Annotated in this window: 102 protein-coding genes (2 of these 102 running past the window's edge); 43 read left to right on the top strand and 59 right to left on the bottom strand. The window is 71.7% G+C overall.

The window, feature by feature from the left end; genetic code table 11:
* Positions 1 to 11,441, top strand: partial view of an SDR family NAD(P)-dependent oxidoreductase gene (locus ACLJQE_RS33945; protein ID WP_410643623.1) — the 3' portion only. Its footprint begins 3,262 nt before the window's first position; 11,441 of the gene's 14,703 nt are visible here — the last part of the coding sequence; the start codon falls outside the window, past its left edge; the stop codon is at positions 11,439 to 11,441.
* Positions 11,442 to 11,718: 277 nt separating this feature from the next.
* Entirely contained in the window at positions 11,719 to 12,009 is a 291-nt protein-coding gene (locus ACLJQE_RS33950; RefSeq protein WP_410643624.1) for a hypothetical protein, read from the top strand.
* Between the two features lie 344 nt (positions 12,010 to 12,353).
* Here the strand turns inward: ACLJQE_RS33950 and ACLJQE_RS33955 are convergent, their stop codons facing one another.
* Together ACLJQE_RS33955 and ACLJQE_RS33960 are read right to left on the bottom strand one after the other, a co-directional pair.
* Positions 12,354 to 12,950, bottom strand: a complete 597-nt coding sequence (locus ACLJQE_RS33955; protein ID WP_410643625.1) for a hypothetical protein — start codon at positions 12,948 to 12,950, stop codon at positions 12,354 to 12,356.
* A gap of 738 nt (positions 12,951 to 13,688) precedes the next feature.
* Complete coding sequence (locus ACLJQE_RS33960) at positions 13,689 to 14,144, bottom strand: hypothetical protein (RefSeq protein ID WP_410643626.1); 456 nt, start codon at positions 14,142 to 14,144, stop codon at positions 13,689 to 13,691.
* Between the two features lie 1,348 nt (positions 14,145 to 15,492).
* On the opposite strand from ACLJQE_RS33960, the gene ACLJQE_RS33965 reads away from it, so the two are divergent.
* Complete coding sequence (locus ACLJQE_RS33965) at positions 15,493 to 16,542, top strand: UvrD-helicase domain-containing protein (RefSeq protein ID WP_410643627.1); 1,050 nt, start codon at positions 15,493 to 15,495, stop codon at positions 16,540 to 16,542.
* Positions 16,543 to 16,608: 66 nt separating this feature from the next.
* Positions 16,609 to 16,899, top strand: coding sequence for a 3'-5' exonuclease (locus ACLJQE_RS33970; protein ID WP_410643746.1), 291 nt, complete (start codon positions 16,609 to 16,611; stop codon positions 16,897 to 16,899).
* A gap of 373 nt (positions 16,900 to 17,272) precedes the next feature.
* On the opposite strand, the gene ACLJQE_RS33975 is transcribed toward ACLJQE_RS33970, so the two are convergent.
* Positions 17,273 to 17,506, bottom strand: a complete 234-nt coding sequence (locus ACLJQE_RS33975; protein ID WP_410643628.1) for a hypothetical protein — start codon at positions 17,504 to 17,506, stop codon at positions 17,273 to 17,275.
* A gap of 652 nt (positions 17,507 to 18,158) precedes the next feature.
* Here ACLJQE_RS33975 and ACLJQE_RS33980 point away from each other — a divergent pair.
* The 3 genes from ACLJQE_RS33980 to ACLJQE_RS33990 all read left to right on the top strand — a co-directional run bounded on the left by ACLJQE_RS33980 (position 18,159) and on the right by ACLJQE_RS33990 (position 21,150).
* Entirely contained in the window at positions 18,159 to 19,190 is a 1,032-nt protein-coding gene (locus tag ACLJQE_RS33980) for a hypothetical protein (RefSeq protein WP_410643629.1), read from the top strand.
* Between the two features lie 8 nt (positions 19,191 to 19,198).
* Positions 19,199 to 20,431 carry a hypothetical protein gene (locus ACLJQE_RS33985; RefSeq protein WP_410643630.1) on the top strand — a complete coding sequence of 411 codons (1,233 nt, stop codon included), beginning with the start codon at positions 19,199 to 19,201 and terminating at the stop codon, positions 20,429 to 20,431.
* Between the two features lie 293 nt (positions 20,432 to 20,724).
* Positions 20,725 to 21,150, top strand: a complete 426-nt coding sequence (locus ACLJQE_RS33990) for a hypothetical protein (protein WP_410643631.1) — start codon at positions 20,725 to 20,727, stop codon at positions 21,148 to 21,150.
* Positions 21,151 to 21,307: 157 nt separating this feature from the next.
* Here ACLJQE_RS33990 and ACLJQE_RS33995 read toward each other — a convergent pair whose 3' ends face one another.
* Positions 21,308 to 21,916: a hypothetical protein gene (locus tag ACLJQE_RS33995; protein ID WP_410643632.1), complete on the bottom strand. Its 609-nt coding sequence runs from the start codon at positions 21,914 to 21,916 to the stop codon at positions 21,308 to 21,310.
* A 183-nt stretch (positions 21,917 to 22,099) separates the two neighbouring features.
* On the opposite strand from ACLJQE_RS33995, the gene ACLJQE_RS34000 reads away from it, so the two are divergent.
* On the top strand, positions 22,100 to 22,615 hold the full coding sequence (locus ACLJQE_RS34000) for an NUDIX domain-containing protein (RefSeq protein WP_410643633.1): 516 nt from the start codon (positions 22,100 to 22,102) through the stop codon (positions 22,613 to 22,615).
* A gap of 38 nt (positions 22,616 to 22,653) precedes the next feature.
* On the opposite strand, the gene ACLJQE_RS34005 is transcribed toward ACLJQE_RS34000, so the two are convergent.
* Complete coding sequence (locus ACLJQE_RS34005; protein WP_410643634.1) at positions 22,654 to 22,812, bottom strand: hypothetical protein; 159 nt, start codon at positions 22,810 to 22,812, stop codon at positions 22,654 to 22,656.
* 356 nt (positions 22,813 to 23,168) lie between these two features.
* Entirely contained in the window at positions 23,169 to 24,569 is a 1,401-nt protein-coding gene (locus ACLJQE_RS34010; RefSeq protein WP_410643635.1) for a KamA family radical SAM protein, read from the bottom strand.
* A gap of 119 nt (positions 24,570 to 24,688) precedes the next feature.
* On the opposite strand from ACLJQE_RS34010, the gene ACLJQE_RS34015 reads away from it, so the two are divergent.
* Genes ACLJQE_RS34015 through ACLJQE_RS34030 form a run of 4 tightly spaced genes read left to right on the top strand, consistent with a single transcriptional unit; the run spans position 24,689 to position 29,476 of the window.
* Positions 24,689 to 26,284 carry an amidohydrolase gene (locus ACLJQE_RS34015; RefSeq protein ID WP_410643636.1) on the top strand — a complete coding sequence of 532 codons (1,596 nt, stop codon included), beginning with the start codon at positions 24,689 to 24,691 and terminating at the stop codon, positions 26,282 to 26,284.
* Between the two features lie 11 nt (positions 26,285 to 26,295).
* Positions 26,296 to 27,906 carry an apolipoprotein N-acyltransferase gene (gene lnt / locus ACLJQE_RS34020; protein ID WP_410643637.1) on the top strand — a complete coding sequence of 537 codons (1,611 nt, stop codon included), beginning with the start codon at positions 26,296 to 26,298 and terminating at the stop codon, positions 27,904 to 27,906.
* A 26-nt stretch (positions 27,907 to 27,932) separates the two neighbouring features.
* Entirely contained in the window at positions 27,933 to 28,700 is a 768-nt protein-coding gene (locus ACLJQE_RS34025) for a polyprenol monophosphomannose synthase (protein WP_410643638.1), read from the top strand.
* 26 nt (positions 28,701 to 28,726) lie between these two features.
* Positions 28,727 to 29,476 carry a PIG-L deacetylase family protein gene (locus tag ACLJQE_RS34030; RefSeq protein ID WP_410643639.1) on the top strand — a complete coding sequence of 250 codons (750 nt, stop codon included), beginning with the start codon at positions 28,727 to 28,729 and terminating at the stop codon, positions 29,474 to 29,476.
* Here ACLJQE_RS34030 and ACLJQE_RS34035 read toward each other — a convergent pair.
* Complete coding sequence (locus ACLJQE_RS34035) at positions 29,463 to 30,218, bottom strand: DeoR/GlpR family DNA-binding transcription regulator (protein ID WP_410643640.1); 756 nt, start codon at positions 30,216 to 30,218, stop codon at positions 29,463 to 29,465. The two genes, ACLJQE_RS34030 and ACLJQE_RS34035, sit on opposite strands and share 14 nt — an antisense overlap.
* A gap of 48 nt (positions 30,219 to 30,266) precedes the next feature.
* On the opposite strand from ACLJQE_RS34035, the gene ACLJQE_RS34040 reads away from it, so the two are divergent.
* A complete protein-coding gene (locus ACLJQE_RS34040) occupies positions 30,267 to 30,875 on the top strand; it encodes an NUDIX domain-containing protein (RefSeq protein WP_410643641.1) in 609 nt (202 codons plus the stop codon).
* Positions 30,876 to 31,083: 208 nt separating this feature from the next.
* Here the strand turns inward: ACLJQE_RS34040 and ACLJQE_RS34045 are convergent, their stop codons facing one another.
* The 3 genes from ACLJQE_RS34045 to ACLJQE_RS34055 form a co-directional block, all read right to left on the bottom strand.
* Positions 31,084 to 31,431, bottom strand: coding sequence for an RNA polymerase-binding protein RbpA (locus ACLJQE_RS34045; RefSeq protein ID WP_003081521.1), 348 nt, complete (start codon positions 31,429 to 31,431; stop codon positions 31,084 to 31,086).
* Positions 31,432 to 31,656: 225 nt separating this feature from the next.
* Positions 31,657 to 32,418, bottom strand: coding sequence for a thymidine kinase (locus ACLJQE_RS34050; RefSeq protein ID WP_410643642.1), 762 nt, complete (start codon positions 32,416 to 32,418; stop codon positions 31,657 to 31,659).
* A 21-nt stretch (positions 32,419 to 32,439) separates the two neighbouring features.
* Positions 32,440 to 33,840, bottom strand: coding sequence for an MFS transporter (locus tag ACLJQE_RS34055; RefSeq protein WP_410643643.1), 1,401 nt, complete (start codon positions 33,838 to 33,840; stop codon positions 32,440 to 32,442).
* 245 nt (positions 33,841 to 34,085) lie between these two features.
* Here ACLJQE_RS34055 and ACLJQE_RS34060 point away from each other — a divergent pair, with 245 nt between their 5' ends.
* A complete protein-coding gene (locus tag ACLJQE_RS34060) occupies positions 34,086 to 34,757 on the top strand; it encodes a transglycosylase family protein (protein WP_410643644.1) in 672 nt (223 codons plus the stop codon).
* Positions 34,758 to 34,760: 3 nt separating this feature from the next.
* Here ACLJQE_RS34060 and ACLJQE_RS34065 read toward each other — a convergent pair whose 3' ends face one another.
* Positions 34,761 to 35,552 (bottom strand): glycerophosphodiester phosphodiesterase, encoded by a 792-nt coding sequence (locus tag ACLJQE_RS34065; protein ID WP_410643645.1) that lies wholly within the window; start codon positions 35,550 to 35,552, stop codon positions 34,761 to 34,763.
* Positions 35,553 to 35,618: 66 nt separating this feature from the next.
* Between ACLJQE_RS34065 and ACLJQE_RS34070 the strand changes: the two genes are divergently transcribed.
* Positions 35,619 to 35,999, top strand: a complete 381-nt coding sequence (locus ACLJQE_RS34070) for a hypothetical protein (protein WP_410643646.1) — start codon at positions 35,619 to 35,621, stop codon at positions 35,997 to 35,999.
* Positions 36,000 to 36,011: 12 nt separating this feature from the next.
* On the opposite strand, the gene ACLJQE_RS34075 is transcribed toward ACLJQE_RS34070, so the two are convergent.
* From ACLJQE_RS34075 to ACLJQE_RS34095, 5 genes are all read right to left on the bottom strand, one after another.
* The gene (locus tag ACLJQE_RS34075; protein ID WP_410643647.1) at positions 36,012 to 36,992 is read right to left on the bottom strand and encodes a tyrosine-type recombinase/integrase; all 981 of its coding nucleotides are present in this window, start codon (positions 36,990 to 36,992) and stop codon (positions 36,012 to 36,014) included.
* Positions 36,993 to 37,529: 537 nt separating this feature from the next.
* A complete protein-coding gene (locus tag ACLJQE_RS34080; RefSeq protein WP_410643648.1) occupies positions 37,530 to 37,970 on the bottom strand; it encodes an SRPBCC family protein in 441 nt (146 codons plus the stop codon).
* Positions 37,971 to 37,973: 3 nt separating this feature from the next.
* Positions 37,974 to 38,318, bottom strand: coding sequence for an ArsR/SmtB family transcription factor (locus ACLJQE_RS34085; RefSeq protein ID WP_410643649.1), 345 nt, complete (start codon positions 38,316 to 38,318; stop codon positions 37,974 to 37,976).
* Positions 38,315 to 38,761 carry an SRPBCC domain-containing protein gene (locus ACLJQE_RS34090; RefSeq protein ID WP_410643650.1) on the bottom strand — a complete coding sequence of 149 codons (447 nt, stop codon included), beginning with the start codon at positions 38,759 to 38,761 and terminating at the stop codon, positions 38,315 to 38,317. Before ACLJQE_RS34090 ends, ACLJQE_RS34085 begins: the two co-directional genes overlap by 4 nt.
* Before the next feature lie 31 nt (positions 38,762 to 38,792).
* Positions 38,793 to 39,308, bottom strand: a complete 516-nt coding sequence (locus ACLJQE_RS34095) for a GNAT family N-acetyltransferase (RefSeq protein ID WP_410643747.1) — start codon at positions 39,306 to 39,308, stop codon at positions 38,793 to 38,795.
* Positions 39,309 to 39,354: 46 nt separating this feature from the next.
* On the opposite strand from ACLJQE_RS34095, the gene ACLJQE_RS34100 reads away from it, so the two are divergent.
* The gene (locus ACLJQE_RS34100; RefSeq protein WP_410643651.1) at positions 39,355 to 39,918 is read left to right on the top strand and encodes a helix-turn-helix domain-containing protein; all 564 of its coding nucleotides are present in this window, start codon (positions 39,355 to 39,357) and stop codon (positions 39,916 to 39,918) included.
* Here ACLJQE_RS34100 and ACLJQE_RS34105 read toward each other — a convergent pair whose 3' ends face one another.
* The gene (locus tag ACLJQE_RS34105; RefSeq protein ID WP_410643652.1) at positions 39,919 to 40,278 is read right to left on the bottom strand and encodes a TetR/AcrR family transcriptional regulator C-terminal domain-containing protein; all 360 of its coding nucleotides are present in this window, start codon (positions 40,276 to 40,278) and stop codon (positions 39,919 to 39,921) included.
* Between the two features lie 188 nt (positions 40,279 to 40,466).
* Here ACLJQE_RS34105 and ACLJQE_RS34110 point away from each other — a divergent pair, with 188 nt between their 5' ends.
* Positions 40,467 to 41,072 carry a TetR/AcrR family transcriptional regulator gene (locus ACLJQE_RS34110; protein ID WP_410643653.1) on the top strand — a complete coding sequence of 202 codons (606 nt, stop codon included), beginning with the start codon at positions 40,467 to 40,469 and terminating at the stop codon, positions 41,070 to 41,072.
* Entirely contained in the window at positions 41,056 to 42,678 is a 1,623-nt protein-coding gene (locus ACLJQE_RS34115; RefSeq protein WP_410643654.1) for an acyl-CoA dehydrogenase family protein, read from the top strand. The genes ACLJQE_RS34110 and ACLJQE_RS34115 overlap by 17 nt, the downstream gene beginning before the upstream one ends.
* 40 nt (positions 42,679 to 42,718) lie before the next feature.
* On the opposite strand, the gene ACLJQE_RS34120 is transcribed toward ACLJQE_RS34115, so the two are convergent.
* The 4 genes from ACLJQE_RS34120 to ACLJQE_RS34135 all read right to left on the bottom strand — a co-directional run bounded on the left by ACLJQE_RS34120 (position 42,719) and on the right by ACLJQE_RS34135 (position 45,463).
* Entirely contained in the window at positions 42,719 to 43,864 is a 1,146-nt protein-coding gene (locus ACLJQE_RS34120) for an RNA polymerase sigma factor (RefSeq protein ID WP_410643655.1), read from the bottom strand.
* Positions 43,865 to 43,870: 6 nt separating this feature from the next.
* Positions 43,871 to 44,278 carry a YciI family protein gene (locus ACLJQE_RS34125; RefSeq protein ID WP_410643656.1) on the bottom strand — a complete coding sequence of 136 codons (408 nt, stop codon included), beginning with the start codon at positions 44,276 to 44,278 and terminating at the stop codon, positions 43,871 to 43,873.
* Positions 44,279 to 44,313: 35 nt separating this feature from the next.
* Entirely contained in the window at positions 44,314 to 44,811 is a 498-nt protein-coding gene (locus ACLJQE_RS34130; RefSeq protein WP_410643657.1) for a pyridoxamine 5'-phosphate oxidase family protein, read from the bottom strand.
* 118 nt (positions 44,812 to 44,929) lie between these two features.
* Positions 44,930 to 45,463, bottom strand: coding sequence for a TetR/AcrR family transcriptional regulator (locus tag ACLJQE_RS34135; RefSeq protein WP_410643658.1), 534 nt, complete (start codon positions 45,461 to 45,463; stop codon positions 44,930 to 44,932).
* 77 nt (positions 45,464 to 45,540) lie between these two features.
* Here ACLJQE_RS34135 and ACLJQE_RS34140 point away from each other — a divergent pair, with 77 nt between their 5' ends.
* Positions 45,541 to 46,752 (top strand): FAD-dependent oxidoreductase, encoded by a 1,212-nt coding sequence (locus ACLJQE_RS34140; protein ID WP_410643659.1) that lies wholly within the window; start codon positions 45,541 to 45,543, stop codon positions 46,750 to 46,752.
* Positions 46,753 to 47,069: 317 nt separating this feature from the next.
* Here ACLJQE_RS34140 and ACLJQE_RS34145 read toward each other — a convergent pair whose 3' ends face one another.
* The 4 genes from ACLJQE_RS34145 to ACLJQE_RS34160 are packed head-to-tail and all read right to left on the bottom strand — an operon-like array spanning position 47,070 to position 52,445.
* Complete coding sequence (locus ACLJQE_RS34145) at positions 47,070 to 48,152, bottom strand: SWIM zinc finger family protein (protein WP_410643660.1); 1,083 nt, start codon at positions 48,150 to 48,152, stop codon at positions 47,070 to 47,072.
* The gene (locus ACLJQE_RS34150) at positions 48,149 to 50,665 is read right to left on the bottom strand and encodes a DEAD/DEAH box helicase (protein WP_410643661.1); all 2,517 of its coding nucleotides are present in this window, start codon (positions 50,663 to 50,665) and stop codon (positions 48,149 to 48,151) included. The genes ACLJQE_RS34145 and ACLJQE_RS34150 overlap by 4 nt, the downstream gene beginning before the upstream one ends.
* Positions 50,666 to 50,709: 44 nt before the next feature.
* Positions 50,710 to 51,492 (bottom strand): ABC transporter permease, encoded by a 783-nt coding sequence (locus ACLJQE_RS34155; protein WP_410643662.1) that lies wholly within the window; start codon positions 51,490 to 51,492, stop codon positions 50,710 to 50,712.
* Positions 51,489 to 52,445, bottom strand: a complete 957-nt coding sequence (locus ACLJQE_RS34160; protein WP_410643663.1) for an ATP-binding cassette domain-containing protein — start codon at positions 52,443 to 52,445, stop codon at positions 51,489 to 51,491. Before ACLJQE_RS34160 ends, ACLJQE_RS34155 begins: the two co-directional genes overlap by 4 nt.
* A gap of 81 nt (positions 52,446 to 52,526) precedes the next feature.
* On the opposite strand from ACLJQE_RS34160, the gene ACLJQE_RS34165 reads away from it, so the two are divergent.
* Positions 52,527 to 53,303: a TetR/AcrR family transcriptional regulator gene (locus ACLJQE_RS34165; RefSeq protein WP_410643664.1), complete on the top strand. Its 777-nt coding sequence runs from the start codon at positions 52,527 to 52,529 to the stop codon at positions 53,301 to 53,303.
* On the opposite strand, the gene ACLJQE_RS34170 is transcribed toward ACLJQE_RS34165, so the two are convergent.
* A complete protein-coding gene (locus tag ACLJQE_RS34170; RefSeq protein WP_410643665.1) occupies positions 53,286 to 54,461 on the bottom strand; it encodes a cytochrome P450 family protein in 1,176 nt (391 codons plus the stop codon). The genes ACLJQE_RS34165 and ACLJQE_RS34170 overlap by 18 nt on opposite strands.
* A gap of 86 nt (positions 54,462 to 54,547) precedes the next feature.
* Between ACLJQE_RS34170 and ACLJQE_RS34175 the strand changes: the two genes are divergently transcribed.
* The 3 genes from ACLJQE_RS34175 to ACLJQE_RS34185 are packed head-to-tail and all read left to right on the top strand — an operon-like array spanning position 54,548 to position 57,265.
* Complete coding sequence (locus ACLJQE_RS34175) at positions 54,548 to 55,618, top strand: TetR/AcrR family transcriptional regulator (RefSeq protein ID WP_410643666.1); 1,071 nt, start codon at positions 54,548 to 54,550, stop codon at positions 55,616 to 55,618.
* A 20-nt stretch (positions 55,619 to 55,638) separates the two neighbouring features.
* On the top strand, positions 55,639 to 56,928 hold the full coding sequence (locus ACLJQE_RS34180) for an RNA polymerase sigma factor (RefSeq protein WP_410643667.1): 1,290 nt from the start codon (positions 55,639 to 55,641) through the stop codon (positions 56,926 to 56,928).
* Position 56,929: 1 nt separating this feature from the next.
* Entirely contained in the window at positions 56,930 to 57,265 is a 336-nt protein-coding gene (locus ACLJQE_RS34185; RefSeq protein WP_410643668.1) for a YciI family protein, read from the top strand.
* 43 nt (positions 57,266 to 57,308) lie between these two features.
* Here the strand turns inward: ACLJQE_RS34185 and ACLJQE_RS34190 are convergent, their stop codons facing one another.
* Complete coding sequence (locus ACLJQE_RS34190) at positions 57,309 to 57,761, bottom strand: DUF1772 domain-containing protein (RefSeq protein WP_410643669.1); 453 nt, start codon at positions 57,759 to 57,761, stop codon at positions 57,309 to 57,311.
* A 23-nt stretch (positions 57,762 to 57,784) separates the two neighbouring features.
* A complete protein-coding gene (locus tag ACLJQE_RS34195) occupies positions 57,785 to 58,606 on the bottom strand; it encodes an NAD(P)H-binding protein (protein WP_410643670.1) in 822 nt (273 codons plus the stop codon).
* Between the two features lie 82 nt (positions 58,607 to 58,688).
* Between ACLJQE_RS34195 and ACLJQE_RS34200 the strand changes: the two genes are divergently transcribed.
* A complete protein-coding gene (locus ACLJQE_RS34200) occupies positions 58,689 to 59,627 on the top strand; it encodes an AraC family transcriptional regulator (protein WP_410643671.1) in 939 nt (312 codons plus the stop codon).
* A 7-nt stretch (positions 59,628 to 59,634) separates the two neighbouring features.
* On the opposite strand, the gene ACLJQE_RS34205 is transcribed toward ACLJQE_RS34200, so the two are convergent.
* The 3 genes from ACLJQE_RS34205 to ACLJQE_RS34215 are packed head-to-tail and all read right to left on the bottom strand — an operon-like array spanning position 59,635 to position 61,493.
* Entirely contained in the window at positions 59,635 to 60,066 is a 432-nt protein-coding gene (locus tag ACLJQE_RS34205) for an SRPBCC family protein (protein ID WP_410643672.1), read from the bottom strand.
* Positions 60,063 to 60,410, bottom strand: a complete 348-nt coding sequence (locus ACLJQE_RS34210; RefSeq protein WP_410643673.1) for an ArsR/SmtB family transcription factor — start codon at positions 60,408 to 60,410, stop codon at positions 60,063 to 60,065. Before ACLJQE_RS34210 ends, ACLJQE_RS34205 begins: the two co-directional genes overlap by 4 nt.
* Positions 60,411 to 60,419: 9 nt before the next feature.
* A complete protein-coding gene (locus ACLJQE_RS34215) occupies positions 60,420 to 61,493 on the bottom strand; it encodes a hypothetical protein (RefSeq protein ID WP_410643674.1) in 1,074 nt (357 codons plus the stop codon).
* Positions 61,494 to 61,743: 250 nt separating this feature from the next.
* Between ACLJQE_RS34215 and ACLJQE_RS34220 the strand changes: the two genes are divergently transcribed.
* Complete coding sequence (locus tag ACLJQE_RS34220) at positions 61,744 to 62,778, top strand: site-specific integrase (protein WP_410643675.1); 1,035 nt, start codon at positions 61,744 to 61,746, stop codon at positions 62,776 to 62,778.
* A gap of 69 nt (positions 62,779 to 62,847) precedes the next feature.
* On the opposite strand, the gene ACLJQE_RS34225 is transcribed toward ACLJQE_RS34220, so the two are convergent.
* Positions 62,848 to 63,414: a hypothetical protein gene (locus tag ACLJQE_RS34225; protein WP_410643676.1), complete on the bottom strand. Its 567-nt coding sequence runs from the start codon at positions 63,412 to 63,414 to the stop codon at positions 62,848 to 62,850.
* A gap of 201 nt (positions 63,415 to 63,615) precedes the next feature.
* The gene (locus ACLJQE_RS34230) at positions 63,616 to 63,780 is read right to left on the bottom strand and encodes a hypothetical protein (protein ID WP_410643677.1); all 165 of its coding nucleotides are present in this window, start codon (positions 63,778 to 63,780) and stop codon (positions 63,616 to 63,618) included.
* Between the two features lie 25 nt (positions 63,781 to 63,805).
* Here ACLJQE_RS34230 and ACLJQE_RS34235 point away from each other — a divergent pair, with 25 nt between their 5' ends.
* A complete protein-coding gene (locus ACLJQE_RS34235) occupies positions 63,806 to 64,315 on the top strand; it encodes a CGNR zinc finger domain-containing protein (protein ID WP_410643678.1) in 510 nt (169 codons plus the stop codon).
* Positions 64,316 to 64,451: 136 nt separating this feature from the next.
* The gene (locus ACLJQE_RS34240) at positions 64,452 to 65,228 is read left to right on the top strand and encodes an SGNH/GDSL hydrolase family protein (protein ID WP_410643679.1); all 777 of its coding nucleotides are present in this window, start codon (positions 64,452 to 64,454) and stop codon (positions 65,226 to 65,228) included.
* On the opposite strand, the gene ACLJQE_RS34245 is transcribed toward ACLJQE_RS34240, so the two are convergent.
* The 5 genes from ACLJQE_RS34245 to ACLJQE_RS34265 form a co-directional block, all read right to left on the bottom strand.
* Positions 65,208 to 65,810 (bottom strand): TetR/AcrR family transcriptional regulator, encoded by a 603-nt coding sequence (locus tag ACLJQE_RS34245; protein WP_410643680.1) that lies wholly within the window; start codon positions 65,808 to 65,810, stop codon positions 65,208 to 65,210. The genes ACLJQE_RS34240 and ACLJQE_RS34245 overlap by 21 nt on opposite strands.
* Before the next feature lie 71 nt (positions 65,811 to 65,881).
* The gene (locus tag ACLJQE_RS34250) at positions 65,882 to 66,103 is read right to left on the bottom strand and encodes a hypothetical protein (RefSeq protein ID WP_410643681.1); all 222 of its coding nucleotides are present in this window, start codon (positions 66,101 to 66,103) and stop codon (positions 65,882 to 65,884) included.
* Positions 66,100 to 66,303 carry an SRPBCC domain-containing protein gene (locus tag ACLJQE_RS34255; RefSeq protein ID WP_410643682.1) on the bottom strand — a complete coding sequence of 68 codons (204 nt, stop codon included), beginning with the start codon at positions 66,301 to 66,303 and terminating at the stop codon, positions 66,100 to 66,102. The genes ACLJQE_RS34250 and ACLJQE_RS34255 overlap by 4 nt, the downstream gene beginning before the upstream one ends.
* 20 nt (positions 66,304 to 66,323) lie before the next feature.
* Complete coding sequence (locus ACLJQE_RS34260; protein ID WP_410643683.1) at positions 66,324 to 67,847, bottom strand: FAD-dependent monooxygenase; 1,524 nt, start codon at positions 67,845 to 67,847, stop codon at positions 66,324 to 66,326.
* 66 nt (positions 67,848 to 67,913) lie between these two features.
* A complete protein-coding gene (locus ACLJQE_RS34265; protein WP_410643684.1) occupies positions 67,914 to 68,537 on the bottom strand; it encodes a TetR family transcriptional regulator in 624 nt (207 codons plus the stop codon).
* 172 nt (positions 68,538 to 68,709) lie between these two features.
* Between ACLJQE_RS34265 and ACLJQE_RS34270 the strand changes: the two genes are divergently transcribed.
* Entirely contained in the window at positions 68,710 to 70,056 is a 1,347-nt protein-coding gene (locus ACLJQE_RS34270; protein WP_410643685.1) for an MFS transporter, read from the top strand.
* A 103-nt stretch (positions 70,057 to 70,159) separates the two neighbouring features.
* On the opposite strand, the gene ACLJQE_RS34275 is transcribed toward ACLJQE_RS34270, so the two are convergent.
* The 7 genes from ACLJQE_RS34275 to ACLJQE_RS34305 form a co-directional block, all read right to left on the bottom strand.
* Entirely contained in the window at positions 70,160 to 71,524 is a 1,365-nt protein-coding gene (locus ACLJQE_RS34275; protein ID WP_410643748.1) for an SPFH domain-containing protein, read from the bottom strand.
* Between the two features lie 88 nt (positions 71,525 to 71,612).
* Positions 71,613 to 72,101 carry an SPFH domain-containing protein gene (locus ACLJQE_RS34280; RefSeq protein ID WP_410643686.1) on the bottom strand — a complete coding sequence of 163 codons (489 nt, stop codon included), beginning with the start codon at positions 72,099 to 72,101 and terminating at the stop codon, positions 71,613 to 71,615.
* Complete coding sequence (locus ACLJQE_RS34285) at positions 72,098 to 72,532, bottom strand: NfeD family protein (RefSeq protein ID WP_410643687.1); 435 nt, start codon at positions 72,530 to 72,532, stop codon at positions 72,098 to 72,100. Before ACLJQE_RS34285 ends, ACLJQE_RS34280 begins: the two co-directional genes overlap by 4 nt.
* 84 nt (positions 72,533 to 72,616) lie before the next feature.
* Positions 72,617 to 73,432, bottom strand: a complete 816-nt coding sequence (locus ACLJQE_RS34290; RefSeq protein ID WP_410643688.1) for a DUF3097 domain-containing protein — start codon at positions 73,430 to 73,432, stop codon at positions 72,617 to 72,619.
* Between the two features lie 51 nt (positions 73,433 to 73,483).
* Positions 73,484 to 74,371, bottom strand: a complete 888-nt coding sequence (locus tag ACLJQE_RS34295) for an aminoglycoside phosphotransferase family protein (RefSeq protein WP_410643689.1) — start codon at positions 74,369 to 74,371, stop codon at positions 73,484 to 73,486.
* Entirely contained in the window at positions 74,356 to 75,153 is a 798-nt protein-coding gene (locus tag ACLJQE_RS34300; RefSeq protein WP_410643690.1) for an SCO1664 family protein, read from the bottom strand. The genes ACLJQE_RS34295 and ACLJQE_RS34300 overlap by 16 nt, the downstream gene beginning before the upstream one ends.
* Positions 75,154 to 75,155: 2 nt before the next feature.
* Positions 75,156 to 75,731 (bottom strand): DUF3090 domain-containing protein, encoded by a 576-nt coding sequence (locus tag ACLJQE_RS34305; protein WP_410643691.1) that lies wholly within the window; start codon positions 75,729 to 75,731, stop codon positions 75,156 to 75,158.
* Positions 75,732 to 75,808: 77 nt separating this feature from the next.
* Between ACLJQE_RS34305 and ACLJQE_RS34310 the strand changes: the two genes are divergently transcribed.
* Genes ACLJQE_RS34310 through ACLJQE_RS34320 form a run of 3 tightly spaced genes read left to right on the top strand, consistent with a single transcriptional unit; the run spans position 75,809 to position 79,022 of the window.
* Positions 75,809 to 77,728, top strand: a complete 1,920-nt coding sequence (locus ACLJQE_RS34310; protein ID WP_410643692.1) for an alpha/beta hydrolase family protein — start codon at positions 75,809 to 75,811, stop codon at positions 77,726 to 77,728.
* Positions 77,725 to 78,624 carry an LD-carboxypeptidase gene (locus tag ACLJQE_RS34315; protein ID WP_410643693.1) on the top strand — a complete coding sequence of 300 codons (900 nt, stop codon included), beginning with the start codon at positions 77,725 to 77,727 and terminating at the stop codon, positions 78,622 to 78,624. The genes ACLJQE_RS34310 and ACLJQE_RS34315 overlap by 4 nt, the downstream gene beginning before the upstream one ends.
* The gene (locus ACLJQE_RS34320; RefSeq protein ID WP_410643694.1) at positions 78,621 to 79,022 is read left to right on the top strand and encodes a TIGR03668 family PPOX class F420-dependent oxidoreductase; all 402 of its coding nucleotides are present in this window, start codon (positions 78,621 to 78,623) and stop codon (positions 79,020 to 79,022) included. Before ACLJQE_RS34315 ends, ACLJQE_RS34320 begins: the two co-directional genes overlap by 4 nt.
* Positions 79,023 to 79,058: 36 nt before the next feature.
* On the opposite strand, the gene mptB is transcribed toward ACLJQE_RS34320, so the two are convergent.
* The 5 genes from mptB to ACLJQE_RS34345 are packed head-to-tail and all read right to left on the bottom strand — an operon-like array spanning position 79,059 to position 86,107.
* The gene (gene mptB, locus ACLJQE_RS34325; RefSeq protein ID WP_410643695.1) at positions 79,059 to 80,594 is read right to left on the bottom strand and encodes a polyprenol phosphomannose-dependent alpha 1,6 mannosyltransferase MptB; all 1,536 of its coding nucleotides are present in this window, start codon (positions 80,592 to 80,594) and stop codon (positions 79,059 to 79,061) included.
* A gap of 52 nt (positions 80,595 to 80,646) precedes the next feature.
* Complete coding sequence (gene nikE, locus ACLJQE_RS34330; protein ID WP_410643696.1) at positions 80,647 to 82,356, bottom strand: nickel ABC transporter ATP-binding protein NikE; 1,710 nt, start codon at positions 82,354 to 82,356, stop codon at positions 80,647 to 80,649.
* Entirely contained in the window at positions 82,353 to 83,249 is an 897-nt protein-coding gene (locus ACLJQE_RS34335; protein ID WP_410643697.1) for an ABC transporter permease, read from the bottom strand. The genes nikE and ACLJQE_RS34335 overlap by 4 nt, the downstream gene beginning before the upstream one ends.
* Complete coding sequence (locus ACLJQE_RS34340) at positions 83,246 to 84,271, bottom strand: ABC transporter permease (protein ID WP_410643698.1); 1,026 nt, start codon at positions 84,269 to 84,271, stop codon at positions 83,246 to 83,248. The genes ACLJQE_RS34335 and ACLJQE_RS34340 overlap by 4 nt, the downstream gene beginning before the upstream one ends.
* A gap of 3 nt (positions 84,272 to 84,274) precedes the next feature.
* Complete coding sequence (locus ACLJQE_RS34345; RefSeq protein WP_410643699.1) at positions 84,275 to 86,107, bottom strand: ABC transporter substrate-binding protein; 1,833 nt, start codon at positions 86,105 to 86,107, stop codon at positions 84,275 to 84,277.
* A 181-nt stretch (positions 86,108 to 86,288) separates the two neighbouring features.
* Here ACLJQE_RS34345 and ACLJQE_RS34350 point away from each other — a divergent pair, with 181 nt between their 5' ends.
* The 3 genes from ACLJQE_RS34350 (at position 86,289) to ACLJQE_RS34360 (ending at position 88,801) form a co-directional block, all read left to right on the top strand.
* A complete protein-coding gene (locus ACLJQE_RS34350; protein WP_410643700.1) occupies positions 86,289 to 87,116 on the top strand; it encodes a M55 family metallopeptidase in 828 nt (275 codons plus the stop codon).
* Positions 87,109 to 88,407 (top strand): M20/M25/M40 family metallo-hydrolase, encoded by a 1,299-nt coding sequence (locus tag ACLJQE_RS34355; protein ID WP_410643701.1) that lies wholly within the window; start codon positions 87,109 to 87,111, stop codon positions 88,405 to 88,407. The genes ACLJQE_RS34350 and ACLJQE_RS34355 overlap by 8 nt, the downstream gene beginning before the upstream one ends.
* Positions 88,408 to 88,651: 244 nt before the next feature.
* Positions 88,652 to 88,801, top strand: a complete 150-nt coding sequence (locus tag ACLJQE_RS34360; protein WP_410643702.1) for a hypothetical protein — start codon at positions 88,652 to 88,654, stop codon at positions 88,799 to 88,801.
* Here the strand turns inward: ACLJQE_RS34360 and ACLJQE_RS34365 are convergent.
* Positions 88,791 to 89,429: a class I SAM-dependent methyltransferase gene (locus ACLJQE_RS34365; RefSeq protein ID WP_410643703.1), complete on the bottom strand. Its 639-nt coding sequence runs from the start codon at positions 89,427 to 89,429 to the stop codon at positions 88,791 to 88,793. The two genes, ACLJQE_RS34360 and ACLJQE_RS34365, sit on opposite strands and share 11 nt — an antisense overlap.
* A gap of 43 nt (positions 89,430 to 89,472) precedes the next feature.
* On the bottom strand, positions 89,473 to 91,104 hold the full coding sequence (locus ACLJQE_RS34370) for a tannase/feruloyl esterase family alpha/beta hydrolase (protein WP_410643704.1): 1,632 nt from the start codon (positions 91,102 to 91,104) through the stop codon (positions 89,473 to 89,475).
* Between the two features lie 148 nt (positions 91,105 to 91,252).
* On the opposite strand from ACLJQE_RS34370, the gene ACLJQE_RS34375 reads away from it, so the two are divergent.
* Entirely contained in the window at positions 91,253 to 95,581 is a 4,329-nt protein-coding gene (locus ACLJQE_RS34375; protein WP_410643705.1) for a GH92 family glycosyl hydrolase, read from the top strand.
* 122 nt (positions 95,582 to 95,703) lie between these two features.
* Here ACLJQE_RS34375 and ACLJQE_RS34380 read toward each other — a convergent pair whose 3' ends face one another.
* Positions 95,704 to 96,654: a helix-turn-helix transcriptional regulator gene (locus ACLJQE_RS34380; RefSeq protein ID WP_410643706.1), complete on the bottom strand. Its 951-nt coding sequence runs from the start codon at positions 96,652 to 96,654 to the stop codon at positions 95,704 to 95,706.
* Between the two features lie 93 nt (positions 96,655 to 96,747).
* On the opposite strand from ACLJQE_RS34380, the gene ACLJQE_RS34385 reads away from it, so the two are divergent.
* The 3 genes from ACLJQE_RS34385 to ACLJQE_RS34395 all read left to right on the top strand — a co-directional run bounded on the left by ACLJQE_RS34385 (position 96,748) and on the right by ACLJQE_RS34395 (position 102,426).
* A complete protein-coding gene (locus tag ACLJQE_RS34385) occupies positions 96,748 to 97,143 on the top strand; it encodes a RidA family protein (RefSeq protein ID WP_410643749.1) in 396 nt (131 codons plus the stop codon).
* Positions 97,144 to 97,222: 79 nt separating this feature from the next.
* A complete protein-coding gene (locus ACLJQE_RS34390) occupies positions 97,223 to 100,345 on the top strand; it encodes a GH92 family glycosyl hydrolase (protein ID WP_410643707.1) in 3,123 nt (1,040 codons plus the stop codon).
* Positions 100,342 to 102,426 (top strand): FUSC family protein, encoded by a 2,085-nt coding sequence (locus ACLJQE_RS34395; RefSeq protein ID WP_410643750.1) that lies wholly within the window; start codon positions 100,342 to 100,344, stop codon positions 102,424 to 102,426. Before ACLJQE_RS34390 ends, ACLJQE_RS34395 begins: the two co-directional genes overlap by 4 nt.
* 64 nt (positions 102,427 to 102,490) lie before the next feature.
* Here the strand turns inward: ACLJQE_RS34395 and ACLJQE_RS34400 are convergent, their stop codons facing one another.
* Entirely contained in the window at positions 102,491 to 103,120 is a 630-nt protein-coding gene (locus tag ACLJQE_RS34400; RefSeq protein WP_410643708.1) for a DUF4360 domain-containing protein, read from the bottom strand.
* Between the two features lie 442 nt (positions 103,121 to 103,562).
* Between ACLJQE_RS34400 and ACLJQE_RS34405 the strand changes: the two genes are divergently transcribed.
* Positions 103,563 to 104,549 carry a malate dehydrogenase gene (locus ACLJQE_RS34405; RefSeq protein WP_410643709.1) on the top strand — a complete coding sequence of 329 codons (987 nt, stop codon included), beginning with the start codon at positions 103,563 to 103,565 and terminating at the stop codon, positions 104,547 to 104,549.
* 67 nt (positions 104,550 to 104,616) lie between these two features.
* On the opposite strand, the gene ACLJQE_RS34410 is transcribed toward ACLJQE_RS34405, so the two are convergent.
* Positions 104,617 to 104,943: a hypothetical protein gene (locus ACLJQE_RS34410; protein ID WP_410643710.1), complete on the bottom strand. Its 327-nt coding sequence runs from the start codon at positions 104,941 to 104,943 to the stop codon at positions 104,617 to 104,619.
* Positions 104,944 to 105,285: 342 nt separating this feature from the next.
* Between ACLJQE_RS34410 and ACLJQE_RS34415 the strand changes: the two genes are divergently transcribed.
* The 3 genes from ACLJQE_RS34415 to ACLJQE_RS34425 all read left to right on the top strand — a co-directional run bounded on the left by ACLJQE_RS34415 (position 105,286) and on the right by ACLJQE_RS34425 (position 107,226).
* Positions 105,286 to 105,414, top strand: coding sequence for a hypothetical protein (locus ACLJQE_RS34415; protein ID WP_348949769.1), 129 nt, complete (start codon positions 105,286 to 105,288; stop codon positions 105,412 to 105,414).
* 78 nt (positions 105,415 to 105,492) lie between these two features.
* Complete coding sequence (locus ACLJQE_RS34420) at positions 105,493 to 106,710, top strand: hypothetical protein (protein ID WP_410643711.1); 1,218 nt, start codon at positions 105,493 to 105,495, stop codon at positions 106,708 to 106,710.
* Positions 106,711 to 106,731: 21 nt separating this feature from the next.
* Complete coding sequence (locus ACLJQE_RS34425; RefSeq protein WP_410643712.1) at positions 106,732 to 107,226, top strand: hypothetical protein; 495 nt, start codon at positions 106,732 to 106,734, stop codon at positions 107,224 to 107,226.
* Here ACLJQE_RS34425 and ACLJQE_RS34430 read toward each other — a convergent pair.
* Together ACLJQE_RS34430 and ACLJQE_RS34435 are read right to left on the bottom strand one after the other, a co-directional pair.
* On the bottom strand, positions 107,193 to 108,584 hold the full coding sequence (locus tag ACLJQE_RS34430; RefSeq protein ID WP_410643713.1) for an MFS transporter: 1,392 nt from the start codon (positions 108,582 to 108,584) through the stop codon (positions 107,193 to 107,195). The two genes, ACLJQE_RS34425 and ACLJQE_RS34430, sit on opposite strands and share 34 nt — an antisense overlap.
* Complete coding sequence (locus ACLJQE_RS34435) at positions 108,581 to 110,158, bottom strand: flavin-containing monooxygenase (RefSeq protein ID WP_410643714.1); 1,578 nt, start codon at positions 110,156 to 110,158, stop codon at positions 108,581 to 108,583. Before ACLJQE_RS34435 ends, ACLJQE_RS34430 begins: the two co-directional genes overlap by 4 nt.
* Positions 110,159 to 110,435: 277 nt before the next feature.
* Here ACLJQE_RS34435 and ACLJQE_RS34440 point away from each other — a divergent pair, with 277 nt between their 5' ends.
* Positions 110,436 to 111,017 (top strand): ClpP family protease, encoded by a 582-nt coding sequence (locus ACLJQE_RS34440; RefSeq protein ID WP_410643715.1) that lies wholly within the window; start codon positions 110,436 to 110,438, stop codon positions 111,015 to 111,017.
* Between the two features lie 125 nt (positions 111,018 to 111,142).
* Here the strand turns inward: ACLJQE_RS34440 and ACLJQE_RS34445 are convergent, their stop codons facing one another.
* Entirely contained in the window at positions 111,143 to 113,197 is a 2,055-nt protein-coding gene (locus tag ACLJQE_RS34445) for a M3 family metallopeptidase (protein ID WP_410643716.1), read from the bottom strand.
* 92 nt (positions 113,198 to 113,289) lie between these two features.
* Positions 113,290 to 113,648 carry the 3' portion of a histidine phosphatase family protein gene (locus ACLJQE_RS34450; RefSeq protein ID WP_410643717.1) on the bottom strand. The gene runs 349 nt beyond the window's last position, so only the last 359 of its 708 coding nucleotides appear in the window; its start codon lies beyond the right edge, outside the window; its stop codon occupies positions 113,290 to 113,292.

Consider the following 113,648-nt stretch of genomic DNA (forward strand, 5'->3'; position numbering starts at 1 on the left):
ACCCGGCGCTGCTCGACGCCGCGCTCCACCCGCTGGTCGCCGTGCTCGACGACGCCGCGGACGGCCCGCCGGTCCTGCCCTTCGCGTGGACCGGGGTCACCGTCCGGCAGTCCGGGGTGTCCCGGGTCCGCGTGCGGCTGACCCGGGACGACGGCACCGTACGCGTGGCCGTCGCGGACGACGCGGGAAGGCCGGTTGCTTCGGTCGATTCCCTGGTCCTGCGGCCCCTCGCCCGCGTGTCACCGCAGGATCTGTACGACGTCGCGTGGACGCCCGTGCCCACGCCCGTGCCCACGCCCGCGGCCGGACACGCGGCGGAAACCTGCCACGTCGAGCCCGGATCGGGCGACGTGCACGCCGTGACGGCGCGGGTGCTGGCCTGGTTGCAGGACCGGCTCGCCGATCCCGGTGCCGGCCCGCTCGCCGTGGTCACCCGCACGGGAGACCTGGCCGGCGCGGCCGCCGCCGGTCTCGTCCGCTCCGCGCAGTCCGAGCACCCGGGCCGGATCGTGCTCGTCGAAAGCGACGGCCGTCCCGAGTCCGCGCGCGTTCTCGGCGCCGCACTGGCCAGTGCCGAGCCCCGGCTGGCCGTTCGTGCCGGGAACCTGCTCGCGCCCCGGCTCCGTCGCGCCGAACCCGCCGCGGGCGGAGCTTCGTTCGGCACCGGCACCGTGCTGGTCACGGGGGCCACCGGGGCGCTCGGCGGCCTGGTCGCCCGGCACCTGGTCACCGCGCACGGCGTGCGGGACCTGCTCCTGGTGTCGCGCCGGGGCCCCGCGGCCGCGGGCGCGGACCGCCTGGCCGCCGACCTGACCGGGCTCGGCGCCCGGGTCCGGATCGAGGCGTGCGACGTCGCGGACCGGGCGGCCCTGACCGCGTTGCTGGCGACGATCCCCCTCACCGGCGTGGTGCACGCGGCGGGGGTGCTCGACGACGGCCTGATCACCGCGCTGACCCCCGAACGGCTTTCCGCCGTGCTGCGCCCCAAGGCGGACGCCGCACTGGCGCTGGACGAAGCCACCCGCGGACACGACCTCGCCGCGTTCGTCCTGTTCTCCTCGATGGCGGGCGTGACCGGCGCGCCCGGGCAAGGCAACTACGCCGCCGCGAACGCGTTCCTCGACGCCCTCGCCGAGCGCCGCCGCGCCGAGGGGCTGCCCGCGCTCGCCCTGGCCTGGGGCTTCTGGGCGCGGGACGACTCGATGACCGGGAACCTGACCGACGCCGACGTGGCCCGTCTCGCCGCCGCGGGAATCGTTCCGATGCCGGCGGCGCAGGGGCTCGCCCTGCTGGACGCCGCGCTCGCCGGCGGGCCGGTCGTCGTGCCCGCCCGGCTGGACCTGGCTGCGATCCGGGCCTCGGGACAAGTACCCCCGCTGCTGCATGGCCTGGTCCGGCCGGCCGCGCGCCGGTCCGCGGACGCCGGTGACGCCGACCTGGCCGGGCGCACGGCCGGGCTGGCGCGCGCCGAACGGCTGCGGATCACCATCGAAGTGGTGCGCACCCACGTCGCGGCCGTGCTCGGCCACGGCGATCCGCGCGGGGTACCCGCCGACCGCGCGTTCACCGAGCTGGGCTTCGACTCGCTGACCGCGGTCGACCTCCGCAACCGGCTCACCGCCGCCACCGGGCAGCGGCTGCCGGCCACGCTGGTGTTCGACTACCCGAACACCGCCGCGCTCGCCGAGCACCTCGTCGACGGCCTCGCGGAGCCCGAAGCCGCGCCGGTGACCCCGGCGCGCACCGACGACCCGATCGCCATCGTGGGGATGGCCTGCCGGTACCCGGGCGGGGTCGGCTCGCCCGGAGACCTGTGGCGGCTGGTGGCCGGGGGCGGCGACGCCGTCGGCGGGTTCCCGGCCAACCGCGGTTGGGACCTCGAGGCGTTGTACCACCCGGATCCGGAGCATGCGGGCACTTCGTACACGCGGCAGGGCGGTTTTTTGTACGACGCGGCGGATTTCGACGCGGGGTTCTTCGGGATCAGCCCGCGGGAGGCTTTGGCGATGGACCCGCAGCAGCGGCTGCTGCTGGAGGTCTCGTGGGAGGCCGTGGAGGCCGCCGGGATCGACCCGGCGGCGCTGCGCGGCAGCCGGACCGGGGTGTTCGCCGGGCACATGTACCACGACTACGCCGCCCGGATGGCGGGCCTGCCCGATGGCCTCGAAGGGTTCGTGGGCAACGGGAACTCCGGCAGCGTCGTCTCCGGCCGGGTCGCGTATTCGTTCGGCTTCGAAGGGCCGGCGGTGACGGTGGACACCGCGTGCTCGTCGTCGCTGGTGGCCCTGCACTGGGCGATGCAGTCCCTGCGGGCGGGGGAGTGCACGCTCGCACTGGCCGGTGGGGTGGCCGTGATGGCCACGCCGACGGTGTTCGTCGAGTTCTCGCGGCAGCGCGGCCTGGCCGCCGATGGCCGGTGCAAGGCGTTCGCGGAGGGCGCGGACGGCACCGGGTGGGGCGAGGGTGTCGGAGTCCTGGTGGTGGAGCGGTTGTCGGACGCTCGCCGGAACGGTCACCGGGTGCTGGCGGTGGTGCGCGGTTCGGCGGTGAACTCCGATGGCGCGTCGAACGGGCTGACCGCGCCGAACGGTCCGTCGCAGCAGCGGGTGATCCGCCAGGCTCTTGCGACCGCGGGCCTTGGACCGTCCGATGTGGACGTGGTGGAAGCGCACGGTACGGGTACGAAGCTGGGTGATCCGATCGAGGCCCAGGCGTTGCTGGCGACGTATGGGCAGGACCGTGAGCAGCCGCTGTTGCTCGGCTCGGTGAAGTCGAACATCGGGCACACCCAGGCGGCCGCGGGTGTCGCGGGGGTGATCAAGATGGTGCAGGCGATGCGCCACGGCGTCGTCCCGGCGACGTTGCACGTGGACGCGCCGTCGTCGCAGGTGGACTGGTCCGCCGGCCGGGTGGAGCTGCTGACGGAGCCGGTGGAGTGGCCGGAAACGGGCCGTCCGCGGCGGGCGGCGGTGTCCTCCTTCGGGGTCAGCGGCACGAACGCCCACGTCCTGCTGGAACAAGGCGATCCCGCGGCCCCGTCCGGCGACGGGCCCGCCCCGTGGCTGCTGTCGGCCAAAAGCGACACCGCGTTGCGTGGCCAGGCCGCCCGGCTCGCGGAGCACCTGAACGCCCACCCCGAGCAGTCCGACGGCGCCATCGCCGCCGCGCTCGGCGCGCGGGCCCGCCTGAGCCACCGCGCGGTCGTGCTCGGCGGCAAACCCGCCGCGGTGGCGGCCGTGCGCGACGGACGGCCGCACCCCGACGTGGTCACCGGCACGGCGACGCCGTCCGCGGCGGTGTTCGTCTTCCCCGGGCAGGGTTCCCAGTGGGTGGGGATGGGCCTCGGGCTGCTGGAGACGTCCGCGGCGTTCGCCGGCGCCTTGGGACGGTGCCGGGACGCGCTCGCCGAGTTCGCGGACTGGGACCTGTTCGCCGTGCTGCGCGACGAGGAAGCGCTGCGCCGCGTCGACGTCGTCCAGCCCGCGCTGTTCGCGGTCATGGTGGCGCTGGCCGAGTGGTGGCGGGCGAACGGGGTGCAGCCCGCCGCCGTCATCGGTCACTCGCAGGGGGAGATCGCCGCCGCCGTGGTCGCCGGGATCCTGTCCCTGCGAGACGCCGCCCGGGTCGTGGTCCGGCGTGCCCAGGTGATCGCGCGGCGGCTGCCCGGGCGGGGCGGGATGGCGTCGGTGTCCCTGGCCGCCGACGTCGCCGAGGCCCGGCTGCGGCCGTGGGACGGCCGGCTGTCCGTGGCCGCCGTCAACGGGCCCGGGACGGTCGTCGTGTCGGGGGAGAACGCGGCGCTCGAGGAGTTCCTGGCCGGCTGTGCCGCCGACGACGTGCGCGCCCGGCGGGTCGCCGTCGACTACGCGTCGCACTCGGCCCAGGTCGATCCGGTGCTCGACGAGGTCCGCGCCCGGCTGGCCGGCATCGAGCCGCGCCCGGGTGACGTCCCGCTGTTCTCCACCCTCACCGGCGAGCGGAGCGAGGCTCCGCTCGACGCGGCCTACTGGGCGGACAACCTTCGCGGCACCGTCCGGTTCGAGGCGGCCGTGCGGTCCGCTGTCGACGCCGGGCACCGCACGTTCGTCGAGATCAGCGCCCATCCGATCCTCCTCGCGGCGATCCAGGAGATCGACGCGGAGACCACCGCGCTCGGCACCCTCCGCCGCGGCGAGGACGACCCCGGGCGTGCCACCCGCGCTCTCGCCGAGGCGCACGTCGCGGGCCTTCCGGTGGCGTGGGACCTGCCCGCGCCCGCCGTCGAACTGCCGCCGTACGCGTTCGACCACCGCCCGTTCTGGTACGAGCCGGAACCCGCCGCCGAAGCCACCGGAGCCGGCCAGGCCGCCACCGGTCACCCTCTTGCGGGCGCGGCCGTCGAAGTCGCCGCGGACGGCGGCGTGGTGCTCAGCGGCGGGGTGGCGCTGGACAGTCATCCCTGGCTGGCCGACCACGCCGTCGGGGACGCGGTGCTGCTCCCGGGCGCGGCGTTCGCCGAGCTGGCCGCCCGCGCGGGCACCGAGGCCGGGCTGGGCCGGGTCCGCGAGCTGACCCTGCACGCCCCGCTCGTCCTGGCCGAGGAGCGGGTGGCCCTGCAGGTCCGCGTCGGTCCCGCGGGGGAGACCGGCGACCGCCCGGTCGACGTGCACTCCCGTGCCGGGGACGCCGTCGAATGGATCCACCACGCGAGCGGCCTGCTCACCACGTCGACCGGCCCGGCTGCCGGCACCGAGGCCGCGTGGCCGCCGGTCGACGCGGAGCCGGTGCCCGTGGCGGACATGTACGACCGGTTCGCCGCGGCGGGCTACCACTACGGGACGGCGTTCCGCGGCGTCCGCGCGGTCTGGCGGCGCGGTGACGAGGTGTTCGCCGAGGTCGAGGCGCCGGCGGCCGCGGGGTTCGCCGTGCACCCGGCCGCGCTCGACGCCGCTCTGCACCCGGCCCTGCTCGCCGCGCTCGACGACGGCGGCAGCCCGGGTTCCGCCGTGCTGCCGTTCGCCTGGACCGGTGTCGAGGTCCGGCCGACCCGGGAGACCCGGCTGCGCGTGCGGCTCGGCAGCGGCTCCGGCGGGCTGGCCGTGACCGTGACCGACGAGGCGGGCCGTCCCGTGGTCACGGTGGACTCGCTGGTGACCCGCTCGGTGCCGGTGGCGCCCGACCGGGTGTTCCGGGTCGGGTGGACGCCGGTGTCACCCGCCGCGGCCCCGGGACCGCGTGAGGTCGTCCGGCTCGAGGGCGACGGCGACGTGCACGCCTTGACCGTCCGCGCGCTCGGCCTGCTGCAGAACCTCCCGGACTCGCCACTGGTGATCGTCACCCGCGGCGCCGTCTCCACCGGACCCGGCGATCCCGTGACCGACCTCGCGGCCGCCGCGGTGTGGGGTCTGGTGCGCTCGGCCCAGACCGAAGAGCCGGGCCGGATCTTCCTCGTCGACACCGACGGCGAGGTGCCGTCCGGTCTCGGGGACGAGCCGCAGCTGGCGGTGCGCGGCGGGCAGGTGCTCGCGCCCCGGCTGCGGCGGGCGGCCGAGCCGGAACCCGGCGCGCCGGTGTTCGGGCCGGGCACGGTCCTGGTGACCGGGGGCACGGGCGGGCTGGGCGCGACGGTCGCCCGGCACCTCGTCGCCGGGCACGGCGTGCGCCGTCTGGTGCTGGTGTCGCGTCGTGGCCCCGGGGCGCCCGGTGCCGCCGCACTCGAACGCGACCTGACCGGGGCCGGCGCCGAGGTCACCGTCGTCGCGGCCGATGTCGGCGACCGGATCGCGCTCGCCGCGGTGCTGGCGGAGATCCCCGACCTGACCGGTGTCGTGCACACCGCGGGCGTGCTGGACGACAGCGTCATCGCCGGCCTGACCCCGGAGCACCTGGCGCGGGTGCTGCGCCCCAAGGTCGACGCGGCGCTCGCGTTGCACGAGCTGACCCAGGACCGGGAGTTGACCGCTTTCGTGCTGTTCTCCTCCTTGGCCGGGCTCCTCGGCGCCCCGGGACAGGGCAACTACGCGGCGGCGAGCGCCGCCCTGGACGCCCTCGCCGCGCAACGGCGGGCCGCGGGCCTGCCGGCCGTGTCCCTGGCCTGGGGTTTCTGGGCGGAGCGCAGCGGCATGACCGAGCACCTGTCCGACGCCGAAGTCGGCCGGATGGCGGCCGCCGGCCTGGCACCGCTGTCCACTGCACAGGGCCTCGCCCTGTTCGACGCCGCGCAGCACGCCGCCGACGCACTGGTCGTCACGGCCCGCCTCAGCCCGGCCCGGATCACCGGGACCGTGCCGCCGCTGCTGCGCGGGCTGGTCCGCGGCGCCGCCCGGCCGGCCGCCGGAGGTTCCGTCCCGGTCGACGCGGATGCCCTGCCGGAGCTCGTCCGTGCGCACGTCGCGGCCGTTCTCGGCCACGCCGAGGCCGCCGACATCGCCGAGTCCCGCGCCTTCACGGAGCTGGGCTTCGATTCGCTGACCGCCGTCGAACTGCGCAACCGGCTCGCCGCGGCGACCGGGCTGCGGCTGCCGGCGACGCTGGTCTTCGACCACCCCACCCCGCGCGCGCTGGCCGCCTTCCTGGCCGGCGAGCTCGGCGCACCCGCACCCACCGCCGAAGCCGCCCCGGTCACCACCGCCGGTCCGGACGAGCCCATCGCCATCATCGGCATGGCCTGCCGGTACCCCGGGAACGCCGACTCACCCGCCGCGCTGTGGCGGCTGGTGTCGGACGGGGTCGACACGATCTCGGCGGCGCCCCTCGACCGGGGCTGGGAGGCCTACTACGACCAGGACTTCCCCCGGCTCGGGGGATTCGTCCACGACGCCGCCGACTTCGACCCGGCGTTCTTCGGGATCAGCCCGCGGGAGGCACTGGCGATGGACCCGCAGCAGCGGCTCCTGCTGGAGATCGCCTGGGAAGCCGTCGAGCGCGCCGGGATCGACCCGGAGTCCTTGCGCGGCAGCCGGACCGGGGTGTTCGCGGGCCTGATGTACCACGACTACGCGGCCCGGCTGGACACGGTTCCGGAAGACCTGCGGGGACTGATCGGCAACGGGAACGCGGGCAGCGTCGCGTCCGGCCGGATCGCCTACACCTTCGGCTTCGAAGGGCCCGCGGTCTCCGTGGACACGGCGTGCAGTTCCTCGCTGGTGGCCCTGCACTGGGCGATGCAGTCCCTGCGGTCAGGGGAGTGCGGCCTCGCGCTGGCCGGCGGCGCCACCGTGATGGCCACGCCCGGGGTCTTCATCGAGTTCTCCCGCCAGCAGGGCATGGCGGCCGACGGGCGGTGCAAGGCGTTCGCCGACGGCGCGGACGGCGCGGGCTGGGGTGAGGGCGCGGGCCTGCTGCTGCTGGAGCGGTTGTCGGACGCTCGTCGCCACGGCCACGAGGTGCTCGCCGTGGTGCGGGGTTCGGCGGTGAACTCCGATGGCGCGTCGAACGGGCTGACGGCGCCGAACGGACCGGCCCAGCAGCGGGTGATCCGCCAGGCCCTCGCGGCCGCGGGCCTGTCACCGTCCGAAGTGGACGTCGTCGAGGCGCACGGCACCGGCACCCGGCTGGGTGATCCGATCGAGGCGCAGGCGCTCCTCGCGACCTACGGGCAGGACCGCGCCGAGCCTCTGCTGCTGGGCACCGTGAAGTCCAACCTCGGGCACACCCAGGCCGCGGCCGGGGTCGCCGGGGTGATCAAGATGGTCGAGGCGATGCGGCACGGGGTGGTACCCGCGACGCTGCACGCGGACCGGCCGTCGTCCCAGGTGGACTGGTCGGCCGGGGCCGTCGAGCTGGCGGCGCAGGCCCGTCCGTGGCCGCGCACGGGCCGGGCCCGGCGCAGCGCGGTGTCCTCCTTCGGCATCAGCGGAACGAACGCGCACGTGATCCTGGAGCAGGCCCCCGGGACTCCGGAGCCGGCCGGTCCGGTCTCGGACGTGGTGGCCTGGCCGGTCTCCGCGAAGACCGCCGACGCGCTGGCCACCCAGGTCACCCGGCTCACCGAGGGACGCTGGCCCGCCGCCCCGGCGGCGAAGACGCTCACCGGGCGGACCCTGTTCGACCACCGTGCGGTGTTGCTGGCCTCGGCCGACGGCGTCACGGAGGTCGCCCGCGGCGTCGCCCGGAACCCGGGAAAGACGGCGATCCTCTTTCCCGGCCAGGGTGCCCAGCGCCTGGGTATGGGCCGCGAACTGCACGCCCGGTTCCCGGCGTTCGCCGACGCGTTCGACGAGGTGAGCGCCGAACTGCCGGTGCGGGCGGTGATGTGGGGAGACGATCCCGCAGTGCTCGACCGCACCGGCTCGGCCCAGCCGGCGCTGTTCGCCCTGGAAGTGGCGCTGTACCGGCTGCTGGAGTCGTTCGGCCTGCGACCGGACTGCCTGGCGGGCCACTCGCTCGGGGAGATCACCGCCGCCCACGTCGCCGGGGTGCTGTCGCTGCCGGACGCGTGCACCCTGGTCGCGGCCCGCGCCAAGCTCATGCAGAGCCTGCCGCCGGGCGGAGCCATGGTCGCGATCCCGGCCGCGGAGACGGCGGTGGCACCGCTGCTGTCCGGCGGCGCCTGCCTCGCCGCGGTGAACGGCCCGGCCGCGGTCGTCGTGTCCGGCCCCGAGGCGGCCGTGCTCGCCGTGGCGGCGCACTTCGACCGCACCACCCGCCTGCGCGTGTCGCACGCCTTCCACTCGGCGGCGATGGACCCGATCCTGGCCGACTTCGCGGTCGTCGCGGAATCGTTGTCCTACCGGGAACCCCGCATTCCGGTGGTGTCCACAGTGTCCACCCGGGCGAATGTCACCGAGCCGGGGCACTGGGTCCGCAACATCCGCGACACCGTCCGCTACGGGGACGCGGTCGCCGCCCTGCGCGCAGCGGGGGTGACCGCGATGCTCGAAGCGGGTCCGGGTGCCTCGCTCGCCGCGGTGAGCGAGGCGGTGCCGGTGCTGCGCAAGGACCAGCCGGAAGAGCGGTCCCTGCTCACCGCACTCGCGCGCCTGCACGTCGACGGCGCCGCCGTCACCTGGCCCGCACCCGCGGCCCGGCCCGCCGACCTGCCGACCCACCCGTTCGCGCGGCGCCGTTTCTGGCTCGACGCCACGGCGGGGGCTCGCCCGCCGGCCGGCACTTGGAGCTACCGCACCACTTGGGACGCGGTCACCCCGGAGCCGGCAGGCGGCCGCCACTGGGTGGTCGTCCACGAGAACGCCGGCGCCTGGAGCGCGGCGGTGATCGAGGCACTGGCCGCGCACGACACCGTGGTGACCACCACCGTCCTCGACGCCGAGGTCCTCGCCGGCGCGACCGGCGTCGTCTCCCTGCTGAGTTCCGTGCCCGCCACCGTCACCCTGCTGCAGGAGCTGGCCTCGCTGGAGACAGCCGCGCCTCTGTGGTGCGTGACCCGCGAAGCGGTCGGGGTGGATCCGGCGGACGTCGTCGACCCCGACGCCGCGATGCTCTGGGGATTCGGCCGCGTCGCGGCTCTCGAACACCCGGGTCTCTGGGGTGGCCTCGTCGACGTGTCCGCGGCGGGCGTCGCCCGGTTGCCCCACGTCCTGGGCGGCCCGGAGGACCAGGTGGCCGTGCGCGGGGAGACCGTGCACGGCCGCCGCCTGACCCGGGCCCCGGAACCCGGCGGCACCACCGGTTTCCGGGAGTGGCTGACCGGTGCCGTGGTCGTCACCGGCGGCACGGGTGCACTGGGCGGGCACGTGGCCCGTTGGGCCGCCGGCCACGGCGCTCCCGAGATCCTGGTGCTGAGCCGCAGCGGCCCGGCTGCTCCCTCGGCGGAAGCACTGGTCGCGGACCTCGGACCGCGGGTTCGCGTCCTCGCCTGCGACACCACGGACCAGGACGCGCTCGCCGACGCGCTGGCGAGCGCCGAGCACGCGGTGACGGCTGTCTTCCACGCGGCGAGTGCTGCCGGCACCGGCGCCATCGCCGATCTCACGGGGGAAGACCTCGCCCGCGCGTTCGCCGCGAAGGCCGGCTCCGCGCGGTTGCTGGACGAACTGGTGCCCGACGCTGCGTTGGTCCTGTTTTCCTCGGCCGCGGCGACCTGGGGTGGCGGCGGGCAGGCGGCCTACGCCGCGGCCAACGCCTACCTCGACGCACTCGCCACGCGGCGGCACGCGCAGGGGCGGCCCGGTGTCTCGATCGCTTGGGGCCCGTGGGCCGGGGCGGGCATGGCCGCGACCGTCGCCACCGACCTCCACCGCCGCGGCTTGCGCCCGATGAGCCCGTCGCACGCCCTTGCCGCGCTGGAGCGAACCCTCGCCACGCGTGACCGCCCCCATGTCACGATCGCCGACGTCGACTGGGATCGGTTCGCGGCGACGTTCACGGCGGTCCGGCCGAGTCCGTTGCTGGCGCACTTGACGACGCCGCCTGCTCCGGCGGCCGGGGAGGTGCCCGCGGGCTCGTTGGCGGAAGTCGTCCGGGCGCAGGTGGCCGCCGTGCTCGGGCACGCCTCGGCAGCCGAGGTCGATCCGGACGCGGAGTTCACCGCCCTGGGGTTCGATTCGCTGACCGCGGTCGACCTGCGTGACCGCCTGGTCGCCGCCACCGGGCTGGAGGTGTCGGCGACCGCGGTCTTCGACCACCGCACGCCGGCCGCACTGGCCGGGTTCCTGGCCGGCCGGCCGGCACCGGCACCCGCCACCGAGCCCGGCATCGGGACGCTGTTCCGGCAGGCTTGCGAGACTGGGAAGCTGGCGGAGGGGATGGCCCTGTTGTCCGCCGCGGCGGCGCTCCGGCCGGTGTTCACCACCGAGGACCGCCCGCCCGCGCCGGCGCTGCGGCAGCTGAGCGGGCCGGCCACGCCCGAGGTGGTGTGCTTCCCGTCGGTCCTGCCGGGATCGACGGTCCACCAATACCTGCACCTGGCCGAGAACTTGCCGGGCCTGCACGCCTTCCCGCTCGCCGGGTACGCGACCGGAGAACCCTTGCCCGCCACCGTCGAAGCCGCCGTCGGGCTCTACGCCGACGCGGTCGTCGCGGCATGTCCCACGCCGCCGGTGCTGGCGGGGTACTCCGCGGGCGGCTGGCTGGCCCACGCCGTCGCCACCCGCCTGGAATCGGCCGGCCACGCCGTGCGGGGCGTCGCGCTGCTGGATACGTACCTGCTGCCCGGCGAGGCGGACCCGGCGCTGCACTCCCACCTCGCGTCGATGCTCGGCAGCACCCTGCTCGCGGACTTCGACACGGCCAACCTGACGGCCGCGGGAGCCCACCTGAGCCTGTTCGAACGGTGGCAGCCCGCGCCACTGCGGGCCCCACTGCTGATCGTGCGCCCGGCCGAACTTCTCACCGACCCGCACTGGCCACACCCGCACACGGTGGCCGACGTGCCCGGCGACCACCTGACGATGATGGAAACCGGTGCGGCCGCCACGGCCGAGGCACTGAGCACGTGGCTCGCGCAGCGCAACCATTCGTCCGAGGGCCGGACCGGTAGCGGCGGCAAGGTCACCGAATAGCTCACCGAAGACGAGGTCCGCGAGCCGAGGGCTTCGCGACGAACGCGGCCTCGTCAATTCGAGATCCTCCTCGTCGCGGCGTGAGCACCGCCGGGATCTCAGCCGCAATCGCGCGGGGGTCACACCCCGGTAACCAGCCCGCGACCTCCGAGCACTTCGGCGCCTGACCGGATGGACGCAGGGCCGGACACACACGAAAGGCCGGATAGTTCGACGCCGACGTCCGCCGGGCGCGTCAGGCTATGTACGCAGCGTTCGTCCCTGCCCGGTCGGATACATGTCGGCGATGCTGACCGGCGAGGACTTACTTGGAGCGGTCAGGGACGCGGAGGGGCGGCGCTGCATGCGCTGGTGGTCTTCCTCGGTGATCTCGTCGCGCCAGGTCGGCAGCTCCAGCATCGGTGTCCACGCGCCGCTGACCTGCTGCCTGTCGCCGAGCTGGACGAATCCCCGGAACCCGCAGGGGGAGACGTTGGGTGATCTGGGACAGTTCCAGCATGCTCGCCTGGAGCCGGTCGTGGTCGATCAGCCGCACCTTGTGCTCGTCGTCGTGGTGGCGGGGGAGTGAGGCGAGCGCGGACTGCCCTGTCGTGGTGGGGGAGCGTACGTCGGTTGCCTGGCGGCGGTCACGGTTGCGGAACCGGATCGCTGCGGCCGGCGACGACTCCTCTTCAACTGTATAACGCCCTATACGGCGCGCAAGTATAAAATCCGTCGGCCCGCGGAATCGGGTTAGAGGTTGCCGGCGGTGATGTCGCCTTGGGTGGTGGCGTGGATGTGGGGTTCGGCGGCGGTGCCATCGTTCCTGACGGAGATGTTCGCCGTCGCTTACCTCAGAACGGCGGTCCGGCGCCGGCCATCGACGCCCGGCTAATCCCGGCCCGGTGATCCACCCGCGAACGGTTCCCGGGCTCAGAACTTCAGGTCGAAGTCCTGGACGTACCAGGCTCCTTCGTGCTTCTGCATCTTGAAGCTGAGACTGAACGAGCCCGTGTCCCCGGTCGCGCCGATCAGTTCGAGGCTGCGCAGCGTCTGACCGTCGACCTTGACGGCCGTGTCCGGCACCGTCACCTCATTCCCTTTCGCGGTCACCTCGCTCACCTCTACTTCTGCCTCCGGGGGCAGCTTGACGCCCGGCTTCGCCCAAGCCTCGTGCAGCGACTTGACGCTCGCGAGCGCCTTGGGGCTGGCGCACAGCGTTTCGGCGTCTTGGCCGGGGGGCAGCACGGGAGCACCGGAAAGGCACGCCTCTTTGTACTGCTTTTGCAGGACCTGGGTCACCCAGCTCTTGAGAGCGGCCTCGGGGGTCTCGGCACCGGATGCGGGCTGTGCCTGGGTCGTCTGCGGGGAAACGTTCGCGGGCGAAGCGGACGCGCTCGCCACCGGCGCCGCCGCCCCGCTGACCCCGGCCGAGCCACACGCGGTCAAGCCCATCACCACCGCAGGTAGCATCGGGGCAAACCAGCTCGCCTTGGTTCGCCGGGTGTGCACCGTCGGGGCGATCGTCACGGGGGTTCCTCCTGATTGAGCCGGAAGTCCGGCTGTGGGCGTTCGTGGGCCCGGAGCATGGTGTGAAGCGACCGAAAGGTCAACCGCTCTGGGCGAAGCTTGCCCTTTTCACCACCGTGCCCAACGCGTTCTGGTCTACGCCACCGCCACCTGAAAGCCGGCGCACCCGCTGGACCCGTGCCGCGGGCTCCGCCCGGCTCTTGGCCGTCTTCGGGGCGACCTGGCACAAGTCCGCGTGCACGTTCTGTTGCTACGCAAGCGGACGGCTGGTCGCCGGCTGGTCGCCGCGGTGACGCCGACACCCGGCACGGAGCCTCACTGCTGTGGCGGCTGCAAAGCGGACACCGCACGCCACAACTCGGTCCGGGTACGGCAGATTCGGGCCGATCAGGTTCAGCAGCATCCCGATGGCACGCTCACGGGAGCGGCCACGGCGAGCTTCGCCGAGGTCGAGTCGGCGGCAGCGGCTGCAGCGCTTTCCTCAACGAGGCGTGGCGGCTGTACGAGCTGCGTTGCGCAACGCTGAGCCAGCTCCCCTCGTTCGCCATGTTTTCTGAGCCGTCGCCATCTTTCAGCGAGCCGGGACACCGCTGTCCTGTCTCGCTGAACTGGTCGAGGTCGACCGGGCGGACCCAGTACGCCGGCGGCGGCGCGCGGGCGGCAGCAGGTCCGGGCGGGCCAGCCGCCGCAGCTCGCCCAGTTCGATCCCGGCGACCTCGCTCGCAGTCTCGGCGGCGGTCACTCCCACTGCGCCGGCGCCGCGGGGGTGACCGCGTCGTAGCGGGTCCGCCGCGACTTCTCGGCCGCGGCCAGGTCTGCGCGCAGCTGCCGGGCCCGCCGCGCGCGGGCGGCGCAGTGCCCCGGCCTGCTCCGGGGTCGCCCGTTCCGCCAGGACCGCGGTGCCCAGGTGCTCACCGGACGAGGCGTCGAACACCTCGATCTCGTGGTCGTGGTGCGGCATGAACCGCACCCGCACCGCCAGCCCGGCCCGACCATCCAGTCGGCGATGTAGTGCCGGCCGCGGCCGCGCTCCACGCCCTTGGCCGTGATCTTCCGGTTGGTCCGGTCGTCTTCGAGGGTGAACATCCACAACGCGCCGGCGTCGACGTCCTCGATCGGGCTCGGGTCGGCCAGCCACGACGCCGCCGGGGGGTCGCCCCGTCGAGGACGTCCATCTCGTGGCTGGTGTTCCACCAGCCGACCCAGGCCAGTGCCGTTCGAGCGCGAGCCGGCGTCACCTTCGCTGAGCCAAGGACAGCCGTGTCCTATCTCGTTGCATCTGAGGCCTGCGTCCTCTCTCGACCTGCGCGGACTCAGTTATGTTGAGACTGCTCGAGCGGGCTGGTCTCACTGAATGTGGTTCCTGTGGAAGCCGTCCGGCTCGACGATCGCTCGGGCCAGCGCAACGGCGGCTCGGTCCATCTCGGACACCCGGTCGAGGATCCTGGCCTCGTCCCAGCCGCGGCCTTCGTACACGCGAGGCTGGCGATCGCCGCGATCAGCTGACCGAGCTGTTCGTTTCGGTGTCCTCGGTGCCGGGACTGGACGCGGACTCGCGACGTCGCCTGATCCGGTTGGCGTTGATGGAGAGGGCGCACCGCTTCGGGTTCATGCAGGTTCGAGAAAACACGTTCTGACCAGCGACGCCAACGCGCGGGGGAATCAGGCTCAGCCCCACCTGGGGTACCGCGGCGACGCTCGGCGGCCAGCCGGGACGACGACATGGCCGGGCCTCCCTCGTGGAGAGAGGCCCGGCCATGGGCGACCCGCTCGCCATGCCGGCGCCTCGCCTCGGCCATGACAGCGGTAACTGCCTGGTAGGCAGCGTCGCGGTTCAGGTGTGGTCGAGTACCTCGCGCTGCCGGAACTGCGGCACGCCGTCGGGGTCCTGCGGAAACGCGGTGGCCCACCCGCCGCTCCCGGTCATCGGGTCGCCGCGGCGCCGGTCGTCGTGCCGGGCGGGGCGAACACCGCCTCGTCGTGGTCTCGGCACAGCCGTACCCGATGCCGCCGGCCGGGCAGACGCTCACCGGACACCGCAGGACGGCCGCACATCCAGCACACACCGCCAGCAGCAGGAACGCGCTGGACGCCGACTTCACGAGGCAGGGCAGTGCTCATGACCGTCATCGTCGCGCCAACGGCCCCCGGTGGCTGATTCGTGGACCGGTTCCACGCCCAAACGAGTGAACAGGCCGCGACCGAAGCCGCCCCGCGCCCGCGGCAAGAGCATCGGCGCGCCGCCGTCACCAACGAGGCCATGCTCTCCCACGCCTTGCACCTGCGCGATCAGCCGAACCTCAGCCTCCGCGACCTTGCAGCGCGCCTGGTCATCACCACCGGCAAGAAGGCCAGCACCCCTCACCGGCCACGGTGCTGCGCATGCTGCGCGACCACGATCAGCGCGCCGCGGCTGCCGAGCTGGCATCCGGATAGCTCGCATCCGGATAAGGGTCGGCAACGAAGCGCCGGAAATGTCGTACCCGTGTGTGATCGCTCATTGCTCATTGCTCATTGCTCATTGCTCAGGGGAGGGAGTTCGATGTCGTCACGACGTCCGACGCCGGAGCAGGACGCTGCGGTCGCGGCGTTCCGCCGCGGTGATCATCTGGTGCTGCAGGCCGGCGCCGGGACCGGGAAGACGACCACGTTGACGATGCTGGGCAAGGCCACCCGCTGGCAGGGCCGGTACCTGGCGTTCAAGGCCGTCGGGCACCGGTTCGCCGAGCGGCTGGGGCTGCCGCGGATGTCGACGGCGAAACTGGCGCAGCTGCTGGGCATCACAATCCAGGTCACCATCGGCGCCCGGAACCTGAAGCCGATGTCGCTGTGCTCGATCGCACGGGAGACGGTGCTGCAGTACTGCTACTCCGCCGACGACGTCCTCGGCCGCCAGCACGTGCGCTGGCAGAAAGGCATCACCACCGAGCACGAGCACGACCAGCTCACCGAGCTCGTGCTGCCGATCGCCGAGCGCATGTGGGCCGACCTTCAGACCCCCGACTGCGGCAAGGTCCCGTTCAAACCGGACCACTTCCTCAAGATGTGGGCGCTGACCCGGCCCCGCATCCACGGCGAGTTCCTGCTCCTGGACGAGGCCCAGGACACCAACCCCGCCGTCGAGCAGGTCTTCCTCGCCCAGGGCGCACACGCGCAGCTGGTCATGGTCGGCGACTCCGCCCAGGCGATCTATGGCTGGCGCGGCGCCCGGGATGTGATGACCGACTTCGCCGGCCACCAGCTGGCCCTGTCGCACTCGTTCCGGTTCGGCCCGGCGATCGCCGGCGAAGCCAACCGGTGGCTCACGATCGCCGACGCCCCGATCCGCCTCACCGGCTCCCCGCACGTGACCAGCAGCCTGCAGCCACTGACCGGCATCCCCGACGCGATCCTGTGCCGGACCAACGGCGGCGCCATCGCCGAGATCCTCACCTTGCTGGCCGAGGGGCGCCGCGTCGCGCTCGCCGGACGCGCCGAGCAGCTCAAGAACCTGGCCGAGGCCGCACAGAAACTGCAGGCCGGGCAGCGCACCGACCACCGCGACCTGGTGCTGTTCTCCACCTGGGGCGAGGTCCAGGAATACGTCGAGTAGGACCCCGACGGCCGCGACCTGGTTGCCTTCGTCGACGTCATCGACGAACACGGCACCGACGTCGTCCTGGCGACCCTCAACCAGCTCAGCGCCGAGGCCGACGCCGAGGTCACCGTGTCCACCGCCCATGCCGCCAAAGGCCGCGAATGGGCCCGGGTGCGCATCGCCGCCGACTTCTCCGAACCGGCCGACCCCGAAGCCGTCGACCTGGCCGGCAACGCCCTGCCCGGCAAGATTGAGCCCGAGGAGGCCCGCCTGGCCTACGTCGCGGTCACCCGCGCTCAGAACCAGCTCGACCTGGGCGGGCTGTCCTGGATCAACCAGCATCCCGACGGCAACCCGCCCCGGGGCCGGTGATGGCGTTCTCCGCCATCCACCCCGATGCTGGCCGCGTCGACGCGACGCTGCCCGACCTCGGCTGCGCACTGGCCTGGGACCTGGTGCACAAGGTGCGGCCCCGGGTCGCGCTGCGCTGCCGGGAGTGCGGCCACGGCATGCACGCCAAGGTCTCGCCTCGGGGGCTGCGCTACTCGATGTCGGCCTCGCGCTTCAGTATGCAAATCTCAAGTCGCCGTCCTGGGTAGACTTCCCAAAGAAGGTAACGAGGGCTCGTTTTGAACTCATTTATGCGTACGCGTACATCACATTGGGAAACGGAAGAACGATCCACTCGAATCACCTGACACGCAAGGTAATTAGTAAAGTTTTGACACGGTAGATCCCCTGAAAATCACTCATTGATCTTCAGGCTCGATCGCCGCCACGCCAGGCGGTAGTAGCCCAGGACACGCCGAACGTCCTCGGTCGTCGCGTACGGCACCTGCGCGGGCGGGTTGTCCGTGCGGGCGTTGTCGACGAGCACGCCGCCGACATGGGTTCGGACGCTGCCGAGCACGAGCTGGCGGCACTGCTCGGCGAGTTGCCACGCCTGAGCGCGGTCCTTGCCGTAGCAGGCGATCTCCATACGCGGGTAGTCGGTGATTCCGTCGTCCGAGCCGCCGAGCCGCCGAGCCGCCGAGCCGCCGCACCCGGATCAGCGGCGGAACCAGGTCGGCCGGGGTCGTGGTCGCGGTGGGCGCGAGCACGTCGGCGCGCAGTCCTGCGTCGACCGGTCATCCGGGCGGTCACCTGGTCCGCGCGGTCGGTCGTCTCACTCGATCCGTCAAGGCTAGGTCGGCGGAGATGGGCAAGCGCGACGGGCTGGCGCGCATCGGGCAGGGCCGATGGCCAGATGGCAGGCCCGGACGCAGGCCACGCCGCGGGTGCGGGACTGCTCATGGAGCGGGGTGCGTTTGTTGCGCTGGTCAACGACGGGTTCGACCGGGTCGGCCAGTCCGGTGAACAGTCAAAGCGGCCCGTCGGATCGAGCAGATATTCACCTTCCCATGAGGGTCATCGTTACGTGGCCGCTCGCACGGGCATCCGTCGGGTTCACGACGTCCGCAGAGGGCCATTCGGGTGAACCGGGTCGAACCGTCTCAACCTCATGATTGCGCCGGGCGTGCTGGGCGAGGAGCCGGGGACGAGCCGGGCTCCGTCTTGCTGGAGGGAACTCGTATGTCTCCTGCCGTATTCGCGGCGCGCGGTTGTCCGGCTGCTCCACGTCGGAGCCGACCATGATCGCGCGTTCGCGGTGGTCGAGAACGCTCGCGCTCACCGCGGCGGTCCTCGCCGCCGCGGTGCTGCCCGCGACGGCGACCGCCGACACCGCCGCGCCGTCCGAACCCAGGATCTCCGACTTCGGCCCGGCCGCGGCCGGGGACCGGGTCCAACGCTCAGGCACGCTTTCCCATGACCTGACCGGGGACGGGATCCCCGATCTGCTGGCGCGCCAACCGGATCTCAACACCGGGTCGATGTGGGTCTACCCGTCCAGGGGGAAGCTGCAAGGCCTCTCGACCCTCGGCGCCAGGACATTGGTGGCGACCGGCTGGAACATCTACAACTGGGTCGGCACCGCCGAGATCACCGGCGATAACGAGGAATACGAGACTGTCCCGGAATCCCCGGCCGACGTGCTCGTGCGACGCACGTCCGACGGCGCGCTGCTGGTCTACCCGCACAGCGGGAAACTCAACGGCACCAGCACCCTCGCCGCGACACCGGTCGTGGTGGGCCGCTCAGGCTGGAACGCCATGGCCTCGATCAGGCTCGCGGACGTCACCACCGACGGGTTCGACGACATCGTTGCCATCGACGACCAGGACAAGATGTGGGTCTACCCCCACAGCGGCACCTTCGCCGGCCTCAGCACCTTCAAAGCCCGCGTCCAGGTCCGCACAGGACGGCCGTTATGGGACATGAACACCAACTGGAGCCGGGAAAACCCGGACATGATCGCCGCCTCCATCGCCACCGGCCGGCTCACCGCCTGCAAACACACCAATACCTTTGACGGCCTCAACACCTTCGCCACCGACGCCGCGAACTGCCCCGATCTCGCACCAGTCGGCACCTTCGGCGGAGACACCACGACGTGGATCTCCCTCATCGACGCCAACAGCGACGGCCGCGACGACGTACTCAAACGCACCACCAGCGGCGCCCTCATGCTCTACCCCTTCCGCGGCTGGACCCCCAACGCGGCCCTGGGCACCCCGGTTCAGATCGGCAGCTCGGGCTGGAACGCCATGGACCTGATCACATGAGGACGGCAATGAGAAAACGCACCCTGAAACTCGCCGGCGTGCTCACCCTCGCCGCAACCGTGCTGATCTCCCCGCAGACCGCGTCGGCTGACACCGGCACCCAAACCACCGCTGCGCAGCCGGCTGCTGCCTCCTATACCTATGAGTCACGGATCGATGACGCCGACCTTCCGACCGACCCCGTCACCTTCGACGAGTGCGACCGCCAGCACACCAGCGATGAAACTTTCTGGTACAAAAACCGGTACAATATCTGTCGGAGCCACCCGCTCGACGTGGTCAATTACGCCCTAAGAAACGGCGTCCTCACCAAAGTGGGAACGGTGCACTTCGGATATACTTTCATCGGGGTTGCTACCGATAAAGCAAGCGAAATCAAGTTCAGTATGCGAGTGAAGTATTTGGGCACTGAAGGGGAACTTGTTCCCGAATATACCCTGGCGTTTTTGTTCGATTGCGGCAATGCCGACGAGGAACGCGTCAGCACCTGCGACTATGCGCACGCCCCCATTGATAAGACTATCGGCATGTGGGTGGCTCCCGGCGGCGATGCGCCTTTCAGCTGGACCGCGACCACCGCCACCACCTCCGTTCCGCCCGACGACGCCACGCATAAGTATCACGACGAGTATCGTGGGAAGTTCAACTTCGGGGTCACATATTTAATAAAAGGTGGAGGTGTCACATCTCCAGGAACCGTAGGGCTCGAGCAATTTCGCTGCGACTCGGCGACGTACGCCACTCGTGGCAGTCGCTGCGTCTTCACCGGCGTGGTGCCGACGATGCTCTTCGATCTCAATAATGTTGAGTACAAGGAGTCTTCGCTGTTCATCAAGGCGGCTCAAGAAGTCCAGGCCGACATCATCAACATCAACCCGCAACTCAAAGGAAAGAAGGTGCCGGGTCGTTTCAACGAGAGTAAGCTCAGCTATCTGTACTCCGGATACGACACCGACAACTCAAAGAAGGGGTCAAGATCGAAAGTCCGACGCGTCTGTAAAGCAAGCGTGGCAACTGGTCCCTATACCAAGGACGAGAACGGGAACTCGCGGCAATGTGATGAGTATCCCTTCGCAAGCACCTACCAAAACGCGGCCAAGGTCAAAGAGGCCAGCGGCTGGAGCTTCGCGGCCAAACCGATCGCGGCTGATCACAACATCAAGGGCGGCAGCATGATGGCCAGCTGGTACGGCCGCGAACACATGCTCGACGGCGACGAGTTCTACGTCGTCGTGCGCTGACCAGGCATATCGGCAGGGCTTGCATCGCCGCCCTTGTCGCACTCGGCGCAGCCGATGGTCCCGCCTGTTTATCGCGCTGATGGACGGCGGCAACCGGCTGCTGATCACGCTGGTGAAAACCTCTGGTCGGCCACTTTCCGTAAATGCAGAGCAACTGCAATATCCGCTGATAAGCTCCCGCTGACTGTATTCGCGGTGACGAGAGGGGATCGAGAATGGGCAGTACGCAGGGTCGACGCCGGGGTGTAGCGGGCGCGACTAGCCGATTCAGGCGAGTCAAGGCTGCTGCTGCCGTGACCGCGGCCGCGGCAGCCGCCGTTCTCACCGTAGCGCCGACCGCCTCGGCGACTGTGGAGGTGCCGCCCGGCTTCTCCGTGCAGGTTTACCACAGTTCCGGCACCTTGGTCGGCAGCCTTAGCGGGGACATGTTCTGGTCAACCTCCTTTAGGACGGTTTCCTTCACGAACCAGCACTTCTACGTCAGGACCGGTGAGTGTATGTACGTGGTCTACGCCGGCTACCAGAACAACAATCTGGTAGCGAAGTCCCCCAAATACAAGGAATGCGGGCGTGACGGGGCATGGGCGTCCAAGACGATCTCGACGGACACGCCGGGCGGGGTCCAGACCGTGATCATTGAACTGACCGACGTGGAACATGGAAACAAGGCGTCCAACAACTGTTGGTACGGCGACCTCTGGTGCACAGACAGGCCCTAATGCTGGTCCAGCGGACGAGGGGTGCCACGGCCATGTGCCGGACCAGGCAGAAGGTCCTCCGGATCGACACCAGGATCCTCCAGGTTCGCGTGGCTACGGTCAGCCCGTGACGAGGAGTAAGCGGCGCAACTGCGTTCGTGGTCACGCGATACGCCGCTCAGGATTGACAGAACCCCGGCAACTCTTGCTGCCGGGGTTCTGTCATGTTTGTGTTGGCGGCGACCTCGACCAGCGCACGCGAGGCGGCTGCATTGTGGCCATCGCGGCGACGTGGCGCTCCCCGTGTTCCTGCTCCGTTGGGCGAGCGTCGCACGATGTCGAGCAGCAGGTCCACCATCGGGTCGGCTGCAGGCAGCGGCTCGCCGTTGAGCGCCGCGGCGATCTGCGCCAAGGCGGCGTCGGGCATCCGGGAGGCGGCCAGCTGCTCGACCAGCCGTGGGTAGCGGGCCCGCGTCGCGGACGTGAACAGCTCGGCGACCTGCGCCCCGGGGCAGGACGGAGCGAACGACCTTGAGGGGTGCCGGGGCCGATGTTGTCGACCCCCAGCATCGCTAAGTCCGGGCAGGCCTGGACTTCCTCGGTGTGAATCGATGGTGTGAACCGATCCACCGCGGGTGAGCTGGGTGAGGCCGCGGCCGAGACCGTCGGCGGCCTGCAGGATCGCCTGCTTGACGGTGTGCAGCGAGGTGCGGGTCTCGGGCATCGGCTGCAGCGCCCACCCGGTCACCGCGCCGCAGCCGTAGAGGTGGCGCAGCTGTACGGCCATCGCGCTGGCGCCGATGACGTGCAGGTGCGGGCCGGTGTTGTAGGGCCGTTCCGGTTGGGTGCTGGCGAACCCGAGGTGCAGTTCGAGTTTCTCCCGGGCAGCCTCGGCCTGGTCGGTGCGGTCCGGCCGGCAACCCGACGCCCGTCACCGGCGGACTCGGCCGGGTGGGTAGCCTCGCCGCGCATGACCCAGGTTTGGCTACCGCCCGCCGAGTACTACGCGACGCTGCCCAAGCAGATCGCCAGCGCAGGGGTGATCTTCCGCGATGTCGAGGGCCGCGTGCTCCTGGTCGAGCCCGACTACGGTGACGAGACCTGGGAGGTCCCCGGCGGCGCACTCGACGAGGGCGAGTCCCCCTGGGCGGGGGCGCGCCGGGAGATCAAGGAAGAGCTCGGGTTCGACCTGCTGCCCGGCCGGCTGCTGGTCGTGGACTGGGTTCCGCCGCAGCCGGACGGCCGCCCAGCCCTGACCAACAACCTGTTCGACGGCGGCGTCCTCGACGACGACCGGATCGCCGCGCTGCGGCTGGCCGACGGCGAGCTGAAGCGCTCGAAGTTCGCCACCCGAGCCGAAGCCGCGGGGATGCTCCGGCCGCACATGGCACGCCGCGTCGCCGTGTGCCTCGAGGTCGTGGACACGGGGCGGACCGCCTACCTGGAGAACGGGTTCGATCCGCTCAGGTCGACCGAGATTTCCTAGCCGAGCGCTGTCGGCCCGGCACAACCCCGGGTCCTGGTTCAGCGGGGCTGGCTGCTGACGGCCGGTTTGTCGTGGTGGCTGAGGGCGTCCCGGATGCCCTTGGTGAGGTCGTTGTTGGGGCCGGGCCGACCGAGCTGCCAGCGCAGGTACTCCTCGGCGCCCTGCAAGACGCCCGAGTACGGGTGGACCATGACCATCGCGGCGTGGGTGCCGAAGCCGACGATGTGGTCCCAGGAGCCGTAGCACTCCTTCGGGCCGGCCGCCGGGCGGTGCCCGGGGACGTATTCGTCAAGCGCGACCTGGCATTTCCAGAAGTGCTGTTCGCTGAGCGCACTTCTTGCACGCGAGGATCCCGACCATCGTCGGGTATCGGCGCACGTCTGTCCACAGTGGAATTTCTGGGCCGTACCTGGGCCGTACGGCGATCGGTCCCAACCGGTGTTCACCGGCTCTGACCAGCCCAAAAGTCTGAGACGGTCGAGGGGGTGCGCGCGGCCCCGATCGAGCCCCGCGGCACCCCCTCGACCTACTCCTGAAAGCTGACGTGCGGGCGTCAGCTGGACCGGTTCGCCCACCACTGCTGGCCGGCCTCGGGCAGGGTGGAGATCGGATCGTAGTACGGGTACCGCCGCTGCAACGCCTCACCAAGATCCTCGGCGTCCGCCTTGTCGACGCTGGTCAGGTAGTTCTTCGTCCAGTACGAGATTCCCAGCTCCCGGTCGTACTCGGCGAGCTGGTGCACCCACCGCTTCCCGACATAAGGCACGTCGCACACGATCCGCGGCGTCGCGTACCCCGGCAGATACCCCATGATCGCGTGCTGCAGCTCCTGGGCTTCCCAAACAGACACCCGCCAGTGCTCCGCGTTCGGGATCATGTCGCACATGTAGAAGTAGTACGGCAGGATGTTCGCTTCCCCCTGCAGGGCGAAGCACAGGTCCAGCAGCGCCGCCGGTGTCGCGTTGACCCCGCGCATCAGGACGCCCTGGTTGCGGACGTCGCGAACCCCCACGTTGAGTGCCGTCTGGGCTGCTTCCGCCACCAGGGGGGTCACCGACTGGGCGTGGTTGACGTGCGTGTGGATCGCCAGGTTGACGCCGCGGCGCTGGGCGGTGACCGCGACGCGCTCGAGGCCTTCGACGACCTTCGGCTGGATCCAGTGCTGGGGGAGCGCCGCCAGTGCCTTCGTCGCCAGGCGGATGTCGCGGACCGTGTCGATGTCCATCAAGCGCATCAGGAACGACTCCAGCTGCGGCCACGGCACGTTGGCCACGTCGCCGCCGGACACCACCACGTCGCGGACGCCCGGGGTCTTCTTCAGGTACGCGATCATCGCGTCCTGGCGGTCGACCGGCTTGAGGGTCAGCTTGTGCTTCTCGACCGTCTCCGTCGAGTTGCCGACGAGGTCCATGCGGGTGCAGTGGCCGCAGTACTGGGGGCAGGTCGAGATCATCTCGGCCAGCACCTTCGTCGGGTAGCGGTGGGTCAGGCCCTCCACGACCCACATCTCCGCCTCGTGCAGGGAGTCGCGTTCGGAGTGGGGGTGGCTGGGCCACACCGCGTCGCGGTCGCTGCGAACCGGCAGCATGTAGCGGCGGATCGGGTCGGCGTAGAACGCCTCGGTCACCTTGGCCGGGTCGGTGCCGGCCGTCGGGGCCATCGTGTTGAGCATCTGCGGGGGCAGCAGCATCGACATCGTGGCCATCTCGCGCTGGTCGGCGAGCAGGTCTTCGTAGAAGCGCTCCTCCAGCAGGTCGCCCATCAGCGCGCGCAGCTGTTTGGCGTTGCGGACGCAGTGCACCCGCTGCCACTGCGCGTCGCGCCACTCGGCGTCGGTCACGTCGTGCCAACCCGGGAAGCGGCGCCAGTCGGGTTCGACCAGCTCGGCGCGCGCGTATTCGTAGGGCTGGTCGAAGGCGGCGGCAGGCGTCACAGGTTCCTGGGTCGCAGTCACTTGTACTCCTAGTCGTCGGGAACGCGTTAAAATATCCTGTCATAACGTTCTCGCGGAGTAAATCTTCCTGCCTGCTGGGGCGGCGTCCCCCACGTGGACGCAGGGGGCAGACTCAGGGGGTGACGGACGAACACACCACGCTCCTGCTCGGCGGGCGCATCTACACCCCCTCCGGTCCGGACGCCACGGCCATGGCGGTCACCGGCGGCACCGTGGTCTGGGTCGGGCAGGACGCCCCCGCCCGCGCCCTGCACGCGAACGCCGAGATCGTCGACCTCCAAGGCGCCTTCGTCGCCCCCGCGTTCGTCGACGCGCACGTCCACGCCACCGCCACCGGCCTGCACCTGACCGGCCTCGACCTCACCGGTGTCCGCGGCCGCGCCGACCTGCTGGCCCGCGTGCGCGACGCCGCCGCCGGCGGGCAGGTCCTGCTCGCCCACGGCTGGGACGAGACCACCTGGACCGACCCGCGCCTGCCCAGCCGCGCCGAACTCGACGCCGCCGCCGGGGGCGCACCCGTCTACCTCAGCCGCGTCGACGTGCACTCCGCGCTGGTCTCCTCCGCACTGGTCGAGCTGGCCCCGGCCGCCCGCGGCGCCGACGGCTGGTCGTCCGACGGCCCGCTGACCCGCGCCGCCCACCACGCCGTCCGCGCGGCCGTGCGCGCCGCCGTCACCCCCGAGCAGCGTGCCCGCGCCCAGCGGGCGTTCCTCGGCGAGGCCGCGCGACGCGGCATCGTGAGCGTCCACGAGTGCGCCGGCCCCGACATCTCCGGCCGCGACGACCTCGCCGCACTCCTCGCCCTCGCCGGGCCGGGCACCCCCGAGGTCGTCGGCTACTGGGGCGAGCTCGGCGCCGTCGGCACCGCCCGCGAACTCGGCGCCCGCGGCCTGGCCGGCGACCTGTTCGTCGACGGCGCACTCGGCTCCCACACCGCCGCGCTGACCGAGCCCTACGCCGACCACCCGGGCGAGGGGACGCTCTACCTCGACGCCCACCGCATCGCCGGGCACCTCGCCGCCTGCACCGAAGCCGGGCTGCAGGCCGGCTTCCACGTCATCGGCGACGCCGCCGTCGCGGAGGTCGTCGAAGGCTTCCGGCTGGCGGAGAAGGAGGTCGGGCCGCGCGCACTGGCCGCCGGCCACCACCGGCTCGAGCACCTGGAGATGGTCACCGCCGAGCAGGCCAAGCAGCTGGCGGGCTGGGGTGTCGCCGCCTCCGTGCAGCCGCTGTTCGACGCGCTCTGGGGTGGCACGCAGGGCATGTACGCCGAACGGCTCGGCGCGGACCGCGCGGCCGGGCTGAACCCGTTCTCGGCGCTGGCGGCCGAAGGCGTCCTGCTCGCCTTCGGCTCCGACGCGCCGGTCACGCCGCTCGACCCGTGGGCGAGCGTCCGCGCCGCGGCTTACCACCGGACCCCGGGCGCCGGGCTGTCGCCGCGGGCGGCGTTCACCGCCCACACCCGCGCCGGGCACCGCGCGGCCGGCGTCAACGACGGCGTCACCGGCAGCCTCGTCCCGGGCGCGCCGGCGCACTACGCGATCTGGGACGCCACCGACCTCGTCGTGGCCACCCCGGACAGCCGCGTGCAGCGCTGGTCCACCGACCCGCGGGCCGGCGTGCCCCCGCTGCCCAGGCTCGAACCGGACGCCGCCCTCCCGGAGTGCCTGCGCACGGTCCGCGCGGGTGCGGTCCTCCACGACGCCATCACCTAGAGTTGTCGGCTGTGGCAGTCACCGTGGCGGACCCCGAACCGGGCGTCCCGCACCAGTCCGCCCGCACGCGGCGGTTCCCCCCGGCCTGGCTGCTGCGCTCGACCGCGGCACTGGTGTCCGGATTCGCCTACTACCTGAGCTTCGCGCCGCGCCCGCTGTGGTGGCTCGCGCCGCTGGCCTTCGCCGGGCTGGCCCTCGTGCTGCGCGGACGGCGTTTCCGGGCCGGCTTCGGCTACGGCTTCGCGTTCGGGGTCGTGTTCTTCCTGCCGCTGCTGACCTGGCTGCTGGACTTCCTGGGCCCCGACTTCGGCCCGTGGCCGTGGCTGGGCTTGTCCTTCGCGCTGGCCCTCTACCACGGCCTGGCGGGTGGGTTGATCACGCTGGTGTCCCGGCTGCCCGCCGCGCCGCTGTGGGGCGCGCTGGTGCTCATCGCCCTGGAAACCCCGCGTGCGTGGTTCCCCTTCGGCGGCTTCCCGTGGGGCCGGGTCGCCTTCAGCCAGCCCGAAGGCGCGTTCCTGCCGCTCGCCTCGATCGGCGGCGCCCCGCTGGTCGGCCTGGCCGTCGTCCTCAGCGGCTTCTGCCTGGCCGCGCTCGCCGCCCGGCTGCGGGAAGTGCGCAAGTTCACGCGGCCGACGGCCTTCGCCGCCGTCGGCACGCTGCTGCCCGTCGTCGCGGGCCTGGTGCTGTGGCCGTCGATCGGGACCGGCGCGCAGGACGGCGAGCGCACCGTCGCCACCGTCCAGGGCAACGCCCCGGACATCGGGCTCGCCCTGCAGGGGGAGCGGACGGTGCTGCGCGACAACACGATCGCCGAGAGCGAACGGCTGCTCGCGGCCATCCGGGCCGGGAAGGTGCCCCGGCCGGACCTGGTGGTGTGGCCGGAGAGCGCCACCACCGTCACCGGCCCCGACCTGCAGGTCGACCAGCTCGTCGCGAACTTCGGCGTGCCGGCGCTGATCGGGGCGATCTACCGGCTGCCGGACGGGCACCTGCAGAACTCCGTCATCGCCTGGGACCCGCGCACCGGGCCCGGCGCGCGCTACGCGAAACAGCAGCTGGTGCCCTTCGGCGAGTACGTGCCGGCCCGCAAGGTCGCCGAGCTGGTCACGCCGTTCCTCGACCAGGAGAGCGTCGACATGGTCCCCGGCGACGGCGCGAACCAGACCGTGCCCGCCGCGGGCACGAAGGTCGGCGTGTTCATCTGCTACGAGACGGCGTTCGACTACCCGGGCCGCGACGCCGTGCGCGACGGCGCCGAGCTGCTCGTCGTGCCGACCAACAACGCGTGGTACGGCGAGAGCGAGATGAGCGTGCAGCAGCTGGCCATGTCCCGGCTGCGGGCGGTCGAACACGGCCGGGCCGTCGTGGTGTCGGCGGTCTCCGGCGTGAGCGCGATCATCGCGCCCGACGGGACGGTGACCAGCTCAACGGGCCTTTTCACGGCGGATTCCCTGGTCGGGCGCGTCCCGCTGCGGACGCAGACTACGCTGTCGGATCAACTAGGTGCGTGGACGGAGTACGGGCTGCTGGCTCTGGCGATCGCCGGGGTGGCCGGTGGGCTCGTGCTCCGTTTTCGCACCCGGCGCACCAGCGCCGGCACGGCAGGGGAAGCGGCGGACTGACCGCCGCGGATATCGGAGGAGCACGGATGTCGCAGGCGCCGCGGGGGGCCCGGGAAATCGAGCCGGTGCTGGTGGTGATCCCGACCTACAACGAGCGGGAGAACCTCGGCCCGATCCTGGACCGCCTGCACAAGGTACTCCCGCACGTGCACGTGCTCGTGGTGGACGACGGCAGCCCGGACGGCACCGGTGAGCTCGCCGACGAGCGCGCGGCCGCCAACGCCCACATCCACGTGCTGCACCGCACCGAGAAGGCCGGCCTCGGCGCCGCCTACATCGCCGGCTTCCGCTGGGGACTGGCGCGGGAGTACAACACGATCGTCGAGATGGACGCCGACGGCTCGCACGCCCCGGAGGACCTGCCCCGGCTGCTGGACGCGGTCGGCGACGCCGACCTGGCGATCGGCTCGCGGTACGTGCCGGGCGGCAGCGTCGTCAACTGGCCGGTGAACCGCCAGGTGCTCTCCCGCGGCGCCAACATCTACTCGCAGATCGCGCTGGGCATGCGCACCCGCGACATCACCGCGGGCTTCCGCGCCTACCGCCGTCCGGTGCTGGAGAAGCTGGCCCTGGACGAGGTCAACTCCCACGGCTACTGCTTCCAGATCGACCTGACCATCCGCACGGCCGACGCCGGCTTCGAGATCGTCGAGGTGCCGATCACGTTCACCGAGCGCGAGATCGGCGAGTCGAAGATGAGCGGCTCGATCATCCGCGAGGCGTTCCTGCGGGTGGCCAAGTGGGGCGTCGAACGCCGCTGGCACCAGCTGCGCAGGCTCGTCAAGCGCGCCTGAGCCGTTTTCTCCCGTTCTGGGCCATCATGGGGCCCGTGACGACCATCGTGGCCTTCCACGCCCACGCCGACGACCCCGTCCTGCTCAGCGGCGGCACGCTGGCCCGCGCCGCGGCCGACGGGCACCGGGTGGTGGTCGTCGTGGCCACCGACGGCATGAACGCGCAGTTCCCGACGCCGCGGTGGCGGGAACTGGAAGCCGCGGCGGCCATCCTGGGCGTGCACCGCGTCGTGGCGCTGGGCTACGCCGAGAGCGGGCACGGGCCCGTCGTGTACCCCGATCCGCCGGGGCGGCGGCGGTTCGTCCGCGCGGACACCGAGGAGGCCGCGCACCGGCTCGCCACGGTCCTCCAGCAGGAGCGCGCCGAGCTGCTGCTGGGTTACGACCCGAACGGTGGTTACGGCCACCCGGACCACGTCAAGGTGCACGAGGTCGCCCGCCGGGCCGCCGGGCTGACCGGGACGCGGCTGCTGGAGGCCACGATCCCGCGGGACGTCGTGGTGCGGTTCGTCCGGCTGATCCGCGCGCTGCGGATCCCGTTCCGGTACGACACCGACGCCCTCGGCCGCGCCTACAGCCCGGCCTCGGCCATCACCCACCGGTTCGACGTGCGGCGGTTCGCCGCGCGCAAGCAGGCGGCGCTCGCCGCGCACGTGTCGGACGTGCGCGGCGGCGGACGGCTTTCCGCGGTGCTGCGGGTGCTCGTGTGGCTGCCGGCGCCGGTGTTCGGGCTGGTGGCCGGGCGCGAGTGGTACGTCGACGTCACGCGCCGGTGATCACAACCCCCAGGTTTGCCAGTTTCTGCACGTTCGGGTCTTGCTCGCCGGCGTCGGTGATGACGCCGGCGACGTCGGTGAAGGGCAGCACGGTGAACCGCGACGCCGCGCCGAGCTTTTCGGCGCTGGCCAGCACGTAGGTGTCGGCCGCGCGCCGGGCCAGGGTCCGCTTCATCGCGGCTTCGTCGGCGTCGCCGGTGGTCAGGCCGGCTTCGGGGTGGACACCGGTGACGCCGAGCAGGAAGACGTCGGCGCTGATCGACTGGGCGGCCTCGGCCGCGGCCGCGCCGCAGGTGACCGCGGAATGCCGGAACAGCCGCCCGCCCAGCAGGAACACCTCGATGCCGTGGTGGTCGAGCAGGGCCACCGCGACGGTCGGGCTGTGCGTCACGACGGTGGCCCGCAGGTCGCGGGGAAGTGCGTTCGCGACGGCCAGGGTGGTGGTGCCGCCGTCGAGGATGACGGTCGATCCGGGGCGGACCAGCGCGGCGGCGGCCGCGGCGACCCGGTCCTTGCCGTCGACGGCGATGGCCGTCCGGCTCGCGTAGTCGGCGACGGCGGGGGAGACGGGCAGCGCGCCGCCGTAGACGCGCTGGCAGAGCCCGGCCGCGGCCAGGTCGCGCAGGTCGCGGCGGATGCTGTCCTCGGAGACCCGCAGCTCGGCGGCGACGTCCTTGGCCAGGACCTTGCCGTCGGCGGCGAGCCGGGCGAGCAGCAGTTCACGGCGTTCCCCGACCAGCATGCACGGTCCTCCTTGTTCTTTCCGAATCATGCACATTATGGTCGGGAGATGACTTCATCGGCAAGCCTGTCCCGCAACCCGCGCGTGCGGGTCACCAACGTGGAGCTGCTGTCGTCGGCCTGGTACGTGCTGCGCCGCACGACGTTCGAGTACCGGCACGGCGACGGCCGCTGGACGACCGAGCAGCGCGAAACCTACGACCGCGGCAACGGCGCCACGGTGCTGCTCTACGACCTCGAGGGCGGCACGGTCCTGCTGACCCGCCAGTTCCGCTACCCGGTCTACGTCAACGACCACCCGGACGGCATGTTCGTGGAGACGGCGGCCGGCCTGCTGGACGCCGACGACCCGGAAACCGCGATCCGCCGCGAAGCCGAGGAGGAAACCGGCGTCCGCATCGGTGAGCTGCAGCACGTGTTCGACGTCTACACGAGCCCGGGCTCGGTCACCGAGCGCCTGCACTGCTACGCGGCGCCCTACGACCCCGCCGTCCGCGGCCAAGGCGGCGGGATCACGGAGGAGGGGGAGGACATCGAGGTCCTCGAGCTCCCGTTCACCAAGGCCCTCGACATGATCGGGACGGGCGAGATCGCGGACGCGAAGACGATCATGCTGCTGCAGTGGGCCGCCCTCTCCGGCCCCTTCCGCACGGCATAGCACGTACCGGCAGGGCCGGCCCGCGTACCTGGACGGTCGGCCCGCGTACCCACGGGGTCGGTTGCCTGGCCGACCTTCTGGGTACGCGGGCCGGCTCCCTGGGTACGCGGGCCGACGCTTCGGGTAAGTGAAAGGCCCCCGCGGGGGGAGGTCGCGGGGGCCTTTCCGTTGTGGTGGGAGCTTGGCTACGAGGCCGAGGGCGACAGGGTCACGCCGACCGGGAGGTCCGGCGGCCCTTCAGCTCGGCGAGACGTTCGTTCAGCAGGTCCTCGAGTTCCGGGATCGTGCGCCGCTCGAGGAGCATGTCCCAGTGGGTGCGCGGCGGCTTGACCTTCTTCTGCTCGGGCTGCCCGCCATCGACGATCTCCGATTCGCTGCCGTGCAGGCGGCACTCCCAGACCGTCGGGATCTCGGCGTCGTCGGAGAACGGCACCTCGAACTCGTGGTTCTTCGGGCAGGCGTAGCGCACGGTGCGGCGTGGGGCGAGGTCGTGGTTGCGGTCGGTCTCGTAGCTGACCGCTCCCAGCCGGCTTCCACGAAGAACACGGTCGGCCATGATGGGTCCTTTCAGTCAGCTCCGGGGTGGAGCCAGGGTGTTGCTCACCCTATGCAACGACCGACGGCCCCGGAGGATTCCCGGGCTGCCATGTCGTTGCTCACGATGAGCTGCGTCACCCGCCGGCATCAGCTTCCTCTAGTAGGAGGCGTTTCGCGCTCCGGCGTGACGTCAATACGGCCTTCTTAGTGCTGATATCCCCCGGATGGGCTACTCGCGTCTCACTCAGGTCAACCGTAACTGACCGTGATGAGCAGTAACCGGCCCCAGGTCACCCGCCCGAAAGTGGCGGCGACACAATACCTGATAACGCACAGTAGCGAATTCGGCCTCAAATCGTGCTGAAGCTGAAGTTTCAACTACGGATTGTTCGGTATCTGCCACCACCACGGTATCGCCTTCGCGCACGACCTCGCCCTCGACCACCCGTGCGTTGAAGCGCCCGGCCAGCCCGCACCAGCACAACACCTCCACCTGGACCGGCTGCAGCTCGTCCGCCAGTTCGAACAAACGAGCGGCTCCCGGGAACAACCGGCTCCGGAAGTCCGTCGCGATCCCGAAGCAGTACACGTCGATCTCGACCTCGTCGGCCAGCTCCGCCAGCTGGTCGACCTGACCGGGGGAGAGGAACTGCGCCTCGTCCACCACCACGTAGTCCACGTGCTGCCCCCGCGCCCACTCCTGCCGCACCAGGTCGCGCACGTCGGTGTCCTCACCGACCTCCACCGCCTGCCGCGTCAGCCCGATCCGGCTGGAGATCTGCGGCGCACCCGAGCGGTCGTGGCGCACCAGCACCAGCCCCCGGCGGCCCTGCCGCGCGTGGTTGTGGTCGATCTGCAGCGCCAGGGTCGACTTCCCGCAGTCCATCGGCCCGTAGCAGAACTTCAGCCTGCCCACCGGCGGCGTCCCGCGGCGCGAACCGGCCGCGGGAACCGACGACAGGGCATCGGTGGGATCAGGGCCGGCGGCGTCGTTGAGCAAGGTCACGACGCCCGACCCTATCGGTGCTCACAGAACCTCCGGCGGACGGTTGCCCGCCGCCACGATCGCCCGTCGCACCGGCACCAGCCACACCAGCACCAACCCGGCCGCGAAGAAGATCACCAGCGCGATGATCGCCAGCCGGAACGACCCCGTCGCCTGCCCGACCCCGGCGAACACCAGCGGCCCCAGCCACGACGTCCCACGCTCACCCACGACGTAGAGCGAGTAGTACTGCGCGTCCTTGCCCGCCGGGATCATCTGGCTGAACAACGACCGCGACAGCGCGTTCGTCCCACCCAGCACCAGCCCGATCCCGACCGCCACCGCGAGGAACTGCAGCATCTGCCTCGGCTGCACGAAGTACGCCCCGCCCAGCACCGCGATCCACACCACCAGGCTGCCCAGGATCGTCCGCTTCGCCCCGATCCGCCGCGCCACCAGCCCGTGCAGCGTGCCACCCAGGTACGCCACGAACTGGATCACCAGGATCGTGACGATCAGCACCTCGTTGCCGAACCCCAGCTCGTCCTTGCCGTACTGCGCCGACACCGTCACCACCGTGTTGATCCCATCGGTGAAGACCAGGTAGCTGCCCAGGAACGCCAGCGTCAACGGATACGCCTTCGCCGCCACCAGCGTCTGCCGCAGCTCCGAGAACCCCGCCCGCAGCACCGAACGCCCCGGCGCGACATCGACCGGCACGTGCCGGCGGGGGAGCCGCCGCACCGCCGGGAAGGTGAACGCCGCCCACCACAACCCCGACGTCAGGAAACAGATCTGCACCGCCAGGTCCTGGTCCACCCCGAACAGGTCGTGCTTCAGGTAGAACCCCAGCTGCAACGCCAGCGCCAGCCCACCACCCAGGTACCCGAACGCCCAGCCCCGCGCCGAAATGCCATCCCGCTCGTCCGGCCCGCCGATGTCGGCCAGGAACGAGTAGTAGACGACCAGCGAACCGCCGTAGCCGATGTTGGCCACGATGAACAACGCCGCACCCAGCTGCCAGTCCGAACCCGTCAGGAAGAACATCGCCGCCGCGGCCGCCGCACCCAGAAACGCGAACGCACCCAGGATCCGCCGCTTGTTGTGGCTGCGATCGGCCACCGCACCGGCGATCGGCAGCACCAGCACCTGCACCACCGTCGCCACCGACAGCAGGTAACCCCACACCGAACCGGCCGGGAAGTGCAGCCCCAGCAACGTCACGTCGCAGTTGTGCAGCGTGTCCGTCTCACCCGCCGCGTTCAGGCACGCACGGTCCCCGTTAAGGGTGAAGTTCGCCTTCGCGTCCGCCGCCGCGATCGGGCTCATCGACAGCGCGCCGAACACCGTCGTCGTCGACGAATAGAACGGCGAATTCGCCCAGTCGTAGAAATACCAGCCCCAGCGCTCGCGCTTGGTCGAGCGCGTCCCGGCCAGCGTCATCCACGGCTCCTTCACCTCGGGAACATCCAGGTCAGCGCGGAGACTACGGGGACGCGGCCGGCCCCGATCACCACACCACCCAAACCGTGTCCGGTTTGTTCGCTTCGTGATCACCCACCACCCCGCCGGACCCCGCGCCCGCCCGCCACGGCGTCTCGCCGGCAAAAGTGAACAGTGTTCCCGGTGAGACTGAGGAGCCCATCGTGTCTGTTGTGGTCACTGGGACACACTCCTACTGTGCACCCATGATCCAGAACCGCCGACGCACCGTGGCGAGACTCGTACTCCCCGCCCTCGCCGCCATGGGTCTGCAGCTGACCACCCCCGCCACCGCCTCCGCGGACCCCGCGTCGAGCGCCTGGGCCAAACTCCGCATGTGCGAATCGAGCGGCCGCTACGCCACCAACACCGGCAACGGCTACTACGGCGCCTACCAGTTCGACCTGCCCACCTGGCGCAGCGTCGGCGGCCAAGGCCGCCCCGACCAGGCCACCCCCGCCGAACAGGACTACCGCGCCCTCTACCTCTACCGCATGCGCGGCTGGCAACCCTGGCAGTGCGCCGGCATGCTCAAACTCGCCGCCGACGCCGACGCCCGCAGCAAACGCGTCCCCAGCTACGCCGAATCCGCCTACATGGGCGGCGGCGGTGGCCTCCCCGCACCACCCCCGGGCCCCGGCGGCCCCAAACCCGCCTGGCCCGGCGTCGTCTACCGCTACGGCGACTGCGCCGACCCCCTCAAGACCTTCCAGCTCCGCATGAACGCCTTCGGCTACGGCTTCACCGGCACCGGCTGCTACCTCGAAAAGACCCGCACCGCCGTCCTCGACCTCCAACGCGCCAACGGCATCAAGGACAGCGGCCTCCTCGGCCCCAAAACCTGGGACGCCGCCTGGACCGGCAAACCACCCCGCTGACGCTCACGGCTCCTGGGACCGCTGCCACGCACCCCGCTCGATCAGCACCTCACGCAGCAGATCCGGCCGGTCCGTCACGATCCCGTGCACCCCCAGATCCAGCAGCATCCGCATCTCCACCGGATCGTCGATCGTCCACGTGTGCACCTCGATCCCGGACCGCCCCGCCATCGCCAGGAACGCCTTGTCCACCACCCGCAGCGCCCCCTGCCGCACCGGCACCTGAGCCATCGCCCCCAGCACCAGCCGGCCCAGGGGGAGCAGCGGCAGCTTCCCCCGCGCCCACAGCGCCAACGCCGACCGCGGCCCCATCGCCGTCACCAGCCTCGGCCCCGCCAGCTTCCGCAACCGCACCAGCCGCGCATCCGAAAACGCCGCCCCCGCCACCCGGTCGAACGCCTTCGTCCGCTCCAGCACCTCCACGAACGGCCCCACCGCCCGATCGGCCTTCACATCCACGTTGAACCGCGCGTCCGGCAGCTCCTCCAGCACGTCCTCCAGCCGCGACAGCGGAGCCTTCCCCCCGACCTTCACGTTCTTCAACTGCGCCCACGTCTGCGCCGCGATCGGCCCCGACCCGTCCGTCGTCCGATCCAGCTCCGGATCGTGGTGCACCACGACCACCCCGTCCGCCGTCGCGTGCACATCCGTCTCCAGGTACCGGTAACCCTCTTCACACGCCCGCCGGAACGCCGGCAGCGAATTCTCGAGCCCGTCGAGCTCGTCGAGGTGCCACCCCCGGTGCGCGAACGCACGAGGGGTCGGATCGGCCAGGTACGGGAACGACGCGTGCATCCCCCAAGTGTGCCCTTCCGCCATGACCCCGGCATGAGCAAACGATGGCCAGCTAGGGTCTCCCGGGTGAGGGAAGCCGCCGAACTGACCCAGCCGACCACCATCGAACTCGCCCCGGCCCGCCGAGGCGCCCCCAAGCACTGCGGCTGGTGCGGACGACGCCTCCCCGAAGGCGGTAACGTCGGCCGCCGCCGCCGCTACTGCGGCCAATCCTGCCGCCAACGCGCCTACGAACGCCGCACCGCCCTGCAACGCAGCGGACTCCCCGAAGACGCCGTCGTCCTCTCCGACACCGAGATCGCCGCCCTCCAGGACCGCCTCTTCCAGCTCCGCTGCGCCGCCGAAGACATCGTCACCGCAGCCGACGACGGCGCCGACGCCCGCGAACTCCGCACACTGGCCCAGGAGATCGCCCGCGCGGCCAAAGACCTCGAACAACTCCGCTGACCGCCGCGGTACTCAGCCGAGGGTGTCCAGCGCCCGGTACGTCCGGTTGCTCGCCGCCGCCGCACGCTGCTCCCGGCCCGTCGCCTCGATGTAATTCTGGCTCGTCGCCAAACTCGCGTGCCCCAGCAACGCCATGATCTCCGACGCCGTCGCCCCGTCCTCCGCCAGCCGCGTCGCGAACGTGTGCCGCAACGCGTGCAGATTCGCCCCCACCGGCACCCGATCGTGCAGCCCCGCACCCCGGTAACACGACTTCACCAGGTACTCCAGCGCACCCCGCCCGATCGGATCACCCGCCCGATCCAGCAGCAACGGCGAACCAGGGGAGAACCGCACGTTCGGGAACCGCACCCGGCACGACTCCCGGTACCGCTCGATCAGCTCCGCCAGCACCGGCTGCACCGGAATCGACCGATCCCGGCTGCCCTTGCCCTTCACGTGCAACCGCAGCTCACCGGCCCGCCCCACCAGCGACCGCGACGTCAGCGCCCGCATCTCCGCCGCCCGCAACCCCGCCACCAGCCCCAGCGCGATCACCAGCACGTCCCGCTCCGGCCACGGATCCCGCGCACGCCGCGACCCCGCGGCCGCCGCCGACAGCAGCTGCTCCGGAGTCTCCTCACCCCGCAACGGCTTCGGCGTCAACGCCGGCGTCCGCGGCCGCGCCACGGCACCCATCGGGTTGCCGGACAACAGCCCGTCGGCCACGCAGAACGTGAGGAACTGGTTCCACGTCGACCACGCCCGCAGCACCGAGCTCTTCGCGTGGCCGTCCGCGAACACGCCGAACGCCGACCGCAGCGCCGGCCCGGTGAGGTCGGCGACCTCCAGGTCCTCGGCCGGGCGGCCGAGCTCCGAAACCAGGAGAGTGGTGATGCCGGCGAGATCCCGGCGGTAGGCATCGGTGGTGTGCGGGGAGTCCTTGCGGGGACGACGGGCGGCGAAGAAGGCTTGCTGGGCCTCGTAAACCTTCATGTGGATCTTGTACCGCACGCCACCGACAGTTTCCGCGTCCGGACCCCGTGTTTCATGCATAATGGCAATTATGCATGAAACACGGGTGTGCCCCAGGAGCCACTCTCCGGGGGACACGGAACTCTCCAAAGGCCGTCGCCGGCCCTTGAGTGCCCTTCGAGCGCGTTGCCGAGGCATGCGTACACATGTTCGACGCGGGCGCATGCAGAGAGCCGGCAGGCGGCCAGGGAGGCCTGCGGTACGAGAATCGGGCGTCGCCAACTGTGTCGTGCGGCGGCTTCGGTCCGTCAGACTCAGTCAGTTTCGTCACCGTGACGTTTTGAGGTCGGGTGGCCGGACCTCGAGTTCATGCCCCTCAGGGGATGCTCTCGGACCCCAGGGCTCACGTTGACCCACTGGCCGAACTGGGCGGCTGCCGAAACGCTCACAGGAGCTGTCCTGGCGAAGCGGAACCCTCTCGCGAAACCCGGCGGCCCAACCCCGGGTTCTCGACCCCTCCCGGCCTTCGCCCAGCGTGTCGTCAAGTGCCGATAATGTACATTATGTCAAGTAACGTCAGTGCCAGTCGCTGATCATGACGTCCCGCGGCGCCGGGGCGCCTTCCCCGGTCTCCACGAGCTGCTTGAGGCTCATCAGGTAGATCGCCCACTTCGTGCTGCAGTGGTGCATGAACTCGGCGGCCTCGCGCCAGCCTTCGTGCTTGAACAGGACGATCGTGTGGTCGTCGCGTTGCTCGATGTCCCAGCGGATCGTCGTGCCGATCCACTCCGGCGGGCCGTCGACGACCTCCCAGCGGACGAGCCGGCCGGGGTCGAGTTCGGTGACCTTCATGTCGAAGCCGCCGGGGATGAAGCGGAACGCGATCACGCCGCCGGTGCCGGTCTCCCCTTCGGTCTTTTCGGTCCACCAGCCGGCGAGGCCGTCGATGGTGGTGAGGGCGTGGTAGACCTGCTCCGGCGTGCCGTTCTTGACGCCGATGCGGTGCAGGATGTCCATGTTCTACGGGTTCCTTTCGATGGTCTTCTCGATGGTTTCGGCGATGTGCTTGATGCGGCGGAGCCGGGCGTCCCAGGCGTTGCCGACTTCGGTGAGCTGGGCGACGGCGCGGGCGAGCTGGGTTTCGTCGACCCGGAACTGTTTTTCGCGGCCGGCGTTGTGGGCGTGGACGAGGCCGGCGCGGTCGAGGACGGTGAGGTGCTTGGCGACGGCTTGGCGGGTCACCGGGAGGTGTTCGCTGAGGCTGGTCGCGGTGGCGCTCCCCTGGTTGAGCAGCAGTTCGAGCAGGCGGCGGCGGGTGGGGTCGCCGATGGCCGACCAGAGGTCGTCGTCGACGGCGGTGGTCACGGGGTGGCTCCGACTTTGGCGGCGTAGGCGGGCAGGCGGGGCAGGAAGTGGTCCCAGCCGGAGACGTGGTCGGTGTATTCGGCGGCGATCTTGGCTTCGTCCCAGCCGCGTTCGCGGAAGCCGGTTTCGGTCATCCGGAGGCGGGTGCCGGTGCCGTCGGGTTCGAGTTCGAAGACGACGAGGAACGAGTTGCCCGGGGCGGCGGTCTCCCCTTCGGCGTGGGTCCAGCGGAAGGAGAAGTGTTTCGGCGGGATGGCGTCGACGACGGTGAACTGGACCCAGGAGCCGCCGAAGCCGATGCGGCCCGCTCCCCCGGGTTCGACGGGGTATTCGGCTTCGTCGGGCCACCATTCACGGAGGTGCTGGGGGCTGCTGACGACGTCGAAGACGACTTCGGGGGTGGCGTGGATGTGGATTTCCCGTTCGAGGGTGCCGTGTTCCATGGGGACTCCTATTGCAACGTTTGGTTGCGTGTCACGTTAGCTCGCCGGGCACGGATGTGCAACCGTTGGTTGCGCGAAGGTCTTTCTGGACCCAGGCGACGTCACGCCAGGCGCCGTGTTTCCAGCCGACCCGGCGGTAGACGCCCGCGGGCTCGAACCCGAGAGCGCGGTGCAGGCCGGCGCTGGCGTCGTTCGGCAGGGTCATGCCGGCGAAGGCGCGGCAGAAGCCGCGTTCGCGCAGCCGTTCGAACAGGGCTTCGTAGAGGGCGCGTCCGGCGCCGGTGCGGCGGCGGCCTTGTTCGAGGTAGATGCTCGTCTCGCAGGACCAGCGGTAGGCGGCGCGTTCGGCGAAGCGGGTGGCGTAGGCGTAGCCGGCGACGCGTCCGTGGTCTTCGAGGACGAGCCAGGCGTGGGCGGCGTCGATGCGGCGGGCCATTTCGGTGGCGTCCGGTGGCTCGGTTTCGAAGGAGACGGCGGTGTCGGTGACGTAGGGCGCGTAGAGGGTGGCGCAGGCGGCGGCGTCGTGGGTGGTGGCGTCTCGAATCATCATGGCTCATATGGTAGCCGGATTGAGTCGTATAGTATCCAACGTTATGACCGATCCCCTGACTGCCCGCCTGGCCGCGACGGTGCACGCCGCCCGGACGTCGCAAGGCCTCTCGGCCGCGGCGCTCGCCGATCGGTCGGGGGTGTCGCGGGCGATGATCGGCAAGATCGAGCGGGGTGACGTGCAGCCGACGGCGGCGTTGCTGGCGAAGCTGTCGGCGGCACTGGGCCTGACGTTGTCGGAGCTGATCGCGCGGGCCGAGGGTGACGAGCGACGGCTGGTGCGGGCGGCGGAGCAGCCGGTGTGGGTGGACCCGGGGACGGGGTACCGGCGGCGGTCGGTCTCCCCCGCGGCCGGCCGTCCGCTGGAGCTGGTGGAGGTGGAGCTCCCGCCGGGGGTGGAGGTGCCGTTGGCGTCGGGGACGTATGCGTTCCTGCACCAGCAGATCTGGGTGCTGGCGGGGCGGCTGCGGTTCCACGAGGGTGCGCAGGTGCACGAGCTGGCCGCCGGGGACTGCCTGCAGCTGGGGCCGGCCGCGGACTGCGTGTTCGCGAACCCGGGCTCGGTGCCGTGCCGGTATCTGGTGGCGCTGGTGAAGCGGGGTGGGTGATCAGGTGAGCCGCAGGGCGGCGACGGAGGAGTCGAGCCAGGCGGCGAGGAACGCGGCGGTGGCTTCCGGGTCGGTCACCGCCGCTCTCCCCTGGTCCCGCAGGGTGGTGATCCACTCGGTGCCGCGGTGGTAGACGGTGGCCACGACGCCCTGCCACATCCGCTCGAACAGCTCGGGGAAGCCGGTGAACTCGCGGATCATCAGGCGGATGAGGTCGCGGTCGGCGGTCATGAAGGCCCAGACGACGTCGGCGAGGGCGCGCAGGGCTTCGCGGGGGTCGTCGGGGAGGCGGGCGGTCAGGCGCGCGAGGTTGTCGTGCACGGCGGCCTCGAGGACGGCGGCTTCCGAGGGTGAGGTCACCGAGTTCCGGTTCCGCTCGGCGCTGCCCGGGCTGGGGCCGGGGCCGAAGATCGTTTCCCGGATGACGCTGACTCCGGGCCGCCGGGTCGACGTGCAGGTTGCGAGCCGACGTCGAAGCCGAGGTGCGGGGCGCGAAGCGGCTGCTCGAGCCTTGACTGAAGCAATGAATCGGTGCTTCACTTCTTGACGTGCCCTACCGCCGCACCCCGAAGGTGCAGGAACGCCTCGATGCCCAGCGCGACCTGATCGTCGCCGCGGCGACGCGGCAGCTGGCCGAACACGGCTACCGCGGCTGCTCGGTCGCCGCGGTCGCCGACCGGGCCGGGGTCGCGGTCGGCAGCGTGTACCAGCACTTCCCCACCAAGGCCGAGCTGGTCGTGCACGTCTTCCGGCAGGTGGTGACGCGGGAGGTCGAAGCGGTCCGGGCGGCGTCGGCCGCGGCGGGCGAGCCGGCCGAGCGGGTCCTGGCCGCGGTCGACACCTTCGCCCAGCGGGCCCTCAAAGCGCCGAAGCAGGCGTATGCCCTGCTCATCGAGCCGGTCGACGCGCTCATCGACGCCGAGCGGCTGGAGTTCCGGCGGGCCTACACCGAGGTCATCGCCGAACACGTCGCCGCCGGGGTCCGGGACGGCGTGCTGCCGCCCCAGGACGGCCGGCTCACCGCCGCGGCGCTGGTCGGTGCCGCTGCGGAAGTCCTGATCGGGCCGTTGACCAGCGGAAACGCCGGTGACGTCGCCGAGCTCCGCACGTTCATCCTTCGCGCTCTAGGAGGTTCCGATGCCCGCCACGCATGAGGTCACCAACCAGGTTCCGCCGCTCGCGGGCCACGACGTCGCCGACGACCCGGCGCTGCTGGCCGGGCTCGAGCGGGCCGGCGCGGGCTGGGCGGCGGCGCAGCTGCACGAGCTGGGCCGGCTGGCCGGGACCGAGCAGGCCCAGGAGTGGGGCCGGCTGGTCAACGAGAACGAGCCGGTGCTGCGTACCCACGACCGGTACGGGAACCGGATCGACGAGGTCGAGTTCCACCCGCACTGGCACGACCTGATGCGGGCCGCGACGGCGCACGGCCTGCACGGCACGCCGTGGCGGGACCCGCGCGAGGGCGCGCACGCGGCCCGGGCGGCGAAGTTCTACGTCTGGGGGCAGGTCGAAGCCGGGCACAGCTGCCCGATTTCCATGACGTACGCGGCGGTTCCGGCGCTGCGGGCGAACCCGGAGCTGGCGGCGCGGTACGAGCCGCTGCTCGCGGCGACCGAGTACGACTTCGGGCTGCGGGAACCGACCGCCAAGCGCGGCCTGCTCGCGGGCATGTCGATGACCGAGAAGCAGGGCGGCTCGGACGTCCGGGCGAACACCACGTCCGCGACCCCGGCCGCGGACGGCAGCTACACCCTGGTCGGGCACAAGTGGTTCACCTCGGCGCCGATGTGCGACCTGTTCCTGACGCTGGCGCAGGCGCCGGGCGGGCTGTCGTGCTTCCTGCTCCCCCGTGTCCTGCCGGACGGCTCGCGCAACCGGATCCTCCTGCAGCGGCTGAAGGACAAGCTCGGCAACCGGTCGAACGCGTCGTCGGAGATCGAGTACGACAACGCCGTGGGCTGGCTGGTCGGCGAGGAGGGCCGCGGGGTCCGCACGATCATCGAGATGGTCAACAACACCCGGCTGGACTGCACGCTGGGCAGCGCGTCGGGCATGCGGCTGGGTGCGGTCCGCGCGGTGCACCACGCCACGCACCGGCGCGCGTTCGGCAGGGCGCTGGTGGACCAGCCCCTGATGGCGAACGTCCTGGCCGACCTGGTCGTGGAATCCGAAGCGGCGACGACGGTGGCGATGCGGCTGGCGGCGGCGGGCGACCGGCGGGACGACGCGCAGGAGCAGGCGTTCCGGCGGCTGGGGCTCGCGGTGTCGAAGTACTGGGTGTGCAAGCGGGCGCCGGTGCACGCGGCCGAGGCCCTGGAGTGCTTCGGTGGCAACGGGTACGTCGAGGAGTCGGGGATGCCGCGGCTGTACCGGGAGGCGCCGCTGTCGTCGATCTGGGAGGGCTCGGGCAACGTCGCGGCGCTGGACGCGTTGCGGGCGATGGGCAAGCAGCCGGAGTCGGTCGCGGCGTTCTTCGCCGAGGTCGAGCAGGCTGCCGGCGGTGACGCCCGGCTGGACGACGCCGTGGACCGCGTCCGCAAGGAGCTCACCGACCTCGACGGCATCGAGTACCGCGCGCGGCGGCTGGTCGAGGCCATGGCGCTGGTGCTGCAGGGGTCGCTGCTGGTCCGCCACGGTCACCCGGCGGTCGCCGACGCGTTCTGCGCATCCCGCTTCGGCGGCGACTGGGGCATCGCGTTCGGCACGCTCCCGGCCGGGGTCGACACGGGAGCGATCATCGAGCGCGCCGCGGTGCGCTGATGCGGTGGCGTCCGGAAACCGTCTGCGCCGGACGCCGGCATCAGCGGTGCAGTTGTGTGTTGAGCCGGGCCGCCTGCCGTGTGAGGTGCTCCCGTTCGGGAAGGCTGGCCGCGGATCGGGCCGCTTCGGCGTAGAGCCGCGCCGCGGTCACCGGGTCACCGTCGCGCTCGTGCAGGTAGGCGGCGACGGCGGTGTGGCGCGGCAGGGTGGGATCGAGCTCCGCCAGTGCGCTCAGGCCGGCCCGTGGACCGTCGGCCTCGCCGACCGCGACGGCCCGGTTGAGGCGGGCCACCGGGCTGCCGGTGAGCCGCACCAGTTCGTCGTACCACTCGACGATCTGCACCCAGTCGGTCTCCTCGGCGGTCCGGGCGTCGGCGTGCAACGCGGCGATGGCGGCCTGGGCCTGGTACTCGCCGAGGCGGTCGCGGGCCAGCGCGGCTTGGAGCACGTCGACACCCTCGGCGATCAGGCGGGTGTCCCACCGGCCGCGGTCCTGCTCGGCGAGCGGCACGAGCCTGCCGTCGGGCTCGTGCCGCGCCGGCCGCCGGGCGTGGTGGAGCAACATGAGCGCCAGCAGGCCCGCGACCTCTTCGTGGTGGGTCTGGGCCGCCAGCCGGCGGGTGAGCCGGATCGCTTCGGCGGCCAAATCGATATTGCCGCCATAGCCCTCGTTGAAGACGAGGTAGAGCACGCGCAGCACGGTGGCGACGTCACCGTGCCGGGTGAACCGGACGCCCGAGACGGTGCGCTTGGCCCGGCTGATGCGCTGGGCCATGGTCGCTTCCGGCACGAGGTAGGCCTGCGCGATCTGCCGCGTGGTCAGCCCGCCGACCGCGCGGAGCGTGAGGGCGACGGCCGCGGCCGGGGTCAGGGACGGGTGCGCGCACAGGAAGTACAGCTGGAGCGTGTCGTCCCCCGCCGCGGCCGGGCCGGGCTCGGGCTCGCTCTCGACGCGGACCTCGCGGTCCCGCCGGGCGGTCTCGGCCCGGGTGACGTCGAGGAACTTGCGCCACGCCACGGTGACCAGCCAGCCCTTGGCATCCCGGGGTGGATCGTCCGGCCACACCCGCACGGCTTCGACCAGGGCGTCCTGAACGGCGTCCTCGGCCGTCGCGAAGTCCGCTCCGCGCCGGACGAGGACGCTGGTCACGGCGGGGGTGAGGATCCGCAGCTGCGCTTCGTCCACCGTGCGTCACTCCGTGATGGTCGGGGGCGCGGTCAGGAACGGGCGTACTTCGAGCCACTCGTGGATCGGCTTCCCGCCCGCGCCCGGCGCCGCGGACAGCTCGGCGGCCAGCTCGAGCGCCCGCTCGTAGGTCTCGACGTCGATGATCGTCCAGCCGGCGATCAGGTCCTTGGTCTCCGCGAACGGGCCGTCGGTGACCGGCGGCCGGCCCTCGCCGCCGTAGCGGACGAAGGTGCCTTCCTGGGAGAGCGCCCGGTGTTCGACGAATTCGCCGGTGCTCTCGAGCCGGGCGCCGAAGTCCTCCATGTACCGCACGTGGGCCGAAACCTCCTCCGGTGTCCACTGGTCCATCGGGACGTCGTTGACCGCGGCGGGCGCGCCGCGGTAGTGCTTGAGCAGCAGGTACTTGGGCATCTTGGTCTCCTTGGTCTGCAGGGTGGGTACGGTTCTCAGGCGGCCTGGCGTTCGGCCCGCTGCCGGACCAGCTCCTCGACCGCGCTCGGCAGGGTCGTCTCGAAGTCGATCAGCTTCGCCCACGTCGGGGTCACGACGATCCGGACCATGCCGTCGTAGAGCGACCGCACCTCCGCCTCCCACTCGACCCGCTGCTCGGCCGTCATCTCGTAGCTGCCGTTCATCAGGAGGTACTCCTCCGGGATGCCGTCGACGACGTCGAGCTCGGCCCGGCCGCGGACGAGCAGGATCTTGGGCGGGTGCACCTCGGTGTCGATGGTCAGGGCGACCGCCGGGTTCGCGCGCAGGGCGGCCAGCTTCGGGGCGTTCTTCGTCGTGCACATGACGATCTCCGAGCCGGTGAAGGTGAACGCGATCGGCACGCTGCGCGGGGTGCCGTCCCTGGCGACGTAGGCCAGGCGGGTGAGATCGCGGGCCAGGAGTTCCTGGCTGAGCGGGCGGTTCAGGACTTCGGTGATCTCGTTCGGCAGCACGGTCTCTCCTTCTCCGGTGCGGCCGTCCTGGCCGCTGATGTGCCTGGGACGGAGCCGTCGCGACGTTCTCGACACCCGAAGCGCACTGATTCTGGAAAAGTTCTGCCCGGAACCGGCGCTAGCGGCCGAGGGCGTCGAGGGCGCCGGCGACCGCGGCGGCCTTGAGGTCGGCGAGGGGGACGTCGGGGAACTGCATGCAGACGTCCTGCAGGCCGCCCAGTGCCAGGATGGCCCTGGCCTGCTGTTCGAGGGTCGGTGCCGGGCCGCAGATCAGCTCGGTGAGCCGGGTCCGCCAGCCCAGGACGCGGTCGATGAGCCCGAGGTCGGCCAGGGTCGGCAGTTCGGCCAGCAGCATGACGACGTCGGCGCGGTGCCGGTAGTTGAAGTCGAAGAAGCCTTCGATCAGTTCCCGGACCGGCGCGTCGCCGCGGGCTTCCTGGTCGAGGAGGAACTTCTCGCCGTCGTCGAGCATCGGCTGGACGATGCTGCGGACCAGGTCGTCGCGGGACGGGAAGTGGTAGTAGAGCGCGGGTTTGGTGATGCCGAGCCGGTCGGCGATGTCCTGCAGGCTGGTGCGCTGCACGCCGTGCCTGGTGAACAGGTCGCGGGCGACGTCAAGGATGCGCTGCTTGGTGTCGGAGGGCTTCGGCACGGACCCAGCATAACTGACTTAACGGTAGGTAAGCTGCCGTGGTACAACTTACCTACCGTTAAGTCAGGGAGGTACTCGTGCGGATCCTCGTCTCCGGCGCCGGCATCGCCGGCCCGGTGCTGGCGTACTGGCTCACCCGGCACGGCTTCGACGTCACCGTCGTCGAGCGCGCACCGGCGCTGCGCAAGACCGGCGGCCACGCCGTCGACCTGTTCCGGCCGGCCATGGACATCACCGAAAAGATGGGCGTGCTGCCCCGCGTCGAGGCTCTCGCCACCGGCACGACCCGGCTGACGCTCCACCGGGAGGGCGCACGACGGCCCGTGCGGATCGACCTGGCGAAGATCTACCACGCCACGTCCGACCGGCACGTCGAGGTCATGCGCGACGACCTCGGCGAGATCTACCACGACGCCGGCCGCGACGACGTCGAGTACCTCTTCGGCGACTCGATCACCGCCATCTCCCCCGACGGCGAAGTCACCTTCGAACAGGCCGCGCCGCGCCGCTTCGACGTCGTCGTCGGAGCCGACGGGCTGCACTCGAACGTGCGGCGCCTGGTGTTCGGCGAGGAGGCCGGGCTCACGAAGTTCATCGGGGCGTACCTGGCCGTCCTGTCCCTGCCGGACCCCCTCGGCCTCGACGGCGAGACCGTCATGCACCTCGGCCCCGGCCGCACCACGGCCATCTACCGCGCCCGGCACATGTCCGAGGCGCGGGCGGTGTTCCTGTTCCGCCGCGACGAGCAGCTCGACTACCACCACCGGGACGTCCCGCGTCAGCAGCAGCTGCTCCGGGCAGCGTTCTCCGGGATGCACCCGCAGGTCGACGGCTGGCTGGCGGAGCTGGACGGGCCGGGACCGTTCTACTTCGACTCGATCACCCAGCTGCGGCTGGACACGTGGTCACGCGGGCGCGTCACGCTCGTCGGCGACGCCGGCTACTGCCCCGGCCCGGCCGTCGGGGGCAGCACGAGCCTCGCGGTGCTCGGCGCGTACGTCCTGGCCGGCGAGCTGGCCGCGGCCGGCGGCGATCACGAGCGTGCTTTCGCCGCCTACGAGCGCGAGATGGGCGAGCTGGTGCGCCGCAGCCGGGCCTTCGCCGTCGGCGCGGCACGAAGCCTCATCCCGGCCACGCGTGCCGGGGTGTGGGCGCTGGCCCGCGGTGGCCGGCTGGTCTCGGCGCTGCCGGCCGGGATGACGCGGGCGATCGCGAAGCTCAACGCCGGCGGCGTGCGCCTGCACGACTCGATGCAGATCAAGGACTACGCGCTGCAGGCGACAGCCTGACGCTGGAGGGGACCCCGTGGCTGGAGCCCCCTCCAGCTTCGACAGCGGGTGTTTCGGTCACCGGCGTAAACCGGGCGGGCGCGCGGGAGGAACCCGCGCGCCCGCACCCCCAGTGGCCCGGCGGAACCCGCCGTCGGGGGACAGGAGACAACGAGTACCGCGCTGGATACCGGGCAAAGGGGCGGATTTCTACCCGGCGGTGCGAAATCGGTGCGACCGCCCGGCCGCACCGGCTGCCGGACATCCGGCAGGCTGCCGCAACGAGCGCGCCGGAGGCGCCAGGTGCCACCACCGCCGGGCCCGGCGTCCGGAGCTGGTCAGCCCACCAGCAGCGCCGGATCGTTCTCCGGCGTCCCCGCGGGCCACCACACCTCGCCTTCGAGCCGGTAGGGGTGCCACCGGCCCCGGCGGTCCAGCCTCAGCTGCACCGCCCCGACCGTGCAGTGGTTCCGCTCGAACACCGCAGCCGGCTCCCCCAGCGCCGCCCGCGCGGCCGCCACCACCGCTTTCGGCGGGGTCCACGGCGACTCCAGCACCTCCAGCCCGTCCGGCCCGCCGTAACTCCACGCCGCCACCGCCCGCGCGAAGTCCGCACCCGCACCCAGCCGGTCGGCGACCGCCGGAAACTCCGCGGCCAGCCGGACCGCATCCTGGCGCCGTCCCGGCCACGGCCGTCCCGCCAGCACCGCACGGGCCTGTCCGGCGGCGTTGGCGGCCAGCAGCGCGAACGCCTCGGCCGGCACGCCCGGTGCCGCCGGGATCGACGGGGCCCCCGACGGCCGGAACCCGGCCAGGTCGGGCAGCTCACCCGGAACCCGGTCCGCCGCCGGCTCCTCGCGCGGTACCGGCGCGGTGCGGCTCTCCAGCTCCTCGCGGATCTCCCGCTCCCCCTTGCCGCGCATCAGCAGCAACAGGAACGGGTCCGCGTCCAGCAGCCACGACGCCTGGAACGACAACGCCGCGGCGTGCCGGCACGGCAGCTCCCAGCCCGGGCAGTCGCATTCGGGGTCGAGGTCGCCGATCCCCGGCAGCAGGTCGACGCCGGCCGCCTCGACCAGGTCGGGTGGCATGTCGCGGTCCAGCAGGGCCGCCAGGTGCCCGGAGCGGGAGGCGACGCGGTCGAGGAACCGCGTCCAGTCCGGTCCGGACAGCTCCGCCAGCGACAGCTGCGTCCGGTACGGGCCGCCGTCGGCGTCCTCGACCACCGCCGCGATCCGGCCCGGGCTGACCGTGATCGGGCCGACCAGCCCCGCCGCGGCGTACTTGCGGCCCTTCTTCAGCTGACGCAGGTCCAGCGCGGTGTCCTCCATCGCGCGCACCCACGCCCGGCCCCACCACGAACGGGCCAGGTGCCCGGCCGCGCCGAACGCGGGAAAGCCGCGTACCCGGTCGTCACTCATCCGCCGCTCCTCAGTTCGACGAGCTCCGCCAGCTCGGTGTCCGACAGTTCCGTCAACGCCGCCTCGCCGCCGGCCAGCACGGCCTCGGCCAGTGCCCGCTTCTCCCGCAGCATCGCCGCGATCCGGTCCTCGACCGTGCCTTCGGCGACGAGCCGGTGCACCTGGACCGGCCGGGTCTGCCCGATCCGGTACGCCCGGTCGGTCGCCTGGTCCTCCACCGCCGGGTTCCACCAGCGGTCGAAGTGCACGACGTGGTCGGCGCGCGTCAGGTTCAGACCGGTGCCCGCCGCCTTCAGCGACAGCAGGAACACCGGCACCTCGCCGTTCTGGAACCGCGCCACCAGCTCCTCGCGCCGCGCCACCGGCGTCCCGCCGTGCAGCAGCTGCGTCGCGATGCCGCGTCCGGCCAGGTGCTTCTCCAGCAGCCGGGCCATGGCGACGTACTGGGTGAACACCAGCACCGCGCCGTCCTCGGCGAGGATCGTCTCCAGCAGCTCGTCGAGCAGCTCCACCTTGCCCGACCGGCCGCCGCCCTCGTGCAGGGACGGCGCCTTGAGGTACTGCGCCGGGTGGTTGCAGATCTGCTTGAGCGCGGTCAGCAGCTTGACGATCCGGCCGCGCCGGGCGATGCCGTCGCTGGCGGCGATCTCGGCCATCATCTCCCGCACGACCGCCTCGTACAGCGCCACCTGGTCCGCGCTGAGCGCCACCGGCCGGTCGGTCTCGGTCTTCGCCGGCAGCTCGGGCGCGATCCCGGGGTCGGACTTGCGACGCCGCAGCAGGAACGGCCGCAGCAACCACGCGAGCCGCTGGGCCGCGTCCGGGTCGCCCGCCTCGATCGGCTTCGCCCAGCGCGTCCGGAACTCGCTCAGCGAGCCCAGCAGGCCGGGCGCGGTCCAGTCGAGGATCGCCCACAGCTCCGAGAGCGTGTTCTCCACCGGCGTCCCGGTCAGCGCCACCCGCGCCGCCGCGGGCACCAGCCGCAGCGCCTTGGCCGTGCCCGAGCGGTGGTTCTTCACGTGCTGGGCCTCGTCGGCGACCAGCAGCCCCCACCGCACCCCGGCCAGCGGCGCCGGATCGGTGCGCAGCGTGCCGTAGGTGGTCAGGACGAACCCGTCGAGCTCCTCGAGGGACCGGGCACTGCCGTGGAAGCGCCGCACCGGCACGCCGGGGGCGAACCGGCGGATCTCGCGTTCCCAGTTGCCCAGCAGCGAAGCCGGGCACACCACCAAGGTCGGCCCCGCCGCCCGGTGCAGGTGCAGCGCGATCAGCGTGACCGTCTTGCCGAGGCCCATGTCGTCGGCGAGGCACCCGCCGAGCCCGAGCCCGGTGACCGTGGCCAGCCACTGCAGGCCGCGCAGCTGGTAGTCCCGCAGCGTCGCGGCCAGCCCGGCCGGCGGGGCCGGCGGCTCCGGTGGCTGCGCGAGCCGCTCCCGCAGCTGGGCCAGCCAGCCGTCGGTGACGACCTCGACCGCCTCGCCGTCGACCTCCGTGGTCCCGGACAGCACCGCACCCAGGGCATCGACCGGGGTCAGCGGCTTCAGCGCCCGCTCCCGTGCCTTCGCCGCCAAAGCCGGGTCGACCAGCACCCACCGGTCCCGCAGCCGCACCACCGGACGGCGTGCTTCGGCGAGCACGTCCAGTTCCGCCTCCGTCAGCACCTCACCGCCCAGGGCGAGCTGCCAGTCGAACGCCAGTGCGCGCCCGCCGCCGAAGAAGGACGGCAGATCACCCGGGGCGTCCCCGGCGCGCACGACGGCCCGCGCGGTCAGCGACCCCGCCAGCTCGGCCGGCCAGTGCACGTCGATCCCGGCCGCCGCCAGCCGCGGCGCCGCGGCCGCGAGCAGCTCGGTGACGTCGTCCCCGCCCAGCTCCAGCCCGTCCGGCACCGCCGAGGTCAGCAGCGGACCGAGCGCCGGCCACACCTGCGCACCCCGCCGCAGCGCCAGCAGGACGTCGATGCGGGCCCGCGGCCCGAACCGCCCGGTCTCCCACAGCCGCGCCGCGTCGGCGACCTGCCCGGGATCGGCGAGGCTGTGCACCTGGACCACGGCGTGGAACCGGCCGGAGCCGAACCCGTCGGGTGCCTCGATCCGCAGCGACACCCGGATCCCCGAGTCCAGGCCGGCGGCCAGCTCGCCGGCCCAGTCGCGCAGGGCCTCCGCACGCTGCGGTGCGACGGCGGCGAACAGCCGCGTCCCGGCCGCCTTCGCCGCGGCGGGGGTGCGGGGCAGCGTGTCGGCGACGGCGTCGAGGAACGCCCGCAGCAGCGGCCCCGGCGCACGCTCGTCCGGTGGCATCGCCGCCGCGAGGTCCCGCAGCCACGCGGCTTCCGCCGGCTCCAGCGGCCCGACGCGCCAGGCGTCGTGCCCGGCCGCGGTGACCCCCGGCAGCAGCCGGCCCGCGGCCACCAGCCGCAACGCCGCCTGCGCCGCCGATGCCCAGAACGCGTCGGCCCCGCCCAGCAGCTCCGGCAGACCGTCCGCAATGGACAGCTCACGGCCCTCGACCACCAGGCGGCCCGCCCGTGGTGGTTCGCCCGGTTCGAAATGGACGTTCAGTTCCCCAGCCTCCCGTATCGGCGCACCGACAACGGTACGAACACCGCCAGCAGCACCAGCGGCCAGACCACCGCCATCGGCACCGCGTGCGAGCTCACCCAGGACGTGCCGGCCGCACCCGGGTTGCCGAACAGCACTCGCGCCGCGGTCACCGTGGAGGACAACGGGTTCCACTCCGCCACGGTTCCCAGCCACGCCGGCATCGTCGCGGGCGACACGAACGCGCTGGAGAGGAACCCGAACGGGAACTCCAGCGTCTGCGCGAGCGTCACCATCGACGGGTCCGACGTCAGCAGCCCCAGGTAGATCCCCGCCCACACCAGCGCCGTCCGCAGCAGGAGCAGCAGGCCGAGCGCGGCCAGGGTCTCGCCGAGGCTCCCGTGCGGCCGCCAGCCCACGGCGTACCCGCAGCCCAGCAGCACCGCCAAGGCGAGCACCGCGTTCACCAGGTCGGCCGCGACCCGGCCGGTGAGCACCGCCGACGGGGCCATCGGCAGCGACCGGAACCGGTCGGTGACGCCCTTGGCCGCGTCGTCCAGCACCGCGATCATCGTCCCCGACAGCCCGAACGCCATCGTCATCGCGAACATCCCCGGCATCAGGAACTCCCGGTAGGAGCCGCCGCCGGGCACGCTCATCCCGCCGCCGAGCAGGTAGGCGAAGATCAGCACCATCAGGATCGGGAACGCCACCACCGTGGCCAGCCGGGCCGGGCGCCGGGCCAGCTGCGCCAGGTAGCGCTGGGTCAGCGTCCACCCGTCTTCGATCGCCCACCTCACCGCGCCACCTCCGGCTGGCCGGTCAGCTGCAGGAACACTTCGTCGAGCGTCGGGCGCCGCAGCGCGACGTCGGCCACGGCCAGCCCGGCCGCGCCCAGCTCGCGCACGACGTCGGTGAGCACCGACGCCTCGTCCGGCGCGGCCGCGCTCACCCGCAGCTCCTCGGTGACCGGTTCGGCCCCGGTGACCCGGGCGAGCAGGCCCGCCGCCGCGCCGACGGCGTCCGGATCGGTGAGCACCAGCTCGATCCGGGTCGCCCCGAGCGAACCCTTCAGCTCGGCCGGGGTGCCCTCGGCGATCACCCGGCCGTGCTCGACGAGGGAGATCCGGTCGGCCAGCTGGTCGGCTTCCTCCAGGTACTGCGTGGTGAGCAGCACCGTCGTCCCGTCCGCGACCAGCGACCGCACCGCCCGCCAGACCTCGTTGCGGCTGCGCGGGTCCAGCCCGGTCGTCGGCTCGTCGAGGAACAGCACCCGCGGGGCCGCCAGGAGCGAGGCGGCCAGGTCCAGCCGCCGCCGCATCCCGCCCGAGTAGGCCGACACCGGCTTCGGCCCGGTCTCGGCCAGGCCGAACCGTTCGAGCAGGTCGTCCGCGCGGCGGGTGGCCTCCCGGCGGCCCAGGTGGTGCAGCCGTCCGAAGAGGATCAGGTTCTGCCGCCCGGACAGGATCTCGTCGACGGCGGCCTGCTGCCCCACCAGCCCGATCGAAGCCCGCACTTTCGCTGATTCAGCGTCGACGTCGAACCCGGCCACCCGGGCGACGCCGCCGTCGTGGCGCAGCAGCGTCGACAGCACGCGGACCGCCGTCGTCTTGCCTGCGCCGTTGGGGCCCAGCAGGCCGCACAGGGTGCCTGCGGGGACGGAGAGGTCGAAGCCATCGAGGGCGTACGCGTCGCCGTAGCGCTTGCGAAGTCCCTCGGCGTGGATCTGCTCGGTGTGCATGTGCGGAGTCATCCCGCCCCTCTAACTCTGTACAGTGTACGAAGAAAGAGGTTAGCACAACTCTGTACGTTGTACGGGAATCGGGTGGGCAGAATGACGGCCGTGAGCACGCAGGAGAACGGTGACGGCGACCCGCGGCGCGCGATCGAGCTGCTCTGGGGCGTCTCGGCACCCCCGCGCCGCGGCCCGAAACCCAAACTGGCCACCGCCGACGTCGTGCGCGCGGCGGTGGCCCTCGCCGACGCCGACGGCATCGAAGCCGTCACCATCCGCCGGGTCGCCGAGCAGCTCGGCGTCTCCCCCATGTCGCTCTACACCTACGTCCCGGGCCGGGCCGAGCTGCTGGACCTGATGATCGACCACGCCCACGGTGAACTGACGGCCCCCGGAGAAGGGCTCGGCTGGCGGGCGGCGCTGACCGCCGTCGCCGAAGACCAGTGGGCGCTGTTCCACCGCCACCCCTGGCTGCTGCAGGTCACCACCAGCCGCTCCGCGCTGGGCCCGAACAGCTTCACCAAGTACGAGCGCGAGCTGCGCGCGGTCGAGGACATCGGCCTCGGCGACGTCGAAATGGACGCCGTGGTCAGCCTCGTCACCGGCCTCGTCCGCACCACCGCGCGCAGCTCGCTCGACAACGCCCGCCTGGTCCGCACCACGGGGATGACCGACGCCCAGTGGTGGGAGCGCGCCTGGCCGGTGCTGGCCGGCATCCCGGCCGCCGACGCGGCGCACTACCCGATCTCCTCCCGCGTCGGCCAAGCTGCCGGCGAGGCCCACAACGCCGCCGAGAACCCGGCCTTCACCTTCCGCTTCGGCCTCGCCCGCGTCCTCGACGGCATCGAAACGCTGGTCTCACAACGTCAGCAATAGGCGCGCCGGGCGCCAGGTCCCACCGTCGGGTGCCCGCGGGACGTCCTCGGTGAGCGCCAGGTCCGGGAAGCGGGCGAACAGCGACGACAACGCCACCTCGGTCTGCACCCGCGAGATCGAGGCACCCAGGCAGAAGTGCGGCCCGTGCGAGAAACCCAGCTGCGCCGGCCCCGGCCGGGTGACGTCGAAGCGGTCCGGGTCGGCGAACACCCGGGGGTCGCGGTCGGCGGCCACCACCGCCGCCGTCACCCGCTCACCCTTGCCGATCACCTGCCCGCCGATCTCGACGTCCTCGCGCGCGAACCGCGGCGTGGTCAGCAGCTGCGGGCTGCAGAAGCGCATCAGCTCCTCCACCGCCCCCGGCCACAACCCGGCGTCGGCACGCAGGAGGTCCAGCTGGCCGGGGTGCCGCAGCAGTGCTTCGACGGCGTTGGCGATGAGGTTCACCGGCGTCTGCCCACCCAGCACCAGGTGCCAGACCAGGGTGACCAGCTCGGTGTCGGTGAGCCGGTCACCGTCGTCGGCCTGGGCCCGCACCAGGTCGCCGATGAGGTCGTCGCCCGGCTCGGCCCGGCTGCGCGACACGGCTTCCTTCGCGCCTTCGATGATCGCCGGGATCGCCTCGGCGAACTCCGGGCCCAGGCCACCGGCCACCGCGGCGCCGTAACCGCGCCAGCGGGGCCGGTCGCTCGCGGGAATGCCGACCAGCTCGCAGATGACGTCGATCGGCAGCGGCCGCGCGAAGTGCGGCACGAGGTCGACGACGCCGTCTTCGGCGTGCCCGGGCAGCTCGTCGAGCAAAGCCTCGGTGATCGCCGCCAGCCGGGGCCGCAGCTGCGCGGCCCGTTTCGGCGTGAACGCCGGCGCGACCAGCCGCCGCAGCCGCAGGTGCTCCGGGCCGTCCTTCTCCGCCATCGTCTCCAGGTAGGCGAGGCAGTGGTCGGGGATGCCGGGCGGGCGCATGAAGCTGCCGGAGTTCACCTCGAACCGGGGATCGCTCAGCATCGCGCGCGCTTCGGCGTAGCGGGTCACGGCCCAGAACGGGCCGAACCCGGGGATGACCAGCTTGGCCACCGCACTCACTTCCCGTGCCCGGTCGTAGGCGGTGAACGGGTCGGTCAGCACCTTGCTGTCGGTCAGGTCGATCTCGGGGGTCATCCACCACTCCAGATGTTCAAATCAGATGTTCCAATCATCTCAGTGGTCACGGTATCTTGGTCGCCGACCCCACGGCAAGGAGGACGATGGTCCGGCTCAGCAGGGCGGAGACGCAGGAACGCAACCGCGCCAAGGTGCTCACCGCCGCCCGCGACGAGTTCGCCCGCCGCGGCTTCCGCGAGGCGAAGATCGACGTCATCGCCGAACGCGCCGAGCTCACCCGCGGCGCGGTCTACTCGAACTTCCCCGGCAAACGCGCCCTGTACTTCGCGGTTCTGGCCGACCTCGCCGAACACGCACCCCGCCCCGCCACGCCCCCGCCGGACCCGTCCGCGGCCGACGTCCTGGCCGCGTTCGCCCGCACCTGGATCGCCCGGCTCCCGCTGTCCACCGACAGCGACAGCGAGGACGCCCGGCTCGGACGCGACCTGCTGCCGGAAATCCTCGCCGACGACCACACCCGCCGGCCGTTCGCGCAGCTCATGCGCGTCGACGCGATCCTCCTCGGCCTCGCCCTCGAGCGCGTCCGCCCGGGACGGCGTCTCGTGCGCGTCGCCGAAGCCGCCCTCACCACGCTGCACGGCGCGGGCCAGCTCGCCGCCGCCGCACCCGGCTTCGGCGAGCCGTTCCACCTCGTCACCGCCTGTGCCGCGCTGCTCGACCTCGACCTGAGCGACGACTGGCCGGCCGAGCCGCCGATCACCACCCCGGCCCGGCCCGGCAGCGAGCCGTGGCAGCCGCCGACGGCGACCGACCTGCTGACCGGCGAACCCTTCCGGCCCGGCGACGGCGTCGTCACCGTCCTCGGCCTGCACCGCGCCGCCGCCTTCGAAGAAGCCGTCCGCGCCGGCGCCGACGTCACCGCCGTGCTCGTCACCAGTGATCCCGCCGAGCTCGCCCCGCTTGCCCGGCTCGCCGTCGCCGACCTGCGCGGCTGCCTCGACCAGGCGATCGCGCCCCCGGCCCGGCCCCGGCTACGGCTCGTCTGCGACGCCGGCGGCGAACTCGCGGCCGCCGCCGGCGTCACCGCCGTCAGCGACGCCACCGAGGCCGCCGTCCGCGTCGAAGCCGGCCGGATCGTCGCACGCGCCGAAGGGTTCGGCGCGTGTCACGCGGTGGCTGTCGGTCCGGGACCGTCCCGTTCGTCGGGAGGGTGAAACCGGCGCGAGGAGCCAGGATGGACGTCGAGACCGCGGTCGCCGAAGCGTTCCGCGAAGAGTGGGGCCAGGTCGTGGCCACGCTCATCCGGATCACCGGCGACTGGGACCTCGCCGAGGAATGCGCCCAGGAAGCCTTCGCCCTGGCCCTGCGCACCTGGCCGCGTGACGGCGTCCCGGCCCGGCCCGGCGCCTGGCTGACCACCGCCGCCCGCCACCGCGCCACCGACCGGCTCCGCCGCGACGCCGTCGGGGCCGCCAAGCTCCGGGAGGCCGGCCTCATGGGGGTCCACGACGAACCCGAACCCGAACCCGACGACAGCGGCGTCACCGACGACCGGCTGCGGCTCATCTTCACCTGCTGCCACCCCGCGGTGGCCACCGAAGCCCAGGTCGCGCTCGCGCTGCGGACCCTCGCCGGCCTGTCCACCGCCGAGATCGCCCGCGCGTTCCTCGTCTCCGAAGCGACCATGTCCCAGCGGCTCGTGCGGGTGAAGCGCAAGATCCGCCACGCCCGCATCCCCTACCGCGTCCCACCCGCGCACCTGCTGCCCGAACGCACCACCGCCGTGCTCGGCGTCCTCTACCTGACGTTCAACGAGGGCTACTCCGCCAGCACCGGCCCCGACCTGCTCCGCCCGGACCTCGCCGCCGAAGCGCTCCGGCTCGCCCGCGTCCTCACCCGGCTGATGCCCGACGAACCCGAGGCCCTCGGCCTGCTCGCCCTGATGCTGCTCCAGCACGCCCGCCGCGCCACCCGCGTCGATGCCGCCGGTGTCCTCGTCCCCCTCGAAGAGCAGGACCGCACCCGCTGGGACACCGCCGCGATCACCGAGGGGACCACCGTCCTGGAAGGCGCGCTGCGCCGCCGCCGTCCCGGGCCGTACCAGATCCAGGCCGCCATCGCCGCCTGCCACGCCACCGCCACCCGCGCGGCCGACACCGACTGGCGCCAGATCGCCGGCCTCTACGACCAGCTGCGCAAGCACGTCCCCAGCGCCGTCGTCGAACTCAACCGGGCCATCGCGGTCGGCATGGCGGACGGCCCGACGGCCGGGCTCGCCCTGCTCGACGCGCTGCCGCTGGAGGGCTACCACCTGCTGGCCGCCACCCGCGCCGACTTCCTCCGCCGCCTCGGCCACCACGCCGAAGCCGCCCGCTGGTACGCCCGCGCCCGCGAGCTCGCCGGCACCGAAGCCGAACGCACCTACCTCACACGAAGGATTTCGGAACTGGTGCCGGTCCCGGACGAGACCGCTCGTCGGGCAGGCGAAGCCAGACCATCGCGCGAAGCCCGGAAAGGATCCTGACATGCAGTACCTGCTGATGATCTGCGGCGACGAAACCGCCGAAGAACACCAATACGACGGCTGCGACGGCTGGAGCGAAGACATGGAACGCCGCGGCAAGCTCCGGGGCGGCGGCGGTCTCCGCCCGCCGACGGAAGCCACCACCATCCGCGTCCGCGACGGCGAAGTGCTGCTCACCGACGGACCGTTCACCGAAGCCAAGGAACAAATCGGCGGCTTCGTCGTCCTCGACTGCGCCGACCTCGACGAAGCCCTCGAACTCGCGGCCCGCCACCCCGCCGCGACCTACGGCAGCATCGAGGTCCGCCCGATGTGGGGACCGGAGGACTTCACCTGATGCCCACCGCCGTCCGGCCCGGGGACGGACGACGGGGCGAGGGCTAACCGCGCCGGGTGAGCACGGCCGCGACCAGGCAGCCGAAACCCGCCGTGCTCACCAGCGCGCGCAGGATGTTCCAGCGCACCCACGTCGTCTCGAACGCCGCCCGCACCGCCGCGTGGTCATCGCCGCCGCTCTCCAACGCGTTGTTCAGCGGGATGCTGACCACCCCGGTGATCACCACCATCGCCACCAGCAACCCGAACCCCGCGATCACCCACGGCCGCGGCCCCGGGGTCAGGAACACCGCCACCCCCGCCAGCACAGGCGCACCCAGGAACGTCAGCAGGAACACCGGGTTCACGATCGCGATGTTGATCCCGCGCATGCCCTCGACGAACGTCTTGTCGTCCCCGCGCGCCAGACCCGGCATGACCGAACAGGCGTAGGCGTAGAACAACCCCGCGATCAACCCCGCCGCGACCAGCGCGGCCACCAGCACCACCGTCGACATCGATTTCCCCTTCCCCTTCCCCTTCACCGCGTCCAGATCCCGGTCGCGGCGGCGTCCCGCGCGAAATCGGCGAAATCCGTCGCCGGACGGCCCAGCACCCGCTCCACCCCCGACGTCACCGACGAGTTGCGCCCGTCCAGCACACGCGCGAACAACTCGCTCAGCGCGCCGACCTCCGCCTCCGGCACGCCCTGGCTCACGGCCGCGGCGGCGAACTCGCCGGCCGAAACCGGAACATAGCGGACATCCCGCCCGGAGGCGGTCGCCACGGCCGCGGCCGCGTCGGCGAAACTCAGCAGCCGCGGCCCGGTCAGCTCGTACAGCTGCCCGGTGTGACCGGGCTCGGTCAGCACCTTCACCGCGACGTCGGCGACGTCACGGACGTCGACGAACGGCTCCGTCACCGTGCCCGCCGGCAGGACGATCCGCCCACCGCGGACCGCGTCCAGCAGGAAGTGCTCGCTGAAGTTCTGCGCGAACCAGCTGCACCGCAGGATCGTCCAGCCGGTCCCGGCCGCCCGGACGATCCCTTCGCACGCCTCGGCTTCCGGTTCGCCGCGGCCGGACAGCAGCACCAGGTGCCGCACCCCGGCCGCCACCGCCAGCTCGGCGAACGCCCGGATGTCACCGGCCGCCTCCGGCACCACCAGGTCGGGGTAGTAGGTCAGGTAGACCGCGTCGACGCCGGCCAGGACCGGTGCCCAGGTGCCGCGATCGGCCCAGTCGAACGGCGGCGCCCCGCGCCGCGACGTGATCCGCACGCCCAGGCCGCGCTCACGCAGCCGGTCCGCCACCCGGCGCCCGGTCTTGCCGGTGCCGCCCACCACCAGGAAGTTCGTTGTCATGCCGTTCAGTCAAGCGGCTGCCGGTGAGACTCTCCATGGTTCAAAGCCTTGATCGCATGTTCCATCGTCTACGATCGAGGGCATGGACCCGCTCGCCGCGCTCCTCGACGGCCCCCGTGCCCACGGCGCCTTCCTGCTGCGCTCGGTGCTGACCCCACCGTGGGCGCTGCGCATCGAAGACCAGGCGCCGCTGACCGTGGTGTCGGTCGTGCGCGGCGAAGCGTGGATCGTGCCCGAAGGCGGCGAAGGCGTCACGATGGGCGAAGGGGACGTCGCGATCGTCCGCGGTCCGGATCCGTACCTGGTCGCCGACCACCCCGGGACCCCGCCGCAGGCGATCATCCTGCCCGGCCAGGAGTGCCGCACCCCCGACGGCGGTCACCTGACCGAACTCGCCGACATCGGGGTCCGCACCTGGGGCCACGGCACCGACGGCCCGGTCGTGCTGCTCACCGGCACGTACGGGATGGAAGGGGAGCTGAGCAAACGGCTCCTGGCCGCGCTGCCACCGGTGCTCGTCCTGCGCGCGGCCGACTGGCCCACCCCGCTCGTCGGCCTGCTCGCCACCGAGATCGGCAAGGACGTCCCGGGCCAGGAAGCCGTCCTCGACCGGCTGCTGGACCTGCTGCTGATCGCCGCGCTGCGCGCCTGGTTCGACCGGCCGGACACCACCGCACCGGCGTGGTACCGGGCGCACGAGGACCCGGTGGCCGGCCAGGCGCTGCGGCTGCTGCAGCACCAGCCGGCCGAGCCGTGGACGGTCGCCGAGCTCGCGGCCGACGTCGGCGTGTCCCGAGCCGCGCTGGCCCGGCGCTTCGCGGCCACCGTCGGCGAAACCCCGATGGCGTACCTGACCGGCTGGCGGCTCGCGCTGGCCGCGGACCTGCTGCGCCAGCACCCGGAGACGACGATCGCCTCGATCGCCCGCCAGGTCGGCTACGGCAGCGCGTTCGCCCTCAGCGCGGCGTTCAAGCGCGAATTCGGCCTCAGCCCGCAGAACTACCGGGCGCCGGCACGGTAGGCGGCCCTCAGGTCAGCGCGGCGCCGAGCCGGTCGAGCCAGTCGCCGGTGCCCTGCTCGCGCCACTCCGGCCGCTCGGCGCCGTCGAGGAAGGTGCCCTGCTCGGTGAGGACCAGCCGCGTGCCGTCCCCTTCTTCGCGCAGCTCCACGGTGGTGACCGAGACCGTGGCGAGCACCTTGCCGCCGCTCAGTGTCGTGGCGTAGACGATCCGCCGGTCCGGCACGATATCGTGGTAGGTCGAGACGGCGCTGAGCACCGTGCCGTCCGGGCCGGGAGCGTCGACGGATTCCGTCCCGCCGACCCGGAAGTCGAGCTCGTGCGTGCCGTCGGGGACGAACCAGCGGGCCTTCGCGGCCGGGTCCGACCAGGCCGCGAACACCCGCGACGGCGTGGCGGGGTAGGTGCGTTCGAGGGTGAAGGTGGCGTGCAGGACGGTCATGACGTGCTCCCTTCCGCGGTCTCCGGGCCGGCGAGGAAGCCGCCGAGCCGGTCGAGCCTGCTCTCCCACGTGGTGCGCTGTTGCCCCAGCCAGTGCTCGCCGGCCCGCAGCGCCTCCGGTTCGATCCGGCAGGTGCGGACGCGGCCGGTCTTCTCCGACCGCACGATCCCGGCGGTCTCCAGCACCTGCAGGTGCTGGACGACGGCGGCGAGCGACATGGTCAGCGGCTCGGCCAGCTCGCTGACCGAGGCCGGACCGCGCACGAGCCGTTCCACCAGCGCCCGCCGGGTCCGGTCGCCCAAAGCGCGAAACACCAGGTCCAGCGACCCCTCATGGTTAAGCACTTACTTAAGTTAATCCTGCACCGGACGACGGTCAAGCAACTGCTTAAGTTTCTCGGGTAGCTCGGGTGCCTCGCGCAGAACGCCGAACACACCCGCCAGCTCCCGCTCGGCAGCCTCGGCACGGCTCAGCGCGGAACGCAGTTCGGCGCCCAGGTTCGTGGTGGTTTCGTGCATCGACCGGACGGTCTGTTCGTGCGCCGCCTGCAGTTCGGTGAGCCGCTGGTCGAACCCGGCACGCAGGCGCCCGGCCTCCGCGCGGGCACGATCGAGCGCCACTTCGTGCGCCGCGACCGCCTTCGCCTGGTCGTCACGAGCGGCGCCGAGCGCGGCTTCGTGGTCGGCGCGTGCCGCGTCGAGCCGGTCCTGGACGGCGTCGGCCCGCGCCGCGGCGGACCGGCCGCGGTCGCGTTCCTCCTCGAGCGCGGTCCGGGCGGCCGCCAGTTCGGCAGTCAGCGTGGCGATCGCCGCGGCGCGTTCCCCGGCGACGGCGGCGGTGGCATCGGCCCGATCGGCAACGCGGGCCAGCTCGTCGCGGACCGCGGCCAGCTGCCCTTCGGCCCGCTGCTGTTCCTGGACGGCCGCGCGCCGGGCGGCACGCTCCTCGTCCCGTTCACCCAGCGCGGCCGCCTTTTCCCGCTCCGCCGAGGCGGCCGCGGCCACGGCGGTCTCGGCCGCGTCCCGGGCCTGGGCGGCTTCGGCTTCCGCGCGGCCACGGTGCAGGCGGTGCTCGTCGGCTTCGGCCAGGGCCGTGTCCCGCTCGGCCAGCGCGGCGGCGGTCGTGGCTTCGAGCTGGTGGCGCACCGTCGTGAGGGTCTCGACGAGCCCGCGAGCCGGTTCGAGCACCCGGTCGACCTGGCCGGCGAGCGCGGTGACGGCGGTGTCGTCCAGCGCGGTATCGCTCTCCCGCAGCGCTTCGGCGTCCGCAAGCACGGCCTCGGCATCGCGGCAGCTGAGGTTCCGCCGTCCCCAGGTCTTCCCGTCCTGGCAGAACCGCGCCCGGCTCCCCCGCCCCACGGCCGGCGGCAGCGGCGCCCCACACCTCCGGTACTCGCACACGCGCACCTGACCAGCGTCTTCCGTCATGAGGGCACCCTATCAAACCTTCTAATCAGAACTAGAAGCATCTGTTCTGAATCAGAAGGTTCCTTGGACGCGGTCTGGGTTTGGATAAGGTCACATATCCAAACCCAGAACACGACGGCGGACCGAGGGCGCAACGAGGGCCGGAATCGGGCTCCGAAAAACTGGGACCCCCCACCCCCGGGCCCGTCCGGCATCAACCCGCCAGGGTCGGTTCCGGCCCGCGGAGATCGACATCCCGTAACCTCGGCGCGTGCCCGACCTGGAACCGGTGACCGACGCCGCGCTGAGCGTGCACGAGCGGCTAGCGCTGCTGGACGAAGCCGCCGCCCGGCACGTCGACGAACAGCGGCCACCCAACACGCTCAAGGCCTACGCGCAGGACTGGCAGGTCTGGCAGGACTACACCGCCGAAGCCGGGATCCCGCCGCTGTCGGCGACGATCGGCGCGCTGACCGGGTTCGTCGTGTGGCTGGAACGTGGCCGCACGCTGCGCCCGGATGAGCGGGCCGTGCCCGAAGTGCCCGAACGGGCCGCCCCGGCGGCGCCGTCGACGATCGAGCGGCGGCTCACCGGCGCGCTCGCCGGGCTGCGCCACCACAAGGTCCTCGTCGACCCCGAAGCCAGCCGCGCCGCCTGGCGGGCGCTGAAGGGCTACCGGCAGCGGCTGGCGCGGGAAGGGATCCAGCGCGGCCGCGGCAAAGCCACCATGGTCACCCTCGCCGACCTGCGGGCGATGTCGCGCGCGTGTCCCGACACCCTCGCCGGCACGCGCGACCGGGCGATGCTGCTGATCGGCTTCCCGATCGCCGCCCGCTGCTCCGACCTGGCGAACCTGCTGGTCACCGACGTGCAGCCGGTCGACGACCGGGGCCTGGCGGTGACCGTCCGGCACGGCAAGAGCACCGGCGACATGGTCGTCCCACGACGCGAGAGCGCCGACACCGACCCGGTGCGGGCGTGGCACGCCTGGCGGTCGGGCGCGGGCCTCACCGAGGGACCGGCGTTCCGCCGCGTGGATCGGCACGGCAACGTCGGCAAGCCCGCGTTGAGCACCACCGGCGTCAACCAGATCCTCACCCGGGCGGGCGTCCGCGCGGGCCTGCCGTACCCGGTGACCGGGCACTCCCTGCGCTCCGGGTTCGCCACCGAGGCGCGCCGGGCCGGGGCCGACGACCTCGCGATCGCCGACCAGGGCCGCTGGGTACGCGGCAGCCGAGCGCTGTACGAGTACATCCGCCGCGTCGACCAGTGGAACGACAACGCGGCGGGCGCACTCGACCTCTGAATCAGGTACGCCGGCACCAGGCAGGGGCCTCAGCCACCACGACTGACGCGCCGAAGCGAGACGGAAGTCTCATCCCGAGGAGTAGCCGCTTCCATATTGCATATTGCGCTCCCGGATCTTGCGGCGTTGCCGGGCCTCTGCGGTCCAGGGTGCGTAGTCGCGAACGGCCGCCGGATGGTGGATCGGGACGATCTCCTCCCACACCGGCCGGTGCTCGGCGGCGAGAGCGCCCATGCGCTGGTGGCAGCGTCGCAGCGCGTCCACCCCGCCTCCTTTGTCAAGCTCGGTACCGAGCCGGGTCGCGATGCTCCGCAGTGCCGCCAGCATGGCTCGTTGGACGGCGGTCCACCTGAGCAGGTCGTCGGGGGTGCCGTCGGCGAAGGTGCCGTACCGTCCGTCGGGGGTGGGCTCTGGGTGCGTCCCGGCGTGGCGGTCCAGGAACTCGTGGTCCATCAACTCGTCCTCGAAGAGCCACAGGTCGAAGTACAGGTTCGGCGTACCCGGCGGCACGAGCCCGCGCACCCGATAGGCTTCAAGATCGATCTCGAAGCGGTACGGCCACACCCGCCAGGACCGCGAACCTCCCCAGTAACCCACCAGAACTCCCCGCACCGACGGATGGTCGTCCGACCGCACACCCACCACGGTGACATCCCCTGCCGCCGAAGGCCACCCTCCATGCCGTGTATCCGGCGCAGGGTGTGGCGGACGAACGCGAAAACCACGGCGGCCCGAGTCAGGTGCCGGCACGGAAGAGCACCTTCGGTTCGAGATCGAGACGGGTCTGCGTTGCTCGGGTTCGGCATCGAGTCCCGGCGTAGTCGGGTGGTACTCCAATCACGGCGCCGCCCGGGTGGCGCCGACGACTTCGCCGTCCCAGCGGGCGAGCCAGCTGCCGCAGACGCAACGCACGTAATCGAGCCGGCGGGTGACGGGCTGCGCCGCGTCCGCCGGGAGTTCGGCGAGCGGCCAGCCGCAGCGTGGGCAACGGTTCCGGTCCATGCCACGATCGTGCTGTAATGGCTCAGTGCACTTCAACCCTTACGGCGGCCCGGCCGCGCTGGTGGCCGCCGATCTGGTCAACGCCGGTTCCGCGAGCGAGCTCCTCGACGGGATGGTTCGCAACGGCATGGCCATCAAGGCACTGACCGACGGCGAAGCGACCCGGATCGCCGCCTGGGCCGTCCGGCTGCGGCCGGTGTTCGCCGCCGACCCCGCCGCCCGCCCGCAGCTGGTCAACGAGCTGCTCGCCGAAGCGGCATGCCGCCCGTACATCACCACCCACGACGGCAAGCCGCCCCACCTGCACTACTCGGCCGAGGACGCGGGGCCGGTCGGCCGGGTCCGCGCGTACACCGCGGGCGGCCTGGCCCACCTTGTGTGCGAGGCACCGGACCGCCTGGGCATCTGCAGCCGCGAAGGCTGCGAAACGGCGTACGTCGACACCTCGCGCAACGGCCGCCGCCGGTTCTGCTCGACGCGGTGTGCCACCCGCGTCCACGTGGCCGAGCACCGGGCCCGGCAGGTCAGCGCCTAGGTCAGCACGGCGACCGGAGTTCCGTCGGCCAGTACCGTGGTGTCGATCGAGCCGATCCTCCCGCCGGCCGTGGACGAGCGTGGATTCTGCGCCGGGCGGAAACCCTCGCCCCGCCGGCTCTGCCTACACTGGACACATGAGCAAGCGCTTAGTAGCCCTGGGGGACTCGTTCACCGAAGGCGTTGGGGACGACGATCCCGCCGCCCCCAACGGCGTGCGCGGCTGGGCCGATCGGGTCGCCGAGCAGCTCGCCGACGGCGAGCTGGGCTTCCGGTACGCCAACCTCGCCATCCGCGGGAAGCTGCTGCCGCAGATCCTGGGCGAGCAGCTCGAGCCCGCGCTGGCCATGGAGCCCGACCTCGTCACCCTCTACGCCGGCGGCAACGACCTCATGCGACCCAAGGTCGACATCGACGCGCTGATGGCCGACTACGATGCCGCCGTCGCGAAGATCCGGGCGACCGGCGCGCGCCTGGTGCTGTTCACCGGGGTCGACGGCGTCGAAGACGCGCTGTTCCGCAGGATGCGCGGGCGGGTCGCCATCTACAACGAGTTCGTCCGCGCCATCGCCGCCCGGCACGACGCCCTGCTCGTGGACATGTGGGCCATGCGGCAGCTGCGGGACCGGCGGCTGTGGGCACCCGACCGCCTGCACCTCAACGCCTACGGCCACACCGAGGTCGCCATCGCCGTGCTGGCCGCCCTCGGTGTCGAGCACCCGCTGGCCGCCACCGAACTCGGCCCGCGCGAGGTGCTCAGCCCGGCCGCGCGCCGCAGCCAGAACCTGAAGTGGGCCCAGGAGCACGCGCTGCCGTGGGTGCGACGGCGGCTGCGGGGCGAGTCCTCCGGCGACACGCTCACCGCGAAGCGCCCGGCGCTGGCGCCGGTGGACTCAGCGCCGGTCCCCCGCTGACGGGCGGAGGCCGTCGAAGAGGATCGCCACGGCCCGGTCGCGCAGACCCGCGTCCGGGCCGGCGTACTCCGCGGCCCGCGCCACGCCGATGATCACCGGGATCAGCTCCCCGACGACGAGGTCGGCGCGGACCGCGCCCGCCGCCTGCGCGCGGGAGAGCAGCACGCCGAGGGCCGTCAGCAGCCGCGCGCCGATGTCGGACTTCGCCACCGGCACCGTGACCCCGGCCGCCGTCAGCGCCTCGAAGTAGGCGTTCTTCGCACTCGACATCTCGACCCAGCTGGTCAGGAACGCGAAGAACGCGCCGCCCGGATCGGCGGACTCCGCGGCGACGGCCGTCTCGGCCTCGTCGACGAACCGGCTCAGCCGGGCGAAGAGCACCGCTTCGAGCAGTGCTTCCTTGGTCGGGAAGTGCCGGAACAGCGTGCCGATGCCGACGCCGGCCACGCGGGCGACCTCCTCGGTGGGCGCCCCGGTGCCCTTGGTGGCGAACATGTTCTCGGCCGCCTCCAGCACCCGCGCCCGGTTGCGCCGGGCGTCGGCGCGCAGCGGTTTCGACTCGGCGGGCTCAGCGGGCGTCACCAGCCGATCGTACTGTGCCGATGCGTTCCCAATCCGGCCACAGCCAGGGCCGAATGGCTTCGTAGCAACGGTTACGTGCCGCGCGGGGGGCGGCCTGCTTTTGGCCGGCTGGGGAACGGGGCCGGGTCGGGCAACGTGTCCAGCAACCGGGCCAGCGCCCGCGGCACGTGGGACCGCCAGCCACCGCCCATGATCCGGCGGGAGACGCGCTGGAACTCGTCGTCCGGGTCGAACCCTTCGTGGCTGAGGAACAACCGGGTGCCGGTGCCCTCCGGCACCAGCCGCCACGTCACCGTCCACTGCGGACCCCAGCGGATGCCGAGCGCTCCGGCTCGACTTCCAGGACCTCGCACGCCACCGGTCCGCCGGCGAACCCGGCTGCGGGCACCAGCTCGGCCGGCAGCCGGAACCGGTGCCCCACCACGGGTTTGATGTCGTTGGGCATGGTGATCCAGCGTTCGAGGAGGTCCGGCTCGGTCAGCGCGCGCCACACGCCGGTAGGTAGGAGATTTCCTACGCGTCAAGGGGGTGGCCGAACCACCGTTCGAGGGCGGCGCGCAGGGCCTTGCGGTCGGTGCCGTCCGGTTCGGCGGAACTCGTCGCCCAGGCGACGTAGCCGTCGGGCCGGACCAGCAGTGCGGTCGCGTCGCCCGGCGCGTGGCCGGGGACGAGGTCGACCCGGTCGGTCCAGCCGCGCAGCTCGTCGCCGAGCGAGCCGGTGAAGTCCAGCAGCAGCGGCCGGGCCGTCGCGGTCAGCTCGGCGAGCCGGGTGCCGTCGTCGAGCACGAGGTCCGGGGCCCACCGGCCGTCGAGCGGGTGATCGGTGCCCGGCTCGTACCGGACGTCGGCCCCGGACATCAGGTCGGTGATGTGCTGCACGGTGCCCGGCAGCCGGAGCAGTTCGCCGAACAGCTCGCGCAGCGCGGTGACGTCGCGGCCCGGGCTGATCAGCGCGGACTGGGCCTGGGTGTGCATGACGACGCGCTCGGCGACCGAACGGCGCTCGCTCTCGTAGGTGTCGAGCAGGCCCGCCGGGGCCCAGCCGCGCACGGTGGCGGCGAGTTTCCAGCCGAGACCGGCGGCGTCCTGCAGGCCGAGGTTCAGCCCGGGCCCGCCGATCGCGGAGTGGACGTGCGCGGCGTCGCCGACCAGCAGGACGCGGCCTTCGCGGAACCTGTCGGCCAGCCGCGTGTTGCGGCCGCGCAGCCGCCGCAGCAGGTGCGGCCCGTCGCCCCCGGGCGCACCGAGGGGCAGGTCGAACCCGAGGACGCGGCGGACGCTCGCGCGCTGGTCGTCGAGGGTCATCGGCGGTTCGTCGGCGGGCTCTTCGTCGTCGGCCCATTCCGTGGTGCTGATCAGCGGGCCGGCCGGGAACGGCGCGTAGACGAACAGCCCGGCTTCGGTGCGGTAGTGGAAGAACGGCGGGATGACGCCGTGGCCCGGCACCCGCAGGCCGCCCGATTCCGGGTCGGCGAACTCCGCGGGCACGGTGGCGTTCGCGGTGCAGGACAGGGTGCGGTCCTCGGTGGCGCCGGGGAAGCCGATGCCGGCGAGCTTGCGGGTGACGCTGCGCCCGCCGTCCGCGCCGACGAGGTACCGGGCGTCGAGCCGGTACGCACCACCGGGACCGGTGACGTCGAGCGAGACCGCGTCGGCGTCCTGCGTGAGGCCGGTGAGTTCGTGGCCGCGCCGGATTTCGACGCCGAGTTCGGCGGCACGTTCGTTGAGCATCGCCTCGACGCGCCGCTGCGGGACGCCGAGGACGTTCAGCGAGTTGCGCTCGGCGAGCGTGAGATCGAGCAGCATCGCGCCGAAGACGAACGTCGGCGCGGGCGGGCCGAGCGGGCCGGCGAGCCGCTCGTGCAGACCGCGGCGGTCGAGGAGGCGGACGACCTGGCCGACGAGTCCGTTGGCACGGTTCTCGCCGGTGGGTTCGGGCAGCCGCTCCAGCACCAGCGGACGGACGCCGGTGAGGGCGAGTTCGCAGGCGAGCATGAGGCCGTTGGGGCCGGCTCCGGCGATGACGACGTCTTCCATGGTGGGACTCCCTGTTTTCGGGCATGGCGAAGCCGCCCGGCTTGCGGGCGCACCTCGGAGGGGGTGTTAGCGGGGTTCGGGCAGGCCGGCGGCGAGCCGGCCGAAGACGTCCCGCAGGACGGCTTCGAGCGGCTGCGGCGGTTCGGCGACGAGCAACTGCTGGGTGACGACGTTGAGCGCGGCGCCGACGACACCGGCGACGAGCCGCGGGTAGACGTCCCGGGTGGCGTCGGTGCCGGTGCGTTCGGCGACGGCGAGCGCGAACTCGGCTTCGGCGGCCGCACCGGCCTTCTGGAACTCGCCCTGCAGGGCGGGCTCGGCGACCATCAGCCGCAGCCCTTCGATCCAGCTCGGGTCGGCCGGCTGTCCGCTGGACACCGGTTCGCCGAGGGCGAACCCGGCGAGCGCGGCGCGGGAGATGGCGTCCCAGAGGGGTTCGCCTGCCGGGCGTTCGCGCAGCGCGGCGGCGATGGCGCGGGCCCGGTCGTGGTGGCGGGCGACGATGGCTTCGCCCTTGCTGCCGAAGTAGTTGCTGAAGGTCCGGGTGGACACCCCGGCTTCGGCGGCGATGTCTTCGATCCGGACGTTGTCGAAGCCGCGTTCGACGGTCAGCCGGATCGCCGCCCAGCTCAGCGCGATGCGCGTTTCCCGCTTCTTGCGCTCGCGAAGGCCGGCGCGGTCGGTGTCCATGGATTCACCGTACCGAAAGCTGCCAAATCTGCAAAGTTGCTCATTCTGCAAGTTTCGTCGCGGGTCTTCTGGTGCTTTGTCACCGACTGGACGAGAACCACGTCATCGATCGCCGAAATCCTCGCCGGGCGTCACACTGTTGTGTGACTTCAGTCACCGGAGGTGTTGCGAGATGGTTCTGGGCGACGGCGGCGTCACTCGACAGGTGGCGCCGGAGAGCAGGTCACAACGAGTGCAGGTGCGGCGGGCGGCGCTGGCGAGCGCCGTCGGCACGACCATCGAGTGGTACGACTTCTTCCTCTACAACACCGCGGCGGCCCTGGTCTTCCCGCACCTGTTCTTCCCCGCTTCGAGCGCCTACGCCGGCGCCATGCAGTCGTTCGCCACCTATGCGGTCGGGTTCGCCGCACGGCCGGTCGGGGCCGCCATCTTCGGGCACTGGGGCGACCGGATCGGGCGGAAGGCGACGCTGATCGTCACGCTGCTGCTGATGGGCATCTCCTCCGGCGTGGTCGGGATCCTGCCCGGGACGGCGGCGATCGGGTTCGCCGCGCCGCTGATCCTGGTGCTGCTGCGGCTGGTGCAGGGCATCGCCATCGGCGGTGAGTGGAGCGGCTCGGTCCTGCTCGCCATGGAGTGGGGTGACCAGCGCAAACGCGGGCTGCTCGGCAGCTTCGCGCAGATCGGCGTCCCGGTCGGGCTGGTGCTGGGCACCGGCGGGATGACGCTGCTGTCGGCGACGCTGTCCCCCAGCGCCTTCGACTCCTGGGGCTGGCGGATCCCGTTCCTGCTCAGCCTGGCGCTCGTCGCGGTCGGCCTGGTGATCCGGCTGAAGATCCTCGAGACGCCGATGTTCGCGAAACTCGTCGAGAACGGGCAGACGGCCCGCACGCCGGTGCTCGACGCGATCCGGCACCACTGGCGGGAGATCCTGCTTTCGGCCGGCGTCCGGTTCAGCGAGCAGATGCCGTTCTACCTGTTCACCAGCTACGTGCTCATCTACGTCGTGTCGCGGCCGGAGTTCGGCAAGACCTTCGTGCTCAACGCGGTCCTCGTCGGGGCGGCGTGCGAGCTGGCGCTGATCCCGCTGTTCTCGGCGATGTCGGACACCTTCGGCCGCAAACGGGTCTACCTGTGCGGGGCGGTGCTGACCGGGGTGATCGCCTTCCCGTACTACACGATCCTGGCGCACGGCAGTCACACGCTCGTGTTCGTCGCGGTCGTGGTGTCCTTCTTCCCGCACGCCCTGCAGTACGGCCCGCAGGCGGCGTTGATCGGCGAGAGCTTCCCGACGCACCTGCGGTACGGCGGCGCGGGGCTGGGCTACCAGCTGGCATCGGTGTTCGCGGGCGGACCGGCGCCGCTGCTGGCGACGTGGCTGCTGCACACCACCGGGACGCCGTACTCGATCTCCGGGTACATCATCCTGTCCGCGGTGGTCACCGTCCTGTGCGTGACCTTCCTGAAGGACCGCTCGAAGGCCGACATCGACGACATCACCGTCTACCAGCGCACCTGAAGCGCCCACCAAGCGCCCCAATGTGGCCTTGGGTGCGTCCAACGCACCGAAGGCCACATTGGGTGCGTTGAACGCAACCAATGTGGCCTTGGGGCGCTTGGGGTCAGCGGCGCGGGCCGCCCTGGGGGCCACCGAACGGGGGCTGCTGGGGGAACGGGCCGGTGCCCGGGTTCTGCTGGGGGCCGCCGAACTGGCCCGGCGGCGGTGCCTGCGGCGGCTGGCCCTGGTACTGGCCGCCCGGGGGCGGACCGGACGGCGGCGGGCCCGCCGGGGCCTGCGGCTGCGGCAACGCCGGCTGGCCACCCTTGGGCGTCGACGGCTGCTGCGGTGCGGGCACGGCCTCCGTGCCGCGGTCCTGGTCGGCCTCCGGCTCGGCCTGCTGCTGGGCCGGGCGCGGGATCGACGGCCGCGCGGGCGGCGTCGAGGGCGTCCCGATTGCCGGGACCTCCTTGCGCGCCACCGCTTCCGCGGCCGCGACGGCCTCGGCGACCTTCGGGTCGCTCTTGGTCTCGAACCAGCTGGCGACTTCTTCGTCTTCGAGGTCGGGCTTGGCCGGGACGTCGTCGTCCTTCGGCGGCTCGTAGCGGAACACGCCGTCGTCGCCGGGGGCGCCGAGGGCGCGGGCGAAGCCTTCGAGGGCCTTGCCGTAGTCGCTGGGGATCATCCAGACCTTGTTGGCGTCGCCCTGCGCCATCTGCGGCAGCGTCTGGAGGTACTGGTAGGCCAGCACCTCCGGGGTCGGGCGGCCGGCCTTGATCGCGGCGAACACCTTCTCGATCGCCTTCGCCTGGCCCTGCGCCTGCAGGTAGCGCGCGGCCCGCTCACCCTGCGCCCGCAGGATCCGGGACTGCCGCTCGGCCTCCGCGGCGAGGATGGTCGCCTGCCGGGCACCTTCCGCGGAGAGGATCTGGCTCTGCTTCTGGCCTTCCGCGGTCTTGATCGCGGACTCCCGCTGGCCTTCGGCGGTGAGGATCATGGCGCGCTTCTCGCGGTCGGCGCGCATCTGCTTCTCCATCGAGTCCTGGATGGAGGGCGGCGGGTCGATCGCCTTCAGCTCGACGCGGCTCACGCGGATGCCCCACCGGCCGGTCGCTTCGTCCAGTACACCGCGCAGCTGCGTGTTGATGGAGTCGCGGGAGGTCAGGGTCTGCTCGAGGCTCATGCCGCCGACCACGTTGCGCAGCGTGGTGGTGGCCAGCTGCTCGACACCGACGATGTAGTTGGAGATCTCGTACACGGCGGCCCGCGAGTCGGTGACCTGGAAGTACACGACGGTGTCGATCGACACCGTCAGGTTGTCCTCGGTGATCACCGGCTGCGGCGGGAACGAGACGACCTGCTCGCGCAGGTCGATCCGGGCGCGCACCTTGTCCAGGAACGGCAGGAGGATGTTGAGGCCGGGCGAGGCGACCGTGCGGAACCGGCCGAGCCGCTCGATCACGGCCGACTGTGCTTGCGGCACCACCATGACCGCCTTGGCGATCGTGATGATCACGAGCAAGGCCAAGGCTATGACCAGGCCGATCACAAATCCGGTCAAGAGAATTTCCCCTTACCTAGTACCATTCTTGCGCGGTTGACGGCGTTCCGGGTGCCGCGGGCGGGCTCACCTCGAGCTTGAGTTCCTTCGCGGTGATGCCCCAGCGGGCGGTGGTGTCGTGCAGGACTGTCCACACTGTACGGTGCAGGTCCCCGGGCGCGGCGACGGCGCGCTCGGCGGTGGTCAGGCCGGCTTCCTGCCGCAGCGCGGTGCGGGTCAGCTGTTCGATCGCGAGCGCCGGCGCGGCGATTTCGTAGGTGGCCAGGCGCGGATCCGTGACCGCGAAGACGACCTCGAAGCCGATGAGGACCTCCTGCCCGTCCCCGGTCCCGGCCGGGCGGGGCGGCGCGGAAAGGATCTGCTCGCCGAGGTGGAAGCGGGCGCGGACCCGGTCGGCGAACGGGAGCACGAAGTGGCGGCCGGGGCCGAGCACGGTGCGGAACCGCCCGCCGCGTTCGAGCACCGCGGCGTGGCCGTCGCCGACGACGACGAGTCCCAGGCTCACGGCTCGGCCGACACGACGGCGGTGGCACCGGAGATCTCGACGACCGTGACCGGGGTGCCGGGGGCGATCGGCGGCAGGTGCTCCCCCAGGCTGCGGGCCGACCAGACGTCGCCGGCCAGCTTCACCTGGCCCGCCTCGGCATCCACTGTGGACAGGACGACGGCGCGGGCGCCGATCAGCGCGTCGATGCCGGTGTGGTGGGTCGGCCCGGCGAGGAAGCGCCGCTTGAGCGCGGGGCGGACCAGCAGGAGCATGCCGACGGAGGCGACGGCGAACACGGCGACGTCGATGAGCAGGTTCCCGGTGAGGACTTCGGCGCCGGCGCCGAACAGGGCGGCCACCCCCAGCATGATCAGCACGAAGTCGCCGGAGACGACTTCGGCGATTATCAGGGCGATGCCGACGATCAACCAGACCAGTGCCCAAGCCATGGCTTCATGCTCTCAGATCGCGCCGGTTCGCACCGGCGCCGTGACGGGAAGTAACCTTCGCGTGACCTTGGACAAACCGGACATTCAGCCTTCTTCCGCCGGTTCGGTGACGAAGTCGATGAGCCGTTCCACCGCCCCGATGAGCGGGGTCTCGAGGTCGCGGAAGCTGCGCACCCCGCTCAGCACACGCTGCCAGCCTTCGAAAGGTTGCCCCCAGCCGAGCGCGTCGCAGATCCCCTGCTTCCACTCGGTCCCGCGCGGGACCTTCGGCCAGGCCGCGATCCCGACGGCTTCAGGTCGCACGGCCTCCCACACGTCGATGTAGGGATGGCCGGTGACCAGCACGTTCTCGTCGTGGACGGCCTCGACCAGCCGGGATTCCTTGCTGCCGGGCACCAGGTGGTCGACCAGCACGCCCAATCGACGCGCGGGGCCGGTGCCGAATTCGGCGATCCGGTCGGCGAGCACGTCCACGCCGTCGAGCGGCTCGACGACGACGCCTTCGACGCGCAGGTCGTGGCCCCAGACGCGTTCGACGAGCTCGGCGTCGTGCTTGCCTTCGACCCAGATGCGCGAGTCACGGGCGACGCGGGCCTTCAAGCCTGCGACGCGCACCGAACCGGACGCCGAGATCTGCCGGGCCGGCGCCTTCGCCGGGGCCCGGTGCGGCACGAGCGTGACCGGTTTCCCTTCGAGGAGGAACCCGGCGGGCACGAGCGGGAAGACGCGGTGGCGGCCCTTGGCGTCTTCGAGCACGACGTTGCCATACTCGATCTTCACCACCGCGCCGCAGTAGCCGCTGGCTGGATCCTCGACCACCAAGCCCGGCTCGGCGGGGACCTCCAGCACCTTCTTGCGGCGGCGGCCGGCGAGCACGTCGTCATAGGAATGGGAGCGCACGACCAGGCAACCTAGTGGCCGCGGACGCCCGGACGGGGCATGCCACGCCGGTCAGCTGGCCAGTTCCAGGACCGCGTCGGTGAACGGCGTCCGCGCACCGCGGCGCAGGGACGGCAGGGCGATCAGCGGGGCCATGGCGACGCACCAGGCGCGGACGCGCTCGGCGTCGAAGTCCGCGACGTGCGGGGCGAGCGCGGCGATGCCGTCGTCGATCGTGCCGCCGGCCACCATCGGGACGTAGACGAAGTCGACGGCGTCGAGGGACGGATCACCGAGGCCGGGGCGCGGGTCGATGGCCACCGCGCCGCGGCCGGGGCCGGCGTCGAGGACGTTGGCGGGGTGCAGGTCGCCGTGGAGGAGCGTGACCGGCCCGCTGGTGGCCAGCGCCAACGCGCGCTCACGTCCGTTGGCCAGGACGTCGGCGCTCAGGTGCTCGGCGGCCGGGGATTCGCGGCGGCGGCGTTCGGAGAGGTCGAAGATGAACTCGATGCCGTCGGCCAGCCGCCGGAACTCCCCACGCGGTTCGGCGGAGTGCAGCTGGTCGAGCAGCTCGCCGAGCTCGGCCCACGGGACCGCACGGCCGGTCAGCTCGGTCCCCGGGACCAGGCCTTCGAGCAGGATGGCGTTGGCGTCGAGGTCGGCGTCGAGCACCTGGACGACGCGGGAGCACCCGGCCCAGGCGCTCAGCCCGGTGAACTCGAGCCGGGCGACTTCGGGGTCCGGGGTCAGCTTGAGGACCCGCAGGTCACCGCCGGGGCCGGTGCACAGCAGGGTGCGGCCGGTGTTGCCGGGCCGGGCTTCGCGGACCTCGAGCTGCCACTTCGCGGTCAGGCGGGTGACCAGGCCCGGGAGCGCGTCGCACCACGGTCCGGCCAGCTCGGCGCCGAAGCGGTCGGCGAGCCGGGCGCGCGCGGCGTCGTCGATCAGAAGAGGGGCCACGGGACGGCGCGCCAGTCGTCACCGGGTTCGGGGAAGATGCCTTCGGCGAGCAGGACGTCGGTGCGGTCGGCCAGTGCCCGGATCTCGATCCCGGTGATGTGTTCGGCGAGGGTCGTGCCGAGGCCGCCGTCGATCTCCGAGCGCAGCTTGCGCAGCTTCTCGACGGTGTCCGGCGGCAGCGGCTCGCCGATCCAGCCCCACAGCACGGTCCGCAGCTTCGGGTCGGTGTGCAGGCAGATGCCGTGGTCGACGCCGTAGACGCGGCCGTCGACGCCGGCCAGCAGGTGCCCGCCCTTGCGGTCGGTGTTGTTGACGACGATGTCGAGCACGGCGAGGTCCCGCAGGCCCGGGTGGTCGGCGTGGGCCAGCACCGCGGGGTCGCCGAGCCGGTCCTGTGCGTGCAGGACGGCGCGCCAGCCGTCGGGGACCTCGTCCGGGGGGAGCACGTCGACGAGTTCGTCCTCGGTGGTTTCCACCCACAGCTGGACCATGCCCGGGCCGAACGGGCCGTCGCGCAGCACGGTCGGCGGGATCGCGCCGACGCCGGCGGCGTCGGCGATGATCGCGGTGGCGACCTCGCGCCCGGCCAGGGTGCCGTCGGGGAAGTCCCACAGCGGCCGCTCCCCCGACACCGGCTTGTAGACGACCCGGCCGGTGACGCCGTCGAGTTCGATGGCGCAGAAGAGCGTGACGTTGGAGGCGTCGACCAGCCGGCCTTCGACGTCGATGCGGCCGTGGGTGACGAGTTCGCGGGAGGCGGGGTCGGCCGGGTCCGGGGCCATGGTCAGTCTTCGCCCGCGTCGGTTTCGCGCCGGTAGCCGTTCTGCCGGGGGCAGATGTGCCCGGCGGGGTCGAGCGGCTCGGCGCACAGCGGGCACGGCTTGCGGCCGGCGTTGACGACGCGGTCGGCCCGCTCGGCGAACGCGCGCGCGGCGGCCGGGCTGAGGAAGACGCGGACGGCGTCCGGGCCTTCCTCGGTGTCGTCGAGCACGACCGTTTCGTCGACCTCGCCCTCGGTGATGGCGAGCAGCTCGATGACGACCGCGCTGCTGTCGGCGTCCCAGCCGAGGCCCATGGTGCCGACGCGGAACTCCTCCTCGACCGGGACGGTGAGGGGGTCCAGGTCGACGAGGTCCTCGGGGGCGTCGTCGGGCACGTCGGCGCCGAACCGGCTGGCGACCTCCTCCAGCAGTGAGCTCAGGCGCTCCGCGAGGACGACGACCTGCTGTTTTTCGATGGCGACGCTGATGGTGCGCACGTCCTCCGACGCCTGGAGGTAGAACGTGCGATCGCCGGGCTCGCCGACGGTGCCGGTGACGAACCGATCCGGCTGGCGGAAGACGTGGATTACGCGAGACATAGCACTGACGACCCTAGGCCACCGGCGCATGATCGGCATCCGCCGCCCCACCGTTCGCGGGCCGCTAGCCTCGGGGGGTGTCTCGGATCTCCCCGTACGGAACCTGGTCCTCGCCCATCACCGCCGCCGAGGTGGCCGCCGCCGGCGGCGGCCCGCAGTGGCTCGACGTCGTGGGGGACGAGGTGTGGTGGGCCGAGGCGCGACCCGGTGAGCAGGGCCGGGTCGCGCTGGTCCGGGCGGTGCCGGGGGGTAGCGAGGACGTGCTGCCCGCCCCGTGGAACGTCCGCAACCGGCTGCACGAGTACGGCGGACGGCCGTGGGCCGTGGCCGGGGGTGTCGTGGTGTTCACGCACTGGGCGGATCAGCGCGTGTACGCGCAGAGCGAAACCGGCGTGGTGCCGCTCACTCCCGCGCCCGCGGAGCCGCAGAGCGTCCGCTACGGCGATCTGCGGGCCGGGTGCCCGGGTGAGGTGTGGGCGGTCCGGGAGCGCAGCACCGGCCCGCGTCCCACCGACGTCGAGCGGGACCTGGTGGCGATCGCCGTGGACGGCGGCGGCGAGCGGGTGCTGGCCGCGAGCCACCGGTTCCTGACGGTGCCGAAGCTGTCGCCGGACGGGCGGCACGCGGCCTGGTTCGGCTGGGACCACCCGCTGATGCCGTGGGACGGCACCGAGCTGTGCGTGGCTTCCGTCGGCGAGGACGGTTCGTTCGGCCCGCACCGCGTGCCGGCCGGCGGCACGGACGTCGCGGTGTGCCAGGTCGAGTGGGAGACGCCGTCGTCGCTGCTGGTGCTCATGGATCCCGGCGGCTGGTGGAACCTGCACCGCGTCGGCCTGGACGGGTCGGTGGTGAACCTGGCGCCGGTGGAGCAGGAGCTCGGCGGGCCGCTGTGGAAGGCGGGCTCGCGGTGGTTCGCGTCGCTGGGTGGTGGGCGGCACGCGGTGCTGTCGTCGGGCCGGCTGGCGGTGCTCGACGAGGCGGACGGCTCGGTGACGTCGGTGACCGGCGAGCTGACGGCCTGGTCTTCGACGGGGTTCGCGGTGTCCGGTGACGAGATCGCCGGGGTCGCGGGCGGCCCGGCCCGGGAGTCCGCCGTCGTGCGCGTTTCCCTCGACGGCGCGGTGACGGACCTGACGCCGCAGCCGGAGCTGCCCTCGGCGTTCCTGCCGGTGCCGCAGGAACGGGTGTTCAGCACGGCGGACGGCGAGACCGTGCCGGTGGTCCTGTACCTGCCGCGGAACCCGGACTTCGCGGCACCCGACGGCGAGCGGCCACCCCTGCTGGTCGACGTCCACGGCGGCCCGACCGGGCAGCACTTCGCCGAGCTGAACCTGGAGATCGCGTACTTCACCAGCCGCGGCATCGCCGTGGCGGCGGTGAACTACGGCGGGTCGACGGGGTTCGGGCGGGCCTACCGGGAGCGGCTGCGGGAGCAGTGGGGCGTGGTGGACGTCGCCGACTGCGTCGCGGTGGCCGAGGCGCTGGTGGCGGCCGGGCTGGCCGACGGCGACCGGCTGGGGATCCGGGGTGGCAGCGCGGGCGGGTTCACCGCGGCCGCGTCGCTGACGACGACGAAGACCTACCGGGCGGGCACGGTGATGTACCCGGTGCTGGACCTGGCCGGGTGGACCGGGACCGAGGGCGACACGCACGACTTCGAGTCGCGCTACCTGGACGGGCTCGTCGGGCCGCTGCCGGAAACGCGGCAGCGGTACGTCGAACGTTCGCCGCTGGCCAACGTCGGCGGGCTGGCCGGGCCGGTGCTGTTCCAGCAGGGCTTGGAGGACCGGATCTGCCCGCCGGAGCAGGCCGACCGGTTCGTGGCCCGGCTGGCCGGGCGCGGGATCCCGTACGCCTACCAGCGGTTCGCCGGCGAACAGCACGGGTTCCGGCAGGCGGCGACGATCGTGGCGGCCTTGGAGGCGGAACTGTCGTTCTACGGTCAGGTGTTCGAGTTCGAGACGCCGGGCGTGGCGCGGCTGGAGCTGTCGCGGTGAGGCCGCCGCGGCTGCGGGCCGGCGACACGCTGGCGTTGGTGGCGCCGGCCGGGCCGGTGCCGGCCGACCTGCTGGAGAAGGCGCTGCCGGTGCTGCGGAGCTGGGGCGTGGAGGTGCGGGTCGGGCCGTGCGTGCGGGCGGAGCCGGGGGTGCCGCCGTACCTCTCCGGTGCCGACGCCGTGCGCGCGGCGGAGTTCACCGAGGCGTGGCTGGACCCGCAGGTGCGGTGCGTGCTGGCCGCGCGGGGCGGGTACGGCGTGCAGCGGATGCTGGACCTGGTCGACTGGGCGGCGCTGCGGGCGGCGGGCCCGAAGGTGCTGGCCGGGTCGTCGGACATCACGGCGTTGCACCGGGCCGTCGACGTCCACCTCGGACTGTCCACTTTGTTCTCCCCGATGCCGGCGAGCGTGCTGTTCGACGACTTCGCGCACGAGCACCTGCGGCGTTCCCTGTTCGAACCGGACCTGAACCGGGTCGTCCGCGGCGGGGCGGCGCTGGTGCCGGGCCGGGCGTCGGGGGTGCTGACGGGCGGGAACCTGTCGATGCTGGCCGCGGGGATCGGCACGCCGGAACACGGCTCGGCGCGGGACGCGATCGTGCTGCTGGAGGACGTGACGGAGAGCGTGTACCGGCTGGACCGGCTGCTGACGCAGCTGTTGCGCAGTGGCTGGTTCGACGGCGTCCGCGGCATCGTGCTGGGTTCGTGGGCGGCCTGCGGGGCCCCGGCCGACGTGCGGGCGCTGATGGTGGACCGGCTGGTGCCGCTGGGGGTACCGCTGGTCGAGGAGTTCGGGTTCGGGCACGTGGCGTCGTCGCCGACGCTGCCGCTGGGGGTGCCGGTGACGCTGGACGCGGACCTGGGGACGCTGACGTTCGACGCTCCGGCGCTGACGTGACTCCCGAGGAGGCGCGGGACCGGTTCGCCGCGGCGCGGGTCGCGCGGCTGGCGACGGTCTCGGCCGCGGGGGTGCCGCACCTGGTGCCGGTGACGTTCGCGGTGCACGGCGACACGGTGGTGTTCGCGGTGGACCACAAGCCGAAGTCGACGACGGCGCTGCGGCGGCTGCGCAACATCGAGTCGAACCCCGCGGTGTGCTTCCTGGCGGACGAGTACGCCGAGGACTGGGCGCGGCTGTGGTGGGCACGGGCGGACGGGATCGCGCGGGTGGAGCCGCCGGGTGCCGGGCCGGTGTCGTGGCTGGTGGCGAAGTACGAGCAGTACGCCGAGCGTCCGCCGGAGCACGCCGTGGTGGTCACGGAGGTCCACACCTGGCGAGGCTGGGCAGGGTCGTAAATCGGTGGCCGCGGCGCACCGCCGGGCGGCGTGGCTCTAGTCGCGGAGGAACTTCTCCGGGCGCCGCCAGGCGTCGATGATGCCCAGTGGGTCCGGGCGCAGCAGCGAGGCCGCCGCGTACAGGCTGGCCAGCACCACCCCGGCGATGAACCACCAGTCGTACAGGGCCTGCTCGCCCGTGGGGTAGTACACCAGTGTCACGAACACCGAGACCGCCACCACGAGCGCCAGGTGGCGTGGCTGCCACTTGAACGCCGACAGGAGCACGAAACCCCAGGTCAGGTACCACGGCAGGGTCGGCGGCATGAGGATCGCCACGGCCAGGAGCGAGATGCCCGCCCGGTACACCGCCTCCGTGCCGCCGCCGCGGGCGAGCCACCACTGGCGGATGCCGAAGGCGATCAGCAGGAGCATGCCGGCCGCGCGGGCGACCGTCACGAACGGCGAGACCTGGACGTCCACGATCAGGTGGACCAGGTTGTAGAACACCTCGCCGATGCCGGTGGGGATGTTGAGCCAGTTCGCGATGAGCTGCGGGGCCTTGAGGCCGGACCACCAGCCGAGGTTGAGCGAACCGAGCGAGATCCACGTGCCCGCGACGAACACCGGCAGGAACAGGCCGACCGAGGCGGCGCCGGCGCGCAGGAAGTTGCGGACCTTCGACTCGCCGGTGAGGTGGTTGGCCCAGATCCAGACGAGGAACGGCAGCGCGATCGCTGCGGTGGGCTTGATCAGCATGCCGATCGTCACCAGGACGACCGCGAGCACGTGCTTGCGCTCCAGGGCGGCGAGGACGCCGATGGTGAGGAACGCGAGCATCATCAGGTCGTTGTGCGGGCCGCCGAAGAGGTGGATCACCATCATCGGGCTGGCCACCGCGAGCCACAGGGCGACCGGGAGCTTGCCGCCGAGGTGCTTGACCAGCCGCGGCAGCGCCCACAGCGTCCCGGCCAGGCCGGCCAGCAACACGACGCGCATCAGGATGACGCCGAGGATCATGTTGTCGCCGGTGGTGGCGACCACGCCCTTGGAGATCAGCAGGAACAACGGCCCGTACGGGGCCGGGGTGGTCTGCCAGAGCGGGTGGACGTTCTGCACGACGTTCGGCAGCACGTCGAGCTCGGCGGGGCCGTTGGCGTACGGGTCGAGCCCGTAGAGCAACTGGGCGCCCTGGCCGAGGTAGGAGAAGACGTCGCGGGTGAACAGCGGCGGCGAGATCAGCAGCGGCGCCATCCAGCAGCCCGCGGCGACCAGGACGGGGCGGCTGCCGACGCGGCCGGCGAGCACGTAGCGGCCGAGCCGGACCCACGCCCAGACGACCATGCCGAAGCCGGTGTAGAGGACGGCGTTGGCGAGCATGCGGCCGTGGCCGTAGCGCACCCAGGACAGCGGGCCGTGGCCGAGCACGGGGTCCTTGATGAGGATGCCGCCGGCGCCGAGCGCGGCGACCATCAGCAGGGTGCTGCCGACGGTGCCCATCGCGATCGTGCGGTACGGGAATCGCGAGGGCACGCGGAGCCGCTCGGCCAGGCCGGTCGAGGGCGTCTGTGCGGGGTCGGTGGTGGTCGCCATTTCCGTTCGGAGATTACACAACGCGCTCGTGTGGGGTTTCCGCAGTATCAGGTTAGGTGCTTTCGGGGGGCTCCGGGTGGCGGAGCCCCCGGCCCCGGGGCGAAGCCCCGGAGTCAGCTGCGACGCGGTGCTGGGCGGTGCCGCCGGGCAGGGCGGCCAGCAGGGACTTCGTGTACTCGTGGTGCGGGTCGAGCAGGACCTGTTCGACGGTCCCGGTTTCGACGAGCTCACCGCGGTACATCACGGCGACGCGGTCGGCGATGTTCCAGGCCAGGCCGAGGTCGTGGGTGATCACGAGGGCGGCGAGGCCGAGTTCGCGGCGCAGCCGCAGCAGCAGGCCGAGGATTTCGCCGCGGACGGAGGCGTCGAGCGAGGCGACCGGCTCGTCGGCCACCACCATCGACGGTTCGAGCGCCAGTGCTCCGGCGATGACGACGCGCTGGCGCTGGCCGCCGGAGAGCTGGTGCGGGAGCCGGTCGGCGTACTTCTCCGCGGGCCGCAGTTCGGCGGCTTCCAGCGCCCGGTGGACGACGGCCCGCTCGTCGGCGAGCCGGTGGATCCGCGGCCCTTCGGCGACGGCCTCGTACACGGTGTGAGCCGGGTTGAGCGCACTCGTCGGGTCCTGCAGGACGAGCTGGACCTGACGGCGGTAGGCCTTGAGGCCCGATCCCCCGGCCGGCACCGGTTTCCCGGCGTAGCGGACCACGCCCGAGTCGGGTTTCTGCAGGCCGAGCAGCGTGCGGGCGAGCGTGGTCTTGCCGGAGCCGGACTGGCCGACCAGTGCGACGATCTCGTCGCGGGACACGGTGAGGTCGACGCCGGCGACGGCGTCGATGCGCTTGCCGGTGCGGTCGCGGAAGGACACGCGCAGGTTCTCGGCGGCCAGCAGCGGCTCACCGGCGGGAACGCGGTCCCCGGGCTCGGGTGGGAGGGGGTTGCTGGTGGCCGGGGCGAAGCGGGAGACCGGGTCGCCGACAGTGGGGAACGCCGCGGCCAGCGCGCGGGTGTGTGCGTGCTTCGGCGAGCCCATCACCTCGGCGCTGGGGCCTTCTTCGACGATCTGCCCGTCGTACATCACGGCGATGCGTTCGCAGGTGGCGGCGAGCACGGACAGGTCGTGGCTGATCATGATCAGCCCGATGTGCTGTTCGGCGACCAGCTTGGCGAGCAGGGCGAGGACCTGGGCCTGGACGATGACGTCGAGGGCGGTGGTCGGTTCGTCGGCGATGATCAGGCGGGGCGAGCAGGCCAGTGCCATGGCGATCATGACGCGTTGCTTCTGCCCGCCGGACAGCTCGTGGGGGTAGGCGCCGGCCCGGCTCGGGGGCAGGTCGACCTGGGTGAGCAGTTCGGCGACGCGGGCGTCGACGGCGGCGTCGGTGAGGGCTTTGCCCTCGGGTGGGTGCAGCCGCAGCGGTTCGGCGATCTGCTCGCCGATCTTGCGGACGGGGTTGAGCGCGTGCATGGCGCCCTGGAACACCACCGACGCCCCGGCCCAGCGGACCGCGCGCAGCCGTCCCCACTTCATGGTGGTGACGTTTTCGCCGTCGAGGAGGATTTCGCCGGTGATCTTCGCGGTGCGCGGCAGCAGCCGCAGCACGCTCATGGCGACGGTGGACTTGCCCGAGCCGGATTCGCCGGCGACGCCGAGGGTGCCGCCGGGGTCGAGGGTGAGGCCGACGCCGCGGACGGCGGGGACGTCCTTGTCCCCCACCCGGTAGGTGACGTTGAGGTCGTGGAGCTGCAGCAGCGGGGTGGTCACTTCTTCAACCTCGGGTTGAACACGGTCTCCAGGCCCCGGCCGACCAGGGTGAAGAAGAGGACGACGAGGACGATGGCGATGCCCGGTGGGAGCACGTTCCACCAGGCGCCGCGGCTGATGGCGCCGTTGTTGAGCGCGTTTTCCAGCACCAGGCCCCAGGTGATGGAGTTGGGGTCGCCGACGCCGAGGAAGGACAGGGTCGCGTCGGCGATGACGGCGTTGCCGACGACCAGGGTGGTGTTGGCCAGCACCAGGGGCATCACGCCGGGCAGGACGTGTTTGCCGATGATGTGCAGGTGGCCGCCGCCGAGGGCGTGGGCGCGCTCGATGTAGGGGCGGCTTTCGATGGTCAGGGTCTGGGCCCGGACGAGCCGGGCGGTGCTGGGCCACGCGGTGAAGCCGATGGCGAGGATGATCGTGCCGACGCCCTTGGGCAGCACCGCCGAGAGCGCGATCGCGAGGATCAGCGAGGGCAGGACCAGGAAGAAGTCGGTGAACCGCAGCAGGGTCGCCGACACCCAGCCGCCGAAGTGGGCGGCGGTGATGCCGATCAGGGTGCCGATGACGACCGACAGCAGTGCGGCGGAGAACCCGACGAGCAGGGAGATCCGGGTCCCCCAGACGGTCATCAGCAGCACCGAGCGGCCGAAGTTGTCGGTGCCGAGCCAGAAGTCGGCGTTCGGCGGGGACAGCGGTGCCCCGGTGGCCTTGGTGACGTCGAGGCCGCTCTCGTCGCTGATCAGCGGCAGGAGCAGGGCGACGAGCACGGTGGCGCCGAGCAGGACGAGCCCGGCGAGGGCCGCCCGCTGGCCGGCGAATTCGCGCCAGGTGCCGGCCAGTGACGCGCGGCGGCGGCTCCAGGCGATCTGCCGTGGTGTCTCGGCGGTGGTCATGAGGTACGCACCCTGGGGTCGAGCACGCGGTAGAGCAGTTCCGCGAGCAGGTTCATCAGCACCACCGCGCTCGCCAGCACGGTGAACACGCCCTGCAGCACCGGCAGGTCGGGGCCGTGCAGGGCGTCGTAGGTCAGCTGGCCGAGGCCGGGCCAGCTGAACACGGCCTCGACGGTGACCGCGCCGGCCAGCACCGAGCCGAACTGCATGAACACCAGCGTGGTGGTGGGCAGCAGGGCGTTGGGGACGGCGTGGCGGCGGCGGACGAGGTCGTCGCGCAGGCCCTTGGCGCGGGCGGTGGTGAGGTAGTCGGCGTTCATCTCCCCCAGCAGCGACGACCGCATGATCAGCATGTACTGGGCGTAGAACACCGCCAGCAGCGTCACGCACGGCAGCACCAGGTGGTGCAGGACGTCGAGGGTCTGGGAGAAGACGTCGGGGGCGGCGTCCGGGGAGTGCATCCCGCGGCTGGGGAACAGGCCGTTGGTCGCCACGAGCAGCATCAGGCCGAGCCAGAACTGCGGGACCGACCAGAGGGTCAGCGCGAGCCCGGTCTGGCTGCGGTCGAAGAAGCTGTCGCGGCGCCAGGCGGCGCGGATGCCCAGCCACAGCCCGAGCAGGACGGCGAGCAGGGTGGCGCTGCCGACGAGCAGGATGGTCGGCCAGAGCCGTTCGCCGATCATGTCGGCGACCGGGCGGCCGTTGTTGAGCAGCCGGGACTCGCCGAGGTCGCCGTGCAGCAGGTCCCAGAAGTAGTTGCCGAACTGGACGAAGACGGGCTTGTCGACGCCCATCTTCTCGCGCAGCTCGGCGATCATCTGGGGGCTGGTGGGGTGGTCGCGGGTCATCGCGGCGACCGGGTCGCCCGGCAGCATCCGGAAGAGGAAGAAGAACAGCACGATCACCAGGACGATGCTGATCAGCGATTCGGCGATCTTCTTGAGCACGAACCGGGCCGTGCCGGTACCGCCGCGGTGCTCGTCGGGGTCGACGAGCACCGCGGCCTGGTCGGGGGTGGTCATCTCTTACTCGCGGTCCTCTGCCGTCTTGCCGCGGCGGCCGAGCACGATGCCGCCGCCGACGAGGACGACCACGACGACCGCGCCGATGACGATCCACAGCACGGTGTTGCCGCTCCCCGAATCGGCGGCGTTCGTGGTGCCGGCCGGGGTGGCGCCGTAGACGCCCCAGTAGCCGGTCTGCTCGAGGATGGCGCCCTTGGGCTGCGGCTGGGTGGTGAAGCCGGAGAACTTGTCGGAGCGGTAGGCCTCGAGCGCGTTCTGGTAGTCGAGCACGATGGTCGGGAACTGGCTGTAGAGCCGGGCCTGTGCCTGCTTGACGTACTCGGCGCGCTTGGCGTCGTCGGTTTCGGTGAGCTGCTTCTTGTAGAGCTCGTCGTACTGGGCGTCGCAGAAGAACGTGTCGGTGCTGCCGCCCTTGCCGTCCGGGCTGGGACGTGCGCCGCAGGTGTGCAGCGACAGCGCGTAGTCCGGGTCGGGGTTGGTGCCGTAGCCGCCGATGGCGAGGTCGTACTTGCCGGCCTGGGTGCGATCGGACAGTTCGTCGTCGGAGACGAGGTCCTGCTTGACGGTGATGCCGATGTCCTTGAGCCAGCCGGTGACGTACTGGGCGACGCCCTGGTCGTAGCTGCGGTTGGCGTGGCCGGTCAGGCGCAGCTCGAGCTTGGCGCCGCCGGGGGCGGTGCGGACGCCGTCCGGGCCCTTGGCGTAGCCGGCCTGGTCGAGGGTGGCGTTGGCGGCGGCGAGGTCGAACTTGACCTTTTCGCTGTCGCTGGGGTCCCAGTGGTAGTCGGCGTAGACGGGGGGCACGACGCCGCCGCCGACCTGGCCGAGGCCCTTGAGGACCTTGTCGACGATGGCCTGGGTGTCCACCGCCTGGGTGATGGCCTTGCGGACGTTGATGTCCTTGAGGACCGGGTTGCCGTCGCCGATCGGGTTGTTCGCGTTGTCGGTGACGCCGAAGTTGATCGACAGCTCGTCGTAGCGGCGGCCGGGGGCGGCGTTGGTGGTGATGCCCTGCTGCCCCTGCAGCGCGGCGAACTGGTTGGGGTTGAGCCGGTTGATGACGTCGACTTCGCCCTGCTTGAGCGCGTTGACCGCGGCTTCGGTGTCCTTGAACTGCAGCAGCTGCAGTTCGTCGATCTTGGGGGCGCCGCGCCAGTATTCCTTGTTGGCCTTGAGCTTGACGTACTCGTTCGGCTTGTACTCGGTGATCTGGAAGGGGCCGTCGGAGACGCCGACGATGGCGAGTTCGTCGGTCTTGGGGTTTTTGAGGTCCTTGACCGGTTCCCAGATGTGCTGCGGCACGATCGGCACGTCGAGCAGGTTCATGTTGACCTGCACGGCCTTGGTCTTGATGACGAGGGTGGTGTCGTCGGGTGCGGTGACCGTCTCGAAGTTGGCCACGTAGTTGCCGTTGGCGGTGCGGGCGTTCTCGTCGGTGAGCATGCGGTTGAAGGTGAACGCCGCGTCCTTGGCGGTCACCGGCTTCCCGTCGCTCCACTTGACGCCGCTGCGGATCTTGAAGGTCCAGGTGAGCTTGTCCAGCGACGGGGTCCACGACTCGGCGAGGGCGGGCGAGGCTTCGGCCTTTTCCGCGTTCGGGACGGTCAGGAACTCGAAGGCGAACCGGCCGATCTGCGTGGAGGCCGACAGCGCGGCGGTGAAGGGGTTGAGGTGGTCGATGCCGGTGGTGAGCGCGACCCGCAGCACCTTGCCCTGCTGGGCCTGGGCGGGAACGGCGAGCGGGATCGCCGCCAGTGTCGCGGCCGCGACGACCGCGCCCACCCGGGCGAACCGCCCGGTTCTGTGTTGGAACTGCACCGAAAACCACCCCATCGTTCGCTTGTGAGCCTCCCCAAGGACGAGAAGTAACCACATATCGGGACAACCGCGCAATATGTTGCCGCCTCGGCAGGTGCCCGATCGTTATCGATCCGCTGATCGTCACGCTGAGTGAGATCCGGCAATGGGGGCGTTCCGCGGCCGGGGGCCGGGGGCGCTGGCTAGAGTGCCCGGCATGCGCATCCTGATCTCGGCGGACATGGAGGGCGCCACCGGCGTCACCTGGACCGACGACGTCGTGCCCGGTTCGCCGCAGTGGGACCGCTTCCGGCGGCTGTTCACCGGCGACGTCAACGCCGTCCTGGCCGGGCTGTACGAGGCGGGCGCGAGCGATGTGCTGGTCAACGAGGCGCATTCGTCTCAGCGGAACCTGCTGCTGGAGGACCTGGACCCGCGGGCGCGGATGCTCACCGGGCGGCACAAGCCGCTGTCGATGATGCAGGGCATCGATTCCGGTGTGGACGGTGTGGTGTTCCTCGGTTACCACGCCGGCGCGGGCTTCGACGGGGTGCTTTCCCACACGTACCTGGAGAACCAGATCACCGGCGTCTGGCTGGACGACGTCCCGGCGAGCGAGGGGCGGCTGAACGCGGCCATGGCCGCGGAGTACGGCGTTCCTGTCCTGCTCGTTTCGGGTGACGACAAAACGTGTGACGACGCCCGTGATTACGCTCCGGAGGCGGAGCTGGTCCAGGTGAAGGAATGCGTGAGCCGGTACGCGGCCATCTGCCTGCCGCCCGCGCGCACGGCGGAGCTGCTGACCGGCGCGGCGGCCGAGGCAGTGGCGCGCGCCGGCCGTGAAGAGCGGCGGGTGGGGGCGCACCGGATCGAAGTGGAGTTCGACGCGAGCCACCTGGCGCAGGCGACGGCGGTGATCCCGACGGTCGAGCAGATCGGGACCCGGCGGGTCGGGTTCGACGCGCCCACCATGACCGAGGCGATGAAGGCGTTCAAGGTCGTCACGGCGATCGCGGCGGGGGCGGTGCAGGGTATCTATGGCTGACGTCGTCGAGCTGTGCGCGGACCTGATCCGGTTCGACACGACCAACCGCGGGAACAACGACGCTTCTCCTGAGCGACCCGCCGCGGAGTACGTGGCCGCGTTCCTGGACGGCCTCGGGATCCCGTCGCGGATCCTCGAAGCGGCGCCGGGGCGGGCCAGTGTGATCGCGCGCGTGCCGGGCACCGATCCGTCGTTGCCGGCGCTGCTGGTGCAGGGGCACCTGGACGTCGTTCCGGCGGACGCCGCGGACTGGTCGGTGCCGCCGTTCGCGGGCGAGGTGCGCGACGGGTACCTGTGGGGCCGCGGCGCGACCGACATGAAGGACTTCGTGGCGATGGTGCTCGCGGCGCTGGCCGGCGGGGCGCGGCCGCGGCGGGAGCTGGTGCTGGCGTTCGTCGCCGACGAGGAGGACCGCGGGGATTGGGGCGCGCACTGGCTGGTCGCCCGGCACCCGGAGCTGTTCGAAGGGTGCGTCGCGGCGATCAGCGAGTCGGGTGGCTACACCTACCACGTGCCCGCCGCCGACGGCCGTGACGTGCACCTGTACCCGGTCGGGACGGCCGAGCGCGGGACGGCGCACCTGCGGCTGACCGCCCGTGGCCGGGCCGGCCACGGGTCACGCCCGAACGACGAGAACGCCGTCACCCGGTTGGTGGGGGCACTGCACCGGATCGCCGCCCACCGGTGGCCGGTGTCGCTGACGCCGGCGGTGCGGGCGTACCTGGAGCGGACCGGCGCGGCGCTGGGCGTGCCGGTGGATCTGTCCTCTTCGGACGGGGTGGACGCGGCGGTGGCCGCACTCGGCCCGGCGGGCGCGCTGGTGGTGCCGACGGTGCGCAACAGCACGACACCGACGATGCTGGACGCGGGCTACAAGGTGAACGTGATCCCGTCGACGGCGACCGCGCAGGTCGACGTGCGGGTGCTGCCGGGCACCGAGGAGCCGCTGTTCGCCGCGCTGGACGAGCTGCTCGGCGAGGGCGTGACGCGCGAGTTCGTCGCGCACCAGCCGCCGGTCCAGGCGCCGGTGGACTCCCCGTGGTTCGACGCGATGGCCGCGGCGTTGCGGGCGGAGGACCCCGAGGCGGTGGTGGTGCCGTACTGCCTGGGCGGCGGGACGGACGCGAAGGCGTTCGCGCGGCTGGGCATCGACTGCTACGGGTTCGCGCCGCTGTGGCTGCCGGCGGGCTTCCCGTACCGGGCGATGGCGCACGGAGTGGACGAACGGGTGCCGGTCGAAGGCCTGCACTTCGGCACCCGCGTGCTGGCCCGGTTCCTCGAGAGCTGCTAGGTGTCGCGCGTCGCAGGTTGTTTGAGGTGCGGACGTTGCGCCCCAAGGTGGCCTTGGTTGCGTTGAACGCACCCAATGTGGCCTTCGGTGCGTTGAACGCACCGAAGGCCACATTGGGGCGTTTGAGCCGACCGCTGTCAACGACCTCGGACGCGCGACACCAGGGCACGACGACGAGCTTCCCGGTGGCGCGGTCGTCCTCCATTCCACGGCCGTGCGGGCGCCCACGAGGTCGAGGACCCAGATGGTGCCTACTGTCACCGGCGCGGGCGGTGGCGGGCCACCGTACACGGCCCGCGCGTGCGGCTGGGCGAACCCGAGCCACTTCATCGCCGCGTTCACCGCCGTCGTGGGTGTCACGCCCGGACGGCACCGGTCCGGTGTCAGCGGGTGAAGGTGGCCCAGTAGCGGGCCCCGTCGCGGATGGTCTCCAGGCTGACCAGCCGGACGCCGTGCTGGGCGACGGATTCGACGTCCGTACGGCTGAACGGCCACGGCGGGCCCTGCCAGTGCGTCATGTCCACGTTCTCCTCCGCGACCTCGCTCACGATCGCGGTGCCGCCCGGGGCGAGGAACGAGGCCAGTGACTGCACCGCGGCGGGCCGGAACTCGCGGGGCATGGCCTGGATGTTGATGATCTCCACGACCAGGTCGAACGCGTGGGCCCACTCCCCCGGCGGATTCAGCAGGTCCGCCACCACGTAGTCCACTTCGGACTCGGGGAACCGGGCGCGGGCGGCTTCGACCGCGGTCGGGGCGACGTCGAAGCCCGTCACGGCCCAGCCGTGGGCCGACAGCAGTTCGGCGTCGTCGCCCAGCGCGCAGCCCACCACCAGGGCCCGGCGGCCCTCGCCGGGGCGGACCCGGGCGGCCAGGTCGGCGTTCGGTTCGCCGCGGGTCCACGGGACCTCGGCCTCGCCACGGGCGGCGGCGGTGTAGAGCTGCTCGAACCACCCGGTCGGGTTGCCCTCGGCGAGGGAGGCGCGGGCGAGGATCCGGTCGGCGGGTTCCGGCGTCGTCATGATCGTGACCCTAGCGACGACGCCGGACCCGCGTGACCCGTTTTTACGGCGCGACCGGCCCCGGGATGGCGTACAGCTTCTCGCCGGCCCAGCGGACGACGTCCCGGACCGGCGAGGCCGGCGGTGCGGGCCGGAAGTTGGCGGCGTCGTCGACGCTGCCGGTGCCGTCGTAGACGGCCCGCTGCGGGTAGGCGAACACCGGCCGGGTGCGGGTGACGGTCCCGTCGGCGTCCCGGCCGGTCGCGGTCACCCGGGTGGGTGCGGTGCCGCGTTCGACCCAGGTGACCAGCTCGCGCAGCGGGTCGAACTCGGTGAGCGTCGTGCCGCCGCCGCAGTGGTAGAGCGACGGGACCATGAACAGCCGGGTCCAGTTCTGCGGGCGGCCGTGGGTGAGCCGCTGGTAGTAGTCGAGCGTGCCGGCGGGCGGGATGGCCTCGTCGTTCCAGCCGTGCCAGAGCAGCAGCTTCCCGCCGCGCCGCTGGAACGCCGACAGGTCGGGGTTCATGGCGTTGTAGCGGACGCCGACCGGGGTGAGCCGGTCGAATTCGGGTTTGGTGAAGGCGAAGGTGTCGACGGTCGAGGCCGGCGCGCCGATCGGGTAGCCGAGGTGGCGCAGGTAGTTGTCGGCGAGGTTGCGGGCGAAGGCGAAGCCGCCGGTCTCCGGAGTGGCGATGATCCACCCGGCCCAGGACAGCTCGGACCCGGGCAGCTGGCCACCGGGGTAGAGCAGCGTGCCGTGGGCGTCGGTGGGCGGTGCGTACAGCTTGCGGACGACGGCGGTCTGGGCCGGGGTGAGGCAGGACGGCGTCTCGGCGCCGGTGCAGGTGAGCGTCGCCGGGTCGAAGTGGCAGGCGCGCGGGTCGTCGAGCTGGCCGTCGGCGAGCCCGTCGAGGCGGTCGCAGGCGGCGAGGACGGCGTTGTGCAGGGCGGGCAGCTTGGCGGCGGTGAGGATCGGGCTGCCGTCGGCGGCGCTGTTGGCCCGGGCGAGCCACGTCTGGTAGACGCCGAGCAGCGGGCCCCAGTAGTGCGCGGGGGCGCCGGCGTCGATGCCGTCGAAGTCCGCGGGGTAGCGCTGGGCGAGCAGGAGGCCTTCACGGCCGCCGTCGGAGCAGCCGGTGAAGTAGGACTTGCGCGGCGGGGCGCCGTAGAAGGCCTGGATGATCGCCTTCGAGGCGCGGGAGACGACGTGGGGTGCGCGGAATTCGAAGTCGTCGCGGGCGGCCTGGTCGTTCGCGCCCCAGCTGCCGTCGTCGACGACGGCGGGGGTCTTGCCGACGTGGCCGTCGTCGGTGGCGGCGACCGCGAAGTCGCCGCCGTGGGGCAGGTCGCACCCGGGGAAGGCGGGCGGGTTGACCAGGCCGCAGAAGCCGCCGCAGCCGTACTGCAGGTAGCGCCCGGCGTAGGTCTTGGTGGGCAGGCGCAGCTCGAAGCGGACGGCGGGTTCGACGTAGCCCTGAACGCCGCAGTACTCGGGGTCGGTGGCGGTGGCCGCGACCACCTTCGCCGAGGTGACGTGGGTGGGCGCGCCCGGGAGGGCGAACCCACGGACCAAGTCGGCGCAGGTGGTGACCGGCCGAAGGGTGGAGCCGGTCGCGGCGGTGGCGGCCGGTGGGGCGAACGTGGTGGTGGCGAGCGTGAGGGTGGCTATGGCGGTGAAGATCCTGAACGGTCTCATCGGGCCCCCGTTTTCCTCGTTGTCTGATTTTGGCCAGGTTTGCCGGGCGGTCTTGACATCGATGTCACCCGCGCGTTTCCCTTCCTTGGCGCCGCCGGTCCCCGCCTGCGCGGCGCTGCTGAATCCGCCCTCCGAGCTTGGAGCAACGATGCCCCGAAGCGCCAGACCGCCGGTCGCTTTCCTGGTGACCGCCGCCGTGGTCGCCGCCGGCCTGGTCGCCCTCCCCGCGGCCTCGTCCGCCGCCGAAGAAGCCCTTCCCCCCGACTTTTCGTCCTCGTTCGAGTCCGGTGACGTCCAGCCGACGTGGACCGACACCGTCGACACCGACGCGGCGGGCAAGCCGCGCGCGTCCGGGATCAACGGCGCGAACGGCACGGCGATCCCGGGTGACATCCGCGGCAAGGTGACCGAGACCGGCGCCAGCAGCGAGAACAGCAGCGGCGGTGAGGTGGTCTCGAACCTCGTCGACGGCACGACGGACACGAAGTGGCTGTCGTGGGACCCGACGGCGTGGGCGCAGATCACCCTGTCGGAGCCGACGTCGATCACGCACTACGCGATCTCCTCGGCCAACGACTTCGACAACCGCGACCCGAAGGACTGGACGCTGCAGGGCTCGAACGACGCGAGCGCCTGGACCGACCTCGACAAGCAGAGCGACCAGGCGTTCACCGCCCGGTTCCAGCAGAAGGACTACCGGCTGGCCGGCCCGACGCTGGCGTTCAAGTACTTCCGGCTGGACGTCACCCGCAACAACGGCGGGCCGATCCTGCAGCTGTCGGAGCTGCTGCTGGCCAACGACGAGCCGGCCCCGCCGCCGCTGCCGAACATGCGCACCTTCACCGACTCCGGGCCGACCAGCGGGTACACGAACAAGAACCGCGTCGGCTTCACCGGGCTCAAGGCGTTCCGCTACTCCGGCAGCCAGACCGCCGAAGGCCACGGCTGGTCCTACAACAAGGTCTTCGACGTCGACATCCCGGTCGTGCCCTCGACCGAGCTGTCGTACAAGGTGCAGCCGCAGTTCATCACCGGCGACCTGAAGTACCAGAGCACCAACGTGGCGATCGACCTGGTCTTCACCGACGGCACCCGGCTGCGCGACCTGGGCGCGACCGACCAGTACGGGTTCCCGCTGACGCCGGAAGGCCAGGGCAGGAGCAAGGTCCTCTACACCAACCAGTGGAACCTGGTGCGCTCGGCGATCGGCACGGTCGCCAAGGGCAAGACGGTCGACCGGATCCTGGTCGGCTACGACAACCCGGACGGCCCCGGTTCGCTGCAGGGCTGGCTGGACGACGTGAAGATCTCGGCGACGCCGACCCCGCCGGCCAGCACCCGGCCGAGCGACAACGTGCTCACCACGCGCGGCACGATGGCCAACGGCACCTTCTCCCGCGGCAACAACTTCCCGGCCACGGCGGTGCCGCACGGGTTCAACTTCTGGACCCCGGTGACCGACGCGAACGCCGACAACGGCGACGTGCGGTGGATGTACAACTACCACAGCCAGAACAACGAGCAGAACCTGCCGGAGCTGCAGGCGTTCAGCGTCAGCCACGAGCCGAGCCCGTGGATGGGCGACCGGCAGACCTTCCAGGTGATGCCGTCCGCGGCCGCCGGGGTGCCGAACGCGAACCGCGACGCCCGGGCGCTGGCGTTCAAGCACGACAACGAGACCGCTCGCGCGCACTACTACGGTGTGCAGTTCGAGAACGGGATCAAGACCGAGATCGCCCCGACCGACCACGCGGCGGTGTTCCGGTTCTCCTTCCCGGGCAGCGACGCGAGCCTGATCTTCGACAACTACAAGAACCAGGGCGGGCTGACCCTCGACCCCGCGAGCGGCACGCTGTCGGGCTTCACCGACGTCAAGAGCGGCCTGTCGGCCGGCGCCGGGCGGATGTTCGTCTACGCCACCTTCGACAAGCCGGTCACCGCGGGTGCCAAGCTCACCGGGCAGGGGCACGACGACGTCGCCGGCTACCTGCGGTTCGCCGCCGGTGCCGACAAGACGGTGACCATGCGGATCGCGACGTCGCTGATCAGCGTGGACCAGGCGAAGAAGAACCTGGCGCAGGAGATCGCGCCGAACGCGACCTTCGACTCCGTCCGCGACGCCGCGCAGCGGCTCTGGGACGACCAGCTGAAGGTGATCGAGGTCGAGGGCGCGTCGAAGGACCAGCTCACGACGCTGTACTCCAACCTGTACCGGCTGTTCCTCTACCCGAACTCCGGGTTCGAGAACACCGGCACGGTCGAGAAGCCGGTCCACCGGTACGCGAGCTTCGTCTCGCCGAAAGCCGGGGCGGACACCCCGACGCAGACCGGGGCGAAGATCGTCGACGGCCAGACCTACGTCAACAACGGGTTCTGGGACACCTACCGCACCACGTGGCCGGCGTACTCGCTGCTCACGCCGGACATGGCCGGGAAGATGGTCGACGGGTTCGTGCAGCAGTACCGCGACGGCGGCTGGATCTCGCGGTGGTCCTCGCCGGGTTACGCGGACCTGATGACCGGCACCAGCTCGGACGTGGCGTTCGCCGACGCCTACCTCAAGGGCGTCCGCAACTTCGACGTCAAGGCGTCCTACGACGCGGCGCTGAAGAACGCGACGGTGACCCCGCCGAACAACGCCGTCGGCCGCAAGGGCCTGGACGAGGGCATCTTCCTCGGCTACTCGCCCAACACGGCCGACCACGGGTTCTCGTGGTCGATCGAGGGGTACGTCAACGACTACGGCATCGCGAACCTGTCGAAGAAGCTCTACGACGAAGCCCCGGCGAGCGATCCGCGCAAGCAGGAGTACCTGGCCAACCACGAGTACTTCACCAGCCGCGCCCAGCAGTACGTGAACCTGTTCGACCCGGGCGTCGGGTTCTTCCAGGGCCGGGATGCGGCGGGCAAGTTCAGCCGGTCGCCGCAGGACTACGACCCGCGGGTGTGGGGCATCGACTACACCGAGACCAACGGCTGGGGCATGGCGTTCTCCGTGCCGCAGGACGGGCAGGGCCTGGCGAACCTCTACGGCGGCAAGGCGGGCCTGGCGAAGAAGCTGGACGGTTTCTTCGCCGACCAGGAGACCGCGAACTTCCCGGGCTCCTACGGCGGGGTGATCCACGAGATGCGGGAGGCCCGCGACGTCCGGATGGGCCAGCTCGGCCACTCCAACCAGGCCTCGCACCACACGCTCTACATGTACGACTACGCGGGCCAGCCGGCCAAGACGCAGGAGAAGGTCCGCGAGGCGCTCTCGCGGCTCTACACCGGCAGCGAGATCGGCCAGGGCTACGCGGGTGACGAGGACAACGGCGAGCAGTCGGCGTGGTGGACCTTCAGCGCGCTGGGCTTCTACCCGCTGCAGATGGGCAGCCCGGACTACGCGATCGGGTCGCCGCTGTTCAAGAAGGCGACCATCCACCTGGCCGGTGGCAAGGACCTGGTGATCAACGCGCCGAAGAACAGCGCGAAGAACGTCTACGTCCAGGGCGTGAAGGTCAACGGCAAGGCGTACTCCTCGACGTCGCTGCCGCACGACCTGATCGCCCGCGGCGGGCGGATCGACTTCGACATGGGCCCGAACCCGTCGTCGTGGGGTACCGGCCCGAACGACGCGCCGAAGTCGATCACCACCGGGGACGCCGCCCCGGCACCGCTGCACGACGAGACCGGTCCGGGCAAGGGGACGCTGTCCACTTCGGACGGGTCGAACGCGGCCGCGCTGGTGGACAACACCTCGCGCACCCAGGCCGCGGTCACCGGCGCCGTGCAGTACCAGCTGAACTCGACCGACGAAGCCGTCACGCACTACACGCTGACGTCCCAGACCGGTGCGGGTGATCCGAAGAGCTGGGTGCTGAAGGGCTCCTACGACGGCAAGACGTGGGCGGTGGCCGACCGGCAGGAGAACCAGGCGTTCAGCTGGCGGCAGCAGACCCGCGCGTTCAAGGTGGCCAACCCGGCGCACTACGCCTATTACAAGCTCGAAGTGACCGCGACCAGCACCGGCGCCCCGGCGCAGCTGGCCGAGTTCGAGCTGCTGGGCAAGCCGGACGCGGCGTGCACCCGCACGGTGACGGGGGTCCAGTCCGGCCCGCTGTCGGTGACTTCGGGCACGGTGTGCCTGGAGAACGCGACGATCTCGGGCCCGGTCACGGTCGCTCCCGGCGCGTCGCTGATCGTCCGCGGTGGCTCGCTGAAGGGGCCGCTGGCCGCGACCGGCGCCGCTCAGGTGGTGCTCAACCGCACGAAGGCAGGCGGTCCGGTGGCGATCACCGGGGTGACCGGTCGGGTGTCGATCGAGCTGACCGACATCGCCGGCCCGGTCGCGCTGACGGGCAACCGCGGACCGGTGCTGACGTCGAGCACGGTCGGTGGCCCGCTGGCGTGCGCGGTGAACTCCCCGGCGCCGACGGACCACGACCTGCCGAACACGGTCCGGGGCCCGGTAGTCGGCCAATGCGCCAAGATGTAGGACTGCGGTAGTGCGATGAAGGCCATCCCGAGCGATCGGGGTGGCCTTCACCGCTTTCCGGGGGCCCGAGCTTTCACGTGAAAGCTCCGCCCCCTGGTGTTGAGCGGGTGGCTGCGCTTTGCTCAGGCGCCGTCCCGGTAGCGGCCGGCCATCGCCATCGCCCGGTCGTGCAAAGCCGTGCGCAGCGACTGCGGAGCGAGCGCTTCGGCGTCCGTGCCCAGCTGCCACAGCGCCCACTCCGCGTGCCAGGCGTCCTGGTAGGTGACCTCCAGCCGCAGCCGGCCGGACGCTTCGGGCTCCTCCGCGCGGACCGCCACCGCCGTGCTCAGCAGGTCCTCCCGGCGGGCCGGGTGGACCCGGACCCGGACCGTGAGGTGGCCGTCGGCCAGGAAGCCGGCGCAGCGTTGCCGCCAGATGCGGTCCAGGTCGACCTCGGCCGGCCGCTCGGCCGGTTCGGGCAGCTCCTCCGCGGCCAGGATCCGCGACAGCCGGTAGGTGCGGTCCGCACCCGCTCTGGTGGCCAGCAGGTAGCCGCGGTCGCGGACGGTGACCAGGCCGATCGGGTCCACCGTGCGCCACCGCGGCTGCCGGCCCGCGGCCGCGTAGTGCAGGCGCAGCCGGTGGCCGGCGAGGACCGCGCGGCGGACCTCGAGCATCGTCGGGTGGTCCACCTCGTCGAGCACCGGACGACGGGAAAGCAGGTCCGTCTCGGGCTCGACGAGGAAGCGCTCGGCGGTGGCCAGGTGGGTTTCGGGCAGCGCGTCGGCCACCTTGCGCATGGCCGAGGCCAGTGCCGGACCGAGGCCGAAGACCCGGCCCGGGCCCGAGGTCAGCAGCGCCAGCGCCTCGTCGTGGTTCAGCCCGGTCAGCTCGGTCCGGAAACCGGGCAGCAACGCGAACCCGCCGTGGCGGCCGCGTTCGGCGTAGACGGGGACGCCCGCGGCCGACAGCGCTTCGATGTCGCGCAGCACCGTGCGGGTGGACACCTCCAGCTCGCGGGCCAGCACGTCCGCGGTCAGCCGGCCGCGACGGCGCAGCAGCAGCACGAGGGAGACCAGCCGGTCGGCACGCACCCGGAAACCGTAGCGAATACACGACAGAGGATGTCGTGTATTGCCGGAAAGGTCGCCGGTGCAGCAAGCACAACGAACGGAGCTGATGTGGCACTGGAACGAACGGCGATCAACCCGGTGACGTGGTCGCTGGCGCTGGGCTTCAACCAGGGGGAGGTCGTCTCGGGGCAGACCCGCACCCTGTACTGCTCGGGCCAGACGTCGATGGATGCCGAGGGCAAGCCCCAGCACGAAGGGGACATCGCCGCCCAGCTCGCGTTGAGCCTGGACAACCTGGAGGCCGTGCTCGCCGAGGCCGGCATGTCCCTGGCGGACCTCGTCCGGCTCAACGTCTACACCACCGACGTCGACGGGTTGTTCCCGCACTACGGCGTGCTGGCGGCGCGGCTGGGTGCCGCCGGGGTGGCCCCGGCCACCACGATGCTCGGGGTGAGCAGGCTGGCGATCCCGGGCCAGCTGGTCGAGCTGGAGGGCACCGCCGTCGCCTAGGAAGGACGCTGCTGCCCGCACCGGTGCGGGCAGCAGCGTTCAACACGCTGCGCCGTTCGGCGGCGGTTACGGTGGGCGCATGTCCGACGCCGTGTTCTTCTCTTCCTTCGAAACCGGTGACCCGCAGCCGGCGGACCCCGGCCTGCACGTCGGCGGCGGCCCGGACCGCTCCCCCACGGCCAAGACCGGCGTCGGCTTCACCGGCACGCGCGCCCTGCGCTACACCGCCCGGCCCCGCGCCGTCCTGTTCGAACTCGACGCACCCGTGACCGGGCGCACCGAGCTGTCCTATGTGGTCTTCCCGGTGGCCGACGGCGAGATCCCCGCCTACCACGCCACCCGCGTCAGCCTCGACGTCGAGTTCGCCGACGGCACCTCCGCCGGGTTCGCCCCGGAGGACGACAAGACGCTGTGGGTGGACCAGTGGAACCTCGTGCGCCGCCCGCTGGGGGCGTTCGCCGGGCGCCGGATCAGCCGGATCGTGCTGCACACCGACGCGCCCGGAGAGATCACCGGCTGGCTCGACGACGTCCGCGTCGCCGAACGCCCCGAGCCGCCGCGCGACGCGATCGACTGCGTCCGCACGACCCGCGGCACGCACTCCAGCGGCGACTTCTCCCGCGGCAACAACTTCCCGGCCACGGCCGTGCCGCACGGGTTCAACTTCTGGACCCCGGTCACCGACGCCGGCGTGACCAACTGGCTCTACTCCTACCACCGCCACAACGACGCACAGAACCGGCCCGCGCTGCAGGCGTTCGCGCTGTCCCACCAACCCAGCCCGTGGATGGGCGACCGGCACACCTTCCACGTCATGCCCGGCACCGGCCCGGTCGAGCCCGACCGCCGCAAGCGGGCCCTGGCCTTCTCCCACGCCGACGAGACCGACTCACCGCACCACTACGGCGTCCGGTTCGCCAACGGGATGACCGCCGACCTCGCGCCCACGTCGCACGCGGCGATCATGCGGTTCACCTTCCCCGGCAAGCACGGCTGGCTGCTGTTCGACAACGTCGGCAACCGCGGCGGGCTCCGCCTGAACCCCGACACCGGCGTCGTCACCGGGCACACCTGGGTCCGCAGCCGGCTCTCGGCCGGGGCGCGCCGCATGTTCGTCTACGCCGTGACCGACGCCCCGGCGACCAACGGCGCCAAGGTGCGCCGCCGTCCGTGGCGGCGGGTGTCGGGGTACTTCGAGTTCGACGGCCCCGAGGTCACGCTGCGGATCGCGACGTCGCTGATCAGCCTCGCCCAGGCCAAGCGCAACCTGGAGCTGGAGATCCCGGCGGGGACGACGTTCGGGGAAGCGGCGGCCCAGGCCCGGCGGTTGTGGCAGGAGGAACTCGGCCGCGTCGAGGTCGATGGCGCCACCGACGACCAGCGGACCACGCTGTACTCCAACCTCTACCGGCTGTTCCTGTACCCGAACGTCGCCCACGAGAACACGCCGAACGGGATCCGCCACGCCAGCCCGGTCGTGCGCCGGTGGTGGCCGAGCACCCGCAGGCGGACCGGCGCGAAGGTCGTCGACGGCGAGCTGTACGTCAACAACGGCTTCTGGGACACCTACCGCACCACCTGGCCCGCCTACGCGCTGCTCACCCCGGAGCGCTGCGGCCGGATGATCGACGGGTTCGTCCAGCAGTACCGCGAAGGCGGCTGGATCTCCCGCTGGTCCTCACCCGGCTACGCCGACCTGATGACCGGCACCAGCTCCGACGTCGCCTTCGCCGACGCCTACCTCAAGGGTGTCCGCGACTTCGACGTCGAGGCCGCCTACGACGCCGGGCTGAAGAACGCCACCGTCACCCCGCCGCGCCGCGCGGTCGGCCGCAAGGGCCTCGAAGAGTCGATCTTCCTCCACTACACCCCCGTCTCGGTCCACGAAGGACTGTCCTGGGCGCTGGAAGGGTGCATCAACGACTTCGGCCTGGCCAACCTCTCCGGGGCACTTTCACGTGAAAGTGCCGGGCCGCGGGCCCGGATGTACGCCGACTACGCCGCCTACTTCCGCGAGCGCGCGAAGCACTACGTCCACCACTTCGACCCGGAGATCGGCTTCTTCCAGGGCCGCCACCGCGACGGCCGCCGCAAGTTCGCCCCCGAGGGCTACGACCCGGCCGCCTGGGGCGGCGACTTCGTCGAAACCAACGCCTGGAACACCGCCTTCACCGCACCCCACGACGGCCCCGGCCTCGCCGCCCTCCACGGCGGCACCGAAGGACTGGAAGCCAAGCTCGACACCTTCTTCGCCACTCCGGAGACCGGCCGGCGGCCCGGCGCGTACGGCGGCCTGATCCACGAGATGACCGAGGCCCGCGACGTCCGGATGGGCCAGTACGGGCACTCCAACCAGCCGTCCCACCACATCCCCTACGTCTACCACCACGCCGGTGCGCCCGCGAAGGCGCAAGCCGTCGTGCGGGAGGTGCTGCGCCGGCTCTACCTCGGCAGTGACATCGGCCAGGGCTACCCCGGCGACGAGGACAACGGCGAGATGTCCGCCTGGTACGTCTTCAGCGCCCTCGGCTTCTACCCGCTGGCCGTCGGCAGCCCGCGCTACGCCATCGGCTCGCCGCTGTTCGAAAAGGCGACCGTGCACCTGGGCGAAGGCAAGAAGCTGGTGGTCCACGCGCCCGGCAACACCGGCGAGACCGTCTACGTCCGCGGGCTCACGGTGAACGGCGAACCGCACGAGAGCACCTCGATCGCCCACGCCACCCTCGCCGGCGGCGCCGAACTGGTCTTCGACCTGACGACCGAACCCACCGGTTGGGGTGCCCCGCCACCACCCGCCGAGCACCCGGCCCCGGTCACCGACCTCACCGGCACCGCGACCAGCTCCGACGGCACCGGCGTCGACGCGCTGTTCGACGACACCACCCGCACCCAGGTCACCTTCCGCGGCGCCACCCCGGCCGTCGAGTTCACCGTCACCGGCGAACCCCGCGAAGTCACGATGTACACCCTGACCTCCGGCGCCCGCCGGGGCGACCCGAGCGCGTGGGTCCTGGAAGGCTCCGACGACGGTGCCGCCTGGACCACCCTCGACGAACGCGACGGCGAACTGTTCCGCTGGCGGCGGCAGACCCGCCCGTTCGTCCTCGGCACCCCGGCCGCGCACGCCCGCTACCGGCTGCGGATCACCGCCACCCGCAGCCGCCGCGCCACCCTCGCCCAATGGGAGCTCCTCGCCCGATGAACCGGTTCCGCACCGCCGCCGTCGACCGGCTCGTGGCGGCCGACCCCGGCCTGGTCCGGTTGCGCCTGGCCGGCTCCGCCGTGCTCGGCATCGTCCTCGCCGTCGCCGCCCTCCTGCCCGCGCACGTCCCGCTCACCGTCACCCTCGTCGGCGCCATCGCCGCGATGATGACGGCGTTCACCGTCAACGACCCCACCCCGGGCGGCCAGGCCGTCACGCTGGTACTGGCCTTCCTCACCGGCGCCGCGTCGATCACCGTCGCCAGCCTCGGCTCGGCCCTGCCGCCACTCGACAGCGTCGTGTTCGTCCTGCTCATCTTCGTCGCCGTCTACGCCCAGCGCTTCGGCCCCCGCGGCACCGCGCTCGGCTCGATCGCCTTCTTCCTGTTCTTCTTCCCGATGTTCCTGCAGGCCCACGTCAAGCAGGTCCCGCAGCTGCTGATGGCGCTCGGCGTCGGCGTCCTCGCCAACGCCGTCGTCCGGTTCGTGCTGTTGCGGCACAACGCCGAAGCGGAGTTCCTGCGCGTGCGCCGCGCCTTCCGCGCCCGCCTCGCCGCCGTCGTCCGCGCCACCGAGGCCCACCTGGCGGTCAACGGCAGCGAGCGCACCCGCAAGCAGCTGCGCTCGGCCATCAGCCGGCTTCACGAATGCGTGCTGCTCATCGAGGACGCCGCCCCCGACGTCGTCGACGCCCGCGCGGCCGACCGGCTGCGCCGCCGCGCCATCGAAGTCGAGCTCGCCGTCGGCTGGCTGGCCATCACCGTCCAGCGCACCTGCTCCGACGAACTCACCGCCGAAGTCCGCGACGACCTCATCGCCCGGCTCGCCCGCTTCCGCGCCCTCATGGAACGCGACCCCCGCGAACTGCCGCTGATCAGCGAAACCGGCGAGTACAGCCGCATGCTCGTCGAAGGCAGCCGCATCGACTCCCACGCCGCCCCCGGCGACGGCGTCCGCAAGGCACTGGCCGAACTGGCACTGGCCGACGACCGCGCCCAGCGCGCCGCCGCCCCCGAGACCACCCCGGACCCGCTCGCCGGGGACGACGCCGAACCGACGCCGACGTTCGCCTACGACAACCGGACCCGCAGCGCGATCCAGGCCGTCGTCGGCGGCGGGCTCGCCGTGCTCGGCGGCGGGCTCGTCTCCCACCAGCGCTGGTACTGGGCCGTGCTCACCGTCTTCGTCGTGTTCATCGGCGCCTCCAGCGCCGGCGCCACCTTCGTCAAGGGCGTCCGCCGCCTCGGCGGCACCCTGATCGGCATCGTCGGCGGCGTCCTGCTCGCATTGCTGGTCGGCGGTAACACGGCAGCCACCCTCGGCCTCATCCTCGTGTGCGTGTTCGGGATGGTCTACACCGCGCGGGTCTCCCAGGTGGTGATGGCGTTCTTCGTCACCAGCATGCTCGGCCTGCTCTACAGCCTGCTGGGCACCTTCAGCCTCGAAGTGCTCTGGATCCGCGTCGCCGAGACCGCGGTCGGCGCCGCCGCCGGCATCCTGGCCGCGGTCGTCATCGTCCCGGTCCGCACCCGCTCGGTCATGCTCGACGACATCGCCGCGGTGCTCGACGACCTCGAGGAGTTCCTCGGGCACGCCCGCGGCCTGCTCGCCGGCGAGGAGAACGTCAACATCATCGAGCTCTCCCGCGACCTCGACCGCAGCGTCGAACAGGTCCGCACCACCATCGAGCCGCTGACCCACCCGGTGAACCTCCGCAGCGCCCGCCGCGACTACGGCTGGCACGTGCTCACCACCCTGGAAACCATCGCCTTCCGCGCCCGCCACGTCGCCGCCCGCGCCCAGCCCGGCCAGCTCACCGGCGCCGGCGCCGACCGGCTCCGGCAGTTCACCGGCCGGCTACTGGCCAACATCGACGTCCTCCGCACCGCACTCGACGCCCCGGGTGGCCCCACACCCGGCACGCTCGTGCGCGACGACGGCACCCCCGTCTCCGACCGCGTGGAAGCGGCCGAAACCCGGGCCGTCCTCTCCAGCCTCAGCCACCTCGACGAAGCCCTCGTCGCCCTCGGTGGCATCTTCGGCGTCGAAGCCACCGATCCCCGGGCCGCGGCGAAGCCCTGACCGGCCGGGGCGGCGCGGCTGGCCACCGCGCCGCCCCTCTGGACCTCCGGTCACCCGGAGCCGATCACGGACAGGACAGCCACGCGAAGTGGTACACCGTGGTGATGCTGCCGTCGGTCGAGTCCATCGTGACGTAGCTGGTCGTCTTCTTCGGATCGGACGTGCCCGCCGCGACCCGCAATTCGGTGTTGATGTTCAGATTGCGTTCCTCGCCGCACGGCTTGAACACGATCGCCCCGACTTCCGTCCGGTCCGTGAAATGCCAATCGTCTTCGAACGGCCCGGTCAACGGGTGCTGCATGAAAGCCGTCGGCGAATTGCCCTGGAAATAGTAGTTCGCTCTTTCCAGGCCGGTCGCGCCGCGTTCCAGGTGCGCGAAACCGCGGTAGTCCGCCTGCGCGATTCCGTAGGTGAACCCCTGTGGCACGTGCACCCGCAGGCCGATCTGGCAGTTCTTCCGGGCATCCAGCGGGCCGGCACCGACCCCGACCAACGCCGTATAGGCGCTGTACGTCACGGTGAACGCCGTGTTGTCCTGCGAAACCGCGACCGCCGACGTGCCGAGCGGGCAGCCCGAGCCGATGGCGTTCACGACGTCGATGACGATTTTGTCAGGCGGCGGAGGAGTGTTCCACGAATGCGGGGCGACCACAGAGGACAGCGACATTACGGCAGCAACGACCGCAGACAGCATCGGAATCCTTCCCAATACATTCAAATTGGGGACGGGGGCCGGACCATGGTAGCGAAAGGATCATGGAAGCAAACCCCGCTGAACGGAGCAACGCTGCACACCTCGTCCCACCAAGCGACATTGCTCAGGTTTCGACAATTTTCGCAAAGCCCATTCCGATGGCCGTGAACAAAGGCCCGGAGAAAACGATTTCGCGCCCCCGCTCCCCCGGCGGCCACCCGCGATCACCCCCGTGACGTCCGGCTCGGGCGAGCAGCCCGCCCCGCCACGAGAAGTCCGCGACCCCCGCTGCCCAGCCGCCCGATCACCCACCTCACCCACCACGTCACCGACGGTTGAAAAGCGATCCTCGCAACAGTGACTGGACGCACCCGACCCGCGACGCCCAGGAGGGATAGGCTCCACAGCACTAGCCAAAGTCGTCTCAAGCTGGAGAACCGCAATGACCCAAGCCCCAGTCAACGTGACCGTCACCGGTGCCGCCGGCCAGATCGGCTACGCGCTGCTCTTCCGCATCGCGTCCGGTCAGCTCCTCGGCCAGGACGTCCCGGTGAAGCTGCGGCTCCTCGAGATCCCGCAGGCGGTCAAGGCGGCCGAGGGCACCGCGATGGAACTCGAAGACGGCGCGTTCGGACTCCTCGCCGGCACCGACATCTTCGACGACCCCAAGCAGGCCTTCGAAGGCACCAACATCGCCCTCCTCGTCGGCGCCCGCCCCCGCAGCAAGGGCATGGAGCGCGGCGACCTCCTCGAGGCCAACGGCGGCATCTTCAAACCGCAGGGCGAAGCCATCAACGCCGGCGCCGCCGACGACATCAAGGTCCTCGTCGTCGGCAACCCCGCCAACACCAACGCCCTCATCGCCCGCTCGCACGCCCCCGACGTGCCCGCCGAACGCTTCACCGCGATGACCCGCCTCGACCACAACCGCGCCCTCGCCCAGCTCGCCAAGAAGCTCGGCGTCCCGGTGACCGAGCTCAAGAAGGTCGCCATCTGGGGCAACCACTCCGCCACCCAGTACCCCTCGGTCCAGCACGCCGAATTCGGCGGCAAGTCCATCGCCGACGCCGTCGACCAGGCCTGGCTCGAGAACGACTTCATCCCCACCGTCGCCAAGCGCGGCGCGGCCATCATCGAAGCCCGCGGCCTCTCCTCCGCCGCCTCGGCCGCCTCCGCCGCCATCGACCACGTCCACACCTGGGTCAACGGCACCCCGGACGGCGACTGGACCTCCGCCGCCGTCGCCTCCGACGGCTCCTACGGCGTCCCCGAGGGCCTCATCTCGTCCTTCCCGGTCACCGCGAAGAACGGCAAGTACGAGATCGTCCAGGGCCTCGAGATCGACGACTTCTCCCGCACCCGCATCGACGCCTCCGTCGCGGAACTCGTCGAGGAACGCGACACCGTGCAGAAGCTCGGCCTCATCTGAGCCACCCCGGACGACAAGGGGGGCCGCCGTCACCACGTGACGGCGGCCCCCCTTCTCCATCGAGTGCTCACGCAGCCAGGAGATCCGCCCGCGCCCGCAGCAACGCCTCGGCGCTCAGACCACCCGGCAGCCCCCCGGACTCCCCGGTGAGCTCATCCCGCGGCTCGGCGTAACCACCGGCCACCCCGGCACCGTAGGCCGCAGCCGTCGCGGCGATGAACGCCAACCCGAACCCGGCGGCCTTCCCGAACGCCCGCGCCCCGGCATGCGTAGTCACCTTCGCCGCCGCAGCCGCCGTGGCGGCCGCACAGCTCACCGGCAGCACCGGCACCTCCACCTGCAAGCGAACGAGCGCGTCGGCCTGCCCACCGGCAGCCTCTTCGATCCTGTTCATCAATGTGTCCTCACGGTTGAGAGCCGACTCGAGCACGCCCGACGCTAGCTCCGCACCCCCGGCCCCACATCCACCCAAAAGACGAGGCCACCGCGGTTTCAGCGATCCGCGAACCATCCCTCCGCACCGCCCGGAGCGAACACCACACCGTCGCCGCGCATCCACCGAACCGACGAGAACGCCCGGTTCGGCGAATTCGTCGAACGTTCCGCAATTCGCGTGAAAATCCTCGCATACCAGACGTATCGGACCTCCTCTGGTAACTTCGCAGTCGAGCCTGTCCGAAAAACCCGCACAGGCGGAACGGACAGGAATCTTCCCCCAGTGAATCGGAGGAGCAACATGCAGAAGCTGGCCGAGAAGATCGCCCGCGACGACGTGTGGGCCAAGTGGGTCGAGGCGAACTCCCAGCCGTCCGCCAAGGAAGGCTGCATCTCCCGCAAGGAAGGCTGCATCTCCCAGGCGGGCTGACCGCCCCAACCCCACCGGGCGGCAGGTGCTTCTCACCTGCCGCCCGGCGTCGCCCGCCCCACCGCCGATTGGACTCGTGTGCAGCCGACCGCCGAGATGCTCGACCACATCCGAGACATCCCGCTCTACCGCGAATCCCTCGCCGCCGGCACATTTCCGGTCCTGGAAAAGGACACCATCAGCCGCGGCTTCCCGGACAACTTCATGACCCCCGCCCTCGCCGACGCCCTCGACACCGGCGCCGCCGAGTTCGTGCTCTCCACCGGCACCAACCACGCCCGCATGCAGCTGGTCCGCCCGCCCTACTTCCTGCTCAAGTCCTACTACCGCCTCTGGTCCGAACACCCGGCCATCCGCCACACCTGGGACGCCGGCTGCCCCCGCGTCTCGGTGACCACCGTGCTCGCCACCGAACACGTCGCCCGCGTCAACGCCAAGAAACGCGGCGGACCCCCGCTCGACCACCCACCCCTGGCCGACCGCCGGCTCGACGACCGCACCGTCTACGTCAACCAGCACCTCGACCCGGCACTGTGGACCCGCACCGACGTCGAACGCATGCTCGCCGAAATCGAGCAGACCCGCGCCGGCGGCGACTACCACCTCGACTGCTCCAGCTACCACCTCGCGCACCTGCTCGGCAAAACCCGCGAGTTCGGCCTCACCCTGCCCGCCCCCGCCAGCGTCGTGCACGCCTACGAGTACACACCGGACAACGTCGCCCGCTACCTGCACACCCAGCTCGCCTGCCCGATCGTCGACCTCTTCGGCAGCACCGAACTCGGCTACCTCTACTACAGCGACGGCGACGGCACCTACCACCCCTACCTCGACCGCATGGCCGTCGAACTCCTCCCCGTCGAGCCCGGCAGCACCCTCTACGCCGTGATCGTGTCCAGCATCCGCAACGAATGGATGCCGCTGATCCGCTACCGCTCCGGCGACCTCGCCCGCACCGCCGACGGCACCCCCGACCCCACCCGCATCACCCGCTTCTGCGGCCGCGAAAAGGAACTCGTCCGCGTCGGCACCACCCTGCTGTGCCACGGCGACCTCGACCGGTGGATCGGCGAGACCGCGCCCGACGTGTTCCTCTACCGGATCCGCGTCGGCGAAGGCACCACCGCCGAACTCGAATACACCACCTTCGACCGGCAGCCCACCGACACCACCGACCTCGCCGCCGCCCTCGCCGAACACCTCCAGCTCACCGTGCGGCCCGTGCACCGCACCCACATCCCGATCGGAAAGTCCGGCAAATACGCCTGGCTGCACCCCGAATCCCGCACCCGCTGACACCCGGACAAGGAGCCCACCGTGCCCGTCACCCCCGCCGACCTGCGAGCCCTGCTGGGCGAAGACCTCTACACCGAAGTGGTGGAGTACTTCACCGCGAAGACCGACCACCCGGCCGCCTTCGTCGAACGCCAGGTCCTCGAATGCCTGCGCTACCTCTACCTCGTCTCCGCCCACCAGGACCGCCTGGCCGGCACCTTCCTGCCCGTCGAGCAGGAAATCGACGAGGTCTGGCACTACCTGATCCTGCAAACCCGCGAATACCGCGAACTCTGCACCCGCCTGCCCGGCGGCTTCTTCATCGAACACCGCAGCATCAGCTACACCGCCTACGCCGAGGAAGCACCCCGCGAACGCACCGCAACCGAAGCCCTCCAATGGATCCCCCTCTACCAGGACGCCTTCGGCCCCTTCGACGCCGGTGCCCTCCCGCACTGGACGATGCCCCGCTTCCTCCACGAGCAGATGGACATGTCCCTCGCTCAAATCGCCGAACTGGACATGGCCGCCCTCTGACCGGCCACCGCCACCGCGATCGCCACCACCAGCTGCACCCCCAGCACCACGGCGAACGCGGTGGCGTACCCGGCCCCCGCGAGTCCCGTGTAGACGGACCCCAGCCCGGCCACCCCCACCGCCATCGCACCCTGCTGCGTCGTCACCAGCACACCCCCGCCGGCCCCCGCGTACTCCCCCGGCACCGCACCCAGCACCGAAATCTGCGACGACCCCACCACCAGCGCCTGCCCCAGACCGATCAGCACCAGGCCCGGCAGCAGCCACCACACCACCCCACCCCACGCCAGCACCCCCAGCAACCACCCCACCCCGGCCGCCTGCACCAGCGCCCCGACCCCCAAAACCCCGTTGCCGCGCTTCACCCTCAACCGCGGCACCGCGAACGACCCCACCAGGAACGCCGCCGACATCGGCACCACCGCCAGCCCCGCCGCCGCCGGATCCAGCCCGAACCCGTTCTGCACCGTCAACGGCAACGCGAACAAATACCCCGCCCAAGCCGCCAAGAACGGCGCCACCACCAGCAACCCCCGCCGCACCTCCGGCGCCGCCAGCACCGACGGCGGCAGCAACGGCACCCGCCCCCGCGCCACCACCCGCTTCTCCGTACGCCACAACACCACCGCCGCGAACGGCACCAGCACCAGCACCCCGACCGTCCACCACGGCCACCCCAGCACCGGCCCCCGGTTCAACCCCACCAGCAGCAACACGATCACCAACGCCAGCAACCCGGTCCCACGCACATCGACCCCCACCGGCTCCGACGACCGCGTATCCGGCACCACCAGCACGGCCAGCACCACCGCAACGACCCCCAGCGGCAGATTCACCAGGAACACCAGCCGCCACGACGTCCCCCACAGATCCGCCTCCACCAGCAAACCACCCAGCACCAACCCCAGGATCGCCGCGAACCCGGCCACCGCCGCGTAGAAGCTCATCGCCCGCGGCCGCCGCTCCGGCACCTCCGCCGCCTGGATCGTCCCCAGCGCCTGCGGCGGGATCAACGCGGCCGCCGCGCCCTGCACGACCCGCGCCGCCACCAGCCACCCACCCGACCCCGCCACCGCACACAGCAACGACGCGACCGTGAACCCCACCAGCCCCACCACGAGCACCCGCCGCCGCCCATAGGCATCACCCAAGCGGCCACCCAGCACCAAGAACACGGTGAACGCCAGCCCGTAGCCGGCCACCACCAGCTCCAGCTCCGCCCCCGACGCACCCAGATCACCCGCGATCGTCGGCAACGCGACGTTCACGATGAACGAATCCGTCATCGGCAGCAACGCGGCCAGCAGCACCACCGCCAGCCCCGCCCGCCCCAGCTTCCCCTGCTCGACCGTCGTCATGAGAAACGGAACCCCCGGTACCCCTCCGCCGCGACACCGTCACAGATCCGCCGATACGCATCCAGCCCGCCGGCGAACGGCGCGAACACCCTGGCCTTCCCCTCGACGTTCGCACCCACGTAATAGGAATCGGTCCGCGGGTACAGCGTCCGGCCCGCCAGCTCCGCCACCCGCGCCACCCACTCCTCCTGCGCCGGCTCCAGCGCCTCCACCTCCGTGACGCCCCGCTCCCGCACCTCCACCAGCAGATCGCACACCCACTCCACGTGGTGCTCGATCGCCCGCAGCACATTGGACAGCACCATCGTGCTGCCCGGCCCGGTCAGCGTGAACAAGTTCGGAAACCCCGCCACCGCCAGCCCCAGATAACTGCGCGGCCCCTCCCGCCACTCATCCGCCAGCGACCGCCCACCGCGACCCCGCACCCCCAGCCGCGTCAACGAACCCGTGAACGCGTCGAACCCCGTGGCCAGCACCAGCACATCCAGGACGTGCTCCCCACGCGCCGTCCGGACACCCTTCTCCGTCACCGCCTCGATCGGCTCCTCACGCAGATCCACCACCCGGACGTGCGGCAGGTTGAACGCCTCGTAATAACCGTCGTCCACGCACAACCGCTTCGTCCCGATCGGATACCCGGACGGCACCAACGCCCGCGCCGTCCCCGGATCCCGCACCACCGCACGCACGCGCTCACGGAAGTAGTCCGCCAGCACCGCGTTCGCCGCCAGATCACGCCCGGTGTCGGTGAACGCCGCCACGATGTGCGTACCCCCACGCGCCCACGCCCGGTCCAGCTCCGCGGCACGCTCCACCGGATCGGTCTCCAGCGCCGCCCGGCCCGTCCCGGTCACCGGATGCCCGAACCGCGTCGTCCGGGCGTCCTCCAGCTTCCGCTCGTACCCGGCGACCGCCGCGTCCCGCTCCGCCTGCGTCAACGCCCGGTTGCGCGCCGGCACGCTGAAATTGGCCGTCCGCTGGAAAACCACCAGCTCCCCGGCCTCCTTCGCCAGCTCGGGCACCACCTGGATCCCCGACGAGCCGGTCCCGATCACCCCGACCCGCCGCCCCGCCAGTTCCACCGGCTCCGCCGGCCACCGCGAGGTCCGCAACACCGTCCCGCCGAACGTGTCCAGCCCCGGGAACGGCGGCGTGTGCACCGCCGACATGCACCCCACCGCCGTCACCACGAACCGCGCCCGCACCCGTTCACCGGTGCCGGCGCTCAGCGACCAGCCACCGTCCTCGAACACCGCCCCGGTGATCGTCGTCCCGAACGTGATGTGCGGCCACAGACCCCGCCGCTCGGCGAAGTGCTCGGCGTACCGCAGGATCTCCGGCTGCCCCGCGAACCGCTCCGACCACTGCCAGCTCTCGTACAGCTCCCGGTCGTGCAGGTACGAGTAGTCCAGGCTCTCCACGTCACAACGGGCACCGGGATATCTGTTCCAGAACCACGTGCCGCCGACCCCGGCAGCCGATTCGAAAGCGTGGCAGGAAAACCCCCGCCGCAGAAGCTGATCCAGTACATGCAGCCCGGCGAAGCCGGCCCCGATCACCGCGATGTCCCACACCCGATCAAGCCTACACAAAAGCCGACAATCAAGTTATACCCACACAAAGTGCATGCATTGCGAAATTTCGCCCGCTTGGCGGTTCCGCGGTGCGGCGAACACGCACCGCAGCGCATTTCAACCCACCGGCGCAACCACCGGTGCGATGGAGTTCTTTTCAGCGAAATCGACCGCAGCAATGCCCCAGGCCGGCTCGGCTTCTCGCCCGCAGCGAACACCCCACGCTCACAGCGAAACTTTCACCACGGACCCGATCTCCGGCCCTACCGTCGCCCCCATGACCACTTTCGCCGCACCCGACCTGCAGGCCCCCGGCCAGACCCCCAACGACTCGGTCTACGAACAGCTCCTGCGCGACCGCATCGTCTTCCTCGGCTCCGAAGTCAACGACGACGTCGCCAACCGGATCATCGCCCAGCTGCTCCTGCTCGCCGCCGACGACCCCGCCAAGGACATCACCTTCTACATCAACTCACCCGGCGGCTCCGTCACCGCGGGCATGGCCATCTACGACACCATGCAGCTCGTCAAACCCGACGTCTCCACCTGGGGCCTCGGCTTCGTCGCCTCCATGGGCCAGTTCCTGCTCTCCTCCGGCACCCCCGGCAAGCGCTACCTGCTGCCCAACACCCGCATCGTCATGCACCAGCCCTCCGCGGGCATCGGCGGCGCCGCCACCGACATCGCCATCCAGGCCGAGGTCTTCGGCAAGATGAAACGCCGCATCGCCGAGATCACCGCACGCCAGACCGGCCAGAACGTCGAACGCATCACCGCCGACGCCGACCGCGACCGCTGGTTCGACGCGGACGAAGCCCTCGCCTACGGCTTCGTCGACCACATCGTCACCAGGAGCTGATCTCTCGCGTCTCTGCGTGGTTTGAGAGGAAGTCTCCCCGGGCCGATTTTTCAAAAATCGGCCCGGGGTATAGGTCGTTATACACTTATCGAGGTCACCTGAGCGACCGGGTGGTGCGGGTTGTCTCAGACGCCGTCGAGGCCGCGGCGGGCCAGCAGGGGCTCGATCTCGGGGTCGCGGCCGCGGAAGGCGCGGAAGGCGTCCATGGGGTCGATGCTGCCGCCCCGGCCGAGCAGGGTGCGGCGGAAGTGGTCGCCGTTGTCCCGGGTCAGTCCCCCGTTCTCGCGGAACCACTGGACGGTGTCGGCGTCGAGGACCTCGCTCCAGATGTAGGAGTAGTACCCGGCGCTGTAGCCGCCGCTGAAGATGTGGGCGAAGTACGTCGTGCGGTAGCGCGGCGGGATCGCGGCGACGGCCACGCCCGCCTTCACGAGTGCCTCCGCCTCGAACGGCTGGACCTCCCCCACGCGGTCGTCGACGCCGAGGCCGTGCCAGGCCTGGTCGAGCAGGGACGCCGCGAGGTACTCGGTGGTGGAGAACCCTTCGCCGTACTGCTGGGCGGCGAGCAGCTTCTCGACCTGCTCCTGCGGCAGCGCCTCGCCCGTTTCGTGGTGCTTCGCGTAGTGGGCCAGCACTTCCGGCCACAGCATCCACATCTCGTTGACCTGCGAGGGGTACTCGACGAAGTCGCGGGGCACGTTGGTGCCGGAGAAGGTCGGGTAGCGGACCGACGAGACCAGTGCGTGGAGGGCGTGGCCGAACTCGTGGAACGCCGTGACGACGTCGTCGAAGGTGAGCAGGGTCGGCTCCCCCGCCGGCGGCTTGTTCACGTTGAGGACGTTGACCACGACCGTCTTGCGGCCGAGCAGCTCGGACTGGTCGACGAAGGTGTTCATCCACGCGCCGCCGCGCTTGGCGTCGCGGGTGTACAGGTCGAGCAGGTAGAGGCCCAGCGGGGTGCCGTCGGCGTCGAACACCTCGAAGGTCCGGACTTCCGGGTGGTACTTGGGCAGGTCGTCGCGCTCGGTGAACGTCAGGCCGTACAGCTTCGTGGCGGCGTAGAAGACACCGTCGAGGTACACGCGGTCGGCCTCGAAGTACGGGCGCAGGGCCTCGGTGTCGACGTCGAAGCGTTCGCGGCGGACCTGGGCGGCGTAGAACGGCCAGTCGGAGGGCCGCAGCTTCGCGCCCGGCACGTCGGCCTCCAGCAGCTGCTGGAGTTCGGCGGCTTCGGCGCGGGCGTTCGCGACCGCAGCGGGGGCCAGCCGCTCCAGCAGGCCGGCGGCGGCTTCGGCCGTCTTCGCCGTCTCGTCCGCGATGACGTACGCGGCGTGGTTCGGGTAGCCGAGCAGGACGGCCCGTTCCGCGCGCAGGCGCACGATCTCGGCGACGACGGCGTTGTTGTCGAATTCGTTGCCGCGGTTGCCCCGCGCCATCGACGCGGTGTGGATGCGCTCGCGGACCTCGCGGTTGCGCAGGGTCTCCAGCGGCGACGCCTGGCTGGTCGGCAGGCTCAGGGTGAGCACGTACTTGCCGTCCTCGCCGCGCGCGGCCGCCGCTTCGGCCGCGGTGGCGATCGCGCCTTCACCGAAGCCGTCGAGCTCGGCGCGGTCGGCGATGACGACGGCCAGCTCGTTGGTGTCCTTGAGCAGGTTCTGCTGGAACTTCGTCTGCAGCGTCGACAGCTGCTCGTTGAGCGCGCGCAGGCGGGCCTGCTCGGCCTCGCCGAGCCCGGCACCGGCCCGGCTGAAGTCGGTGTGCTGCCGTTCCAGCAGGCGCAGCGACTCCTCGTCCAGGCCGAGCTCGCCGCGGCGCGCGTGGAGGGCGTCGATCCGGGCGAACAACTGCGGGTTCAGGTGGATCGCGTCGTGGTGGGCGGCCAGCTTCGGCGCGAACTCCGCCTGGATGGCCTGGATCTCGTCGGTGCTGTTGGAGCCGGAGAGGTTGTAGAACACGCTCGCCACGCGGCCCAGCAGCTCGCCGGCCCGCTCGAGGGCCACGATGGTGTTCTCGAACGTCGGCTCGGCGTCCTGCGCCGCGATCTGCTCGATCTCCGCCGCGTGCTCGGCCAGCCCGGCTTCGAACGCGGGGCGGTAGTGCTCGTCGGAGATCCGGTCGAAGGGCGGCAGGGCGTAGGGCAGCTCGCTGGGTGCAGCGAACGGATTGTCCGGCGAAATCATCGGGCAGGCTCCTGGTCGGGGGCAACACTCGGTCCCGCCACCCTACGGGGTCCGCCCGAGGGGATGTCAGCGCTTTCCGGAGGTGGCAGGCGTCACCGGCCCGTGGTACCGCCCACCACGGCGTCGCTGCTCGGAGCCGCCTTCTTCCCCCGCTTCGGCTTGGGTTCCGGTGGCACGATTCCCCGCAGGTCGCTCCCGTGGTCGTTGACCCGCATCACGAACGGCCGCGTCTCGGTGTAGCGCACGACCGAGATGGACGCCGGGTCGACGACGATCCGCTGGAAGGCGTCGAGGTGCTGGCCGAGCGCGTCGGCCAGGATGGACTTGATCACGTCGCCGTGGCTGCACAGCAGCCAGACGGCGTGGTCGCCGTGCTCGGCGGCGATCCGCCGGTCGTGCGCGCGGACGGCGGCCACCGACCGCGCCTGCATCTGGGCGAGGCCCTCACCGC

This window comes from Amycolatopsis sp. lyj-346, assembly GCF_046548975.1.
In the GTDB taxonomy this organism is placed as follows: Bacteria; Actinomycetota; Actinomycetes; order Mycobacteriales; family Pseudonocardiaceae; genus Amycolatopsis.

Coding starts and splice junctions, on each gene's coding strand:
- ACLJQE_RS34275 (WP_410643748.1), bottom strand. CDS start 71,524: ATGGTGGTGCCGCAAGCACAGTCGGCCGTGATCGAGCGGCTCGGCCGG.
- ACLJQE_RS34370 (WP_410643704.1), bottom strand. CDS start 91,104: ATGAGACCGTTCAGGATCTTCACCGCCATAGCCACCCTCACGCTCGCC.
- ACLJQE_RS34065 (WP_410643645.1), bottom strand. CDS start 35,552: ATGCACGCGTCGTTCCCGTACCTGGCCGATCCGACCCCTCGTGCGTTC.
- ACLJQE_RS34400 (WP_410643708.1), bottom strand. CDS start 103,120: ATGCTGTCTGCGGTCGTTGCTGCCGTAATGTCGCTGTCCTCTGTGGTC.
- ACLJQE_RS34335 (WP_410643697.1), bottom strand. CDS start 83,249: ATGACCACCGCCGAGACACCACGGCAGATCGCCTGGAGCCGCCGCCGC.
- ACLJQE_RS34175 (WP_410643666.1), top strand. CDS start 54,548: ATGGTCCGGCTCAGCAGGGCGGAGACGCAGGAACGCAACCGCGCCAAG.
- ACLJQE_RS34080 (WP_410643648.1), bottom strand. CDS start 37,970: ATGGACATCCTGCACCGCATCGGCGTCAAGAACGGCACGCCGGAGCAG.
- ACLJQE_RS34095 (WP_410643747.1), bottom strand. CDS start 39,308: ATGATTCGAGACGCCACCACCCACGACGCCGCCGCCTGCGCCACCCTC.
- ACLJQE_RS34340 (WP_410643698.1), bottom strand. CDS start 84,271: ATGACCACCCCCGACCAGGCCGCGGTGCTCGTCGACCCCGACGAGCAC.
- ACLJQE_RS34360 (WP_410643702.1), top strand. CDS start 88,652: ATGGTGCCTACTGTCACCGGCGCGGGCGGTGGCGGGCCACCGTACACG.
- ACLJQE_RS34035 (WP_410643640.1), bottom strand. CDS start 30,218: ATGCTGGTCGGGGAACGCCGTGAACTGCTGCTCGCCCGGCTCGCCGCC.
- ACLJQE_RS34305 (WP_410643691.1), bottom strand. CDS start 75,731: ATGTCTCGCGTAATCCACGTCTTCCGCCAGCCGGATCGGTTCGTCACC.
- ACLJQE_RS34230 (WP_410643677.1), bottom strand. CDS start 63,780: ATGGACCGGAACCGTTGCCCACGCTGCGGCTGGCCGCTCGCCGAACTC.
- ACLJQE_RS34040 (WP_410643641.1), top strand. CDS start 30,267: ATGACTTCATCGGCAAGCCTGTCCCGCAACCCGCGCGTGCGGGTCACC.
- ACLJQE_RS34180 (WP_410643667.1), top strand. CDS start 55,639: ATGGACGTCGAGACCGCGGTCGCCGAAGCGTTCCGCGAAGAGTGGGGC.
- ACLJQE_RS34115 (WP_410643654.1), top strand. CDS start 41,056: ATGCCCGCCACGCATGAGGTCACCAACCAGGTTCCGCCGCTCGCGGGC.
- ACLJQE_RS34200 (WP_410643671.1), top strand. CDS start 58,689: ATGGACCCGCTCGCCGCGCTCCTCGACGGCCCCCGTGCCCACGGCGCC.
- ACLJQE_RS34125 (WP_410643656.1), bottom strand. CDS start 44,278: ATGCCCAAGTACCTGCTGCTCAAGCACTACCGCGGCGCGCCCGCCGCG.
- ACLJQE_RS34195 (WP_410643670.1), bottom strand. CDS start 58,606: ATGACAACGAACTTCCTGGTGGTGGGCGGCACCGGCAAGACCGGGCGC.
- ACLJQE_RS34395 (WP_410643750.1), top strand. CDS start 100,342: ATGAACCGGTTCCGCACCGCCGCCGTCGACCGGCTCGTGGCGGCCGAC.
- ACLJQE_RS34375 (WP_410643705.1), top strand. CDS start 91,253: ATGCCCCGAAGCGCCAGACCGCCGGTCGCTTTCCTGGTGACCGCCGCC.
- ACLJQE_RS34440 (WP_410643715.1), top strand. CDS start 110,436: ATGACCACTTTCGCCGCACCCGACCTGCAGGCCCCCGGCCAGACCCCC.
- ACLJQE_RS34410 (WP_410643710.1), bottom strand. CDS start 104,943: ATGAACAGGATCGAAGAGGCTGCCGGTGGGCAGGCCGACGCGCTCGTT.
- ACLJQE_RS34005 (WP_410643634.1), bottom strand. CDS start 22,812: ATGGTCATGGTCCACCCGTACTCGGGCGTCTTGCAGGGCGCCGAGGAG.
- ACLJQE_RS34165 (WP_410643664.1), top strand. CDS start 52,527: ATGACGGCCGTGAGCACGCAGGAGAACGGTGACGGCGACCCGCGGCGC.
- ACLJQE_RS34415 (WP_348949769.1), top strand. CDS start 105,286: ATGCAGAAGCTGGCCGAGAAGATCGCCCGCGACGACGTGTGGGCCAAG.
- ACLJQE_RS33995 (WP_410643632.1), bottom strand. CDS start 21,916: ATGGCCGTACAGCTGCGCCACCTCTACGGCTGCGGCGCGGTGACCGGG.
- ACLJQE_RS33975 (WP_410643628.1), bottom strand. CDS start 17,506: ATGGAGATCGCCTGCTACGGCAAGGACCGCGCTCAGGCGTGGCAACTC.
- ACLJQE_RS34100 (WP_410643651.1), top strand. CDS start 39,355: ATGACCGATCCCCTGACTGCCCGCCTGGCCGCGACGGTGCACGCCGCC.
- ACLJQE_RS34055 (WP_410643643.1), bottom strand. CDS start 33,840: ATGACGCTGGCCGGGACGCGCTCGACCAAGCGCGAGCGCTGGGGCTGG.
- ACLJQE_RS34215 (WP_410643674.1), bottom strand. CDS start 61,493: ATGACGGAAGACGCTGGTCAGGTGCGCGTGTGCGAGTACCGGAGGTGT.
- ACLJQE_RS34160 (WP_410643663.1), bottom strand. CDS start 52,445: ATGACTCCGCACATGCACACCGAGCAGATCCACGCCGAGGGACTTCGC.
- ACLJQE_RS34445 (WP_410643716.1), bottom strand. CDS start 113,197: ATGATTTCGCCGGACAATCCGTTCGCTGCACCCAGCGAGCTGCCCTAC.
- ACLJQE_RS34430 (WP_410643713.1), bottom strand. CDS start 108,584: ATGACGACGGTCGAGCAGGGGAAGCTGGGGCGGGCGGGGCTGGCGGTG.
- ACLJQE_RS34355 (WP_410643701.1), top strand. CDS start 87,109: ATGGCTGACGTCGTCGAGCTGTGCGCGGACCTGATCCGGTTCGACACG.
- ACLJQE_RS34365 (WP_410643703.1), bottom strand. CDS start 89,429: ATGACGACGCCGGAACCCGCCGACCGGATCCTCGCCCGCGCCTCCCTC.
- ACLJQE_RS34170 (WP_410643665.1), bottom strand. CDS start 54,461: ATGACCCCCGAGATCGACCTGACCGACAGCAAGGTGCTGACCGACCCG.
- ACLJQE_RS34405 (WP_410643709.1), top strand. CDS start 103,563: ATGACCCAAGCCCCAGTCAACGTGACCGTCACCGGTGCCGCCGGCCAG.
- ACLJQE_RS34090 (WP_410643650.1), bottom strand. CDS start 38,761: ATGGAACACGGCACCCTCGAACGGGAAATCCACATCCACGCCACCCCC.
- ACLJQE_RS34185 (WP_410643668.1), top strand. CDS start 56,930: ATGCAGTACCTGCTGATGATCTGCGGCGACGAAACCGCCGAAGAACAC.
- ACLJQE_RS33950 (WP_410643624.1), top strand. CDS start 11,719: ATGTCGGCGATGCTGACCGGCGAGGACTTACTTGGAGCGGTCAGGGAC.
- ACLJQE_RS34205 (WP_410643672.1), bottom strand. CDS start 60,066: ATGACCGTCCTGCACGCCACCTTCACCCTCGAACGCACCTACCCCGCC.
- ACLJQE_RS34000 (WP_410643633.1), top strand. CDS start 22,100: ATGACCCAGGTTTGGCTACCGCCCGCCGAGTACTACGCGACGCTGCCC.
- ACLJQE_RS34025 (WP_410643638.1), top strand. CDS start 27,933: ATGTCGCAGGCGCCGCGGGGGGCCCGGGAAATCGAGCCGGTGCTGGTG.
- ACLJQE_RS34345 (WP_410643699.1), bottom strand. CDS start 86,107: ATGGGGTGGTTTTCGGTGCAGTTCCAACACAGAACCGGGCGGTTCGCC.
- ACLJQE_RS34145 (WP_410643660.1), bottom strand. CDS start 48,152: ATGAGTGACGACCGGGTACGCGGCTTTCCCGCGTTCGGCGCGGCCGGG.
- ACLJQE_RS33985 (WP_410643630.1), top strand. CDS start 19,199: ATGAGAAAACGCACCCTGAAACTCGCCGGCGTGCTCACCCTCGCCGCA.
- ACLJQE_RS33980 (WP_410643629.1), top strand. CDS start 18,159: ATGATCGCGCGTTCGCGGTGGTCGAGAACGCTCGCGCTCACCGCGGCG.
- ACLJQE_RS34300 (WP_410643690.1), bottom strand. CDS start 75,153: ATGGCCCCGGACCCGGCCGACCCCGCCTCCCGCGAACTCGTCACCCAC.
- mptB (WP_410643695.1), bottom strand. CDS start 80,594: ATGGCGACCACCACCGACCCCGCACAGACGCCCTCGACCGGCCTGGCC.
- ACLJQE_RS34270 (WP_410643685.1), top strand. CDS start 68,710: ATGGTTCTGGGCGACGGCGGCGTCACTCGACAGGTGGCGCCGGAGAGC.
- ACLJQE_RS34030 (WP_410643639.1), top strand. CDS start 28,727: ATGGGGCCCGTGACGACCATCGTGGCCTTCCACGCCCACGCCGACGAC.
- ACLJQE_RS34240 (WP_410643679.1), top strand. CDS start 64,452: ATGAGCAAGCGCTTAGTAGCCCTGGGGGACTCGTTCACCGAAGGCGTT.
- ACLJQE_RS34285 (WP_410643687.1), bottom strand. CDS start 72,532: ATGGCTTGGGCACTGGTCTGGTTGATCGTCGGCATCGCCCTGATAATC.
- ACLJQE_RS34350 (WP_410643700.1), top strand. CDS start 86,289: ATGCGCATCCTGATCTCGGCGGACATGGAGGGCGCCACCGGCGTCACC.
- ACLJQE_RS34390 (WP_410643707.1), top strand. CDS start 97,223: ATGTCCGACGCCGTGTTCTTCTCTTCCTTCGAAACCGGTGACCCGCAG.
- ACLJQE_RS34190 (WP_410643669.1), bottom strand. CDS start 57,761: ATGTCGACGGTGGTGCTGGTGGCCGCGCTGGTCGCGGCGGGGTTGATC.
- ACLJQE_RS34045 (WP_003081521.1), bottom strand. CDS start 31,431: ATGGCCGACCGTGTTCTTCGTGGAAGCCGGCTGGGAGCGGTCAGCTAC.
- ACLJQE_RS34060 (WP_410643644.1), top strand. CDS start 34,086: ATGATCCAGAACCGCCGACGCACCGTGGCGAGACTCGTACTCCCCGCC.
- ACLJQE_RS34265 (WP_410643684.1), bottom strand. CDS start 68,537: ATGGACACCGACCGCGCCGGCCTTCGCGAGCGCAAGAAGCGGGAAACG.
- ACLJQE_RS34260 (WP_410643683.1), bottom strand. CDS start 67,847: ATGGAAGACGTCGTCATCGCCGGAGCCGGCCCCAACGGCCTCATGCTC.
- ACLJQE_RS33965 (WP_410643627.1), top strand. CDS start 15,493: ATGTCGTCACGACGTCCGACGCCGGAGCAGGACGCTGCGGTCGCGGCG.